Raw genomic sequence first — 112,334 nt, 5'->3', positions numbered from 1 at the left:
AGATCTTGGCCGCTCCTTCCTCGGCGAACTGGTAGAGCGCCTTTTCGAGGTGCTTGGCCTTCATCGGATCGCCCGCGCGCACGTTCTGCAGAAGCTCCGGCGCGAAGGACGGGATGCCGGTGACCTTCAGCGCCTCACCCTCTGTCAGGGTGTCGCCGATGCGTAGCTGACCGTGGTTGGGGATGCCGATGATGTCGCCGGCCCAGGCCTCCTCGGCAAGCTCGCGGTCGGCGGCGAGGAAGAGGACCGGGGCGGAGACTGTCATCGCCTTCTTCGACCGGACATGGGTGAGTTTCATGCCCCGCTCGAAATGACCCGAGGCGAGGCGAACGAAGGCCACCCGGTCGCGGTGCTTGGGGTCCATGTTGGCCTGCACCTTGAAGACGAAGCCGGCGACCTTGCCTTCCTCGGGCGCGATCTGGCGCGGTTCGGCGCGCGCCGGCTGCGGCTCGGGCGCGTAGGCGCCGATCCCGTCCATCAGTTCCTTCACGCCGAAGGAGTTGATGGCCGAGCCGAACCAGATCGGCGTCATGTGTCCCTCGAGCACCGCCTGCTTGTCGAGCGGCGGCAGAAGCTCGCGCGCCATCTCCACCTCTTCGCGGAGCTGGTCGAGGAGGTGATCCGGCACATGCTCGGCCAGCTTGGGATCGTCGAGACCGCTGATCGAGATCGACTCCGCGACGCGGTTGCGGTCGGCGCGGTCCATCAGCTCCAGCCGGTCGTTCAGCATGTCGTAGGCGCCGACGAAGTCGCGTCCCATGCCGATGGGCCAGCTCGCCGGGGTCACGTCGATGGCGAGGTTCTCCTGGATCTCGTCGACGATCTCGAACACGTCGCGGCTTTCGCGGTCCATCTTGTTGCAGAAGGTCAGGATCGGCAGATCGCGCAGGCGGCAGACCTCGAAGAGCTTGCGGGTCTGGCTTTCCACGCCCTTGGCGCCGTCGATGACCATGATCGCCGCGTCGACCGCGGTGAGCGTGCGATAGGTGTCCTCCGAGAAGTCGGAGTGGCCGGGCGTGTCCACGAGATTGAAGCGGAAGTCGCGGAAATCGAAGGACATCGCGGAGGCGGAGACGGAGATGCCGCGATCCTTCTCCATCGCCATGAAGTCCGACCGGGTGCGCCGCGCCTCGCCCTTGGCGCGGACCTGGCCGGCCATCTGGATCGCCCCGCCGAAGAGCAGGAACTTCTCGGTCAGCGTGGTCTTGCCCGCATCGGGGTGCGAGATGATCGCGAAGGTGCGGCGGCGCGCGATCTCGGGCGGCAGGGCGGGGCGGTTGGATGGGGCATCGAGCATGGCGCGGGATATAGCCCGCCCCCGGGCGCCCCGCAATCGGCCGCGGGAACCCGAGCGCGCGCTGCACGGTTGCGGTGACAAAAGGAGATCTGTCATGGCCGACCGCCCCTCGATCAAGAACGAAGATCTGTACGAAGACCTGCGCGACGACGGCATGTCCAAGGAAAAGGCCGCACGCATCGCGAACGCCAGGGCGAACGACGACATGTCGCCGTCGAAGAAGGGTGGAAAGCGCCCGCCCTACGAGGAGTGGAGCAAGGATGACCTCTATGCCCAGGCCCAGAAGGTCGGGATCGAGGGCCGCTCCGACATGACCAAGGACGACCTGATCGAGGCACTGCGCAAGCACTGAAGCTTTGTCTTGCCGGTGTCATGGTTCTGCGGCAATCTCAAGGAACGTTTGGCGAACATTCCGGGAGGGCACGTCATGGATCTGACGGCGATTGGCAAGGAACTGGTGGCCGGGTGCCGCGAGGGCCGCGAGGCGGAAAACCTCGAAAAGCTCTACGCGGTGGACGCGGTGTCGGTGGAGGCGGTGCAGATGCCCGGCTCCGACAGTCGCGAGACCGTCGGGCTGAAGGGGATTCGTGGCAAGCATGCCTGGTGGGAAGCCAACATGGAGGTGACCGAGCAGGTGGTTTCCGGCCCGTTTCCTCATGGCGACGACCGCTTCGCGGTGCACTTCAAGGTCAAGGGCCGCGACAAGAGCAGTGGCGACGGCTTCGACATGGAGGAGGTCGCCGTCTACCACGTCGCCGGTGGCAGGATCGTGCGGGAGGAGTTCTTCTACCAGGCGGGCTGAAGTTTGACGTGCGGCGCCGCCTACCCGCCGGAGGACTTTCGCAGGACTTCCGCTGCGTCGTCGCGGTGCAGAAGCGATTCCTGAACCTCGATGGCGCTGACGGCGGTGTCACGGTGGCCGGGGATCACCGCCTTCAGCGTCTCGGAGAACTCGCGCGGCAGCGCCGCCCGCGTGCGGGTGTCGATCAGCATCGATTCCGCCGCGATTCCCTCGGCATAGATGATCTGGTGATGATCGAAGAGCATCTGGTAATAGTCCACGAAGCCGCCATTCAGCCGCGCGACGGTGTCGCCGTTCACGAGGTGCCGCGCTTTCACCAGAAGCTCGGGCCGCCCGACGCCGAGCCGGTCGGTGCGCTGGTAGATGAACAGGCGGTGATCGGGGCTGACCACGAGGTCGTTGGTGTTGTTCAGCACCCCGGCCCTGATCAGGATCGGTGCGAAGGATCCCACGGCGCGCGTCGTCGTGTGGCCGATCCAGCGGATGGCCTGCGGGCCGTCGTCGCGCGTCAGGACCAGATCGCCGATCTCCAGGTCTTCCACGGCGCGTTGCGCCCCGCTCGCCAAGGTGATGAGCGTGCCGCGGGTGAACGACACGCAGGCCACCTGCGCGAAGCGGGTCAGCGCGTCCTCCGGGTCGATCCCGACCAGTGCGTAGTCGGCACGCGGATCGAGCGGCGCCAGCGGCAGGAGGTACACCCCGTCGATATTTCCGGCGTCGTCTGTCTCCACCAGCATCAGCGCTTCGGTGGTACAGCCGTCGCCGGACATGAAGGTCACCGCGCAATCGAGGTGCAGATCCGCGCCCGGGCGCCCGACCTCGCTGCCCGCGTCGATGGCGAAGGGCGGCTCCGCGCGGGCGAGCAAGCTCAGCCGCACGGGCGTCGCGACGGGCGACAGGCGGTAGATGTCGTCGAGCACAAGTTCGTCCGCAACGGAAATGCCGTCGCCGAGGTTGGCGCCGTTGGCCACGCGGAACTGCGCCGCGCGGTAGACGGAAACGGGTTGCAGCGGGGCGGAGTCGGCACTCGAGGGCATCGTAGGGGCATCTCACACGGACGGCATGGCTGTCCAATGAACACGGGCTTGAGTGTATGCGAAGCGAATGTGGCATGCTATGGCCGCGTTTCCGGCGATTTGCCGCAACACGAGGCAGGAGGGACGATATGGATCTCGGGATCAAGGGCAAGCGGGCGCTGGTGACGGCGTCCTCCAAGGGGCTCGGCCGCGGCTGCGCCGAGGCGCTGGCCGAAGCCGGGGTCGACCTGGTGCTGAACGCACGCGGCGCCGACGCGCTGGAGACCACCGCCGCGGAGATCCGGGACCGTTTCGGCGTCGCCGTGACCGCTGTGCCGGCCGACATCGTCTCGGAAGCCGGGCGCGCCGAGGTGCTGGCCGCAGCGGGCGAGGTCGATATCCTCGTTACAAATGCCGGCGGCCCGCCGCCGGGGATGTGGCACGATTGGCGGCGGGACGATTTCCTCGCCGCGCTCGATGCCAACATGCTGACCCCTATCGCTCTGATGACGGCGCTGCTGCCGGGCATGTGCGCGCGCGGCTGGGGGCGGGTGGTCAACATCACCTCGCAATCGGTCAAGGCGCCGATCCCGCAACTGGGGCTGTCGAACGCCGCGCGGACCGGGCTGACCGGGTATGTCGCCGGCACTGCGCGGCAGGTAGCGCAGGACGGCGTGACCATCAACAACCTGCTTCCCGGCATTCATGCCACCGACCGGGCCGCATCGCTCGATGGCGGCGTGGCGGAGCGTGAGGGTATTTCCGTCGAGGAGGCGCGCGCGCAACGCCAGGCGACGATCCCGGTGCGGCGCTACGGCTCGGCGGCGGAGTTCGGTCAGGCCTGCGCGTTCCTGTGCTCGCGGCATGCAGGCTTCGTGGTCGGGCAGAACTGGCTTCTGGATGGCGGCGCCACCAACGCGACGCTCTGACATGGCGCGCGGGCCGGACGGGCAGGGCGGCGGCGCCGGTTTCTCGCTGTCCGACCAGCTTTTCAACGCCGGCAGCATCGCCGATCTGGCGCGCGACTTCGCGGTCCTGCCCGGCTTCGATGCGGCACGCTTCGAGGTCGAGGCGCTGACGGAGCTGGAGGGGCGCACGCTCCTCCAGCGGCTCGACTGGCTGGCGAGCTGCGCCGAGGCGCAGCTGCCGCGCGATTTCCCGGCGATGGCCGACGCGCTCGAGACGGCGATGCCGCCGCCGCTCGACCCCGCGCTCTCGGACGACGATTTCGGCCGGTTCATCCATGCCGTGCCGGGCATCCTCGCCGTGCGGCACGGGTTGGAGAATCACCGGGAAAGGGCGCTCGACCTTCTGCACGCGGCGACTCAGCGCTTCTCCATGGAGTTCTACATCCGCCCGTTCCTCGACCGCTGGCCCGAGGAGACGCTGGCGCGGCTGGGCACCTGGGCTGAGGACGACAATTATCATGTGCGCCGGCTGGTGAGCGAGGGCACCCGGCCGATGCTGCCCTGGGCGGGGCGGATCGCGCTCGACCCGCTCAGGCCGCTGCCGCTTCTCGACCGGCTGCATGCCGACCGCACGCGCTATGTCACGCGGTCGGTGGCGAACCACCTCAACGACATCTCCAAGATCGCGCCGGAGGCGGTCACCGGCCGGCTGCGAGACTGGGCCGCATCGGGCCGGCAGGCCCCGCGCGAGATGGACTGGATCACCCGCCACGCCCTGCGCACCGCCGTCAAGCGCGGCGAGCCCGAGGCGCTGCGGCTTCTCGGCTTCGATCCGGACGCGGCGCTTTGCGTCGATGTGACGGTGCCGGAGCGGGTGGCGATCGGGGAGGTGCTGGATATCGGCGTGTCCATCGCGGCGGAGGCGGAGGCCCGCGTGCTGGTCGATTACCGCGTCGTCTTCCACCGGCCCGGCGGGCGCACGGGGCAGAAGGTGTTCAAGCTCGGGCAGGGGCGAGCCGCGCCGGGCGCGCCGCTGGTCCTGGTCAAGGCGCACCGGATCAAGGCGGCGGCGAGCACCTTCAGGTGGCACCCGGGCCCGCACCGGATCGTCGTGCAGGTGAACGGGCGGGATCGTGCGGAGGCGGGGTTCGAGGTGATCTGAGGTTGCGCCCGGAGGCGCGGACGGGAGTGGGGGCCAGCCCCCACACCCCCGGGATATTTGAGGACAGATGAAAGCCCGGGCGCGCCCCTGATCGGGTTGGGACACCCGGTTGCGGCGGGGATTGCGGCGGGTGCGGCGAGGGCCTAGGGACGGAGCGGATTTTCCGGGAGAGACCATGACAGACGCCGCGCAACCCGCCTTCGTGCTCGTGCGCCCGCAGATGGGCGAGAATATCGGTGCGGCGGCGCGGGGGATGCTGAATTTCGGGCTGGACGCGATGCGGCTCGTCGCGCCGCGCGACGGCTGGCCCAACCCGGCGGCGCGCGCCATGGCAAGCGGGGCGGGCCGCGTGCTCGACGCCGCCGAAGTGTCGGATAGCACCGCCGAGGCCGTCGCCTCCTGCCATTTCGTGCTGGCGACCACGGCGCGGCCGCGCGGTTTGACCGTGCCGGTGTATTCGCCCGAAGCGGCGATGGTCGAGGCACGCGACCGGATCGCGCGGGGCGAGCGGGTCGCGGTCCTCTTCGGGCCCGAGCGGGCGGGGCTCGAGAACGCCGACATCGCGCGCGCCAACGCCGTGGTGTCGGTACCGGTGAACCCGGATTACGCCTCGCTCAATCTTGCGCAATGCGTGCTGCTGATGGCCTATGAATGGCGCCGGGCGACCGCCGAGGTCGTGCCGCACACCGTCGAGATGGCCGGCGCGGTCTGGGCGGATCAGGCGGAGGTCGACGCGCTTGCCGCGCATTACGAGAGCCGGCTGGAGGAGGCGGGGTTCTTCTTTCCGCCCGAGAAGGCCGAGAGCATGAAGCGCAACCTGCGCAACCTCTGGAGCCGGATGCCGCTGACGCGCGCCGACGCGCAGATCCTGCACGGGGTCCTGCGTCAGATGGTCCGCTGGGCCGGGCGGGGGCGCTGACTTGAAGGCCCCTCGCGGCGGGCATAGTGTCCGCGCGCGTGGTTCAAGGAGCGTCGGATGGCACAGAAGCCCAAGCGCAAGCTCTTCGAGGATGTGGGCGAGGGCACGGCCCCGCGGGCCGAGGCGCCGAAGGGCGGCATGATCGATGCCGGCCGCCGCGGCGCGCGCGGCGCGGTGCGCGCCTGGCTGATGGTGCTGTTCGCGCTCGTGATGGTGATGATCGCCGTGGGCGGGCTGACGCGCCTGACCGACAGCGGGTTGTCGATCACCGAATGGAACCTCGTCACCGGGGCGGTGCCGCCGCTGGACCAGGCGACCTGGGAGGCGGAGTTCGAGAAATACCAGCGCATCCCGCAATTCGAGCTTCTGAACCCGACCATGACGCTGGACGAGTTCAAGACGATCTACTGGTGGGAATGGGGGCACCGGCAGCTTGGACGGGTGATCGGGCTGGTCTGGGCGGTCGGGTTCCTGGGCTTTCTGGTGACCCGAACGATCCCGCCGGGCTGGGCCGGGCGTCTCCTGGGGCTGGGCGCGCTCGGCGGTCTGCAGGGGGCGATCGGCTGGTGGATGGTCTCCTCGGGGCTCGGCAACGGCATGATCAGCGTCGCGAGCTACCGGCTGGCGGTGCATCTGGGGCTCGCCTTCGTGATCCTGGGTCTGATCGCCTGGTACGTCTTCCGGCTTGGCCGCGAGAGCCGCGAGCTGATGCAGGCGCGCCGCGCGCGGGAGGGCAAGCTGTTCTCCATGAGTACCGGCCTGATGCACTTCGCGTTCCTGCAGATCCTGCTCGGGGCGCTTGTCGCGGGGATCGATGCGGGGCGGACCTATACCGACTGGCCGCTGATGTCGGGCGGGATCTTCCCGCCGACGCCGTTCGAGATCGAACCGGTGTGGCGCAACTTCTTCGAGAACGCGGGGCTGGTGCAGTTCATGCATCGGATCGCCGGCTACCTGCTGTTCGTCTTCGGCATCGTCGTCTGGGCGCGCTCGCGCCGGTCGCCGCACGCCGCGACGCGCTTTCGCTTCAACGCCGTGTTCGCGATGATGGTGATCCAGATGCTGCTCGGGATCGCCACGGTGCTTTACGGTGCGACCTGGCAGATCGCCATCGTCCACCAGGTCGGGGCCGTGGCGCTGTGGGTGCTGATCCTGCGGGCGCGCTTCGGCGCCGCCTATCCCGCGGCCCAATCTCTTCGGGGGACAAGATGACCGACGCCTATGATGCCCTGATGGAGTTCGAGCGCGAGACCGGCGCCATCGCGCATGTCGCTGGCCGCCTGTCCTGGGACCAGGAGACGATGATGCCGCGCGGTGCCGCCGCCCAGCGGGGCGAGGAAATGGCGGCGATGGAGGGCGTGCTGCATGCCCGCCGGTCCGATCCGCGCATCGGCGCGTGGCTGGCGACGCTGGAGGCGGCGCCAGAGCCGCTCGGGCCGGTCCAGGCGGCCAACCTGCGCCATATTCGCCGGTCCTACGATCGCGCGGTCAAGGTGCCAGCGCGGCTTGCGGCGGAACTCGCGCGCGTGACCAGCGTGGCGCAGGGCGTCTGGGCGGAGGCGCGCGCGGAGGACGATTTCGCGGCCTTCGCGCCGACGCTCTCGCAGGTGCTGAAGCTCAAGCGCGAGGAAGGCGCGGCGCTGGCGGATGGGGGCGACGTCTACGATGCGCTTCTGCAGGATTACGAGCCCGGCGCCACGGCCGAGCAGCTTTCGGCGATGTTCGGGGCGCTCAGGCCGCGGCTGAAGGCGCTGCTGGACGAGGTGCGCGGCGCGCCCGCGCCGGCGCGGCTGTCGGGCACGTTCGACGAGGACGCGCAGATGCGCCTTGCCCGCGACATCGCCAAGACCTTCGGCTACGACCTGACTCGCGGGCGCGTCGACAAGGCGGTGCACCCGTTCTCCTCGGGGTCGGGCAACGACGTGCGGATCACCACGCGCACGGCGGCGGACGATCCGTTCAACTGCCTCTACTCGACGATCCACGAGGTCGGCCATGCCTCCTACGAGCAGGCGGTCGCGCAGGATTACTTGTTCACGCCGCTCGGGCAGGGCGTGTCGATGGGCGTGCACGAAAGCCAGAGCCGAATCTACGAGAACCAGATCGGCCGCTCTCAAGCCTTCACCTCCTACCTCTTCGGCGAGATGACAAGGCGCTTCGGAGAGATCGGCGTCCCGGATGCGGAGGCGTTCTACCGCACCGTGAACCGGGTGCATGACGGCTACATCCGCACCGAGTCGGACGAGCTGCAATACAACCTGCACGTCCTGCTGCGTTACGATCTCGAGCGCGCGCTGGTCGCGAAGGAGCTTGAGGTCGCCGACCTCGAGGAGGCGTGGAACGCCCGGTTCGCCGCCGATTTCGGTTTCGCGGTCGACCGGCCCTCTAACGGTGTGCTGCAGGATGTGCATTGGTCGGTCGGGCTGTTCGGTTACTTCCCGACCTATTCGCTGGGCAACGTCTATGCCGGCTGTCTGCATGCCGCGCTGCGCCGGGCGGAGCCGGGCCTCGACTCCGCGCTGGCGGCGGGCGATCCGTCGCCGGCCACGGGATGGCTGCGCGAGAACGTACAGCGGCATGGCGGCCTGTTCGAGCCACGCGACACCATCGCGCGCGCGACCGGGGAAGCGCCGTCGGAGGGGCCGCTCATGGAATACCTGGAGACGAAATTCCGCGACCTCTACGCGTTGTGAAAAAAGCGCGGCCCGAGGGCCGCGCAGGTCACGGTTTGAAAGACGCGAGCCGAAGTCGTCTCGGAGCATGGTGCTCCGGCCGGCCCGGACGAAGCCGTAGCGCCAGCCGCCAAAATGCGATGAGAGGCGCAAGCAGCGTGGCGATCAGGTGGAGCCGGGTCATGCCCGGTCTGCTCGTATCGTCGCCTGCAACAAGGCGCACAACCTTGACGGGATCTCAAGCAAGGCCCGCACAAAGACGGCCTTGCATCAGTCGATCAGGTCGCGGATGCGACGCTCTGGTTGGCTTGCGCGATATCCTCGAAACAGGTGGCGATCCATTCGACCACGGTGCGCATCGCCGGATCGCTTCGGCGGGTTTCGTGGAACATCAGCCAGAAATCGGCCTGGAACGGCGCATGCGTCGGCTCCAGCTCCAGGGGCACGAAGGCCGGGTCCTGCGCCGCGAGCACGTCGGGGAGCGGCCCGGGCAGGCCGGTCATCTTCATCAGGCTGAAGAGCGCGATGAAGGAATCGACGCGGATCTTGGGGGCCCGGGCGAAGCGGGCGAACCCCTGCTGCATCGGCGGATAGGCGTCGTGCGCCTCACCCAGACCGGCCCAGCTATCCGAAATGGCAACGTCCTTCTGCTGGTAGAGCCGGAACGAAAGCTGCCCGGCCTTTCGCGTGACGATCCGTCCGCTGTCCGGCTGGCCGTACATGACGACGAGGTCGTTCTCGCCCAACCCTTCCCGGAATACGCGATCGGTGAAGGTGATCGACACGCCGTCGAGCATGCTGCCATGCCGCTGCAGCCCGGGAATGAGCACCTGTGAGGTCACGATCGGGATCGAGCCGATGCTGATCTTGACCGGCTCGTTGGAATGGCGCGCTGTCTCGTCGTTCAGAACGCTCTGCAGCGTGCCGTCGAAGGCCTGCGCTACCTCGATCAGGCGCACCACCGCGTCCGACGGGCGCCAGCCATCCGTCGTCTTTATGAATGCCGGTGTGCCGAGTTGCTCGGAAAGCCGCTCGATCCGCCTGGAGACGGTTGCGGTATTGGTTCCGAGGTGCTTTGCGGCCGCCGTCATGGTGCCGGCCTTCGACAGCGCCACGAGAAAGCGGAGATCGTCCCAATTGTCCATGCCGGTCCGTGACCTTCACAAGCTGAAGAAGAGCGCGAACAGCGCGCAAGTGGGTCGTGGCGCCGGATGTGAAAAGCGACGTCTCGGCGGCGCACTCTTCTTTATCACATGCCCGCAAAGCTGCAATAACGTGTTTGCAGCTTTGCGGCCTCAGTGATCCAAACGCATCTAGTTCTGGTCGGGTTCCGAAGCGTCATCTTCGGTCGTCTGATCGGCGATCCATGCGACGCTGACGACCTCTTCCCCTTGCCCGGTGTTGAACACGCGGACGCCGCCGGCACTGCGCGAGCGGAAGGAAATCCCCTCGACCGGCACACGGATCGACTGCCCGCGCGATGTGGCGAGCATGATCTGGTCGTCGATTTCCACCGGGAACGACGCCACGACGGCGCCGCCGCGCATTGCCTTGTCCATTGCGGTGACGCCCTGGCCACCACGCCCCCGCACCGGGTAGTCGTGGCTCGACGACAGCTTGCCCGTGCCCTTCGAGGTGATGGTGAGGATCAGATTCTCGGCCGCCGACATCTGCGCGTAGCGTTCCTGCCCGATGGAGGCGTTGGCGTTGCCTTCCTCGTCCTCGGTCTCCGACGCTTCGTCCGACAATCCGGCGACCGCGCGGCGCATCTTGAGATAGGCGGCGCGTTCGTCCGAGGTGGCCTCGAAATGCCGGATGATCGACATCGACACGACCTTGTCGCCGTTCTGCAGCCGGATGCCGCGCACGCCGGTCGACTTGCGGCCCTTGAAGACGCGCACGTCGGTCGACGGGAAGCGGATCGCGCGGCCGGCGTCGGTGACCAGCATCACGTCGTCCTCGCCCGAGGCGATGCGTGCGTTCACCAGCGTCACGCCCTCCGGCAGCTCCATCGCGATCTTGCCGTTGCGCTTGACGTTGGTGAAGTCCGACAATGCGTTGCGGCGCACGTCGCCGCCCGATGTGGCAAAGACGATTTGCAGATCGTCCCAATCGTCCTCGTCCCGGTCGACGGGCATGATCGCCGCGATCGACACGCCGGTCGGGATCGGCAGGATGTTGACGATCGCCTTGCCCTTGGACGTGCGCCCGCCCGCCGGCAGCCGCCAGGTCTTGAGCTTGTAGGCCATCCCGTCGGTGGTGAAGAACAGAAGCTGCGTGTGCGTGTTCGCCACGAAGAGCGTCGTGACCGCGTCGTCGTCCTTCAGGCCGCCGCCCGACACGCCCTTGCCGCCGCGCCGCTGGGACCGGAAGTCCGACAGCGGCGTGCGCTTGATGTAGCCGGACTGCGTCACGGTGACGACCATGTCCTCGCGCTCGATGAGGTCCTCGTCCTCCATGTCGCCGGCCCAATCGGCGATCTCCGTCCGGCGTGGGACGGCGAAAAGCTCCTTCACCTCGGCCAGCTCGTCGGCGATGATGCCCATGATCCGCTCGCGTGAGCCGAGGATCTCCAGGTATTCCTTGATCTTGCCGGCCAGCTCCTCGAGCTCGTCGGTGACTTCCTTCACGCCGAGCTGGGTGAGCCGCTGAAGACGCAGTTCCAGGATCGCGCGGGCCTGCGCCTCGGACAGGTTGTAGGTCCCGTCGTCGTTCATGGTGTGCGTGGGATCGTCGATCAGCCGGATATAGGGCGCGATCTCATCCGCGGGCCAGCGCCGCTCCATCAGCTTCTCGCGCGCCTCGGCGGCGTCCTGCGAGGCGCGAATTGTCGCGACGACCTCGTCCACGTTCGAGACCGCCACGGCCAGACCGCAGAGAATGTGGCTGCGCTCCCGCGCCTTCCGGAGCAGGTAGGCGGTACGCCGGGCGACCACGTCTTCGCGGAAGTCGATGAAGGACGTCAGGAACTTGCGCAGCGTCAGCTGTTCCGGTTTGCCGCCGTTCAGCGCCAGCATGTTGCAGCCGAAGGAGGTCTGCATCGGCGTGAAGCGGAAAAGCTGGTTCAGCACCACGTCGGGCGTCGCGTCGCGCTTGAGCTCCACCACCACGCGCACGCCGGAGCGGTCGGATTCGTCCTGAACGTGCGCGATGCCCTCGATCCGCTTCTCGCGCGCGGCCTCGGCGATCTTCTCGATCATCGCGGCCTTGTTCACCTGGTAGGGAATCTCGTCGATGACGATGGCGTAGCGGTCCTTGCGGAGCTCCTCGATCCGGGTCTTGGCCCGGATGATCACGGAGCCGCGGCCCTCAAGATACGCCTTGCGCGCGCCGGAGCGGCCGAGGATCATGCCACCGGTCGGGAAATCGGGGGCCGGCACGTAGTCGATGAGTTGCTCGGACGACAGGTCCGGCTCCTCGATCAGGGCGAGCGTGGCGTCGATCACCTCACCGAGGTTATGCGGCGGGATGTTCGTGGCCATGCCGACGGCGATGCCGCCGGCACCGTTGACCAGCATGTTCGGAAAGCGTGCGGGCAGGACGGACGGTTCGCGGTCCTTGCCGTCGTAGTTGTCCTGGAAATCGACCGTTTCCTTGTCGATGTCCGCCAGCATGTAGGAGGCCGGGCGGTCCATGCGGACCTCGGTGTAGCGCATGGCCGCCGGGTTGTCGCCGTCCATCGACCCGAAGTTGCCCTGACCGTCCAGAAGCGGCAGCGACATGGAGAAGTCCTGCGCCATCCGCACCAGCGCGTCGTAGATCGCGCCGTCGCCGTGCGGGTGGTACTTACCCATCACGTCGCCGACCGGGCGGGCGGACTTGCGGTAGGACTTGTCGTGCGTGTTGCCGGTCTCGTACATCGCGTAGAGGATGCGGCGATGCACAGGCTTCAGCCCGTCGCGCAGGTCGGGGATCGCCCGGCTCACGATAACGCTCATCGCGTAATCGAGGTAGGACGATTTCATCTCTTCGAGGATCGAAACCGTCGGCCCGCCGCTCGGCGTGGGGCGGGTGCCGCTGTTTTCGTCTTCGTTATCAGGGGGTTCGGGCGTGTCGTTCACGTGTTCTGTCCGCCTGTGCGTTTTCTATATCTTGTTATTTATTGTATATCAGAGCCCGGATATGGGGTGCAATGGGCCCCGGTCCGCGCTGGTTGGCAGCCAGCGGCTGAGGTGGCTAACACGCTGTTTTCGTTGAAAACTAAGAAATACGCGGCATCATCTTCTCTACAACACAAGAAAAGAGAGGTATGTGCATGTCGCTGAGCGAGACCGAACTGATGCTGCAGGGCTACGGGCTCACCACCGCGGAGATCTTCTACCGGATGCCCGATTACCGGAACGTCCTCAACACCTTCGTCTGGCAGGAATACGATCTGGCGCCGGATCACCCGCGCCTGTTCGAATTCATCGAGTTCTGGCAGGACAGCATCGAGGGGCCGCTGCACTCGATCCGGTACACCCATCGCAAGATGCTGTCATCGGGCGAATGGCGCAGCGTCGTCGGAGAGCTGACCTACCATTGAGCGATCTGGCGCGCGGCTCAGCTCCGCGCGCCGAGGCCGAGTTGCATGAGGGTGCGGCGCACCGGCGCCAGATCGTAGAGCGCGCCGAGCCCGGCGGCCCGCAGGTCCTGTACCGCCGGGTTTGCCGATTGGCTGATCCGGTTGAGCGCGGCGATGCCGCCGACCCGCAGCCGCATGTCGCCGGCTCTAGTCCGGGCGTAGCGGTCGAGCATCTCCGGCCCGCCGAGATCTGCGCGATGGCGCAGCGCGAGCGTCAGCAGCGCGTCGAGGTCCCGCAGGCTCATGTTGAGCCCCTGCGCGCCGATGGGCGGCATGACATGCGCCGCCTCCGCCACCAGCGCGAGCCGCTCGCCGCGGATCCGGTCCGCCGCCTGCGCTATGATCGGCCAGATTGTGCGGCGCGAGGCGAGAGTGAGCGGCCCGAGCACGCCGCAGGACCGCTCCGTCATCTCCGCCTCGAACGCCTCAGTCGGCAGACCGGACAGCCGCTCCGCCTCCGGCCCGTCCTCCATCCACACGATGGCCGAGGAGGGTCGGCCCTCGTGGTCGGGCAGGGGGACCAGCGTGAACGGCCCGCCGCTGCGGTGGATCTCCGTTGAGACATTACCGTGCGGCTCGGGATGCGTGACCGCGAAGGCGAGCGCTTTCTGCCCGAAACGCAGCGTCTGCACGCCGATTCCGGCAGCGGTCCGCATGGGCGAGGCGCGGCCGTCCGCGGCGATCACCAGCGGCACCTCGATCATCGTGCCGTCGGTCAGTCCCACGCGCGCCGCGCTGGTGCGGGTCAACAGGGTCCGCGTGCCGGTGCCGTGCCGCAGCTCCACGTTCTCGAGCTCGGCGATGGCGTCCAGCAGCACCCCGCGGATCAGCCAGTTGGGCAGGTTCCACCCGAACGGCGCGTCCGAGATGTCGGCGGCATCGAAGTCGCGCACCGTGCGCGGCTCGGCCACCTCGCCGCCGGCGTCGACGATGCGCATGACCTGCAGCGGCGTGGCGTGCGGGGCCAGCCGATCCCACAATTCAGCGCGGTCCAGGAAATCCCGCGCCGGCTGCAGGAAGGCGGTGGTGCGCAGGTCGGCGCCCTCGGCGTCGCGCTCCGTCACCGGCGGCGCGGGATCGACGCAGAGGACGTCGAAGCCCGCGCGCCCGAAGGCTGCGGCGGCGGCAAGCCCGGCGATGCCCCCGCCGGAGATCAGTATGTCGTATCGGCTGCTCATGCTCCGCAGGTAGGCGCGGGGGCGGCGCTTGACCACAGCCAAAGCGCCGCAGGACTCAGGCGAGGCGGCCGAGAAAGCCGGCAAGGTCGTCGGTGTGGTGGTGGATGTGCTCGTCCGGCGCCGGGATGGGAGCGACATGCACCGTCCTCAGGCCCATGGCGTGCGGCACGGCGAGGTTGCGCGGATCGTCCTCGAACATCGCCGCGCGCTCGGGGTGCAGACCGTCGGCGGCGAACACCGTCTCGAACGCGGCGCGCTCCGGCTTCGGACGGTAGCCGGCCTCGGTCACGCCATAGACCGCGTCGAACAGGCCGGTCAGCTTCAGCCCGGCAAGCACTGATTGCGCGTAATCGGCGGTGCCGTTGGTGTAGACGATCCGCCGCCCCGGCAGCGCCCCGATGGCGGCGGCGAGCGCCGGCGACGGTTCCAGCACGTCGAAGGAGATGTCATGCACGTCCTGCAGGAACGGGTCGGGGTCGACCGCGTGACGCGCCATCAGCCCGGCCAGCGTGGTGCCGTGTTCGCGCCAGTAGAGGTCGCGCAGGCGGTCCGCCTCCTCCGGCGCAACGCCGAGTTCACGCATGATGAAGGCGCGCATCCGCGCCTCGATCTGCGGGAAGAGCCGGGTCTGCGGCGGATAGAGCGTATTGTCTAGGTCGAAAACCCAGGTCTCGACATGGGAAAAGGCATCCTGCATGGGCTTGGGCTTAGGGCGGCGCGGGGTGCTTGCCAAGGCCCGGCTTGATCGGGCGCGCGCCCCGCGGCTATCCTGCCCGTCACGTTCAAGGGAGCGAGAATTCATGTCGTTCGCACGGCCCGGCCAGAAAGACGCCTACGCGCTGATCCTCGAGGCGATCGACACCGGGATCTACCGCCCCGGCGACCGCCTGGTCGAAAGCGACCTCGCCGAGCGCTTCGGGGTCAGCCGCACGCCGATCCGCGAGGCGTTGCAACGGCTCGAGACGCAGTCGCTGCTGACGCGCGACGGCCGGTCGCTGATCGTCGCCTCGCTCGATCACAACCAGATGTCCGAGCTTTACGCCGTGCGCACGGAGCTCGAGGGGCTCGCCGCCCGCCTCGCTGCGCGCCACGCCACCGAGGAAGAGATCCTCGTTCTGGCCGAGATGGTGGAGGCCGATCACGCGCTCCTGGACGATTCGAAGGCGCTGGCGCGGGCGAACCGGCGCTTTCACACGCAGATCCACCTTGCCTCGCACAACCGGTTCCTGGTGCAGCAGCTCGATCTCGTGCACCGGTCCATGGCGCTGATGGCGACGACGTCGCTGGCGGCGCAAGGGCGGGGCACGGTCGCGCTGAAGGAGCATGGCAAGATCGTCGACGCGATCCGGCGCAGGGATGAGGCCGGCGCCTCCGCGGCCTTGCGCGAACACATCTCCACCGCCTTCGTGACGCGGCTGAAGGCCGACAGCTTCTCGCGCGAGACCGGGTGATCACTCGGCCGTGCGATCGGCGGTGGCGTGGTCGGGCAGGGACGCGCCGTGCATGGTCTTGTCCCAGTAGAACGGGGCGCGGAGCACCTCCCACAGCGCCTTGTAGGCTGCAGCCACCGAGAGCGGGAAGTAGAACAGCGTCGTCGGCACCCAGCGTTTGAGCCCGGTGTGACGGCTGCGGGCCAACGCGGCGAGGCCGACCGCCAGCGTCACCGCCTCCGAGGTCAGGAACAGAGTGACGAGGCCGCGCGCCTGCGCGTCGTTCAGGTGGTCGAAGGCCGGATGCGGCAGGCCGAAGATCACGGCCCAGAAGGTCCACAGCACCGGCGCCAGCAGCGCCTGCAGTATGGTGCCGAGGAAAAGGATCTGCATCCCGGCCATGCGCCAGGCCCCCAAGTCGCGCAGAAGGGCGCCGGGCCGGCGGGTGTGGGCCGCCCAGGTCATCATGTAACCCTTGATCCAGCGCGAACGCTGCCGCACCCAGGGCCAAAGCCGGTTGTTCGCCTCTTCCAGCGTGACCGTTGCGATGAGTTCGGTGCGGTAGCCGTGCCGCGCCAGACGCACGCCGAGATCGGCATCCTCCGTCACGTTGTGCGCGTCCCAGCCGCTGACCGCTTGCAGCGCGCTGCGCCGCAGGTAGACCGTGGTGCCCCCAAGCGGAATCACGAGGCCGAGCCGGGCGAGCCCCGGCAGAACCAGACGGAACCAGGTCGCGTATTCGATGGCGAACATCCGCGACAGCCAGTTTGCGTGCGGGTTGTAGAAATCGAGCACGCCCTGGAGGCAGGCGACGTCCTCGCCCGCGGCGGCAAAGCGCGCCACCACCCGGTCGACCTGGTTCGCCGCCGGCGCGTCCTCGGCGTCGAGCACGCCGATGATCTCGCCGCGCGCGAAGCGGCGGGCATAGTTCAGTGCGCGGGGTTTGGTGGTCACCGGGCCCTGCGGCACCTGGATCACGCGGATCCAGGGCGGCAGATCGGCCCGGGACAACGCGCGGCGCGTGGCGTCGTCGGCCTCTTCCAGGATCAGCACGACGTCGAGGGCGGATTTGGGGTAGCTCAGGCGCTTCAACCGCTCGACGAGCGTGCCGGCGATCTCGGATTCGCGGAAGAGCGGGACCAGCAGGGTGACGACCGGGCGCGGCGCTTGTGCCGGGGTGGTCGGCGGCGCGGGGGCGCGCGGGGCGGCCAGCGCGGCGGCGAGTTTCAGTCCCTGGCAGGCCAGCATTGACAGCATCGCCACCGCCGCGACACACAGGAAGAACATCCCCGGCGCCAGCGCGAGCCCCGTGAGGCAGAGGATGCCAGCCGCGAGCGCCGCGCGGCGCGCGCCGGGCTGTGCGAGGTTGAGGTCGCGGCAGCTCACGTCGTCGGGCACGTCTTGGGCAGCCGCCTCCGCGAAGCGCAAGCCGTGCCGGCGCGCGATCTCGGTCTCGATCTCGGCCTCGAGAGCCAGGGCCGGCATGATCTGCGGCCAACTGTCGGCGAGTATCGGGCGCAGGGCTTCGATCGTGGCCGGATCGGTAGCCGCGACGATCAACGTGTCGCCGGCCGCGCGCCAGGGCAGCACCCGCCAAGCGAGGCAGAGGTCGGGCGGAAGCAATCCGTCGAGCTCCGGATCGGGTGGGGTCGTGGCAACGTCCACCGTGGGCAGCCCGAAATGCCGGCCGAGCATGCGCAGCGCCTCTTCCGGCTCGGCCAGCCCCTGCGCCGTGAGCACACGGTCGAGCGGCAGACCGGTGGCCTGCGCCTCTCCGAGCGCGTCGAGCAACTCCGCGGCGGCCATGCCGCAGCGGTCGATCATCAGCCCGCCCATCGGCCGGCCCCGATCGCGCGCGTGCGGCAGCGCGAAGAGCGCGCCGGGGTCGTCGGTCGCATCGGACATGCCATACCTCGCACCAAACCCGTGGAGGCAGTTTGTGCGGAGGACTGGTTAACCTTGCGTTAACGGTAAAGAACCGTTTACATGACGCGCCGAATTTTAGGCATTCCTGCCCCTCAGCGGCCGTCCATCGAGGCGGCGAAGCGCTCGAACAGGTAGAAACTGTCCTGCGGGCCGGGGCTCGCCTCGGGGTGGTGCTGGACCGAGAAGACCGGCTTGTCGGCCATCCGGATGCCGCAGTTCGACCCGTCGAAGAGCGATACATGCGTCTCCAGCACCCCGGTCGGCAGCGACTGTCCGTCGACGGCGAAGCCGTGGTTCATGGAGGTGATCTCAACCTTGCCGGTCTCCACCTCCTTCACCGGGTGGTTGGCGCCGTGATGGCCGTGGTTCATCTTGACCGTACGCCCGCCGAGCGCCAGCGCCAGCATCTGGTGGCCGAGGCAAATGCCGAAGAGCGGTACGTCCTTCTCCAGCACGCCCCGGATCATCGGCACGGTGTATTCGCCGGTGGCCGCCGGGTCGCCGGGGCCGTTGGACAGGAAGACACCGTCCGGCGATTGTGCGAGCACGTCCTCGGCCGTGGCGCTGGCGGGCATGACCGTGACCTCGCAGCCGGCGGAGGCGAGGCAGCGCAGGATGTTGCGCTTGGCGCCGTAGTCGATGGCGACGACGCGGTGGCGCGCCTCGGTCTGGCGCTTGTAGCCCTCGGGCCAGGCCCACCGCATCTCGTCCCAGCGGTAGCTTTGCGCACAGGTCACGCCCCGCGCGAGGTCGCGACCGGTCAGGCCGGGGAAGGCGCGGGCCCGGGCGATCAGGGCCTCGATGTCGAAGCGGCCCTCGGGATCGTGGGCCAGCGCGACATGCGGGGCGCCCAGTTGCCGGATCGCCCGGGTCAGCCGTCGCGTGTCCACCCCTCCGATTGCGATGCGGCCGCGCCGGGCCAGCCAGTCCGACAGCCGTTCGGCCGCGCGCCAGTTTGAGGGTTCGGTGGGCATCCACTTGACCACCATGCCCGCGGCCACCGGGTCCTGCGTCTCGTCGTCGTCGGGGTTCACGCCCACATTGCCGACATGAGGGAAGGTAAAGGTCACGATCTGGCCGGCATAGGACGGGTCGGTCATGATCTCCTGGTAGCCGGACATGGCGGTGTTGAAGCACAGCTCGGCCTCTGTCTGGCCGGCGGCACCGAAGCCCTGTCCGTAGAACACGGTGCCGTCGGCGAGCGCGAGACAGGCGGTGGGGGTCGGGGCCATGGCGGTTTCCTGCTGTGTCCGGGGCAAATCGTCCAGTGATATACGGGCTTCGGCCGGGAACGACAACCCCGGCATTTTTCCCATAAGTCGTTGATTTACATGATATGAGGCGAGTTGCGGCATTGCGGCACGGGCCGTTGCGCCGCGCGGTGTCATTGGCTATCTTGCGCCCTTGCGACCATGGGGATGGGTAAGCGGATGAACCTTCGAGCACGCATCGGCGCGGCCACGAAGCAGGCGATGAAGGACAAGGACGCCACGCGCCTGTCGACCCTGCGGCTGATCAACGCCGCGATCAAGGATCGCGACATCGCGGCCCGGGGCGAGGGCGGAGAGGGCAGCGGTGTGGATGACGCCGAGATCCTCTCGATCCTGGGCAAGATGGTCAAGCAGCGCCGGGAAAGCGCGCGCACCTACGAGGAAGGCGGCCGGCTGGACCTTGCCCAACAGGAAGAGGCCGAGATCAACGTGATCGAGGAATTCCTGCCGCGCAGGCTGTCGGAACGCGAGGTCGACACAGCGGTCGAGAACGCGGTGAGCGAGGTCGGCGCCACCTCGATTCGCGACATGGGTCGGGTGATGGGCGTGCTGAAAGCCAGGCATTCCGGCCAGATGGATTTTGGCGCGGTGGGCTCGAAGGTGAAGGCGCGGCTCGCCGGCTGATCCTGCGGTGCGCGCTGCCGCGCGCCCACCATATTTGGGGTAGGACCCCAAACCCCCCGTATGGGGGCGCTGCCCCCATGCCCCCGGAGTATTTCGGGGCCCAAAGAAGCAGGGGACGGGGAGGCGGGGCGCCCGTGTCAGGGGAAGTCGCGAATGACCTCGCGCAGAGTGTCCGCATCGGTGACCCGGTAGCGCGCGACGAAGCGGGTCTTGAAGCCGACGCGGCCGCGGCGCGCGCCGAAATTCTCGCCGTGGTTCAGCTCGTAGAGGACCGATGGCCGGGACAGCGGCGCGAGCGGCCGGCCGGCGAGCGCGGCGAGATAGGGAAACATCCGGTGTTCGTGCTGCGTCATCTCGGCGAGGAAGGCGGCGCTTTGCGGCTGCGCCGGATCGTGCAGGAGCGCCGCACAGGAGCCGCAGAGCTTCCAGAACGGCTTGCGCAGCGGCAGGCGCGGGGTGCGCGGCCCGGCAAGCGCCACATGACCGGTGGCGACGTCCCGCACGAAGCCGGTCTCGGCGAGGTAGCCCGGTTCCTGCCGGGCCAGCATCTCGGCCACCGTGCCCTGCCGCAGGAGGTCGTCGGCATCGAAGCTCATCACGTAGGCGGGGTGCGGCGTGTCCGCGGCCATGGCGGAGACGAGCGCGCGCAGTTTGCGCCACTTGTCGTTGCCCGGTGCCGGGTCGTCGAAGGGCAAGTGGCGGATGCGCGGATCGTCGGGCAGCGCGGGCGGCACCTGGCAGCAGATCAATGCGCGCCAGGACGGGGCGTCCTGCCGGCGCAGGCTCTCCAGCGTCGCGCCGAGCCGCCGCTCCACCGCCGGCCAGTCGGAGACGTGATCCGGGCTGACGAGCGGGATGAGGAAGATCACCTCCTTCGCCGGCCGGTGGGGCGGGCCGGCGGCGCGCAGGTCCAGCGCCGCCCGTTCGGACGCGGCCAGACCTGCCGTGGCGGCCGCCCTGGCCGGCGCGAGACGAGCGAGGGCCAGCCGGGCGGCGCGGGACGCTTTCGAGGTGGCGGGTTCCTGCGCCATCAGGGGGACGCGATCGCCCGGACGCGGGTCGACAGCTCGTCGTAGAGCGCCTTGCGCTCATCCTCGGAAAGGAAGGCGCCGATCTCGACCTCGCGGCCGGCGCCCGAGAGCGTGACGTAGAACGGCACCGGCCCGCCCTTTGGATGCAGCGTCACGCGGGTCCAGTAGGGGTTGCCTTCCCATTCCTGGCAGGCGCCGCGCGGGTTGTGGCGCACCAGGCGCATCCGCTCCCGCTCCAGCGTCAGGATCTCCAGGATGCGGCGGTCCGCCTCGTTGCGCCTGAGCGCCCAGTAGAGGCCGCCGAGCGCGATCAACAGGAACGGCAGCAGACCCCAGAGGAGCACGGTGCCGAGAAGTCCATAGAGAGGCAGCGTCGCCATGGTGAAGGTGGCCAGGATGAAGGCCGCGAATCCCGCCGGCGGCAGCGAGTTGTGCGGCCAGAGCGTCAGCTCGGCCGGGTATCCCTGTGTGTCGTCGGTCCAGCGATAGGGCATGTCGGATACGGTTCTAGCACCGTCGGCGGCGCTGTCGAACGAAGTTTGACCTCGAGGTCGGGCGCTGCCGCCCCTGCAATGCGAAAGGGCCCCGGCGATGCGGGGCCCTTCTGCGTCTGTCTTGCGGGCCGGATCAGTGCGCCGGCGAGCGGTCCCAGTCCTCGCGCTTCGGGAGCTGCTCGAACGTGTGCTCCGGCGGCGGGGAAGGCAGGGTCCATTCCAGCGTGTCGGCGTATTCGTTCCACGGGTTGTTCGCCGTCTGAGCCTCACCCTTGCGGAGCGAGTAGGCGATCACGCCGAAGAAGAACACGAAGGACGCGAAGGACAGGAAGGCGCCCCAGCTCGACACGTGGTTCCAGAGCGCGAAGGCCTCCGGGTAGTCGATGTAGCGGCGCGGCATGCCCTGGCGGCCGAGGAAGTGCTGCGGGAAGAAGGTCAGGTTGGCCCCGATGAACATCGCCCAGAAGTGCAGCTTGCCGGCCCATTCGGGATACATCTTGCCGGTCATCTTGGGGAAGTAGAAGTAGATCCCCGCGAAGATGGCGAACACGGCCCCGAGCGACATCACGTAGTGGAAGTGTGCCACAACGTAGTAGGTGTCGTGATAGGCCCGGTCGATCCCGGCCTGCGACAGGACGATGCCGGTGACGCCGCCCACGGTGAACAGGAACAGGAAGCCGAACGCCCAGAGCATCGGCGTCTTGAACTCGATCGAGCCGCCCCACATCGTCGCGATCCAGCTGAACACCTTCACGCCCGTGGGCACCGCGATCACCATCGTCGCCAGCATGAAGTAGGACTGCTGCGTCAGCGACATGCCGACGGTGTACATGTGGTGCGCCCACACGACGAAGCCGAGCGCGCCGATGGCGATGATCGCCCAGACCATCGGCAGGTAGCCGAAGATCGGCTTGCGCGAGAACGTCGCGATGACGTGGGAGATGATGCCGAAGCCGGGCAGAATGATGATGTAGACCTCGGGGTGCCCGAAGAACCACAGGATGTGCTGGTAGAGCACCGGGTCGCCGCCGCCCGACGGGTCGAAGAATGTTGTCCCGAAGTTGCGGTCGGTCAGCAGCATGGTGATCGCGCCGGCGAGAACGGGCAGCGACAGCAGGATCAGCCAGGCGGTCACGAAGATCGACCAGGAGAACAGCGGCACCTTGAAGAGGCTCATGCCCGGCGCGCGCATGTTCAGGAAGGTGGTGATCATGTTGATCGCGCCGAGAATCGACGAGGCGCCCGAGACGTGCACCGCGAAGATCGCCAGATCCATCGAGAAGCCGCCCTCGCGCACCGACAGCGGCGGGTAGAGCACCCAGCCCACGCCGGAGCCGAGCTGGCCGTTGCCGCCCGGCGACAGGACCGAACACACCGCGAGTGTCGAGCCGGCCACGTAGAGCCAGAAGGACAGGTTGTTGAGGCGCGGGAACGCCATGTCCGGCGCGCCGATCTGCAGCGGCATGAAGTAGTTGCCGAAGCCGCCGAAGAGTGCGGGGATCACCACGAAGAACATCATCAGGATGCCGTGGCCGGTGATCAGCACGTTCCACAGGTGCCCGTTCGGGGTGCAGTTCTCGACCGCCGCGGGCCAGAGCCGGGCGCCTTCCATGCACATGAACTGTACGCCGGGGCTCATCAACTCCATGCGCATGTAGACGGTGAAGGCGACGGACACGAAGCCCATCGCCGCCGCGACGATCAGGTAGAGTATCCCGATGTCCTTGTGGTTGGTGGACATGAACCAGCGCGTGAAGAACCCTCGCGAGTCCTCGTGGTCATGGCCGTGGACGGCGGCGTCTGCCATGTAAGCCTCCTGCTCTGTGCGACGGGGGCGCCGGGCAGATCCTGCCCGCGCCCTGCAACCTATGCGCCGGTTTTAGGAAACTCCTGTCGGCGCGGCAATGACAGCTTTTGCCGCATGTCCGGGAATTTTGTCGCAGATCAAGGCGCGATGCGGCGACAGGCCGGCATATAGCGCCCCCTCGCCGATTCGCCGCGCGCCATGGTGCCGCCGCCACACAAGGCAAATATCGTGCGTCAAGGGTCTCCGGGCACGGATTTCCTGACTGGGCGAAAACTCGCGCATAGGGTAGAGTAAGAAAATTACGCCACCAAACCCTGTTCTGGCCCTTTTCTGCCGAGGAGCCGCCGTCATGGCCTTTTTCGACACCTCCCTGCCTGCCGATCGCCGCCCGCTGCCGGGGCTGGGTCTGCGCGGCCTCCTGGACACGCCTTTCGACCGGCGCAGCCGGGATATAGCCCGCCGTGCCGCCGACCTGCGGCGGCTGTCGGACGACGAACTGGCCGAGCTTGGCCTGACCCGCGGAGACATCCTGCGTCACGTGCTGCTCTCGCGCGGCAGCTGATCCGCGCTGCCGACATGGGCGTCCCGCGAAGCGTTGCGCCCGGGCTCGGGGCGCTGCCACGCCCGCTATCCATTGCGGGCAAGGTCGCGCGTCCAGCGCCGTGGCATCCATCTGCCCGCAAGTATCCCGGGGAGCGCGAGGGGATGGCCCCTCGCTCCAAACCTGCCCGCCGACGCTTAGGCGGGATGCGGCGTGCGCGCCTCGAACACCTCCGAGAAGCTCCTGGCGAGCGCGACGTCAAGGTCGGCCATCGTCACCGGCAGGCCGAGATCGACAAGGCTCGTCACCCCGTGTTCGGTGATGCCGCAGGGCACGATCCCGTCGAAATGCGACAGGTCCGGCTCCACGTTGATCGAAATTCCGTGAAAGCTGACCCAGCGGCGCAGGCGGATGCCGATGGCGGCGATCTTGTCCTCGGCGACGGCGCCCGAGGCGGTGCGCGGCTTGTCCGGCCTCTGGATCCAGACGCCGACGCGTCCGTCGCGGATATGACCGGTGAGTCCGAACTCCGCCAGGGCCGCGATCACCCAGGCTTCCAGGTCGGCGACGAAGCGGCGCACGTCGCGCCCCCGGGCGCCGACGTCGAGCATGACGTAGACGACGCGCTGGCCCGGCCCGTGATAGGTGTATTGCCCGCCGCGGCGCGTCTCGTGCACCGGAAAGCGGTCCGGTGCGCGCAGATCGGCGGGATCGGCGCTGGTGCCGGCGGTGTAGAGCGGCGGATGCTCGACCAGCCACACCAGTTCGTCGGCGCGTCCCGCGGCGATGTCGGCGGCGCGCGCCTCCATCGCCTGCACCGCGCCGGCGTAGTCTGTCAGCCCCGGTTCGATCCGCCATTCCACCATAGCTGCGTGGTTACGGCGCCGGCCTCCGCGGGTCAACGTGGCAGCGCAATCACGCAGACGTGGGCGCAACGCCGGCCTTTCGCCGGCCCCGCCGGAACCGGGTCTGCCGGGCGGCGTTCCATCCCGACACTTTGCCAGTCGGACACCTCCCTGATGAGTTTTCTCGCCAACCCCCACGCCGACCAGAGCGCCGTCGTCATGTCGACGGACCGACGCATCTGCGTGCTGCTCAATACCGGCTCGGGCGCTGGCGATGCGTCGGGGCGGGCAGAGCGGCTGGAGGCCGCCTTCGCCCGCCATCCCGGCCGCTTCGAGCTGCGCCGCATCTCCCCCCGGCAGGGCCTCGCCGATGCCTGCCAGCGCGCGATGAAGGACGGCTTCGGCACGATCGCCGCGGCCGGCGGCGACGGCACCATCAGCGCGGTCGCGGGGCAGGTCGCAGGGAGCGGCCGGCGGCTCGGCATCGTGCCGCTCGGCACCTTCAACTTCGTCGCGCGCGGTCTGGGCATCCCGCAGGATCTGGACGCGGCCGTGGACCTCCTGGCCAAGGCCGAGGCGCGGGCGGTACCGGTGGGGGAGGTGAACGGCCACGTCTTCCTCAACAATGCCAGTCTCGGCGTCTATCCGGAGGTCCTGCGGGAGCGCGAGGGCACCTATCGCCGCTGGGGACGCTCTCAGATCGCGGCGCATTGGTCGGTACTGGTCACCTTCCTCAGTTTCCGCAGGCCGGTGCGCATGAAGGTCGAGGCAGGGGGCAAGACGATCCGCCGCAAGACGCCGCTGGCCTTCATCGGCCGCAGCGCCTTCCAGCTACGGCACTACGATCTCGCCGGCGCCGAAGAGGTCCAGGCGGGGCGGTTCGCGCTCTATCTGGCCCCCGATTCGACGCGCTGGCAGCTTCTCCTGCGCGCGCTGCGGCTCGCTTCCAAGGGTATGGTGCTCAACCGCGACTTCGAGCTTTTCACGGGCGAGGAGATCACCATCACCACCTCGCGCCGCACCCAGACGTTGGCGATGGACGGCGAGCGGTTCCGCCTCGAGACGCCGTTCCGCTTCCGCATGCACCGCGCCGCCTTGCACGTGGTCGCACCGGCGCCGGAGGACGCGCAGAGCTGGTCATGACCGCGCGCATCGCGCATCTTTCGGACCTTCATTTCGGCCGCGACCGGCCGGAGCTGGCCGAGCCCTTGGCCGAGGCGATCAATGCGGCGGGGGTGGAACTCGTCGTGGTCTCCGGCGATCTGACCCAGCGGGCACGGCACGCGCAATTCCGCGCCGCCCGCGCTTTCCTCGACCGGCTCGACGCGCCGATCCTCGCGGTACCGGGCAACCACGACACCCCGCTCGACAATGTCGCGGTGCGCATGGTGCGGCCCTGGGCGCGCTACCGCCGCCACATCTCGCGCGACCTGCAACCGACCCATGCCGGGGACGGCTACGTGGTCTGTGGTCTGAATTCCGCCGATCCGCGCGCCTTGCAGCGCGGCCGGCTGCGCTGGAGCGCGCTGGCTCATGCCGAGAGATGCCTCTCCGCGCCGCGCGAGGGGCGGGGCCTCGGCATCGTCGCGTTGCACCATCCGCCCGAGGACGCGCCGGGCGTGACCAAGCGTCCGATGCGCGGGGTCTCCACCGGTCTGCGCGTGCTCTCAGCCCGCGGGGCGGACATCCTGCTCTGCGGCCATCTTCACGTCTGGCGGGCCAGCCCGGTGCAGGCGGCCGCCGGGCTGCTCCTGGTCCAGGCCGGCACCGGCCTATCGACGCGGGTGCGTGGCGAGCCGAACGATTTCAATGTCCTGACGCTCGATCCTTCGGCGGTGACGATCGAACGGCTCGGCGCGTCGGACGCGGGCGACCGCTTCGAGACGCTCTCTCGCAGCCGGTTCGAGAAGGTGTCCGACCGCTGGCAGGCGGCGCGCTGACACGTCTTCGGCTGCCCTTGCGACAGCCGCGCGAAATTTTCGCCCCAAGGCCCTTCACAACCCCGAATGGCTCGTCTATACGCCCGCTACCCAAAGCCAGACAGTGCGGTCGTGGCGGAATTGGTAGACGCGCAGCGTTGAGGTCGCTGTGGGGTAATACCCGTGGAAGTTCGAGTCTTCTCGACCGCACCATTTACCCGGTTGGCACCGGGTGCCTCACCAGAGGAGGCGGCGACGTTGCCCCTCACGGTTGGGGTTCCGTTTTCTCTCATGCGGCTTACGATACTGACGGCCGTCTTGCAGCGAAAGACTGATCGCGCGCAGGTTTTTGGATCCCAAGATTTGAGCTGGGCCGCAGCCCATCGCTGGCTACCGCTTGGCCCCGCGCCCGGTGCTTGCCACCGGGTTAGACCCGTTGCGTCCGACGATATCGAGGAACGGCCTCGGCGACTTGTCCAGAGGCGTGCACGTCGCCGGCCGGGCGCGGTCAGTGGCGCTTGAACGGCATTTCCTCATTTCCGGTGACGTGGGCGCGGGTCGCTAGCGAAGGTCGGATCCGGATTCGGAAACATGCGCTGTCTGCGCAAGCGAGGGCCGCGCCGTTGGGCGCGGCCGTTGCGGTACGGCGGAGGGGCTCGCTACTCGGCCGCCGGTTCCACCGGGGCGCCGTAGCCAAGGGGCAGGGTCTCGTCCTTGCCTTCGTCGAGATCCTGCTCGGCCAGCCAGCGCTCGGCCTCGAGCGCGGCCATGCAGCCCATGCCGGCCGAGGTCACCGCCTGGCGGTACTTGTGATCCGTCAGATCGCCCGCGGCGAAGACGCCGGGGATCGAGGTTTCGGTCGAGTCGGGCTTGGTGACCACGTAACCGCCCATGTGGGTCTCGAGCTTGTCCTTCACCAGCTCGTTCGCCGGCGCGTGGCCGATGGCGATGAAGACGCCCTTGGCGGCGATCTCGCTGATCTCGCCGGTCTTCACGTTCTTCACGCGCACGCCCTCGACGCCGAGCGGGTTCTCGGTGCCGGTGACCTCTTCGAGGCCGTGATCCCAGAGCATCTCGATCTTGGGGTTCTTGAACAGGCGGTCCTGCAGGATCTTCTCGGCCCGAAGCTCGTCGCGGCGATGCACCAGCGTGACCTTGGAGGCGAAGTTGGTCAGGAACAGCGCCTCTTCGACCGCGGTGTTGCCACCGCCGACCACGACGATCTCCTGCCCGCGGTAGAAGAAGCCGTCGCAGGTGGCGCAGGCCGAGACGCCGAAGCCCTTGAACTTCTCCTCGCTCGGCAGGCCGAGCCATTTCGCCCGCGCGCCGGTGGCGAGGATGATGGCGTCGGCCTCGTAGACCGTGCCGCTGTCGCCATGCGCCTTGTAGGGCCGGGTATCGAGGTCGAGCGACGTGATGTAGTCACCGATGATCTCGGTGCCCATGGCGCGGGCATGCGCCTCCATCCGGACCATGAGGTCGGGGCCCTGCACCTCGGTGTCGCCGGGCCAGTTCTCAACGTCGGTGGTGGTGGTCAGCTGGCCGCCCGGCTCGATCCCCTGCACGAGGATCGGCTCCAGCATCGCGCGGCTCGCGTAGACGCCCGCGGTGTAGCCCGCGGGGCCGGAGCCGATGATCAGGACCTTGGTGCGCCGCGTGTCGGCCATGGGAATGCCCTCCGTCTCGGGTGTCGGTGCCATATAGGGGAGAGGCGCGCGAGGCGAAAGGGTGCGGGCGAGGCGGATCGGTCCCGGGTGCTGGGAGGGCACGGGGCGGGCGCGGGTGGAGAGGTTCGCCGGGCCGGTCGACTGCGTCCGCCTCATCTCCAGCGTCGTTCCAGCGCCTCGAGCGCGGCGATGCGTTCCTCGGTCTTGGGGTGGCTCATCAGCCAGGCCGGCATGGCGCCGGCGCCCCCGCCCGAGAGCCGCTCCAGCTTGCGGAAGAGGTCCTTTTGCGGGGCGATGCCGATTCCGGCCTTGGTCAGCAGCGCCGCGGCGTAGGCGTCCGCCTCGTATTCGTCGTCGCGCGACAGGCGCGCCGAGAGCAGCGAGGTCAGCGCGTTGGCGATCATCACCCCGAGGCCCGGCACGATGCGACCCAGCACCATCATGAGTGCGGTGCGGATCGCGTTCTGGCCGGAGAAATCGATCATACGCTTGCGCGCATGCCCCAGCGCGACGTGCCCCATCTCGTGGGCGATCACGCTTGCCATCTCCTCGGCCGAGACCTCGCCGGCGCGATACTTCTGGTAGAATCCGCGGGTGATGAAGATCCGCCCGTCCGGCGCGGCCAGCCCGTTCACCGGCGCGATTTCGTAGATGTGCACGCGGATGCGCTGCAGGTCGAGTGCCTCGGCCATACGGTCGGTCAGGCGCCTGAGTGCGGGGTCGGCAAGTTCGGTCGAACGCGCGTCGAGCTCCCTGGACGTGCGCCAGACGGACACGCGGTACATGCCGAGCGCGTAGAGAATGGCCAGAAGGATCGGAGTGAGCTTGAGCATGACCCGAATATGGGGCGCGGGCCGCCGCCGGGAAAGGCGCAGGGGCTGCGGCGCGGTGCACTGTCGCGCTTGGCGGGCCCGGCGCCGGGCCGCCGACGCGATCCTCGACGGGACGTGCCCGCCCGCCTCGCGTCACAGCACGCTAGGCGGGCGGGCCGCGCCGCGCTAAAGCTAGTGGCAAGCACGTATCGGCACTTCTGTTCGCAAGAGGCAGGGACCATGGACGACTTCACCGCAGACCTTTCGACCACCGGCATGGTGAGCCTCGGCGCGATCGCCGCAGGGACGATCGAGACCCCGGAGGACTCCGACTGGTTCGAGGTCACGCTGCAGGCCGGTACCGCCTACAGCTTCTCGGTCTTCGGCGCCGATCACGACGGCGGCACGCTGGTCGATCCTGTCCTGACGCTGCGCGACGCCGACGGCGCCCCGCTGGCCTCCTCCGACGACGCTGAGACCGTCAACACCCGGGACGCCGCGCTCACCGGTTTCGTCGCGCCCTATTCCGGGAGCTATTACATCGAGGCCGGCGCCTTCGACGCAAACGGTATCGGCACCTACAGCGTGGAAGCGATAGCGGGCGAGGGCCTGTCGATCCTGCCAGACTTCTCCAGCGACGATTTCCCAGCCGGTCCGGCCACGACCGGCCGCGTCGAGGTAAACGGTCCCGTATCGCGCGGCGTGATCGAGACCGAGGGCGATATCGACTGGTTCGCGATCGATCTCGAGGCCGGGATCGGCTACACGATCGCGGTCTTCGGGGCGGACAATCAGGGCGGCACGCTCGAGGATCCGGTGATGCGGGTGCGCGACGCCTCCGGGCAGGCTCTGGTCGAGGTCGACGACTTCAACGCGGACACTTTCGATGCCGCCGTCGTGGATTTCGCGGTTACGTCCTCCGGTACCTATTACGTGGAAGCGGCGGGCTTCGGCGGCGACCAGATCGGCACCTACAGCGTGGAGGCCTTCTACACCGACGGGCCTCCGGACGATTATCCGGCCGACGATACGACGACGGGGGTTCTGGCGCTCGGCCGGCTCCAGGCCGCGACGTTCGAGTACGAGGACGATGTCGACTGGTTCGCGGTCGAGCTCCAGGCAGGACAAACCTACAAGATAGATGTCGTGCCCAGCAGACCCTCGACGTTCTACGACGTCATTCTCCAGGCGCCGCCGGTCGGCGGCAGCCTGCAGCTCGGCGGCGGCGAGGGAGCATTCGAGGTTCCCGAGACGGGCAGGTACTATGTCGACATCTACGGCGGCGCGGTGGATGATTACGAAGTGCGCATCCGCGAAATCGACGTGCCCGACGATCACGGCAACACGACCGAAACCGCGACCGCGCTCGGCACGGAAGGCACTGCGTCCGGCGAATTCGAGTATTTCCTCGATATGGACGTCTTCTCCGCGACCCTCGAGGAAGGCCAGTCCTACGACATCGAAGTGACGGCCGGCGCGAATCTTGCCGCCGAGGGGCTGCTGACAGGCGTGTCGCTGCTGGATGCGGACGGTATGCCGCTGGAGAATGTCGCCCGCGACGAGATCGACGGCGTCTATCGCCTTTCTGGCTATGTCGCGCCGGCAAGCGGAGTGGTTTATGTCGAGGTGCCGCAGGGCCAGTCAGAGCTGGAATACCGCTATGAGGTTCGCGTGGTCGAGGTGGCGCCGCCCCTGACACTGGTGGGAACCGACGGAAACGATCAACTGACCGGTGGCAGCGGCAACGACTCGATCTCGGGCGGCGGCGGCGAAGACAACCTTCTGGGCCTGGCCGGAGCCGATACCATCGACGGCGGCACGGGCGATGACGGCGTCTATGGCGGCGCCGGCAACGACGTGCTGAGAGGCGGAGCCGGCAACGACAACATCGCCGGAGCGGCCGGCAGCGATATGGTCGACGGCAATGCCGGCAACGACCTTATCGGCGGCGGTACCGGCAACGACACGCTCCGCGGCGGCACCGGCGAGGACGGCATCTTCGCGGGGCAGGGCGACGACCTGGTGCGCGGCGGTGCGGGCGACGACCGTTTGTCGGGCGGCATCGGCTTCGACGAGGTCTTCGGCGGCGCCGGCGACGACGAGCTTGGCGGCGGCCGGCAGGAAGACCTGGTCGACGGCGGCGACGGCAACGACACCGCCGGCGGCGGCGGCGGCGCGGACATCGTTCTGCTGGGGGCCGGTGACGACGAAGGCTATGGCGGCGCCGGCAACGACTACGTGTTCGGCGGCACCGGCGACGACCTGGTGGCCGGCGGGCGCGGCAACGACGTGCTGGATGGCGGCGCCGGCAACGACACGCTGCGCGGCGGGTTCGGGGCCGACACCTTCGAGTTCCACGATTTCGGGGCGGGCGAGGTCGACGTGATCGAGGCGCTCGATGCACTGGAGGACGTGATCTACCTCGATGTGGAGGACGCCTCCCAATTCACCGTGACCGAGGTCGCGGACGGCACCGAGATCGCCATCGGCGATTTCACGATCCGGGTGCTGGGCGCGACGCAGACGGAGGTCGAGGACGCGATCATCACCTACGAAGTGATCTGAGCCACGACGCCGGGGCGGCGGCGTCCGGCCGCCCCGCTAGCGCGACAGCATCCGCGCGCCGCGGTCGATGCCGTCGACCGTCATCGGCACCATGCGGTCGTCGAAGATTTCCCGGATCATGCCGATCGACTGGGTGTAGTCCCAGTAGCGCTCGGGCACCGGGTTGATCCACAGGTGGTCCGGCCACTGGGCGCGCGCGCGTTCCAGCCAGACCTGGCCGGATTCGGCGTTCCAGTGTTCGTTGGCGCCGCCCGGCATGGCGATCTCGTAGGGACTCATCGAGGCGTCGCCGACGAAGATGCACTTCCAGTCGCTGCCATAGGTGCGCAGGATCTCGTCGGTGCCGGTCTGCGCGTCCCAGCGGCGGCGGTTGTCGCGCCAGACGCCTTCGTACAGGCAATTGTGGAAGTAGAAATGTTCGAGATGCTTGAACTCGGCCCGCGCGGCCGAGAACAGCTCCTCGACCACCTTCACATGCGCGTCCATCGATCCGCCGACATCGAGAAGCAGCAGCACCTTCACCGCGTTGCGCCGCTCCGGCCGGGTCTTCACGTCGAGATAGCCGTGCTCGGCCGTCGCGCGGATCGTGCCCGAGAGGTCCAGTTCTTCGGCCGCGCCGTCGCGGGCCCATTTGCGCAGGCGCTTGAGCGCGACCTTGATGTTGCGGGTGCCGATCTCGACCTGGTCGTCGAAATCCTTGAAATCGCGCTTGTCCCAGACCTTCACCGCGCGCTGGTGGCGCGACCCGTCCTGGCCGATGCGCACGCCCTCGGGATTGTAGCCGTAGGCGCCGAAGGGCGAGGTGCCGGCCGTGCCGACCCACTTGTTGCCGCCCTGGTGGCGGCCCTGTTGTTCCTTCAGGCGCTCTTTCAGCGTCTCCATCAGCTTGTCGAAGCCGCCCATAGCCTCGATCTCGGCCTTTTCCTCTTCCGTCAGGTGCTTTTCGGCCATCTTCGTGAGCCAGTCCTCGGGCAGGTCCATCGCCTCCAGCACCTCCTCCGGGCGGATATCCTCCAGCCCCTTGAAGCAATGGGCGAAGACGCGATCGAAGCGGTCGACGTGGCGCTCGTCCTTCACCATCGAGGTGCGGGCGAGGTAGTAGAAGGCCTCCACGTCGTAGGTGGCGAGGCCGGCGCGCATCGCCTCCAGGAAGGTGAGGTATTCGCGCAGGCTGACCGGGACGCCGGCGCTGCGGAGCGTATCGAAGAAGGGCACGAACATGGGGTGCGTTGTAGGGCATCGCGGCGGCGCTGGCGATGGGGGACGTGCCGGCGCGCGGGACGGAGGGTGCGGACGCCTCCGGCGGGAGTATTTGGAACGAGAAGAAGGGAGGCGGGCGCGCGCCGTGTCAGGCCATGGTCTTTTCGATCACGATGGTCGCGATCAGGCCGACAAGCGCGAAGAGGATGGCGTAGCCGGCGGCGTATTGCGCCATGTCCGCGGCATTGCCCTTGCGGCGGCGCGCGGTGTTGCCGCCCAGAAGGGCGCCGGCGATGGCCATGACGAGCACGATCATAAGCGGCCGGGGCCTCCTTTCAACGGGTTCAGCGTGGCGATCTCGCGCAGTTTCGCGCGCACCGCCCAGTCGGCGCCGAAGCCGTATCGCGCCCAGCCGAGGCTGTCCAGCCGCACCGACCGGCCTTCGCTCACCTGGCCAGACAGCTCCAGCGCCTCGGCGCGCAGCAGCATGAGCGTCGACAGGAGCGCGGCGTTCTCGTGCCGCGCGGCGATGTCGAGATGCGGGCGGATCCGGGCCAGCGCGGCCTCGGCGCGGCCGCGCGCCAGGTCGTGCGCCGCGAGCTGGGAGGCGACGTAGGCACGGTGCAGGGCCGTGCGCGGCGAGCGCGCGAAGATCCGGTCGGCGGCGCGGAACTCGGCATAGGCGGCATCGGGGTCGCGGGTCTGCAGGATGCGGCCCATGGCATAGTGCGAGAAGCCGCGCCGGTGATCCTGCCAGCCCATCGCGGAGGCCACCTGGAGCGCACGCCGCGCCGCGCCGTAGCGCGCTTCCTCCGGCGCGCCGGGGCCGAGCGCGGTCTGGATCGCCTCGATCCACGCGCGGGGCGTGCGGCCCAGGTTCTCTGCCGGGCGGCCCTCGCCGGCGGGGTTCAACCGGGCGAGGATGTCCGGCAGGCGGGCGGCGACCTCTTGGCGGGTCATGCCTGAGGCAAGCGCAGGGTCGTAGAAGATCCGCAGCATCAGCATGTCGTATCCGGTCAGCACCGTGTGCACGTTGTCGTCGTTGAAGACCGAATCCGGCAGCCGGTAGAGGTCGTTGAGCGGGCCGAGCGCCTGGGCCAGTTCCTCGTGCAGGCAATCGCGCACCTCCTGCGGGCTGGTGTCGCTGGGCACGAAGACGGCGACGCGGCGGCGCACCGCGAGCTTTGACCAGGACAGCAGCGCGGAGCGGCGCGCTGCGAGGTAGTCGGAGAGCGAGCCGACATTGGGCACGACGAAACAGGCGGCCTGTGGCAGGTGGCGGCGGATCTCGCTGCGCGGAACGGCCTGCACGGTGATCTGCGCCTCGGCACCCCCGCGGGCGATGTCGATCCCGGCCTCGGTGCGCAACCGGTGCAGCAGCCGGTCGAGGTCGGAGCGCAGGGTCGGGGGCGTAGCGCCGAGAACGCGCACCCGGATCGGCGCCTCGAAGCGGGTCAGCACCGGCAGGTTGCGGCCCGATTCCAGAGTGAAGCCGAGATCCAGCACGTCCCGATCGAGATCGGCGTTGGAGACATCGGCCGGGGCAAGGCGCGGCGCCGCGAAGCTCTTGATCGCGGGCAGGGCGGGCGCATCCTCCAGGGCCGCTCGGGTGGCTATCTCGGGGCCGATCTCCGGCGCGGCCGGGGCGCAGGCGGTGATCGTCAGGGCGGCGGCGAATGTCAGGCGCCGCAGCGGCGTGGCGCCGCGCCGCCGGCGGACGGGGCGACGGGCCGGGCCGCGGACGGGAGCGAGGGGGTGTGCGGCCATGGTGTCGTGCCTGTTGCTGTCTCGGTTCGTCCGAGTGATCGCCGACGGTCTTGTCGGTGCTGGGTGGACTATAGGGTAAAATCCGGGTGTTTGATCCGGTTTGCGCCGCAACCGACGCGAAAATGGATCCCAATCCGGTCAGATTAGTTAACTTTTATTTCTTTCAATGCGTTGCGCCGTGCAGTTCGGCAACACTCGCGGCGCTCCTGCGGGCGCGACGCGGGTGCCACATGGCGATGCCGGCCATCGTAGCGGCGCCGGGGCTCAGCGCCCCGCGCGCCGCGCCATGAAGGCGAGGCGTTCGAACAGGTGCACATCCTGTTCGTTCTTCAGGAGCGCACCGTGCAGCTTCGGCAGCGCCGTCGCGCCGTCGCGGCGCAGGTCCGCCGGGTCCAGATCCTCCGCCAGCAGCAGCTTCAGCCAGTCGAGCACTTCGGACGTGGAGGGCTTCTTCTTCAGCCCCGGCGTCTCGCGGATCTCGTAGAACTGGGTCAGGGCGGCGCTCAGAAGCTCGGACTTGATGCCGGGATGGTGTACCGCGACGATCTTCTTCAGCGTCTCGGGATCGGGGAAGCGGATGTAGTGGAAGAAGCAGCGGCGCAGGAAGGCGTCGGGCAGCTCCTTTTCGTTGTTGGAGGTGATGATGACGATCGGGCGATGCCGCGCGCGCACCGTCTCGCCGGTTTCGTAGACATGGAACTCCATCCGGTCGAGCTCCTGCAGCAGGTCGTTGGGGAACTCGATATCCGCCTTGTCGACCTCGTCGATCAGCAGCACGACCTTGTTCTCCGCCTCGAAGGCCTGCCACAGCTTGCCCTTGCGGATGTAGTTCGCGACGTCGTTGACGCGTTCGTCGCCGAGCTGGCTGTCGCGCAGGCGACTGACCGCGTCGTATTCGTAGAGACCCTGCTGCGCCTTGGTGGTCGACTTGATCGACCATTCGATCATCGGCAGGCCCAGCCCCTCGGCCACCTGGCGGGCCAGCTCCGTCTTGCCGGTGCCGGGTTCGCCCTTCACCAGAAGCGGGCGTTCGAGCGCGACCGCGGCGTTCACCGCGAGCGTCAGATCGCCGGTTGCCACGTAGCTGTCGGTGCCTTCGAAACGCATCGCGCATCCTCCTTTAAGCTGTCGCGAGGGGTAGTGTCCGGGCCGGGCGAAGGCAAGCCGGGGACACCGTGCCACCGCTGCGGGGCTCGGTATGCGCGGGTATGCGGCGGCCGCAAAAGCGGCCCGGAATTCCCCGGGACTCCGCGCGATTGAGTAGTGACATTCAACGGACCTTGGGTTAAGTGCAGCGCCTAAGGGGTGCCTGATATCTGGGGAAATCAAGATGGCAGATATCGGCGTGGATAAGGGATGCGCCATGAAACCTGAATCGTTTCTTCCCGATGATTACCGACCGAGCGACGACGAACCGTTCATGAACGACCGGCAGCTCGAGTACTTCCGCCGCAAGCTCATCATGTGGAGGAACGACCTGCTCGCCGACAGCCGTGACACGATCGAGGGGCTGCAGGACAGCACCCGCAACATCCCCGACGTCACCGACCGCGCGAGCGAGGAAACCGACCGTGCGCTTGAACTGCGTACCCGCGATCGCCAGCGCAAGCTCGTTGCCAAGATCGACAGCGCGCTGCGCCGGATCGAGGAAGGTGAATACGGCTACTGCGAGGTCACCGGGGAGCCGATCTCGCTCAAGCGGCTGGATGCACGCCCGATCGCGACGATGAGCCTCGAGGCGCAGGAACGCCACGAGCGCCGCGAGAAGGTGCATCGCGACGACTGAGGACACCGGCCCTTCGGGACAGGGCTGAAGCGCCGGGGCGAGAGCTCCGGCGCTTCGCGTTCAACGGGAGGTGCAGATGACGCTGGCCGACATGGACATCGCGGTGATCGGGGCCGGGATCGGCGGGCTCGCCGCCGCGACGGCATTGGCGCAGCGCGGCGCTCGCGTGACGGTGCACGAGCGGGCGCCGGCGCTGCGCGAGGTCGGGGCGGGGCTGCAGATCACCCCGAACGGACTGGCGGTGCTGCGGGCGCTGGGGCTGGCCGGCGGGCTGGACGCGGCGCCGCGGGCTGCGGCGGTGTCGCTGCGCGACCACCGGGCGGGCCGCGAAGTGCTTCGGCTCGATCTGGCCGCGCGCGGGCTGTCCGAAGGCTACCGCTTCGTGCACCGCGCCGACCTCGTGGACCTGCTGGCGCGGGGCGCCGAAGCGGCGGGCGCGACGCTGCGTTTCGGCGCGGAGATTACAGGCGTGACGCCAGGCACCCCGCCAAGGATGCGCGTCGCGCAGAGCGAGGTCCGCCCCGACCTGATCCTCGGCGCCGACGGGTTGCATTCGGTCCTGCGCCCGGCCCTGAACGGCGCCGCGGCCCCGCGCTTCACCGGCCAGGTCGCCTGGCGCGCCGTCGTGCCCAACGTGACCGGCCACCCGGCCGAGGCGCGCGTGCACATGGGGCCGGGTCGCCACGTCGTGAGCTATCCGCTGCGCGACGGCTCCGTCGTCAACCTCGTCGCCGTGGAGTCCCGTCGCGACTGGGCTGCCGAAGGCTGGGACCATGTCGACAGGCCGGAGAACCTCGCGCGGGCGTTCGCGCGGTTCGGCGGGCCGGCGGCGCGTCTTCTGGCGGAAGTGGACGCCCCCCGGCTCTGGGGGCTCTTCCGTCACCCGGTCGCCCCGCGCTGGCACGGAGCGGGCGTGGCCCTTCTGGGCGACGCGGCGCATCCGACGCTGCCGTTCCTGGCGCAGGGGGCGAACATGGCGCTGGAGGATGCATGGGTTCTGGCGGATGCGCTGGACCTGCCCGGCAGCCTTGCCGAGCGCCTGCATGCCTACCAGACGCGCCGCCGCGGCCGGGTGGCGCGGGTGATCGCCACGGCCGACGGCAATGCGTGGAAATATCACCTGCGTACGCCGCCACTGCGTCTCGCCGCGCATACCGTCCTGCGTATCGTCGGGACGGTGGCCCCGGACCGGCTGATGGGCGGGTTCGACTGGCTCTATGGTCACGACGTGACGCGGCCCTGAGCGGCGGCCGGCGAGGGGCTGTCTGCCCCTCGCGCTCCCCGAGAGTATTGGAGACGAGAAGAAGGGTCAGCGGGCCGTAGAAGGGGGACCTTCGCGGGGGGCGACATGGCGGACCGGAGCGCCTACATCAGGCACCAGGAGGGCGCCAGAATGGACAAGACCGTATCGTCTTCGGAACGTTTCGATTCGATTCCCGAGGCCGCGCTGGCCTGGCACCGGGCCGGTAAGGGCGCGGCGCTGGCTACGGTGACCGAGACATGGGGATCGGCGCCGCGGCGCGTGGGTGCGCAGCTTGCCATCTCGGGCGATGCGGAGATCGAGGGCTCGGTCTCGGGTGGCTGTGTCGAGGGCGCGGTCATCGTCGAGGCGCTGGAGGCGATGGAGGAACGTGCGGCACGCGAGCTGGAGTTCGGCGTCTCCGATGACGATGCCTTCGCCGTCGGGCTGGCCTGCGGCGGCACCATCCGCGTGCTGGTGGAGCCCGTGGGCTCGGCGATGCCCGAGGAGATGTTGGCAGAGCTCGTCGAGGCGCGCGCGGCGCGCCAGCCTGTCGCCTATGTGGCGAACCTCGACTCCGGCGCCCGGCGGCTCGACCGGGAGGGGCATGCGGAGAGGTTCCGCATGGACCGGTCCGGGTTCGAGCCGGAGGGTCGTATCTTCGTGGCGATCCACAACCCGCCGCTGCGGCTGATCGTCGTGGGCGCGGTGCATATCGCGCAGGCTCTGGTGCCGATGGCGCGGATCGCCGGGTACGATCCGGTGCTCGTCGACCCGCGCGAGGCCTTCGGATCGGAAGCGCGCTTCCCCGGCGAGCGGATCCTGAACCACTGGCCGGACGAGGCGGTGGCCGAGATCGGGCTCGATCAGCGGACCGCGCTGGTGCTTCTGACGCACGATCCCAAGCTCGACGATCCGGCGCTGCACCTCGCGCTGCGCTCGGAGTGCTTCTATATCGGCGCCCTGGGATCGACCCGTACGCATGCGCGGCGGGTAGAGCGGTTGACCGAAACCGGCTTCACCGAAGCCGAGATCGGCCGCATCCATGGGCCCATCGGCCTCGACCTCGGGGCGGCGGGGCCGGCCGAGATCGCGGTGTCTGTGCTGGCGGAGATGACGCAGGTCCTGCGGCGGGGCGCGGCGTGAAATTCGGCGCGCTGCCACTCACGGAGGCCGAGGGCGCGATCCTCGCCCATTCGGTGACGCTGCCCTCCGGCAAGCTCCGGAAGGGCACGGCGCTCGGGCCGGACGACCTTGCGGCGCTGCGGGCGGCCGGCACCGGGGAGGTCGTGGCCGCGCGGCTGGAGCCTGGCGACATGCACGAGGACGCGGCCGCGATGGCACTGGCGGAGGCACTGGTGCCCGATCCGCAGACGGCGGGGCTTCGCATCGGGCGGGCGGCGACGGGGCGGGTGAACCTCTTCGCGACCGGCCCTGGCGTGGTGCAGATCGACGCGGAGAAGATCGACGCGGTCAACGCCATCCATCCGATGATCACCGTGGCGACGCTGCCGCGCTGGCAGCGCACGGCCGAGCGCACGATGGTGGCGACGGTCAAGATCATCTCCTACGCGGTGCCGGATGTCGCGCTGCACCGCGCCGCCGCCATGGGCCGCGACGCAATGCGCCTGCGCCCCGTGGCGCTGCGCCGCGCGGAGCTGATCCAGACCGCGGTAGCCGGTGCGCCGGAAGACGGTGCCAAGGGGCAGGCTGCCATCGGCGCGCGGCTGGAGCGGCTAGGCGTGGACCTCGCCCCGGTGCACGTGGTGCCGCACGAGAACGGGCCGCTGGCGCAGGCGCTTGCCGCATCCGACGCCGAGGCGCTGCTGATCCTCACCGGCTCGGCCACCTCCGACATCGCCGACGTGGCGCCGGAGGCGGTGCGTATGGCGGGCGGCAGCGTGCACCATTACGGCATGCCGGTCGATCCGGGGAACCTGCTCTTCCTGGGCGAGCTGCGCGGCCGGCCCGTGGTCGGCCTGCCGGGCTGCGCGCGCTCGCCGGCTCTCAACGGTGCGGATTGGGTGATGGAGCGCATCCTCTGCGGCGTCGAGGTTACCCCTCGCGACATCGCCGGCATGGGGGTCGGCGGGCTCCTGAAGGAGATCGCGCAGCGCGGGCGCCCGCGGGAGGGGTAACCTCTTGGCCGGAGCGTCCGGCACCGGACCCACCGTTCGGGCCGCGGGCATGGTCTACCGCTCTGTGATCGCCGCTTCGGAGTCGGCCACGAAAAAGGGCGCCTTTGGCGCCCCTTCGTCAACATTCGATGGCCGGCTCCTACTTGACGGTGGGACCGATCATCATGACCATCTGACGGCCTTCCATCTTCGGCATGTTCTCGACCTTGCCGATCTCCTTCACGTCCTCCGCCACCCGCTCGAGCAGGTTGCGACCGAGGTTCTGGTGCGCCATTTCACGTCCGCGGAATCGTAGCGTGACCTTTACCTTGTCGCCGTTCTCGAGGAACTTCACCACGTTCTTCATCTTGACGTCGTAGTCGTGGATATCGGTGTTCGGGCGGAACTTGACTTCCTTGACCTCGATCGTCTTCTGCTTCTTGCGGGCCTCGGCCTCGCGCTTCTGCTGTTCGTACTTGAACTTGCCGAAGTCCATGATCTTGCAGACCGGCGGCGTGGCGTTGGGCGAGATTTCCACGAGGTCGAGCCCGGCCTGTTCGGCCAGCTCAAGACCGCGGGAGGGCGGCACGACGCCGATATTCTCGCCTTCGGCGCCGATAAGCCGAATCTCGGCCACCCGGATCCGGTCGTTTACGCGGGGGCCGGTGTCGCGCGTCGGGGGCGCGTTGTGAGGTCTGCGGGCTATGACGATGCTCCTATCTGTCCTGCGCGGTTAGGCGCGGAAAATAGCCGTGCCGGCGCCCCGGTTCAAGCGGCAAAAGGCCGGCGGGGCAGGGCTTTCGCCTTGTCAGGGCGTCTGTTTGCACCATGCTCGCCCGCAAGCGCCGCGGCGCGTGTCGGACAGCGGAGTCGCCGCTCGCCGTCGCCCGCGGCCGGAACCGGAGGATGGCGAGATGAAACCGATGACGGGAACCCTGAGCCTGATGGCGATTCTCGCGGCGTGGATGGGCGCAGGCCCCGCCACCGGTGCCGGAGACGGCGCTCCCGAGGACATCCGGGCAGAGGAAGCCGCCGAAGAGGCCGAGGCGGCCGCGGAAGATGCCGTCGAGACGGCCGAAGGTGCCCGGACGGGGGAGGCCGGAACGGTGGTGACGGCCACCGAGGAGGCCGTCGAAGCCGCCGAGGGTACAGCGGCGGCGGCCGAGAAGGCGGTCATCGAGGCCGTTGCGGCGGCCCAGGCGGCGTCATCGCGGGAGGTCTCGCGCGAGACCGCTGCCGCCGCGGAGGGTGCGCGGGCGGCACGCGTGGCCGCCTGGGATGCCGCGGGGGCAGCGGAGCAAGCGGCCGATTTCGTGAAGAACGATCCCGCCGGCGCGACCGCCGCTGCCGAGGCGGCGGATGGCGCAGCGGCACGAGCGGCCGAAGCCGCGAACGCCGCCAGTACCGCTGCCCAGAACGCCGCCGCCGGGGCCGGCAACGCCGCCGACACGGCCGCCGCCGAAGCGGCCGGCGCTGCTGCGGATGCCGCCGGGGCCGCGGCCGACACCGCCGCCGACGCTGCCGCCGTTGCGGCCGAGGCTGCGGCGGAGGCGAGCGAAGGCGCCGAGCGGGCTGCCGAGACCGGCGCGACGGCGCCCGCGACCATGGTCTCGGACGCGGTTGCGGCGGCGGTCGCCGCGGCGGCGGAAAACGCCGACGCTGCTGTCGAAGCGCCCGCCGAGACTCCGGCGCCGACCCGGCGCGACATGCACCGCCTGCTGACCCTGGATGGCTACGACCGGGCGGGTATCGCCGCGTTCATCGACGCGTCGGACATGACGAGCCGCGAAAAGGCCGAGATCAAGGCCGACCTGGCCGCCGCAGAGGAGGCCCCGGACATGCTGCCCGAGGTTCTCGCCGCGCTGCGCGCGCGGCTGAAGCTGGGGCCGGTGCCCTCGGAGTGATCGCGCGAAGGGCGAGCCTCAGTCGAGGAACGCCTTTTCAACCACATAATGCTTGGGATCGGAATTCGCGCCTTCCTCGAGCCCGAAACCCTCGAGGATCTCCTTGATCTCGAGATTGAAGGCGAGGTTGCCGCAGACCATCGCGCGGTCGCGGTCCGGAGAGATCGGCTCCACGCCCAGATCCTCGAACACCTCGCCGGAGCGCATGAGGTCGGTGATCCGGCCCATCTTCGGGCTCTCTTCGCGCGTGGTGGTCGGGTAGTAGCGCAGCTTGGCGAGGTTTTCGGCCCCGATCAGCTCGTTGAGGAGCTCGTCGTCCTTGATCGACTGGATCAGCTCGGCGCCGTAAGTCAACTCACCGACCTCGCGGCAGGTATGGGTGAGGATGACCTCGTCGTAATCCTCGAAGGTCTGCGGATCGCGCAGGAGCGAGGCGAAGGGCGCGATGCCGGTGCCGGTGGCGAAGAGCCACAGACGCTTGCCGGGCAGGAGCGCATCATGCACGAGCGTGCCAACGGGCTTGGGCCGCAGGATGATCTCGTCGCCCGGCTCGATGTGCTGCAGGCGCGAGGTCAGCGGGCCGTCCTGCACCTTGATCGAGTAGAACTCCAGCTCCTCGTCCCAGGAGGGCGAGGCGATGGAATAGGCGCGCAGGAGCGGCTTTGCCTTGCCGGTCTTGGCGTCGGGCTCGCCCATCAGGCCGATCATGACGAACTCGCCCGAGCGGAAGCGCAGGCTCTGCGGCCGCGTCACCCGGAAGGAAAACAGCTTGTCCGTCCAGTGGCGCACAGAGGTGACGGTCTGCGCGTCGGGAAGTGTGGGCTTGTTCACGGGTTTCGCCTCGGCTTCGGTCACGGAACTCTGCTGTGTCATGTCATATCCTCGCGGCCGCCGGAAGGGGCCGGCCTGTTGTTTGCGTGCAAACGTGTTGTGTCGGGCGTGTCCTGCCCGGAAATCAGCCGCGCAGGCGCGACTGGTAATCGTGCGCCTGCCAGTCGGCGCGGAAGCGCCACTGGTCCTCGGGCTGGCGCGCGGCGAGATCGTCGTCGATCTCCACCTCGTCAAAGCCGGACCGCCGGGCCATCGCGTATTGATCGGCGATGACATGGCCGGCGGCGCGGAGCCGCCCGCGATAGCCGCGCAGGCGCAGGAGCCGGGCGAGGGTGAAGCCGCGCCCGTCCGAGGAGGCGGGGAAGGCGATGCGCACGAGCTCCGTTCCCTCGGGCACCTGCGAGAGCGCGGCGGGATCGGTATCGGAGGCCAGGTCCAGCCCCGGCGCCGTGCCGCCTTCGTCCAGCGTGGTGAAGGCGCCGGTCCAGTCGTCCTGGCCGAAACCCCGGTCGGTGACGATCACGCTCATGCGCTCTCTCCCTGTTTCACGGCGCGGCCGTCGATGAAGTGGATGCCGCATTCGTCCTTTTGCTCGCCGCGCCAGCGACCGGCGCGGGGATCCTCGCCCTCCTTCACCTTGGAGGTGCAGGGCCAGCAGCCGATCGACGGGTAGCCCTGCGCCACCAGCGGATGCCGGGGCAGGCGGTTCTCGTCCATGTAGGCGCGCACGTCCTCGGGCGCCCAATGGGCGAGCGGGTTGACCTTGATCCGGCCCGTCGCCTCTTCGAGTTCGAAGAAGTCGAGCGTGGCGCGGCCCGAGGACTGGTAGCGCTTGCGCCCGGTGATCCAGCCGTCGAAGTCCTTCAGGGCATTCTCGAGCGGCACGGTCTTGCGCAGGTGGCAGCAGGCGTCGGTGTCCGAAAAGCGCAGCGCGCCGTAGGGATCCTTCGATTGCAGCATCTCTTCGTCGGTGCGCAGGACGCGCACGTCGCGCAGGCCGAGCCGTTCGGCAACTTCCTGCTGGTAGGTCAGCGTTTCGGCGAAGAGCAGGCGGGTGTCGATGAAAAGGACCGGGGTGGACCGGTCCACCATCGCCACGAGGTGCAGGAGCGCCACCGATTCCGCGCCGAAGCTGGAGACCATGGCGATGCGCCCCGCCTCGGGATCGCCGAGCGCGCCGCGCAGCACGTCCGTGGCGCCGTGGTGGCGGTAGCGTGCGTTCAGCCGGGCCACGCGGTCCTTCAGCGCGGTCAGGTCCGGGCCGCTCGATCCGCCCTCGCGGGCGTCCTCGCCGGGGTTTATCCGTTCATGCCGCATTGACCTCGGCCTCCTTGCGCGCCGCGGCTTTGTCCTTGGGCGGATACAGCGCCGCCTTGAACGGGTCCATGCCGACGCGCCTGTAGGTCTGCAGGAACGTCTCCTCTGCGCTCTCGCGCTGTGCCAGGTAGGTGTTTACCACGGTCTCGATCGCCGGGACGATGTCGTCCGCCGAGAAGCCCGGGCCGGTGCGCTCGCCGAGGCTCGCCGCCTCGGTGTGATCGCCGCCGAGCGTGATCTGGTAGTTCTCCACGCCGGCGCGGTCGAGCCCGAGGATGCCGATATGGCCCACGTGGTGGTGCCCGCAGGCGTTGATGCAACCGGAGATCTTGATCTTCAGATCGCCGATCTCGTGCTCGATCTTCAACTCGTCGAAGCGCGTGGCGATCTCCTGCGCGATCGGGATCGACCGGGCCGTGGCCAGCGCGCAGTAATCCATGCCGGGGCAGGCGATGATATCCGACACCAGGCCGATATTGGCGGTCGCGAGCCCGTGCGCCTTCAGCACCTTGTGCACCTCCGGCAGGTCCGACTTGTGGACATGCGGCAGCACCACGTTCTGTTCGTGGGAGATGCGCAGCTCATCGTGGCCGAAGCGCTCCGCGAGATCGGCCATCACGCGCATCTGCTCGGCGCTCGCATCGCCGGGCGTCTCGCCATGCGCCTTGAGCGAGATCTGCGCGATGGCGTAGCCGTCGGCGCGATGGTCCCACAGGTTGGTGTCGGCCCAGGCGCGGAAGGTCGGATCGGCCTCGTAGGCCGCGTCATAGGCATCGGTCGGCGCCGACTTGAAGGCGGGCGCGGCGAACTGCGCCTCGATCGCGCCGAGCATCTGCTGGTCGACGCCGGAGAAGGCCGGCTTGAGCTCCGCGAAGCGGCTCTCGACCATCTCGCGGATCGCCTCGATGCCGTGTTCGTGCACGGTGATCTTGATGCGCGCCTTGTACTTGTTGTCGCGGCGGCCGAGCAGGTTCCAGACCGACACGATAGCCTCGCAGTACGGCAGGAGATCCTCGCTCGGCACGAAGTCGTTGATGACCTTGCCGATCATCGGCGTGCGGCCGAGCCCGCCGCCCACCAGCACCTGGTAGCCGATCCGGCCGTCGCGCTCCACGATGCGGATGCCGATGTCGTGCGCGGCGGTCACCGCACGGTCGTTCGGGCTGCCGGTGACGGCGATCTTGAACTTGCGCGGCAGGAACTGGAATTCCGGGTGATCGGTCGACCATTGGCGCAGCAGCTCCGCCACCGGGCGGGGGTCGGCGATCTCGTCCTTCGCGGCGCCGGCGAAATGGTCGGCGGTCACGTTGCGGATCGTGTTGCCGGAGGTCTGGATGGCGTGCATCTCCACCTCGGCCAGCGCGTCGAGGATGTCGGGGATGTCGCGCAGCCTGGGCCAGTTGTACTGGATGTTCTGGCGCGTGGTGAAATGGCCGTAGCCCTTGTCCCAGCGCTCCGCGATATAGGCGAGCTGGCGCATCTTGGCACTGTCGAGCGTGCCGTAGGGGATCGCCACGCGCAGCATGTAGGCGTGAAGCTGAAGGTAGAGCCCGTTCATCAGGCGCAGCGGCCGGAACTCCTCCTCGGTGAGGCTGCCGTCGATGCGGCGCTCCACCTGGGCGCGGAACTGGCGATTGCGTTCGGCGACGAAGGCGGCGTCGAAATCGTCGTAGCGATACATGGCGGGTCTCCTTGGCTCGGGGCCTGAGGCGCGGGGCCGTGTGGGCTCAGCTGGCCTGCTTGCCGTGGAAATAGTTGGAGGGGCCGGTGCGGCGGAAGTCCTCGCGGAAATGGGTGGGCTCGGGGCCTGTCTCGCCCTCTTCCATGTCGGCGAGATAGGCGCCGACGACCTCGTCCGCGCGGGCCTGCGCGTCGATCAGGCGGATCTGGGCGTCGGCCTCGTCGGTCAGAAGCTCGGCGCGCGACAGCTCGCGCGTCCAGCTTCCGTCGGCGGACAGGTACACCACGTCGCCTTCGAGAAGCGCGTTCGCGGTGACGACCTTGGGGGTGAACTGGCGGGGCATCAGAGCGCCTCCTGCTGGGGCTGGATATCGGGAAGCGCGGCGGCGGCGGCCCGCGGCGCGAGGCCATATAGCACCAGCGCCGGGCCGGACAGGTCCGCCGCGGAAAGATCGGTGGAAAGCTGCGCAAGCGTGGTGGCGACGATCTTCTGATCGGCGCGAGAGGCGTTGGCGATCACGGTGACGGGCGTCGCGGGCGCGGCGCCGTGCATCATCAGCCTGCCCTGGATGAAGCGTGCGGCGCGCTTGCCCATGTAGATCGCGGCGACCTCTCCGGGCCGGGCGAGCGTGGCCCAGTCGTGATCGGCGAAGCCCTTCATGTCGTGGCCCGTCAGGTAGCGCACGGAGGCGTTGCGGCCGCGGCGCGTCAGGCTCTGCCCGATGGCGGCGACGGAGGCGGACGCGGCGGTGATGCCCGGCACCACGGACCAGGAGAGGCCATGGGCGTCCACGGCCTCGATCTCCTCGTCGAGGCGGCCGAACACGGTGGGATCGCCGGATTTCAGCCGCACGACCTGCGCGCCGGCGCGGACATGGTCGACGATCATGTCGTTGATGTCGCCCTGCGGCGTGTGCGCGCCGAAGCCTTCCTTGCCGGCGTCGATCAGGATCGCCTCGCGGCGGGCAAGCTCAAGGATCTCGGGCGCGACAAGCCGGTCGTGGATCACCACGTCGGCGGTATCGAGCGCGTTGCGCGCCTTGAGCGTCAGAAGCTCGGGATCGCCCGGGCCGCTGCCGACGAAGGCGACATGGCCGGGCCGCGCCTCGGACGCGAGGTGACGGTCCAGGAGCGTATCGAGCGCGCGCTCGGCGCCGTCCTCGCCGCCCTCTTCATAGGCGCGGGGGCCGGCATCGAAATAGTAGTCGCTCCAGAAGTCGCGGCGCTTGCGGCCCATGGGCAGCGCCTCGGCCATCTTGCGGAACGCCTTGCCGATGCGCGCGAGCGGGCCGAGCGTCTGCGGCAGGCGTGCCTCGAGGTCCGCCTTGATGGCACGGGCGAGCACGGGCGCGGCGCCCTCGGTGCCGATGGCGACGGTCACGGGGTCGCGGTCGACGATGGCCGGCGTGATGAACTGGCTGTCGCCAAGGTTATCGACAATGTTGACGAGCGCGCCGTCGGCGCGGGCGAGCGCGGCGGTGCGCGCGTCCTCGGCCTCATCCTCGTCGGCGCCGTAGAACAGCGCGGCGCATGTCGCGTCGCCAGGCTCCATCGCGCGGCGGACGAGCCGCAGACGGCCGGCCTCGGCCCAGGCGGCGATCTCGGCGGCGGGGTCGGATGCGAAGACGGTGAGATGCGCCTCGGTCTTCAGAAGAAGCCGCAGTTTTGCGATCGCGGCGTCGCCGCCGCCCGACACGACGACCCGCCGGCCGGCAAGCGCGATGAAGATCGGAAAGTGCTGCATCTGGCTCGTGCTCCCGCGTCCGGTGCGTCGACTTGAGGGCTGATATAGAATTTCTTCCCGCTGCATGGCTAGGGGAGTGGGAAAACAAGGATGTTCGTTCTACAAGAGGCGTCAGACGGAACAGCGGGTTCCGGGATCGGGCAGAGGATGGAACGATGGTTCGCATCGACGAGACGGATCGGAAAATCCTGATCGAATTGCAGCGCGACGCGAGCCAATCGCTTGACGAGATCGCGAAAGCGGTGGGCTCCTCCAAGACGCCGGTCTGGAACCGCATCCGCAAGCTGCGCGAGGCCGGGGTGATCGGCGCGCAGACGGTGACGCTCGATGCCGAAGCGCTGGGATTCGAGGCCTGTTTCTTCGTGCTCATCCGCACGTCCGAGCACGAGGCCGACTGGCAGCGCCGCTTCCTGCAGGCGCTGCAGACCCGCCCCGAAGTGCAGGAAGCGCACCGATTGGCGGGCGACATCGACTACATACTCAAGGTGCGGGTGAAGAATGCGCGCGCCTACGACGTCTTCTACCAGGCGCTGATCTCGGAGGTGAAGGTGCTGAGCGTGACGGCGCTTCTGTCGATGGAGGAGATCAAGTCGACAACGGCGCTGCCGCTTTGAGGTGTGGCATGCGGTGCGCTGCCGCGCGCCGAGGGCGTGACATCGGAAAGGTGACGCTTTGGGTCCGGTGTCTGGCCAGGCTGGGCCGTAGGCTCGACCTGCTGATAGGCGCCTGAGGGGCCGATCCGCCCCTCGCGGCGCCAAATCCGTGGTCTGGCGGCCCTGCCCCCGCGTCAAGGACGGGCCTCGCATGCGCGCGGTCACCTTCGGCGATCCTTGACACGGGATCGGACCGCGGACGCCCGGTTGCCGGCAGCGCGCGCCCGTGCCGGAGGGGGCTGGTGCGACGGTGGGCGCGCTTGGTAGATGAGGGCGTGATGGCAGGGTCTTTTTCGCGTGCGCCCTTCGTGGCGATCTTCCTGGCCGCCGCGGCGATCGTCACCGCGGCGAGTTGGAGCTACGGGGTGCGCGCCGCGCTCGATCCGCTGGCCGCGCGCGGGCGGTCGGACCTCGCTTTGGCCGCCGACCGGCTGGTCACGCAGCTGCAGCGCTATCGCGAGTTCGCAGTGCTGATGGCCGATCACCCGCTGCTGACTGCGCGCCATACGGGTGGCGACCGGGACGCGGCGGACCGGGTGTTGCAGGAGGGTGCCGACATGACCGGGTCGCTGTCGGTGGTCTACGCGGACCTGTCGGGTGACGTGCTCGCCGCCTCTCGCGGGCCATGGCCGCAGCGGATGGGCGCGCTGCCGTTCTTCGAGAGAGCCCGGAGCGGCGCGCTCGGCGCCAGGCTGGAGACGGTGCCGGCGCGCGCGCCGGACGACACGCCGGCGCGGCGGGTCTTTTCCTACGCCGCGCCGCATTTCGGCGCCTCGGGCCGGGTCGAGGGGGTCCTCGTCGTGTCGGTCGATCTCGCGCGGCTGGAGGAGGTCTGGCGCGGATCGCTGCCCACGGTCTATTTCACAGATGCGTCGGGCAGCGTCGTCGCCACCAACCGCTCCGAGCTTCTGGGCTGGCGCCGGGGGGAGGGCGATCGGGTGATCTCTCCTGCCGGGCGCGTCTACGAGGTGGAGACGGTGCGCCGGGCGGGGCACGTGATCCGGAGGCAGGACTGGTCGCCCTACGTGCCCGAAAGCGCCCTCTATCTGACCGAGGCGCTGCCGGTGATCGGGCTTGACGCCTCGGCGCTGGTCGACGTGGCGCCGGCGCGGCGGCTTGCGGCGCTGCAGGCGAGCGCGGTTTTGGCGGTGGTGCTGTTCTTCGGCGCGCTGCTGTTTCTCGCGACGGAGCGGCGGCGGGCGCTGGCCGTGGCCAACGCCGACCTGGAAAGCCGGGTGTCGGCGCGCACCCGCGATCTGTCGGAGGCCAACGCCGCGCTCCGCCGCGAGGTGGCGGAGCGGCAGGAGGCCGAGGCGCGGCTCACCCGGGCGCAGGCGGAGCTGGTGCAGGCCGGGAAGCTCTCGGCGCTGGGCAAGATGAGCGCGGGCATCAGCCACGAGCTGAACCAGCCGCTGATGGCGATCCGCTCCTTCGCGGAGAACGGCGCCGCCTTCCTCGACCGCGGCCGGCCGGAGCGGGCGGCGGAGAATTTCGCCCGGATCTCTGAGATGGGCCGACGCATGGGCCGCATCATCCAGAACCTGCGCCTCTTCGCACGGCAGGAAAGCGCGCCGGTGGGGCGGATCGAGCTTGGCGCGGTGCTGCAGAGCGCCATCGAGCTCAGCGAGGCGCGGCTTGCGCGCGAGGGCGTGACGCTGGAGCGGCCTGTGCTGGCGGAACCGATCCATGTGCGCGGCGGCGAGGTGCGGCTGGGGCAGGTCTTCGTCAACCTCATCTCCAACGCGGCGGACGCGATGGCGGGGCAGGACGACAAGCGTCTGACCATCCGGGTGGAGGACGGCGCCGCGCCGCGCGTATCCATCGCCGATACCGGCCCCGGCATCGCGGAGCCCGAGCGGCTGTTCGATCCGTTCTACTCCACCAAGGCGGTGGGCGAGGGGATGGGGCTTGGCCTGTCGATCAGCTACGGGCTGGTACAGAGCTTCGGGGGCACGATCCGCGGCGAGAACGCCGCGGCCGGCGGCGCGGTGTTCACCGTGGAACTGGAGCGCTGGGAGGACGCGGAGGCCGCATGAGGCAGAAGGTGGGGCAATGACTCGGCGGGTGCTGCTGGTGGACGACGACGCCGCGGTGCGCGAGGCGCTGGGCCAGTCGCTGGAACTGGCCGAATACGATGCGCTCACCGCCGGGAGTTTCGTGGAGGCCAAGGACTATATCGGCCCTGATTTCGAGGGCATCATCGTCTCGGACATCCGTATGCCCGGACGGGATGGCTTTCACCTCCTGGACTTCGCCCACGCTGCCGACCCGGATCTGCCGGTGATCCTCTTGACCGGGCAGGGCGATATCCCGATGGCGGTGCGGGCGATGTCGGCGGGCGCCTTCGACTTCCTCGAGAAGCCCTGCGCTCCCGCGGACCTCGTGGCGGTGATCGCGCGGGCGCTGCGTACCCGCGAACTGGTGCTCGAGAACCGCCGCCTGAAGGCTGAACTGGAAAGCGGCGATCCCGCCTCGCGGCTGATCTTCGGGGTCTCCGACAAGGCCGCCGCGCTGCGCGATGCGGTGCGGCAGGCGGGCCGTGCGGGGACGGAGGTCCTCGTCTCCGGCGCGCCGGGAACGGGGATCTCCAAGGTCGCGGAAGTGGTGCATCTGTGTTCGGCCCGCGCCAAGCGCAGCTTCGAGAAGCGCGCCGCCGAGGGGCTGGATCGCGCGGCGCTGGAAACGCTGTGGCAGGCTTCTGCCGGGGGGACGCTGTTTCTCGACAACATCGCGCGGCTGCCGAGCGACAGCCAGGTGGCGCTGTCTGACGCACTCGACCGCGGCGGCGCGACTCTGATCGCCGGCACCAGCGAGGACCTGCGCGCCGCGACCGAGGAGGGGCGGCTGGCGGCGGAGCTCTATTATCGCCTGCAGGTGATCGAGGTGCGCATCCCGGCTCTGGCGGAACGTCCCGAGGACATCCCGGTGCTCTTCCGCCACTATGTCGCTCAGGCAAGCGAACAGGCGGGGCTGAGCCCGCCCGAGATCACCGACGGCGTGGTCGCGGACCTCATGTCGCGGGACTGGCCGGGCAATGCCCGCGCGCTGATGTCCGAGGCGATGCGCTTTGCCATGCGGCTGCCGGGAAACGACGCGCCAGCCGAGGGGCTCGGCCTTGCCGAACAATTGGCGCGGGTGGAGCGCTCGCTCCTGGAGGGCGCGCTGGCACGGGCCGGTGGCCAGGCGAGCGAGGCGGCGCGGGCGCTGAAGCTGCCGCGCAAGACCTTCTACGACAAGCTCGCGAAGCACGGGCTGAAGCCCGAGAGCTTCCGCTGAGGGGAGCGTGCGGGTTTTCGCAATGTTGGCGGAAACAGATGTGCGGAAATCCACACATGTCAGGCGTCGCGCGATGGTTCGGAAGAATCCAGGCCGCTAATATTAAACGGTTTTATCTATTTTTGCGGAATATCGACTCCGCTGTTGCACGGCGGCGCAGGAATGGCTCTCTTTCCCCCGTCGGACCTCGGGGGAGAGGTTCGCACGACATGCAAAGACGTTCCGGGAGGACACCCATGAAGACATTCCTGATGGCCGCCACCGCCGTGGCGGCGCTTTCCGCGACTGCCGGCACTGCTCTTGCCGATTGCGACGACGGCGAGATCGTCATCAAGTTCAGCCACGTCACCAACACCGACAAGCACCCCAAGGGCATCGCCGCCTCGCTCCTGCAGGAGCGCGTGAACGAGGAGATGGACGGCTCCGCCTGCATGGAGGTCTATCCGAACTCCACCCTCTACAACGACGACCAGGTGCTTGAGGCGATGCTGCAGGGCGACGTGCAGATGGCCGCACCGTCGCTGTCGAAGTTCGAGCAGTTCACCAAGGTCTTCCGGATCTACGATCTGCCGTTCATGTTCAAGAACATCGAGGCGGTCGACAGCTTCCAGGCCTCCGAGGCCGGGCAGGAGATGCTGGAATCCATGGCTCGCCGCGGCCTGCTGGGTCTCGGCTATTGGCACAACGGCATGAAGCAGATGTCGGCCAACCAGCCGCTGCTGGAGCCGTCGGACGCCGAGGGGCTGAAGTTCCGAGTGCAGAACTCCGAGGTGCTGAAGGCGCAGATGCAGGCGATGGGCGCGAGCCCGCAGCCGATGGCCTTCTCGGAGGTCTACGGCGCGCTGCAGACCGGCGTTGTCGACGGGCAGGAGAACACCTGGTCGAACATCTACGGCCAGAAGTTCTTCGAGGTGCAGGACGGCATAACCGAGACCAACCACGGCATCATCGACTACCTCGTGGTCGTCGGCACCGACTGGTGGGACGGGCTCGATGACGGCGTGCGCGAACAGCTCGCTACCATCGTCCAGGAAGTGACGGAGACCCGCAACGCGGAATCCTACAACGTCAACCAGGAGGCCAAGCAAGCGATCATCGACGCGGGCGGCGAAGTGCGCCAGCTCGATGCCGACCAGCGCCAGGCCTGGGTCGACACGATGAAGCCCGTTTGGGAGCAGTTCTCGGGCGATGTCGGACAGGAAAACATCGACGCCGCACAATTGATCAACCAGAACTTCTGATCCGGTTGCATCGACTCGCCCGGCCCCCTGCACCCCGGGGGCCGGGCACTTGTGATCTGCTTGTCGGTAGGGGCGATCCCATGTCCAGAAAGTATCAGCCCGAGACCATGTTCGGGCGCTTCGTGCACGAGCTGGAGGAGACGGCGATCGCGCTGATCCTCGGCGCGATGACAATCATCACCTTCGTCAACGTGGTGCTCCGCTACGGTTTCAATACCGGTCTCATCTGGGGGCTGGAGGCGACGTCGCTGCTGTTTGCCTGGCTCGTTCTCTTCGGGGTGAGCTATTGCGTGAAGACGACCGCGAATCTCGGCGTCGATGCGCTGACCAACGTGATGCCGCCGGCGATCCGCCGTGGCATGGCGCTGGCGGCGGCGGCGATCTGTATCGTGTATGCAGCGCTCCTGCTGAAGGGCGCTTGGGATTACTGGGCGAATTTCGCCAACCTGCCGCAGACCACCGGCCGCTGGTATCCGACCGGCTTCGAGGAAATGACCCGGACCTCCTATCGCGGCTGGTACGAGGTGATCGACATCCCCTTCCCCGAATGGCTGCGCTGGATCCAGCCGGTGATGAACGAGGGCATCGATTACGAGAAGCTGCCGCGCTTCATCCCGTATTTCATCCTGCCCTTCGGCGCAGCGCTCCTGCTGTTCCGCTTCATCCAGGCGGGGATCCGCATCTGGACCGGAGAGCAGCACGGGCTGATCGTCAGCCACGAGGCCGAAGAGGCGATAGACGACGTCGCCGACATGAACCGCGGGGACTGAGATAATGGACGTCGCGATCCTTTTCATCATGGTCATCGGCCTGATGCTGATCGGCGTGCCGATCGCCGTCGCGCTGGGCTTTTCCTCCACCATCTTTCTGCTGGTGCTGTCGGACACCTCGCTGTCCTCCATCGCGCAGAGCTTCTTCCAGGCGATGGCGGGGCATTACACGCTTCTTGCGATCCCGTTCTTCATCCTGGCGTCGTCCTTCATGTCGACGGGCGGGGTGGCGGCGCGCATCATCCGCTTCTCCATCGCCATCGTCGGGCATTTCTCGGGCGGGCTTGCCATCGCGGGGGTGTTCGCCTGCATGCTCTTCGCCGCGCTTTCGGGGTCGAGCCCGGCGACCGTGGTCGCCATCGGCTCCATCGTCATCGCCGGGATGCGGCAGGTCGGCTATTCCAAGGACTTCGCCGCCGGGGTCATCGCCAATGCCGGCACGCTCGGCATCCTCATCCCGCCGTCCATCGTGATGGTGGTCTACGCCTCGGCGACCGACACGTCGGTCGGGCGGATGTTCCTCGCGGGCGTCATTCCGGGGCTTCTGGCCGGCACGATGCTGATGGTCACGATCTATCTGATCGCGCGGCTGCGGAACCTGCCCAAGGGCGAATGGCTCGGCTGGGGTGAGATCTTCGCCTCGGGGCGCGATGCGTCCTGGGGGCTGTTCCTGATCGTCATCATCCTGGGCGGCATCTACGGCGGCATCTTCACGCCGACCGAAGCCGCGGCGGTCGCGGCGGTCTACGCCTTCTTCATCGCCAATTTCGTCTATGCCGACATGGGGCCGCTGAAGACGGCGGACGGCCAGCGCAACCTGCCGCTCTGGAGAAAGCCGATCGCGCTGCTGACGGTGTTCGTGCACCGCGACACGCGCGACACGATCTTCGAGGCGGGCAAGCTGACCATCACGCTGATGTTCATCATCGCCAATGCGCTGATCCTGAAACACGTGCTGACCGACGAGCAGATCCCGCAATCCATCGCGCGGGCGATGCTGGATGCGGGGCTCGGACCGATCATGTTCCTGGTGATCGTGAACGTGATCCTGCTGATCGGCGGGCAGTTCATGGAGCCCTCGGGCCTTCTGGTGATCGTCGCGCCGCTGGTGTTTCCCATCGCCATCGAGCTCGGCATCGATCCCATTCACCTCGGCATCATCATGGTGGTCAACATGGAGATCGGGATGATCACGCCGCCGGTGGGTCTCAACCTATTCGTCACCTCGGGCGTGGCGGGGATGCCGATGATGCGGGTGGTGAAGGCGGCGCTGCCGTTCCTCGCCGTGCTCTTCGTCTTCCTGATCCTCGTGACCTATGTGCCGATCCTGTCCACCTGGCTGCCGACGTTGATGATGGGCCCGGAAATCGTAACTCGCTAGACCTCGCGGGAACCTCGGTGCGCGCGTCCCGTTCGGTCGGCACGACGGAATTGACAGGGGGCGCCCATGCCGAGCTGGATCATCGAGAATGCCGAGGTGATCGGCATGATCGCCAATGTCGCGATGGTGGTGGTGTGGATCACCTACCTCAATCTGTTCCTGGTCAGCTTCATGCGCCAGAACCGGTCGGTCCTGCATATCAGCCGGGCGGCGTCGGAGCATAGCAAGGGGCGCTGTCTGGTGACCAACATGGGGTCGCAGAACGTCTACATCCTGGCTGTGGTGATCGACATCGACACCGAGGACGGGCGCTCCCGCGCGCTGGTGACGGACCGCGAGGAGATGTCGGAGAACGATGTCGACGACATGCTCGAGCGCACGCTGCAGGGGCCGCTGGGCTCGGGCGAGGCGCGGGACATGGGCAGTTTCGAGGATCTCGCGCGGCGCGCGCAGGCCCGGTTGGGCGCGCCGTTCGACGTTCATTACTGCAACGGCATGACCATCACCGTCGTCGCGGCGCCGAACCAGGTGAAGAGCCTCGTGGGCGGTTGCAAGCGCTTCGACATCCGGGCGGTGGACGATCCGGCCGAGCCGCGCTTCGTGCCGACGACGCTCTTGTCGCCGCAGATCACCGGGCCGTTCAAAACCAAGCGCCTGGCGCGGATGATCAAGGAGCGCCCGGCCAGCGTGAAGCCCCGCTGACCGGATCACGCGGTGCGCTGCCGCGCGCCGAGGGCGTGATATCCCATAGGCGACGCGCTGTACCGGGAGGTCGGGTGGACCGGAAGGTCAGAACCATTTGCTGAGAGGCGCCTGAGGGACAGGTCTGCCCCTCAGGCGCCATGTCGATGGTCGGGCGGGCCGGCCACGCGTCAAGGACGCGCCGCCTGCGGCGGTGCCTTCGGCATCCTTGACCCGTAGCCGGCCCGCAATGGTCCGACGGCGAGGCGCGTCCGGGGCTCAGGCGCCGTGGAGAGCCTCCACGATGGGCAGGAAATCCCCGGCCTTGAGGCTGGCGCCGCCGACGAGCGCGCCGTCGACATTGGAGGTCGCGAAGATCTCGGCCGCGTTCGCCGCCTTGACCGACCCGCCGTAGAGCAGCGGGGTGGCCTCCGCGATCTGGGCACCGCAGAGGTCACTCAGGGCGGTGCGGAGCGCATCGTGCACCTCTGCGATCTGCGGCGGCTCGGCGACGCGGCCGGTGCCGATGGCCCAGATCGGCTCGTAGGCGACGACGAGGTTCTCGGCATCGGCGCCCTCGGGGATGGAGCCGGCGAGCTGGCCCTGCACCACCTCCAGGGTCTCGCCGGCCTCGCGCTGCTCGAGGCTCTCGCCGAGGCAGACGATCGCCTTGAGCCCTGCGGCCCAGGCGGCCGAGACCTTGGCGGCGACATCGGCGTCGCTCTCGCCGTGGTCCTGGCGGCGCTCGGAATGGCCGAGGATCACGTAGCGCGCCCCCGCATCGGCGAGCATCGCGGCGGAGACGTCGCCGGTATGCGCGCCGGCCTCGGCGGCATGGCAATCCTGCCCGCCGATGGCGAGCCCGCCCTTGGCGCGCTCGGCCGCAGCCGCGATGAGCGTGAAGGGCGGGCAGAGCGCGACCTCCGGGCCGTCCTCCGCCCCGGTGCCTGCGGCGATCGTGTCGAGTTCGGCCAGCGCGGCGGCGAGCCCGTTCATCTTCCAGTTTCCGGCGGCGAGCTTGCGGGCCATTCGCGGTCCTTTCCCTTTGCGCGTCGGGTGGCATGATCACCCCGAGCGGGCCGAGGTCAAGCCCACCACCTGACACGAATGACAGCTCGCGCGGGTCCGTACGCGCCGCTAGCGTAGCCGCAGCATTTTGATCTTCTTGGTTTGCTATAAGGATTTTCGGATGTCAGGAGGCGCACAGGCCCCCCATTATATCGCCGCACAGGCCGCATTCGAGGGGGCGGAGAACGCGGATTCAGGCGATGTCGAACTTCAGGACATGGCCGAGGATGCCGCGGATGCCGGTGAGGACGCGCTCGAACAGGCCGAGGCCCAGGCTCACATATACGACCAACTTCCCGATCGGGTAAGGATCCATGCGCTCGAGGCGGCGCTGAACGAGGTCGAGAACCAGCAGGCGGCGATGCTGAACCGGCTCCGGGCGCTGGAGGGGGTGCGCGTCGCACAGGTGGATGGTGAACAGAACCAGTTCGCAACGATCCGGCAGAAGCAGCGGCGTATGGTCTGTCTGGGCTCGGTGCTGTTCGGCACGCTGGGGGTCTCGGTGGTGGCCGGGGGAACGCTGATCGGCCTGCAATTGGCCAGCGTGATGAAGACGCTGAAGGAACAGGAGACGGCGCACAAATCCTCCGGCGGGGGAGGCGACGGCACCACCGGCGGCGCTGAGGACGACGACGACGCAAAGGACGTCGAAGAGAAGATGCAGACTGTGGCGCAGACCACGATCGACGAATGGGCCAAGCTCCCGAACGCGCTGCTTTGGGACGCGATCGCGCGCGAGGCTTTCGAAGGCGACCCGGTCTGGAGCCTGCGCACCTGGGCCTTCGTCACGCGGATGCTCAGCAAGATCCTCAAGTCGATGGAAGCGTCGGGGCGCATCGCCGATCCCGGCGCGCTGGCGGTCGACCGGGCGGTGGTCGACGCCGATTTCGTCACCTGGCGCGATTCCAACGATCTCGACGCGCGCTGGATCTTCGACCTCTCCGACCGGCGCGTGCCCTCCGACAGCGACAACGCCGGCGAGCTGCAAATCCGGGCGGCGCGGATGGACTATCTCGCGCAGATGTTCACCAGGGCCGAAGAGACGCTCGACGATGCCTGATCCGCTCTGGGATACGGCTCAGCCGGGGGCGGTGCCGGTCGCGGTGCTGCCGAACGCGGTCGTGGAAAAGCACTTCGTCGCGCCGACGAAGTTCTGCGCCACGCGCGAGCTGACCGAGGCCGAGCGCGCGGGGGGCGGCACCGATCCGTCCAGCGGCGGTTTCGCCTTCCGCCGGCGCATCGGCATCGACGAGGACGACAACGATCCGCCCTTCATGCTGCCCGACCCGTGCAACGTGCTGACCGCGTTCTTCGACTTCCTGCCGGGCATGGCTTATGACGAACAGGGCGATGGCGAATACTACGTGGACTACGGCGTCGGCCTGAACCAGTGCGAGCAATCGATCGCCATGCTCTTCGTCAACCGGCTGTCGGCACCGCTCAGCGTCACTCTCGATGGCGGCGCGGCCTATCACGGCACCGTCGACCACTTCCCCGCAACGCGAAGCTGGGACGCGCGGCACAATCATCACCGCTGGGAGGATGCCGGAGACAGCTGGACCATCCCGGCGGGTGAGCGAAAGAACGACAAGGCGGGGATCGGTCTGGTCACGTTCTCCTGGACCGGGCTGGCGATCGGGACCGCCGCGGGCTTCACGCTCAGTTCCGACGATCCTAACCTCGAGACGCCGCTTTGGCTCGCCGCGCAGGCGGCATATGGCTCCTACCAGGGACGTTATCGCTCCGTTGCGATCACCGACGATCTGACCGGAACGCTGAACGACTTCTACCTGGCCAAGGCGGACGACATTCGCCGATCCTGTTCCGGCGTCGCGCTGAAGCGCGGGCAGGGCAAGGACGCGAAGGCGAACTACACCGCCGATGCGTGGCTGGCGCAGATCGATCCCGCCCCGACCGGATCAACTCGCCATGTCGGGCTGCGCGGGCAGTCCTTCACCACGCAGGTCGTCGTCGTCGTGGACACCGACGGAAAGGGCGCGACATGAACCCGCTTTCCATTGCCGAACTGGCGCTGTCCTTCTCGACCAATACCTGTTTCGGGCTTCTGGGTACCGACGTCGGCAAGAACCACAGCGGCAAGCTCGGCGTCGGCTCCATCGTCTTCGGGCTCGCCTCCATGGCGCTGGGGATCTACTCGGCCTCGCAGAAGGCCGCGCCGATCCCGCCGCTCACCCGCAAGGACCTCGACACCGCGAACGAGAAGTTGCGTGGAGAGATTGCGGACGACACCTTTGCCGACGAGGTGCTGGACCGGGTGACCGAGATCCAGACCATCGCGCAGGAGGTCAACGACGCGATCGAATACGCGCTCGCTGACGTGAAGAGCCGCAACCGGCTGGAGCCGGACGTCGACGAGATCCTCAACAACGACTGGCGTGCCTATTACGACGCGTTCAAGAAGACCGACGGTTACCAGCACACCTGCCTCGTGAACGCCAACTGGGCGGCGGCGCAGAGCCACCGGCTCTACGATACGCTCGACCTCTACACGCTGGCGGGGTCGGTCTATCTCAGCCTCAACCAGATCTGCCTGATGGTGGAGTGGAACGACTACATCAACTCGCCCACCGCCGATGCCGAATACATGAAGGCCAAGCATCGCTGGTGGAAGAGATATGTCCACTGGCGGGACGTGGAGATGGCCGATTACCGCGACGAGCTGGCCGCCTACCAGGACGCGATGGCGCTGAAATACGGGCCGGGCCACGGCAATCCGGGCTTCTACTGGGGCGCGGGGCGGGCCGCTCCGACCGCAGATACGGGCAGCTATGTCGCGCAGCCCACCAAGCCCGAGCCGCCGGAAGAGCCGAAGACCACGCCGCAGATGTATTCGCAGCTGACCACCAGCGTCTACGCCGTGAACATGAAGAAAAGGGTTGCCGATTTCATCAGCCATGCCGAAACGGTGGTCTCGGATATGGAGGCGCAGCTCGCCCGCCACCGGAAATTGCAGGACGAGGTGCTGAGCCCGGGCCTCAAGAGCTATCCGTTCGAGCCTACTCATATCAGTGAGCTGGAAGGCTTCGTGTCGATCTGGAAAGTGGCCTATCAGGCGGCGAACGAGGGAACCGGAGAGTACTGGACCCAGCAGCATCACGATGTGTCCGCACTTCAGGTCGAGCTGATGAAGGGCATCGAATGGGCAGGGCTGCGCGACGACAAGCTGATCGCGGTCGCCGGTTTCTCGGCCGACCGCATCGCCACCTTCCGCAAGACAATCGACAACTGGAAGGCCACGCAGACGGCCTATGCCGACGTGGTGCTGCCGGGGGCCTGATCCATGCGGACGGCGCTGCGTGCCAGCGCGCCGATAAGGTCGGTGCGCGTGACCATGCCCACGACACGCCCGTACTCCACGACCGGCACGGCGTCGACGTCACCGTCTGCCATCATCGGCAGCAGCGCACCGACGGGGGTCTTCGTCGTCGCGCGCGGGCCGGCGACGCTCATGATCTCTCCGGCGGTGACCGGGCGGTCGCGCGTCCGGTCGAGAAGGCGCCGCAGCGCCGGCAGGAAGCCCCGGTCGAGCCGCAGCGCGTCGTCGCGCGCCTGGCTGATCAGGTGCAGCTGGAAGATCACCCCGAGGAAACGGCCCTCCGGCCCGACCACGGGCAGCGACGTGATCCTGTGCCGCCGGAAGAGGTCCGCCACAGCGCCGAGGCCGGTGTCCGGACCGATGGTGATGAGGTCGCGGGACATGATGTCCTCGGCCGCGAGCGGGCCGGAGGTCTGGGCGGCGGCCTGTAATTCCGCCGCGCCGATCAGCCGGGCGAGGTCCTCCACCCCGAGGTTGAAGGACTGGCTGTAGCTTTCCAGCAGGCCCGACAATTCGTCTTCCGACAGGCCGAGGCGTTCAGAGGGGTTGCGGTCCCCCGTCTGATGCTTGCTGCGATCGTCGAACTGCCGGAAAGGGTAGTGCCGGCCGGTCAGCCGGGCATAGAGCGCCGCGATCGCGACGAGCGCGACTGTGCCCGCCGCCACCGGCGCCAGAGCGAACCAGAATCCGAGGCGGTCGACGGCCTCGGGGCTCATCGCGGCGGTCATGGCGACGGCGCCCGCCGGCGGGTGCACCGCCCGGCAGAGGATCGTCGCCGTGATCGCGAGCCCCACGGCAAGGCCGATCCGCAGGGCCGGGTCCGCGACCGTCAGGCAGACGGCCACGCCGACCAGCGCGGCCACGGTGTTGCCCACGACCGCCGACCAGGGCTGGGCGAGCGGGCTGTTGGGCACCGCGAACAGCAGCACCGAGGTCGCCCCGAAAGGGGCCACGAGGTAGAGCCCGAGATCTAGGTCGATCTGCGGCGACAGCAGGAAAAGGCCGGTGAGGCCGAGCCCGATCAACGCGCCGAGACCGGCGCGGACCGCCTCCGTCGCGGAGACATGCGCCACCGCCGGGCCGAGTGATCGTGGAAATTGCAAGAGCATGCGCCTTTTTTGCCTGACATGCACAAACTTTCATCACGATGAGGAAAGTGCAACGGCAGGCGCGGCGCTGTGCGCGAACGAAAGCGGCCCTCGCGGATCATAGCGAGGGCCTCGGTTTCCAGAGAGCCCTGGTTCGGCGCGTGCAGCGGACGCCTCAGCGCCCCGCGGCGGCGGGTTCCGGCACCGGCATTTTCAGGCCCGGTGCGCCGCGCGAGGCCGACGGCTCCCGCCGGGCCTTCTTCGCCGCGACGCTGCGGGCGTGCAGCCAGGCCACCAGGTAGAGCGGGATGATCGACGCGAGCACCGCAAGGTTGGACACGAGCGGTCCGGCCGAACGCCCCTGCATGCCCCACATGATCAGGTAGACCATCACCACATGCGCGGTGAAGACCTGCAGCGAATGCTGCCCGAGGAACACCAGCGGCCTGCGCGTGAACAGCCATTCGATGCCCTGCGCTACGCGCGACAGGACGCGGTTGCCGCTGTCCGGCGCGGCGATCAGCAGCCACGAGACCACGTAGAGGTCGAGCGCGAAGTTCGTCAGGTAAATGTAGTCCATGTTGCCGCGGTCGAGACGGTCGTAGGCAAGGCTACGCATTTCCTGAGGCAGGTAGCCCAGGTTCAGCGCCCGGTCGAAGAGCGCGTACATGACCACGCCGCCGAGTGCCGCCCAGAACCCCAGACGCGCCGCGCGTGTCCTCATCCAGGTGTCGTCAAACTGGTCGCGCGCGAACAGGAAGCCGAGCCAGAGCGCGAAGAAGTAGATGACCTGCCAGGCGAATACGTTGAAGTAGATGCCGATGTTGATGCCGGCGCCGATGTCGCGCAGCGCGCCCTCGATCGGGGCCTGCGCCGCGTCGGGATAGCCGAGCTGCGCGATGATCCAGGCCACCGCGCTCAGCCCGAAGACCCATTTGGCGTGACCCCGCGCGAAGGCGATGAGCGCCAGGGGCGTGATCAGCATCATCCACATGTAAAGCGCGAGGATGCCCAGGTGCATCGACCCGGTCAGGAGGCCCAGCGAGGCGAGGGTGAAGGCCACCGGCTGCGCCACGTACTGCGCCAGCACGTTGGGCGCAAAGCCGTAGGCGGCCAGCCCCAGCGCCGCGGCGGCGAAGCCGAGGATCATCGCGGCCTGGTAGGTGTAGATCGTGCGGATGCGTTTCAAAACGCCGATCCGCATGCCCGCGGTGCCCTTCTTGTCCATCAGCTTGGTGTAGACCAGCCCGACGACGAAGCCCGAGATGAAGACGAAGCCCTGCGCATCCTCGACAAAGCCGAGCGCGTGGTGGTTGTAGAACCCGGGGATCGACCAGAACTGCCCGGTCGTATGGGCTATCATCATGAACAGGAGGAAGAACCCCCGGAATCCGTCGAGCAGTGTCAGGCGCATGGTTGTCTCCTTGGGCGCGCGCGTGGCGGGGCGCGCGACGAGTCCAGAAGCCAATGCGCCACGCACGAAAAAGTGCCCGGCCCTTGAGAATAATCTGACGGTGGGGGTGCGACGTGCCGATTGTCGCTCACAAATTGTGCAAGTCGAGCGGATTCGCGCCAGCGACGGACAACCCAAGGGGCCGATGGCGGCCAGATGTGCCGGCGCCGCTCGCGCGGCGCCGGCAGCGGGCTTCAGTTCTTCGACTTGTCGACCATTTTGCCGGCCGAGATCCACGGCATCATGCCGCGCAGCTTCTCGCCGACTTCCTCGATCTGGTGGGCGTCGTTGCGGCGGCGGATCGCCTTGAACGACGGCTGGCCCACGGCGTTCTCCTGCATGAAGTCACGCACGAAGCGGCCCTGCTGGATATCCTCCAGAACGGCCTTCATCCGTGCCTTGGTCTCGTCATAGGGCAGGATGCGCGGGCCGGAGACGTACTCGCCGTACTCGGCGGTATTCGAGATCGAGTAGTTCATGTTGGCGATGCCGCCCTCGTAGATCAGGTCCACGATCAGCTTCACCTCGTGCAGGCACTCGAAATAGGCCATCTCCGGCTCGTAGCCGGCCTCGACCAGAGTCTCGAAGCCCATGCGGATCAGCTCCACCAGGCCGCCGCAGAGGACCGCCTGCTCGCCGAAGAGGTCGGTCTCGCATTCTTCCTGGAAGTCGGTCTCGATGATGCCCGAGCGGCCGCCGCCGATTGCCGAGCAATAGCTGAGGCCAAGCTCCAGCGCCTTGCCGGTCGCGTCCTGGTTCACCGCCACGAGGCAGGGCACGCCGCCGCCCTTGGTGTATTCGCCGCGCACGGTGTGGCCGGGGCCCTTGGGCGCCATCATGATGACGTCGACGCCGGGCTTGGGCTCGATCAGGCCGAAGTGCACGTTGAGGCCGTGCGCGAAGGCGATCGCTGCGCCTTCGCGCAGGTTGTCGTGCACGTACTTCCTGTAGGTCTCGGCCTGAAGCTCGTCGGGCATGGTGAACATGATCAGGTCGCACCAGGCGGCGGCCTCGGCGATGCCCATGACCTGCAGGCCCTCGGCCTCGGCCTTCGCAGCCGACGACGAGCCTTCACGCAGCGCCACGGCGACGTTCTTGGCGCCGGAATCGCGCAGGTTCAGCGCGTGCGCGTGCCCCTGGGAGCCATAGCCGAGGATGGCGATCTTCTTGTCCTTGATCAGATTGATGTCGCAGTCGCGATCGTAATAGACCCGCATGTCCGTCTCCTTCCGGGTTGTCTTTGTGACCCGCAGCATAGGCAATGCGCTTAAAAACGATTTGCGAAATTGAGTATGGCTAGACAGCTTGCGCCCTTTTCATTCGCCCGTCGGCGTCTTAGTGCAGGATTCATGCTCGACGATACAGACCGCCGCATCCTGCGCCAGTACCAGTCCGCGCCCGGCGACGGGCTGGCGGAGCTTGCGACGCGCTGCGGCGTGACGGCGACGACCCTGTCGCGACGGCTCGACCGGCTGCGCGCGCGCGGCGTGCTGCGCGCGGTGCGCGGCGTGATCGACTGGCAGGCGCTCGGCTACTCGGTCGAGGTGTCGCTGCGCGTGACCCTGGACAAGAGCGCGCCGCGCGCATTCGAGGAGTTTCAGGCCGAGGCCCGCAAGGTGCCCGAGGTGCTGGAGATCCAGACCTTCCTCGGCCAGGTCGACGCGCGGCTTCTGGTGATCGCGCGGGACCTTGCGCATTACCAGACGCTCTACCGCGACCGGATCCTGGCGCTGCCGCACATGACCGACGTGGAGGCGCTGATGCATGTCGCGCGGCTGAAAAGCGACGAGACGCTGCCGATATGATCGACCTCGACGACACCGACCGCGCGCTGATCCGCGCGCTGGCGGAGGACGCCACGCTCTCGGCCGGCGCGCTCGGCCGGCAACTGGGACTGTCGCAGCCCGCCGCCTGGCGGCGCATCAAGCGGCTGGAGGAGGCGGGCGTCTTCCGCGGCCGGCGGCTGGAACTCGACACCGCGGCGCTTGGCCTCGGCGTCACGGTGTTCCTGGGCGTCAAGCTGGCCACCAAGGGGCGGGCGAGCCTCGGTGATTTCGAACGCGCGGTGCAGGCGATCCCCGAGGTGCAGACGGTGGAACACGTCCTTGGCATGTACGATTACCGCCTCCGCGTCGTCGCCCGCGACATCCCGGATTTCGAGCGGGTGCTGCGGCGCCGGATCATGGCGCTGCCGGGGGTCGGCAGCCTCGACGCGAACGTTCTTCTGTCGGAGGAGCGGCGGCCCGGCCCGCTCTGACGAAGGGGACGGTCCTCTCGGGGCGACGTGCCGATCGGAAACGAATTCTCGTCCCTGTGGCGCGGCCGCGGCATTTCGGGCGCGCCCAGGCGGCGCTTGCTCTTGGACCCGGCGGGCCGGGGCGGTACGTCGAACGCGACCATCCCGCCCGTTGCGGGACCCAAACGGAGGTGTTCATGGCTTTGCTCGACAATGTCGATCCCGGCGGGCTCGACGAATTCTCGGTGGTGTTCACCGACCGCGCGCTCAACCACATGTCGGCCGCGTTCCAGCAGGTGATGCGCGACGTCTCGTCGATGCTGCGCGAGGTCTACGGCGCGCACTCCGTCGCCGTGGTGCCCGGCGGCGGCACCTACGCGATGGAGGCCGTCGCGCGCCAGTTCGGCCAGGGCGCCGACATGCTGGTGGTGCGCAACGGCTGGTTCTCCTATCGCTGGAGCCAGATTTTCGAGGCCGGGGGCTTCGGTGGCGACGTCACCGTTATGAACGCGCGCCAGACCGGCAACACGCCGCAAGCGCCGTTCGCCCCCGCGCCGATCGAGGAGGTCGAGGCGGCCATCGCCGAGACGAGGCCGCAGGTGGTCTTCGCCCCGCATGTGGAGACGTCGGCGGGAATCATCCTGCCGGACGAATACGTCACACGCCTTGCCGCGGCGGCGCACGAGGTTGACGCGCTGATGGTGCTGGACTGCATCGCATCAGGCTGCGCTTGGGTCGACATGGCGGCGACCGGCGTCGACGTGCTGATCTCCGCGCCGCAGAAGGGGTGGTCGGCGACGCCGTCGGCCGGTCTGGTGATGTTGTCGGAGCGTGCCGCCGCGCGGCTGGAGGAGACGGCCTCCAACTCCTATTCGCTCGACCTGAAGAAATGGCGCGCGATCATGGCGGCCTACGAAGGGGGCGGGCACGCCTACCACGCGACGATGCCGACCGACGGGCTGCGCGCCTTCCGCGATGCCATGGTGGAGACCCGCGACTTCGGTTTCGCCGCCGCGCGCGAGGCGCAGTTCGACCTCGGCGCGCAGGTCCGCGCGGCGCTGGCTGAGCGCGGCGCGACCTCGGTCGCGGCCGAGGGCTACGGCGCGCCCGGCGTGGTGGTGAGCTACACCGCCGATCCCGAGGTACAGTCGGGCCGGGCCTTCGCGGCGGCGGGCACGCAGATCGCGGCGGGCGTGCCGCTGCAGGTGGGCGAGCCCGAGGGCTTTTCGACCTTCCGGCTGGGGCTCTTCGGGCTCGACAAGCTGCGGGACGTGAAGGGCACGGTGGCACGGCTGGAGCGGGCTTTCGACGCGGCGCTCTGACGGCGCCGTGCGTGGGGGCCAGCCCCCACACCCCCGGAGTATTTGAAGCCCAAAGAAGACCGGGCGCGGGGCTGGCTTCTTTGGGCCCGCAAATACTCCCGCCGGAGGCGCCCGGGGCGGGGCCGGGCGCGCGGCCCGGGGACTCAGCCCTTCCGTCGCACGAGGCTCCGCGCCGGATCGTACCCCCAGAGCGCCAGCGCCAGGAAGACGGCGAGCGACAGCGCCACCCACAAGAGCGCCCAGCCGTTCCAGCTGGTGTAGAGCGCGAAGCGGATCAGCTCGACCGCATGGGTGAACGGGTTCGCCGCGCAGATATCGCGCAGGAGGCTCGAACTCTCCTGCATCTTCCACAGCGGGTAGAGCGCGGTGGACAGGAAGAACATCGGGAAGATGACGAAATTCATCACGCCCGCGAAGTTCTCCAGCTGCTTGATGAAGGACGAGATGGCGAGCCCCAGCGCGCCCAGCATCAGCCCCGACAGGAGCAGCGCCGGCAGCGCCGTTAGGTAGCCGAGGGGGCGCATCTCTATGTCGAAGAGCCAGGCGATGAAGAGGAACGCATAGACCTGCAGGATGCCGATGGCGGTGGAGCCGAGGAGCTTGCAGAAGAGGAGCCACCCGCGCGGCAGCGGCGCCGTCAGCAGGAGCCGCATGGATCCGGTCTCGCGGTCGTAGACGAGGCTGAGCGAGCTTTGCATGCCGTTAAACAGAAGGATCATGCCGCACAGGCCCGGCACGATGTAGGTCTCGTAGGTGATGTAGGTCTGGTACGGCGGGATGATCGACAGCCCCAGCGCGGCTCGGAAGCCGGCGGCGAAGACCAGCAGCCACACCAGCGGGCGCACGAGCGCGGCGAGGAAGCGTTCGCGCTGGTGCACGAAGCGCAGCGCCTCGCGCAGGACGATGGCGCGCAGCGCGATCAGGTAGGGCCTCATGCGGGCGCCCCGGTCGCGGTGAGGAAATAGTCCTTGAGCGGCGCGTCCCCGCGCAGCGCGCCGCATTCGCCGTCCGCCAAGACGCGGCCGCGGTGCAGCACCACCAGCCGGTCGCTGTCGCGCACCTCGTCGGTCAGGTGCGTGGCCCAGAGCACGGTGAGCCCGTCCTCGGCGCAGAGCCGGTGCACGTGATCGGTGATCGCCTGCCGCGAGGCGGCGTCGAGGCCGACGGTCGCCTCGTCCAGCAGCAGCACCGAGGGGGCATGGATCAGCGCCCGGGCGATCTCCGTGCGGCGCTTGTGGCCGCCGTTGAGGTCGCGCACCCGTTCTCCCGCACGCTCGGCGATCGCCAGCCGGTCGAGCGCGGCGTCGATGCGCCCGCGCGCCTCGGCGCCCGACAGCCCGTGCAGGGCGGCGAAGTAGCCGAGGTTCTGGCGGATCGTCAGGTCCTGGTCGAGCGTCGGCGACTGGAACACCACGCCCATGCGCGCGAGCGCGGCGCGCGGCGCGCGGGCGATGTCGTGGCCGGCGACCTCGATCCGGCCCTCGGCCGTGGTGAAAAGCCGTGTGAGCAACCCAAAGAGCGTCGACTTGCCCGCGCCGTTGGGGCCGAGGAGCGCCGCGAACCGCCCCGGCGCGATGTCGAAGGACACCTCCTCCAGCGCCGTCTTCGCGCCGTAGCGGAAGGTCACGTCCGCCACGCGCAGTCCTTCGCTCATCGCTGTCCTCCCCGCTTTCTTGCGGCGACACTAGAGGCCCGCGCGCGCGGCGGCAAATGCCCACCATCGTCGGACCCGGTCGGATCGGGGGCTGGCGCTCGCCCGGCGCGTCTAGGAGAATGGTCCTATTTCGCCCCATCCGCCGCGCCCCTAACGTGCGGCCCAAGGACCCGGAGAGGACATCCCCATGCAGATGAGCGACACCCGTGAGATCCAGGCGGACCGGGAAACGGTCTGGGCCGCGATCCTGAGCCCCGACGTGCTTCAGGCCTGCGTGCCCGGCTGCCAGGAGCTGACCGGCACGCCCGAGGACGGCTACGAGGCGACGGTGGTGCAGAAGGTCGGCCCGGTGAAGGCGACCTTCAAGGGCCAGGTGACCGTCTCCGATATGGACAAGCCCAATTCCCTGACGCTTTCGGGCGAGGGCAAGGGCGGCGCCGCGGGCTTTGCCAAGGGCAGCGCGGCGGTGCGGCTCGAGGAGGCCGGGGAGGGCGTGACGAAGCTTTCCTACGACGTCGACGCGAAGGTGGGCGGCAAGCTCGCGCAACTCGGCTCCCGCATCATCGACGGTTTTGCCAAGAAGATGGCCGACCAGTTCTTCACCCGCCTGCAGGAAGCGATCGAGGGCCCCGCCGACGAGGCCGAGGCGCCCGAGGCGGAGGAGACCCCCGGCGAGGCCAAGAAGGGCTGGTTCCGGCGGAAGATCTCCGGCTGAGCCGCGCCGCCTTGACAGGCCGGGGGCGCCCCGGGCCAAGTGACTGACGAGACAGCATTGAACGCTATCCAATCTGGGAGGAAGGCATGACCGAGGTGACGATGACGGTGAACGGCAAGTCCGTGCGCCGGGCCGTGCGGGGCAACGAGCTTCTGGTGGAGTTCCTGCGCGAGCAGCTGCGCCTGACCGGCACGCATGTGGGCTGCGACACCAGTCAGTGCGGCGCCTGCTGCGTGCATGTGAACGGCGAGCTTGTGAAGGCGTGCTCCATGTTCGCGGCCGAGGCCGAGGGCGCGGAGGTCACCACGATCGAGGGTGTGGCGAACGCGGACGGCTCGCTCAACGTGATCCAGCAGGCGTTCCAGGACCATCATGGCCTGCAATGCGGCTTCTGCACGCCGGGCATGGTGATGTCGGCGGCCTCGCTCCTGAAGGAGAACCCCAAGCCGACCGAGGCCGAGGTCCGCCACTGGCTGCAGGGCAACATATGCCGCTGCACGGGCTACCACAACATCGTCAAGGCGATCATGGCCGCGTCCGGTCAGGACGTCGCCACCGTCGCCGCCGAGTGATTCCGGCCAAGTAGGGTGGGCGATCCGCCCACCGGTCGAATAGAGGCGGCGCGCCCGCCACCCCAGGGAGGACAAGCCACATGCCGAAGGATCATGGCATCGGAGCCAGCACGAAGCGCCGGGAGGACGTGCGCTTCCTGACCGGCGCCGGGAATTACACCGACGACGTGAACGTCTGGGGGCAGGCCTACGTGGCCTTCGTCCGCTCGGACGTTGCGCACGGCACGCTGAACGGCGTCGACACGGCCGAGGCCGAGGCGATGCCGGGCGTCATCCGCGTCTTCACCGGCAAGGATTTCGAAGGGGTCGGCTCGATCCCCTGCGGCTGGCAGATCACCGACCGCCACGGCGAGCCGATGAAGGAGCCGCCGCATCCCGTGCTCGCGCAGGGCAAGGTGCGCCACGTGGGCGATCCGATCGCCGCCGTCGTCGCTGAGAGCCTGCAGGAGGCGCGCGACGCCGCGGACGCCGTGGTCGCCGACATCTCGGATCTGCCCGCCGTGGTCGACATGAAGCAGGCGGTGGCTTCGTCCGATACACTGGTGCACGATGATCTCGGCACCAACCTCTGCTACGACTGGGGCTTTGTGGAGGAAAACCGCGAGGCCGTCGACAAGGCGATCCAGGAGGCCGCACATGTCACCACGCTGGAGCTGGTGAACAACCGCCTCGTCGCCAACCCGATGGAGCCGCGCGTGGCGGTGGGCGATTACAGCCGCGCGGATGACATGTCGACGCTCTACACCACCTCGCAGAACCCGCACGTGATCCGGCTCCTGATGGGTGCCTTCGTGCTCGGCATCCCCGAGCACAAGCTGCGCGTGGTCGCGCCGGACGTGGGCGGCGGCTTCGGCACGAAGATCTTCCACTACGCCGAGGAGGCGTTCTGCACCTTCGCCGCCCGGCAGATCAAACGCCCGGTCAAGTGGACGTCGACGCGGGGCGAGGCGTTCATGTCGGATGCGCACGGGCGCGACCACGTCACCAAGATCGAACTGGCGATGGATGCGGAGAACAACTTCACCGCGCTGCGGACCGAGACCTACGCCAACATGGGCGCGTACCTGTCGACCTTCGCGCCTTCGGTGCCGACATGGCTGCACGGCACGCTGATGGCCGGCAATTACAAGACGCCGCTGATCTACGTGAACGTGAAGGCGGTGTTCACCAACACCGTGCCGGTGGACGCCTATCGCGGCGCAGGCCGGCCAGAGGCGACCTACCAGCTCGAGCGGGTCATCGACAAGGCGGCGCGCGAGCGCGGCGTCGATCCGATGGCGCTGCGCCGGCAGAACTTCATCACCGAGTTTCCCTACGCGACGCCCGTCGCCGTCGAATACGACACCGGCGATTACAACGCGACGCTGGACAAGCTCGAGGAGATCGCGGACCTCGCCGGCTTCGACAAGCGCCGCGCCGAAAGCGAGGCGAAGGGCAAGCTGCGCGGGCTCGGGATCAACTGCTACATCGAGGCCTGCGGCATCGCGCCGTCGAACCTCGTCGGGCAGCTCGGGGCGCGCGCGGGCCTGTATGAAAGCGCGACGGTGCGGGTGAACGCGACCGGCTCGATTTCGGTGATGACCGGCTCGCATTCCCACGGGCAGGGGCACGAGACGTCCTTCCCGCAGGTGGTGGCCGAGATGCTCGGCATTCCCGAGGATCAGGTCGACATCGTGCACGGCGACACCGCCAACACGCCGATGGGCATGGGCACCTACGGGTCGCGCTCCATTGCCGTGGGCGGCAGCGCCATGGTCCGGGCGACCGAGAAGATCATCAACAAGGCCAAGAAGATCGCGGCGCACCTGATGGAGGCGGCCGAGGCCGATATCGAGCTCAAGGACGGCGCGTTCTCGGTCGCGGGGACCGACAAGTCGGTGGCCTGGGGGGATGTCTGCCTCGCCGCCTACGTGCCGCACAACTACCCGCTCGAGGATATCGAGCCGGGGCTGGAGGAGACGGCGTTCTACGATCCGTCGAACTTCACCTATCCCTCGGGCGCCTATTGCTGCGAGGTGGAGGTCGACCCCGAGACCGGCCATGTGACGGTGGAGCGTTTTGCGGCGGCGGACGATTTCGGCAACGTCATCAACCCGATGATCGTCGAGGGGCAGGTCCATGGCGGCGTCGCGCAGGGGATCGGGCAGGCGCTGCTCGAGAACTGCGTCTACGACGAGACCGGGCAGCTTCTGTCGGCCTCCTACATGGACTACGCGATGCCGCGGGCGGACAACGTGCCGATGGTGACTGTCGACCATTCCTGCCAGACGCCGTGCACGCACAACCCTCTGGGAGTGAAGGGCTGCGGCGAGGCGGGCGCCATCGGCTCGCCGCCATCGGTGATCAACGCGGTGATCGACGCGCTGCATTCGGGCGGGTTCACCCATGTGACCCATATCGACATGCCGGCGACGCCGAACCGCGTCTGGGCGGCGATGCAGGGCTGACGTGACGAACGCCGGGGGGCCAGCCCCCCGGACCCCCCGGAGTATTTGTAACGAGAAGAAGGGCAGGACGCTTCTTCCGTCGGTCTAGGGAGACCCGAGAGATGTACGCATTCGAGATTGAACGGCCGACTTCCGTCGCCGAGGCGGTGACCGCGCTCGGCACAGAGGAGGCGCAGCCGCTGGGCGGCGGGCAGACGCTGATCCCGACGTTGAAGCAGCGGCTGGCGATGCCGTCGAAGCTGGTTGCTCTGACGGCCATCGCGGACATGAAATACGTGCGGCGCGACGGCGACACGCTGGCGATCGGCGGCGGAACGACCCATGGCACCGTGGCGAAGGAGGCGGCGACGCATTTTCCGGGGCTTGCGGGCCTCGCGGCGCGGATCGGCGATCCGGCTGTGCGCAACCGCGGGACAATCGGCGGGTCGATCGCCAACAACGATCCGTCGGCCTGTTACCCGTCGGCGGCGCTGGCCTGCGGCGCGACCATCGTGACCAACACGCGCGAGATTGCGGCCGACGACTACTTCCAGGGCATGTTCATGACCGCGCTGGAGGAGGGCGAGATCGTCACCGAGGTCCGCTTCCCGATCCCGGAGAAGTCCGCCTACATGAAGTTCGAGCAGATCGCCTCGCGCTTTCCGCTCGTGGGCGTGTTCGTCGCCAAGTACGCCGATCGCGTGGGCGTGGGCGTGACCGGCGCGTCGAATGACGGCGTGTTCCGCTGGAGCGAAGCGGAAGAGGCCCTGGCCGGTGATTTCTCGGCCGATGCCGTGGCGGGGCTGACTGCGCCGGACGCGTCCGACATGATCTCCGATCTGCACGGCACCGGTGCCTATCGCGCGCACCTGATCGGGGTGATGACCAAGCGGGGTGTGGCGGCGGCTTCCTGAGGCCTGCCGGATCCGAGGAATCTTGGAGGGCGCCCGCGTTTCGCCGCAGGCGCCTTTTCTTTTGGAGCTCGGTCAGGCGCCGCAGCGACTCGGCGCGCTTTGATGACCTGAGCGCGGGCGGCGCCGGCGGCACGGTCTGGTTGTGGTGATCGCGCTAGAAGGGGCCGTCGGTCGAGGGGTCGAGGTGCCCGCTGCGGGCTGCGAGCGGCGCGACTTCGTCGATCAGCTCGGCGACGTCGTCGCTGGCGGGTCCGCGCGGTGCCCTGGCGCGGGCCGGTTCGTGTAGCGTGCCCCGCGCCGCGCGGACATGTCGGATCATGTCGTGCATCGCTGTCCGCATCTCGGGGCCGATGCTTGCGGAGAGACGGCTGAGCGTTCGCTCCATCGCGGCTTCGGACAGGCGCGACTGGGCTCGTAGCGGCGACCAGGATACGGCGCTCCACCGCGGAGGTGATCGCTGCACGCAGCGCGGCCGCGGTCAGCCTGTCCTTTACGAGGTATTCGGCACCGGCGTATCGCATCGCCTTGATCGAGACGACGGCATCGTCCGGACCGACCGGCATGATGGCCAGCGCGTTCGCCTGTTCGGGACGGGCTTGCAGGATGCGCAGCGCCGCCAGGCCGTCACCCTCGGGTGGGTGGCAATCCACGAACTCCAGATCGTAGGCCGCCGCGCCGAGATGACGCGACAGCTTTCCCATGGTGTTCGCGTCATCGAGGCGATGCGCAGCTCCGCCTTCGCGCACGTGCGGCGCAGCACGTCGCGTGCCGCGGCGCCAGGGTCCAGGACAACCCCGCGGAGGACGGGGGCAGCGATGGCGGCATCGGCGATGCGGATATCGAAAGAGGGATCGGCGTTCATGTAAGGCTCTCGTGGCGAGGATCCTTCAGACGTGTCGACCGATGTTCTGAGGCGCCGGCGGCGGCGCAAGTCACGTCGCGCGCGCGGATGTTCTATCCGGTTGGCCGGGCCCCACGTTCAGTCCCTGTGATCGGGAGCCTATGGCCAGTGTCCCAAGCGATGGTAAAAGCCGGCTGGTCCCGGCCGCGGGACGTGCGCAATCGTCCGGAGCCGCCCGGCAGTCGTCCTTGGGCGAAAACCGGCCGGACGGCATGGGCGTGTCGCATCCGCAGGTTACATCCACTCGGGTCGACCCGCCCTGCTGCCCGAAAGGAGCCCGATTTGACCCGTTATCTTGCCGCCCTTGTCCTCGCTGCCGCGTTGCCGGCCGCCGCCGCCGCCCAGGAGGACGTGTCCGAGCTTGCCCGCGACTATGTCGAACTGCCCGAAGTGCAGACGATGATGGACGAGATGTTCGCCCCCGAGAGCATGGCCCAGCAGTTCCAGTCCGGCCTGCCGCCGAGCGTGACGCTGACCGACGCGCAGCGCGAGGAGGTCGGCGTCATCCTGTCCGAGGCGATGAACGGTCTGCGCCCTGAGATGGAGGAGGTGATGATCACCGGCAGCGCCAACCACTTCACTGCGGCCGAACTTCAGGCCCTGATCGACTTCTACTCCTCCGAACACGGCGGCGCGGTGATGGCCAAGATGCAGCCATTCATGCAGGAGACGATGGGGACGATGATGCCGCGCATCCAGGCGCAGATGCAGGAGGTCACGCCGCAACTGATCGAGATCATCGAGGGCGAGTGATCGGCGGCCGCGGCGCTGTTGATCTCCGACTATCACAGTCGGGGTAGCGTGCGTTCCGGCAGTGGAGGGTCGCGCAACGACACCGGAAGCGATCGATCTCGTGACCCGGAGTTTCGGTCGGGCCTATGCCGCCAAGCGGGACACCGCGCGGCGGTTCCACCAGACCTGCTCGCCCGCGCCCCGGTCTGCGGGCCATTTTTCCCAAAGACATGGGGCTGTAGCAGGAAAAGCTGCCTTCCACGCTCGGCACGATCGTCAGGGAATTCAATCGGCTTCGGTACCTGGCGGTGCGCTGGACGCGTTGGCATGGATGAAGTCGATCATGGAGCCGGGACTGACGCAGGAGGTGCGCCAGCGCGGCGCCGCCGATGCCTTGCGCGGGCGTCTTACGCGCCGGATCGCGCCCGGGGCTGGTGACCGGCATGCCGGTCGCAAGAGGCCAGACCTGCAAGGGTGCGGCCTTGCCGAAAACCGGCCGGTGCACCGCCCCGGGCAACTGTCAGAACCCTGCGTTACCGAACGTCATTTGCGTCATATTTCATCGGCGCAACACTGCATTTGCCCTTCCTATGACGCTTGCCCAAAGATAGGGTCGCGGGCACTTGGCGATCCGCGCCGCGCATACCGAAGAACGCGGCCGACGCTTGTCAAACAGGGAGGAATACATGGATCGTAGATCGTTCTTGAGAACGTCCGCGCTGGGCGGATCCGCGGCCGCGGCGAGCACGCTGGCGGCGCCGGCCTACGCCCAGGGCAACCGCACGCTGACGCTGGTCACCACCTGGGGCCGCGGCCTCGCCGGCGTGCACGACAGCGCCCAGTACTGCGCCGACCGCATCACCGAGATGACCGACGGCCAGCTGACCGTGGACCTCAAGGCCGCAGGCGAGCTTGTCGGTGCGTTCGAGGTGTTCGACGCGGTCACCGCCGGCCAGGCCGACATGTATCACGGGGTCGATTACTACTTCGTCAACCAGCACCCGGCCTACCAGTTCTTCGCCTCGCTGCCGTTCGGCATGACCGCGCAGGAGCTCAACAACTGGTACTATCACGGCGACGGGATGGAGCTGCACGACGAGCTTGGCCAGATCTTCGGCCTGAAGTCGTTCCTTGCCGGCAATACCGGCCCGCAATCGGGGGGCTGGTTCCGCTCCGAGATCAACTCGCCGGAGGATTTCAACGGCCTCAAGTTCCGCATGCCGGGGCAGGGGGGCGAGGTGCTCGGCAAGCTTGGCGCGTCGGTCCAGAACATCCCGGGCGGGGAAGTCTACCAGGCGCTGTCCTCGGGTGCCATCGACGGCACCGAGTGGATCGGGCCCTGGGCGGACGAAAAGGCGGGCTTCCAGGAGATCACCAAGATCTACTACACCGCCGGTTTCCACGAGCCGGGCCCCGGCCTGTCGCTCGCCCTCAACCGCGAGGTCTGGGACAGCCTGTCGCCGGCGCACCAGTCGGCGGTGCAGACGACCGCGGCGGCCTCGAACCTGTGGACGCTGTCGATGTTCATGGCCAACAACGGCGCGGCGTTGCAGCGTCTGCAGTCGGGCGGCGTCCAGGTGCGCGAATTCTCCGAGGAGATCTGGACCGCCTTTGGCGACGCCGCCAACGAGGTCTTCCAGCAGTACATGTCTGACGACATCTACAAGCGCACCTTCGACAGCTACCAGGCATCGATGCGCGAATCCGCGGCCTGGATCCAGCGTTCGGAAGGCGCCTTCACCGCGCAGCGTAACCGCGTGATCGGCGTCTGATCGACCTGCCACTTCGCCGGGGCGTCCGCGCCCCGGCCTGCCAAAGGCGCCATAAGCGCGCCGGCATCGCCGGGCCAACCCGGCCAATGACCGAAAACCGGCATCAGGGATAACATCATGGACGAAGAGAGCGCGGCCGGCGGCGTCTGGCTCTTCGACGGCATTGTGTGGGTGCTCCGGAACATCGCGATGGCGTTCTGGAACCTGGGCTCAGCGCTCGCGCAACCGCATCTGTGGCTCGACTGGACGTCGAGCGAGGCGATCATGCGCGTCGTCTATTACGGCGGATCGGTGGAGTTCTTCTTTGTCGTCGTCACCTTCTTCCTCGTGATCACCGGCGTGGGATTGTGGAACAACGGTTTCCTCTGGGGTGTCGTGCGGTTCCTCGAGACCTTTGCCAATACGCTCGGCCGTATTTTCTGCTGGGCGGGCCTTCTTATGGTACTGCAGCAGGTCGTCATCGTTTTCATGCAGCGGGTGTTCGCGCGCCCCACGATCTCACTCGGGCTCGGCATTCCAATGGAGTTCGACGTCTCCTGGTGGGCCGAGGAGCTGAAGTTCTACAACGCCCTGATCGTCGCGCTCTGCCTGAGCTACACCTTCGTGCAGAAGGGGCATGTGCGCGTCGACCTGGTCTATTCGGCGGTCAGCTTCCGCACCAAGCGGGTGATCGACATGGTCGGCTCGGTGATCTTCATGATGCCGATGGCCGTGCTGATCTGGATGTATTCGTGGTTCTTCATGTGGCGCCACCTGATCGTGCCCAACCCGTCGGCTTCCGAACCGCTCGAACGGCTTCTGATGAAGGCGCGCGCGCTGCGCTGGAACGTGGAGACGATCGGCTTCTCGCCGAACGGCTTCTCGGCGTACTTCCTCTTCAAGGTGTTGCTCGTGCTGATGGCCGGGCTCATCTTCCTGCACGCCTGGGCCTTCCTCTACCGGTCGTTCCTGGAATGGAAGGAAGGGCCGGAGTCGGAGGACAAGTATCTCGACAAGGACGTGCTCGACGCGCCCGATCCGGGCGGTCACGAGCACGCGGAAATCTGACCGGCGGGGACAGTCCACATGCTATTCGGCCTCGATGGAGTTGAGCTGGGGCTCATCATTGTCTTCGTCACGCTGTTCTCGGCGATCCTGTCGGGCTTCCCGGTGGCCTTCGCCATCGGCGGCGCCGGCGTCATCTCCTTCGGGATCATTGCCGGGCTGGACAGCGCGGGGCTGCTGATCCACCAGGCCATCGACACCTCGTCCGAGGGCTACCGCGCGCTCATCGCCGAGGGTGTGCGGTCCGAGACGATCTCGATCTTCCGATACCCGGACCTGCCGCGGATCGGGGAATCCGTCTTCCCGAACGGCTGGGAAGTGGCGCTCGACCGGAACGTGTCGTTCATCACCAACCGCATCAACGAACGGGTGCTTGCCGGCCCGTCGATCGAGACTCTGCTCGCGGTGCTGATGTTCGTGCTGATGGGCATCGTGCTGGAGCGCTCGCGCATCGCCAACGACCTTCTGACCACCATGGCGCGGGTCTTCGGCCCGCTGCCCGGCGGCCTTGCCGTCTCCATCGTCGTGGTCGGCGCGTTCCTCGCCGCCTCCACCGGGATCGTCGGCGCGACGGTGGTCACGATGGGCCTGCTGGCGCTGCCGACGATGCTGCGCAACAACTACTCGCCGGAGCTGGCGACAGGCGTGATCGCGGCGTCCGGCACGCTCGGCCAGATCATTCCGCCCTCCATCGTGATCGTTCTGCTGGGCACGCTCGCCGGCGATCTCTATTCGGCGAGCCAGGAGACGCGCGCGCAGCTTGCCGGTTGCTCCGACGCGCTCACCTATCTGGGGGAGCCGGCGGTGGTGTCGGTCGGCACGCTTTTCCAGGCGGCGCTGCTGCCGGGGATGCTGCTCGCCTTCCTGTATGCCGGCTACGCGTTCTGTTTCGCGCTCTTCAACCCGTCCAAGGCGCCCCCCGTGGCCCTGGGGCAGGCCGAGGGTGAGGTCGTCACCCGCGGCGAGGGGCTGACCTGGTTCCTCTTCGTGCCGGCCGCGATCATCCTCGGCGTGGTTCTCGCCTCGCAGACGAACGTCGTCGGCAACCAGTCGCTGCGCGTTGACAGGTTCTCGGACGCCGGGCAGACCGCATCGCTGCGCACCAACGTGAGCGAGGAATGCCAGGCCTCCATGATCGAGCTGCACGGCCAGGCCGCCTGGGACAGCGCCGTCGCCGAACAGGACGAGATCGACGCCCAGGGCGGCGTACAGAACGCAGAACGTCTCACCGACGAGCAGATCGTCGAGGCCCGCGCCGAGAAGGCCGCCAACGCTGCGCCCATCGGCTCCGGCATCGCCACCTTCGCGGTGCTCTTCAGCCTCGCGCTCGCCATCGGGCGCGGTGTATCGCCGAGCGCGAGCCCGCTGCCGCTGATCGGGGGCGCGGCCGGTGTGCTCCTGCTGCTCCTCGTCGACATCCTCTTCATCACCCCGTTCACCTCGCCGGCGGGGACCGTGGCGATCATGGCCGTCCCTATGCTGATCGCGCTCTGGGGCGTGAAACATGCGGCGCAGCGGATGGGAACCAACGACCTCATCCGCGTGGTCTTTCCGCCGCTCGTTCTGATCGTCGCGGTGCTCGGGTCGATCCTTGGGGGGATCACCAACCCGACCCCGGCCGCAGCCCTCGGCGCCGCGGGGGCCATCATGCTCGCCGCCTACCGCAAGTTGCGCGAGGAGCGGCGCGATCCCTGGATCATCACATGGTCGACCATCGCGGTCGTCATCATGCTGCTCGTCGGCATCAATTTCGACGTGAGGATCAACGTATCGGCGGTGGGCTTCGTATCCTGGCTGGCTTTCCTCGTCGCCTACGGAGCCTTCCTGTTCTCGCTTTTCGGGCTCCTCTATGCGTGTTGGGTGCTTTTGCGCGCGCGGGTGCTGACCCCGGCGGTACGCGAGACGGCGAAGGTGACAAGCATGGTGTTCACAATCCTCGTCGCCTCGCAGCTTCTCAACCTCGTGGTGATCTCCTTCGGGGGCGAGCACTACATCCAGCAGTTCCTTCAGAGCTTCGACAACGAGTTCAAGGTCTTCCTGATCGTGATGCTCGTGCTCTTCATCCTGGGCTTCGTGCTCGACTTCCTGGAGATCATCTACATCGTCGTGCCGATCGTCGGGCCGGTGATCTATGGTGGCTCTTTCGACCCCAAATGGGTGACGATCATGATCGCGGTGAACCTGCAGACCTCGTTCCTGACTCCGCCTTTCGGTTTCGCGCTGTTCTACCTGCGCGGCGTGGCGCCCGCATCGGTCACGACCGGGCACATCTATCGCGGCGTGGCGCCCTTCGTGCTGATCCAGGTCCTCGGGCTGGCGGTCCTGTGGTTCTTCCCCGGCATAGTCACCATCGTGCCGGACTTGATCCCCTGACTGGAGCGGGATTGGTGCGGCCGTCGGGAATTGTGCCTGGCGCGCGACGGACCGGGGCCTGGCGCTGAGCGGCCGGAGGTCAGCACCTCACGGGTCCCACGCGCCTCCGCCATACGAACGCTGCACAGGGGCAACATCGCGCCAGACGGGTCGGCCGATCCGGCGCCGGCGGGGCGGGGCACGGCATTGCCCGGATGTGAAAGAGAAGCGAACCGGCGTCCCGGCCGTCAGCCCCGGCTGTCGGGAAGGGAGATGTTCGCCACCTGCTCGGCGATCGGATCGGTCGAGTGCGGGTACATTTCCTCGGTGAAATCGTCCTTGGGCGTCTTGCGCGTCCAGGCGCCGCCACGGAAGATCTCGAGCCCCTCGAAATTCGCCTTGTAGCCCATCTTGGGCGAGCCCGGCACCCAGTAGCCGAGATAGACGTAAGGCAACCCGGCCTCGCGCGCGATCTCCACGTGGTCGAGGATCATCCAGGTGCCCAGAGATTGCCGCGGCAGGTCCGGCTCGTAGAACGAGTAGACCATCGACAGCCCGTCATCGAGCACGTCGGTCAGGCACACCCCGGTCAGCCCGCCGCTTTCGCGGTCGACGTATTCGACCACGCGGCTGCGGATCGGTGTCTCCTCGATCATCGCGGCGAATTCGAACACGTCCATGTCGGCCATGCCGCCATCGGCGTGGCGATGGTCGAGGTAGCGGCGGAACAGGGAATACTGCTCTTCCGTCGCCCAGGGGCTCGTGGCGCGACGTTCCAGATGGGCGTTGCGGTTGATCGTGCGTCGCTGGCTCTTGGACGGCGCGAAATCCGCGACCGAGATGCGGGCCGACAAGCACGCGGAACATTCGGAGCAGGATGGCCGGTAGAGTACGTTCTGCGAGCGGCGGAAGCCCTGCTTGGACAGCGAATCGTTCAGCTTCTCGGCCTGCTCACCCTGAAGGGCGGTGAACAGCTTCCGCTCCATCCGCCCGGGCAGGTAGGGGCAGGGCTGCGGCGCCGTCACGTAGAATTGCGGTGCGAGGGGAAGCGCGTGACGCATCGAGAACCTTTGGCATCGGGATGGCAGAAACGTAACAACGCCAGCCTGCGGCGCCAAGTCCCCAAAAAAGGTGAAGCCGCCGTCCGGGGGCGGCGGCGCGGACCCGAGAACTCAGGCGCGCTTGTTGATCATTACCGTGCCGAGCGCCAGGTCGGTTAGGCCCTGGCCCCGCTCGGTGGCGCACATCAGCACGGCGGAGCCGAACTGCACGATCGCGGTCGAGATCGACAGCGCGTAGCCGGCGGTGTGCAGGAAGGCAGTGCCGCTGTCGAGCCGCTCGCCATAGGCATCGCGCAGCTCGATCGCCATCAGCCGCATGCCCCAGGTCGCGGATCCCTCGGCCAGCGTGAACCAGCGGTACAGAAAGCCGACGGTCAGCATAACCACCGGCAGGAAGAACAGCGCGATGAACGCGGTGAGGATCACCACCGGAACCACGAAGATCGACACGACGATCACGTCGATCACCCAGGCCAGCGCGCGCTTCGCGGTCACACCGTCATAAAACTCGGGCTGGGTCATCGGGTCGGGCAGGTGGTGGTCGAGATACTGGTCCATGTCGGTCATATGGGGCTCGCGGGGCTTGGAGTGAACCGGGGCCGCGCGGGGCCCCGGATATCGGTCGGTTCAGGCCGGTGCGCCCGGGCGGGTCTCGGTCGACGCGGGATACGTCTCGGGGGCGGCGTCCTGGCGCGTGTCGCTCTTGCGGGCGCGCTCTTCCATGAACTGGTCGAACTCGGCCTTGTCACGGGCGTCGCGCAGACGTTTCAGGAAGGCTTGGAAATTCTCCTGCTCTTCCTCCAGCCGGCGCAGCGTCTCGGCCTTGTAGGCGTCGAAAGCGGTGTTGCCCGAAGAGGACATCGCGGCGCGTCCGCTTCTCCAGCTCGATTGCGATTTTCGGCAGGAAAACATGCGTTTGCTCCAGATCATGTAGAACAGGAAGGCAAGGCCCACGGGCCAGAAAAGGATGAACCCCAGCACCATGGCGGCGATCCATGCACCCTTGCCCTTGTCGTCGAGCCACGCCTCCGCACGGGCGAACCACCCGGCATTGGCAGGAAGCGTGGCAGAGGTCGTGGTGGTCATTGTCGGTCTCCGTCGTTGCCGTCGTACATTGATGTGAACGTCTTTCACATCCAATAGATCGGAAGTCCGGGAGCTGTCTTCAAGACGCCATGTGAAAAACTTTTACATTGGCGGGCCGGGGGAACCGCGTTTGGTCGGTTGTAGTGGTTCTGAGGCTGCACCCTACAGTTGTTGTAGCGTGACGTTCATTTTTTCAGTGCGTGACGTTCGTTTTTTCAGCAACGCGATTTCGGGGTGCGGGCGCCGCGGGCAGGGGTTTGAAGATAGCTTCACCGGTGCTCGAAGCCGTCTTCAAGGCACGACGATCCGGGTGGCGATCCGCACATCGGGCGCGTCCTCCGGAACCTTGAGCGTCAGATCGCCCGCCGCGGATTGCCCGAACTCGGCGCGGCCGTTTACCCGAAGCTCGAGATCGACCTGGATGTCGTCGGGTCCGGCGAAGTCGGCGCTGGTCTCGATCACGGCATAGAGGCTGTTTCCCGCCGCGAAGGTGTCGGCCCCTTCCTCCTGGTCGGTCCTGGCGAAGAACCCGCCGTCGATGCGCGCGTCCAGGCCCGGGTTGCCCCCGAACTGGTCGAGGTCGCCGAGAGAGATCCGCGGCTCGGCGTTGACATATCCGGCGGACACGTCGGCACTGGTGGTCGCGGTGATCCCGACCAGGGATCCGCCGCGGGGCGCGACGAAGCGGGGGCCATGGATCTGGTGCAGAGAGGTGCCCGGCAGCAGCCCGTTCTCGATATAGCCGCCGCCGGTGTAGGCGCCGTATCCCGCGCTGTCGATGTTCGGGAACCGGAAGTGGATGGCGTCGTCCACGATGATGTTGCTGACCTGGCCATTGATCTCGGTCATGCCCTGCACGCCGATCAGCTTGACCTGGTCCCCGGTCCGCAGCCCGTGCGGGCCGTTGGTCTCGACGATGGTCACGCCGCCGGCGGCTTCGACATGCGCCACCGCCGGCAATGTGCGCGTCTTGGTGAACCGGACGATCTGAGACGTCGCGTTCCGGTCGATGACCTTCAGCGCCACGGTGCCGATCTTGCGCTTGACCAGAGCCCCCGTCAGCACCTCGTTCCCGTTGGTGCTCACCACCACCTCGAATTGCACGCCCGGCTTGATCGCGCCGGCCGGAACGATCGTGGCCGGGACGCCGGCGGTGAGATCGACCAGCCCGCTCCACTCGCCCGAGAAGATCAGGCCGGCGTCCGGATCGACCTGATCGGCATCCCCCCCGGTCCAGGAGATGTTCTCGACATGCGGCAATTTGAGATTGGACGCCGCGTCGGGCCCCATCCGGATGATGACGGATCGCGCATTGGCCGGGACGTTGGCCTTCTCCAGGCCGTAATCGCGAATGGTCGTGTTCACGAAGTAATTGCCGTCGAGATAGATCAGCGAGCCGCCGCCATTGGTGACGTTGCCTTGCCCGCCGTGAATGCGGCTGTCGTAAAGAGCCCCCCCGAGGCAGAGAATGCCGATGCCGTCGTAGGATTCGTCGTAGCAGGAAGCGTACACCATGTCGTAGATCGACATGCGCGCGAAGCTCTCCGCGCTGGTGAGCCCGGTATCGACGTCCGAGATCTCGTGGGCCACCTGCCAGGCGGAGCCGTCGTAGACGCGCACCTCTGCGGCGGAGGAATTGTAGTAGAGATCCCCCTTGACCGGGGAGGAGGGGTTGGTGGTGCCCGTCGCGCGTTCGCGCCAGCCGATGACATCGCCGCGCACCCACATCGCGTCGACCCAGTCGGACCCGCGATGGACCCGGAAACCGGCGGTGCCGCCGGACGTGCGATAGTAGCAATCCCCCTCGACCGCGGCGGCGCCCTTGGCCGCCACTGCTGCCGCGTCGTCGGTGTACGTGCCGAGGCTCGTGCCGCCGGTGACGAACCGGGCGGGCGATTGCCAGTAGGCTTCGAGCGCCCAGCTTTCGGCCCGGCGCCCGCAGACGAGACCGTGCGCGAGATTGCGGGCCTCGGTTGTCCCGCCCTTGTCGCCGAAGGTCATGTTCTCCGACCAGGTGCGCCAGATGAGCGCGAGGTGGCCGATGCTGTTGTAGCGTGCGGCCGGGGTGCCCCACATCTCCGGCTTGATCTGGCTGGTGCGGGCATCGAAGGACCGCGTGAGCCATTTGGTGTTCGCATGCGGGATGAACTGCCCGCCCTCGATCTCGGTCAGGAACCTTTCCTCGCCCGCGCCTTCCCAGCTCAGGATCCCGTCGCCGACGCCGCTGTGGCGCAGCTTCGCGCTCAGGAAGTCGAAACAGACGGTCTCGAGCTGGCGCGGCATCGTGCCGACCGTCCGCTTCTGCGAGAACAGGTCCAGCTGGTCGAGCAGGTAGTCGCCGCGCGCATAGACACGCACCGGGCCGGTTGCCGTTGCGCCGATGGCCGCACGCAGCATCGCGTTCCATGCCGCGGTGTCCTTGGCCGCGTCGCCGCCGACCGCCCCGAACGCCTCGGGGGTGAACTGATTGCGTCCCGTCACCACGAGCCCCACCTCGCCGGCCGTGGTCAGGTGTGCACCGGATGCGACTTCGTTGTATCGGAACCCGTCCTTAGTCTCCCAAAGGGCGCCTTGACCGCGCGACCCTTCCAACGATGCAGCCAATGATGTCGAATCGTCATATACCCGATGCACAACCTTGGAATAGTCGCCCCGCGTCCAGTTGCCGGCGAAGGTCGTGGGGCTAGCATTATCTATGAGCGGCACCAGCCAGTCGCCGACGGCGAACACCTCCCCGTCGACCGTGCCTGCAACACTTACGAAGTAGTAGCTGCCGTGAAGCGCATCGGCGGGAAAGCTCCCGGCGCTCGCATCGAAGGCGCCGGCGGGCATGAGGCCTGTGACAATGCCGCCGATCTCCTCGTAAAAGGCGTCGATGACCGATTGCATCGCAAGTTCGAGCGCTTCCTTGGTGGTACGCGTCGGAGTCTCGTCGCTCCTGGGGAGTTCGAAGCTCGGTCCTGACATTCATGAGGCCTTCTGCTTTGTGAGGCGACCCGACCAAAGGCCGGCTTCCCGGTAAACGCTGATCAGACGACCATCGGAATTCAAATCAAGTTTTCCCGTTTCTCTTGCCGACGCTTTGGTTTGCTAACGCGAACGGCAGATGCCGGCATGAACAGTATCCCGATGCGGGGGTGGTCAGGGATACGGTGTGTGGGGGGCGGCAATTCTTGCGCAGAGGGATGATCCGATCACGGCGCGCGAAGAAGAGGGCGCAGCGGAAACCGCGGCACGCAACAAGACCGAGCCGACATTCGCGGAGTCGGACGACATCGTCTTCGACGCGGCGCGCCGGATGCCGGGTGAGGTCCGAAACGAGACGCGGCACATCGCGGCGACGCCGTGGCAGGACATGCCGGCACTATGGAAAAGCGCGACCCCGATCTTTCGGCGGGCCTGTGCTTGCATCGCATGGCACCCGCGCGCGTTCGCTTCGAGGGTCCGCGAACTTTTTTCGTCCAGGCGTAGAGCGAATACGGGCTGACCCCGAGCCGCTCCGCCCCTTCCCTGACCGGCTATCCTCGCGCGGTGATCTGCGCGACCGCGTCGCACTTGAACTGGTCGCTGAACTTGCTGCGGCTCACCATAGCCTCCTTGCCTCAATAAACTAGCGAAGAAGGCGTCCACAGGGCACGGCGCTATTCAGCCTACCGTAGCAGCTCTTACCAACCCGCTACTTTCCGGAGGCGGACAAGCCGGAGCGACCTTGGGTGCTGAGGCCAGCCCCCCGAAGACGTCGGCTCGCCCCCAATCTCAGCGGCGCCGTTCCAGCAGCCAGAAGAAGACGACGGTGATGCCCAGCACGACCAGCAGCAGCAGAAAGGCGGCGGCATTTCCCTCGTTGATCGCCAGCCCCTGAAACGCACGCTTGTACGCGAAGAAGGACAACAATTCGGTCGAGATACCGGGCCCGCCCTTGGTCATCACGTAGACAAGATCATAGGTGCGGAATTCGTTGATGAGCTGGATCACAATGGCAATGCTGGCGACCGGGCGGAGCATCGGCAGCGTGATGTACCAGAACTGCGCCAGAGGGCCGGCACCGTCCACCTCGGCCGCCTCGAAGGGTTCGCGCGGCATGGAGGCCAAGCCCGCGGAGAGCAGCAGCACCACGAAAGATGTCTGCTGCCATATCTCGACGAAGACGAGGGTCGAGAGCGCGAGGTCGGATGTGCCCAACCAGTCAACCGGTGCAATGCCGAGGCCCCCCAGCGCGGTATTCACGATGCCAAGATTGGGTTGCAGGAGCATCTTCCAGATCAGCGCCACAGCGACCGGCGACATGGCCATCGGCAGTGTGAGGATGGCGAAGTAGACCGCGCGCATGCGCACCACCTTGGTCAGCAGCAGCGCAATACCGAGGCCGACCAAGAACTCGCCGATCACCGAGGCGGCGGAAAACCGCAGCGTCACGCCCAGTGAGGACCAGAACATCGGATCCGACAACACTTCGACGTAGTTCTCGAGACCCTGGAACGGGGTGAGGCTCGGCCGTATCAGCGTCATGTTCGACAGCGAGATCACCAGCGCATAGCCAAGCGGAAGGCCCATCGTGAGGGCCAGGACGCTAAGGCCGGGGGCTGCGAACAGGCGGCCGAGGCGGCGGCGGGCACGCGAGATGCTGTAGTCGGACATCGGGGTTTCCGGAGCTCTTATGGGGTGCCCCGCCCCGGTCCCGGGGCGGGGCCGGGGCGTTCAGTCGGCCATCAGATCGGTAAGACCTTCGGCCGCGGCAGTGATCGCCTCCTGGGGTGTCGCGTCACCGCTCGCGGCGAGCGAGATCTGCGTGCCCAGAACATCCTCGTATTGCGCGGTATAGGTGAAGATCGGGAAGGATTTTCCTGCTTCGACGACCTTCTGGCCATCTGCGTAATAGGGGTGCGCTTCCAGCACTTCCGGTGCGGAGAATACGTCGGACTGCACCGGCGAATGGCCTTCGACCGCGCGCCGGACGGCGATGTCGTGGCTCTGGACCCAGGATATGAACGTCCATGCGGCGTCCTTCTCCGCGTCCGAGACATTGACGGGGATGCCCCATCCCCAGCCGCCGGATTCCCCCGCGCCGCCCGGCATCACCGACAGGGCCAGCTTATCGGCCACATCCGGGCAGTTTTCGGCGTTGTCCAGCTGCGGCAGCATCCACCAGTACGTGACCATAGAGAAGGCTTCGCCGCTACACATCAGGCGCATGGTATCATCCAGGGTCGCAGACAGGGCGCCGGTCTGCGCGGCATTCTGGATGGCGTCGGTATAAAGGCCCAGCGCAGTGACCGCGGCATCGCTGTCAAGCACGACCTCGCCCGCGTCGTCGAGATAGGCGCCGCCGGCGGAGAACAGGTAGTTGGAGAACTCCATGGAGTTCGGATCGCCCTTCTGGCCCTGCATCGCGGCGCCGACCACGTCGCCTTCTGCCGAAACCGCCTTGGCCAGGTCGACATAGCCTTCGAGGGTCTCGGGCAGCGACTCGCCGCGCGCCTCAAGCAGATCCTTGCGATAGATGAGACCCATCGAATAGTTGTACATCGGCAGGATCGGCAGGCTGCTGTCGGTCGCTCCGAGCAGGTCGAGCATCGAGGGGATGAAACCCGACATGTCGAAATCGCTGTCCTCGACATATGGCGTGAGATCGGTGAGCCAGCCGGCCTCGGGGAATTCACCCGCCCAGAGGAAATCGACCGAGAGCAGGTTGTAGTAGGATGTGCCGCCGACCAGCTGGGCGACCAGCTTGTCGTGCATGTCGCCATAGCCGACCTTCTCGAATTCCACTTCGATGCCGGTCTCTTCGATGAACTCGGGCAGCATGGATTCGATGATGCGGGTTTCGGGCACGTCTTCCATAAGTGCACGGATGGTGACGTCCTGCGCCATGGCAGGGGAGGCGATCAGTCCGGCGAGCAAGGCCAATGAGGAGGCGTGTGTCATCTTGGTCTTCATGAAAAATCCTTTCCTGTTGCAGAGATGACTTCGGGCCGTTTCGTGCGGCCTCTCGTATTGGTGCGCGGCGACGCCGCGGCGGCGGGTCAGCTGACACCGCCGAAGGACAGGCCGCGGACGAGGTATTTCTGGATGAAGCGCGACACGACCATCAGCGGTACGATGGCCAGTGCGACACCGGCGGCAACCTTGCCGATCTCGACCCCGTTCGAGGTTTGCAGAGCCGCCAGGGCCACCGGAACGGTGGCCGTGGAGGGCCCGCTCAGGATCAGGGCGAACAGGAACTCGTTCCACGCGAGGATGAAGCCGAGCACCACCGCGGCCGCGATACCGGGGCGGGCGACCGGCAGCACCACCAGCAGGAAGGCCTGCCAGTTGGTGGCGCCATCGGTTATCGCCGCTTCCTCGAGGTCGGCGGGAATGCCTTCGAAAAAGCCCATGAGGATCCAGGTCAGGAAAGGCAGGTTCACCACCGCGTAAACGATGACGAGGCCGGTCAGCGAATTGGTCAGACCAAGCTCGCGATAGATCATGAAGGTCGGCAGGGCGAGCGCCACAGGCGGCAGCATCTGCGTCGCCAGGACCGCGAAGCGCGCGGCCTTCCCGCCGGTACGGAACCGGGCGAAGGCATAGCCGGTCAGAGCCGCCAGAGGCGTTGCCAGCAGGACAGAGCCAAGCGCAACGATGATCGAATTGAGGTAATTTCGCCCGAACCCGTTCCCGGCGAACAGCGTCCGGTAATTCTCGGTGCTGAACTCCGGCCAAATCCGTGGATCGTAGGAAAGCTCCGGCGGCACGAGACTGGTGCGCAGCAGCCAGAAGATCGGCAGCGCCACGACGAGACAGATGGCGACAAGCGCGGCGTGGCGGAGCAGGGAGGCGCGGCTCATGCACGCAGGCTTTCGGGATCGGGCCGCGCGAAAGCGGTTTCGGTCTCTGCGTCGAACAAGTGTATGGCGGCGGTGTCGAGGTGCAGAACCACATCGGCTCCGGTCTCGGGCAGAAAGCGGCGGTCGACGCGTGCGGCGATCTGCTGACCCTCAATGTCCAGAAAGAGGATGTTCTCGGCGCCAAGCGCCTCGATCACCTGAAGCCGGCCGCGGACGGCCACGCGCCCGATACCGGGTTCTGCGTAGAAGTCCTCGGCGCGGACCCCCAACGTGAGCGGCCTGTTTCGCGCCGCCGCGTAGGCCTGCTTCTGCGCGGCTGCGAGATCGAAACTCGCAATCTCCGTGTTGATCCGCCCCTCAGCGAGCGTCGCGGGCAGAATATTCATCGGCGGTGAAGACAAAAAGCGTGCCACGAAGATGTTTACCGGGTTGTCGTAGACCTCCAGCGGCCGACCGACCTGCATGATGTGCCCGTCACGCAGGATGCAGATGCGGTCTCCCATGGTCATCGCCTCCACCTGGTCGTGGGTGACGAAGACCGTGGTCTTGCCGTGCTCGCGATGAAGGCGCACCAGTTCGAGGCGCATCTCGGCGCGCAGTGTCGCGTCAAGGTTTGACAGCGGCTCATCCATCAAGAAGACATCGGGCTCACGCACCATTGCACGCCCGAGCGCCACCCGCTGCCGTTGACCGCCGGACAGGGCTGCCGGTTTGCGGTCGAGATACTTGGTCAGCCCCAGTTTATCTGCGGCTGCCACAATGCGCGCATCGCGTTCGCGGCGGCCGACGCCCCGCATCTTCATGCCGAAGCCGATGTTGTCACGCACGCTCATATGAGGGTAAAGTGCGTAGGTCTGGAAAACGACAGCGATGTTGCGGTCGCGCGGCCGTGTGTGCGTCATGTCGCGCCCGCCGATCGACAGGCTGCCGGACGTGATGTCCTCGAGTCCGGCGATCATTCTCAGGGTCGTCGACTTGCCGCAGCCCGATGGCCCGAGAAAACACATGAATTCGCCGTCGCGAATTTCCAGATCGGCGTCCCGAACGCCGTAGATGCCGTGCCCGTAGTCGCGCGAAACGCCTTTCATCACGATGTCTGCCATGGCGCCGTCCTTTCCGGTTGATCCCGTGGCGATCAGGTCATGTAGACGCCGCCGGTGACGTTGATCGCCTGTCCGGTCATGAAGCGCGCGGCTTCGGAGCAAAGGAAGATCGCGACATTGGCCACATCCTCGGGAGTCTCGAGCCGGCCGAGGGGGGTCTGGTCGATATAGTCCTGAACCACTTCGGTGCCGCTGATGCCGCGCAGCGCGCCTTCCCATTCGACTTCGCGGTCCTGCATGCCGGTCTTTACAAAGCCGGGACAGACGGCATTGACGCGGATACCGAGGGGGGCAAGCTCGCGTGCCAGCGCCTGGGTCCAGCCGATCACCGCGAATTTAGAGGCGCTGTAATGGCCAAGAAAGGGTGCGCCAACCTTGCCGGCCAGCGAAGCGGTGTTGACGATCACCCCGGTACCGGTTTTCCGGAAGTGCCGCGCGGCGGCCTGATTGGTGAGAAACACGCCACGCGCGTTAACATTCATGTTGAAGTCCCAATCCTCGACCGTGAGATCGACAGCAGGGCGCATGGAAGACACGCCGGCATTGGCTATGCAGATGTCGACGGCACCGAGCATTTCGACCGCTCGGGCGAAGGCCCGCGTGACCGAGGCCGAATCCCGCACATCCACGCCAAGCCCCACATGTCCGTCGCCAAGCGCGGCGGCGGCCGACTTGGCGGCCTCTTCGTTGATGTCCGCGATGGCAACCGTGACACCCTGCGCGGCGAGGCCGCGGGCGATCGAATGGCCGATGCCTGTGGCACCGCCGGTCAGAAACGCACACTTCGCGTTTAGATCAGGATGTACTTGTTCGCTAAGGGTGTCTTTGGTCATATCGGATGGCTCCTTCGAGGAGATAGAAAACAAAAACACACACGCATGGCAAGCTTTTTGTTTGTATTTGTTGGTTTGGATGTTTACTTTGATCAGCGACGAGGCGCGAGACCACCATGAGCACCAAGATTCGAACACCTGCACAGATCCGGATGAACGCGATCCTGAAGCGTCTGCACGAGGGCGGCTCTGTAGCCGTGGCCGATCTGGCGCGGGACTTTGACGTCTCTGACATGACGGTGCGCCGCGATCTCGCGGAACTGGAGCGCGAGGGATTGCTTGAACGGATCCACGGCGGCGCACGTCGGCGCGCGTCCGGTCCGCTCAAGGTCATCGACGACATCGAGCCGGACTTCGAGGCGCGCGCCGCTCACAACGCCGAGGCCAAGCGGCTTATCGCTGCGGAAGCCGCCAATCTTCTGTCGGGCTTCCGTTCGGTTGCAATCGACGTAGGGAGCACCTGCCTTTTCGCGGCCGAGGCACTGGCGCGCCGCAGCGGCCAGCGGCACGTCTTCACCAACAGCCTGCGCGTGGCCACCTCGCTCGGCGCGATGGGGAAGGAAGTGTATCTGCCCGAGGGGCGCACGCGCCCCAGCGAGCTTTCGATCACCGGCCCCAGTGCCATCGAGAGTTTTTCCAAGCTGCATTTCGAGGTCGCCGTGATCGGCGTGTCGGGCCTGGCCGACGAAGGCTTCTATGACTACTCGATCGAGGACAGCGAGATGAAGAAGATCTACCTTGAACGTTCAGCCCAACGGGTCTTCTTGTGCGATTCAACAAAGTTCCGGCGGCTTTCGACCATTCGCGTCGCCGCATTGTCCGAAGCGTCGGTGCTGATCACCGATGCTCCTCCGCCGTCCGATCTGGCTTCTGCCCTTGCTGGCGCAGGGGTCGAGATCCGGGTGGCAGAGGAAACCTGAACTACCCTTCCCAAGGAGACCCTGTATGCCCTTCGATTTTTTCGGCGGTAAGAACAAAGCCGTCATTTCCATGGCCCATATCGGCGCCCTGCCTGGCTCGCCGCTCTATGACGCCGATCGCGGCATGGACGGGCTGATCGAGGACGTCGTCGCCGACGTCGAAAAGCTTCAGGCCGGCGGCGTCGATGCGATCATGTTCGGCAACGAGAATGATCGCCCCTACGTTTTCAAGGGCTCTCCAGAGAGCGTGGCGGCGATGACCGCTGTCGTGACCGCCGTGAAACCGATACTGAAGGTTCCTTTCGGCGTGAACTATCTGTGGGATCCGCAAAGCTCGATCGCCATCGGCTCCGTCACCGGTGCCGCCTTTGTGCGCGAGATCTTCACCGGCGTTTTCGCTTCCGACATGGGTATCTGGGAACCGAACTGCGCCGAGGCCTCGCGCCTGCGGACGAACCTTCGGCGCGACGACATGAAGATGCTTTTCAATATCAACGCCGAGTTCGCCCATTCCCTGGATCAGCGCCCGATCGAGCTGCGCGCCAAGAGCGCAGTCTTCTCGTCGCTGGCCGATGCGATCCTCGTCTCGGGGCCGATCACCGGCCAGCCGGCAGAGCAGTCGGACCTGCGCAAGGTCTGCGAGACCGTCGAGGACGTGCCGGTGTTTGCGAACACGGGCGTCAACATAGACAATATCGGGGACGTCTTCTCGGTCGCTCAGGGCTGCGTGATCGGGACCCATTTCAAGGTCGACGGCAACACCTGGAAAGCGGTGGACGCCGACCGCGTCAAACGGTTCATGGACAAGGTGGGCACCCTGCGCTGAGCCGGGTGACAGTTTCATGAGCCTGATACTGGGACTGGACATCGGCACCACTTCGACCATTGGCCTGCTGGTGGAGCTGCCGGACAAGATCCTTGCCGTGGACTCGCGCCCGGTGAACCTGCAGTCGCGCAAGGCGGGATGGGCAGAAGAGGACCCCGCCGAATGGTGGGGCAATCTTTGCGAGATCGTACCCGAACTGCTGCGGCGCGCCGGGCGCGAGGCATCGGAGATCATCGCAGTCGGCACCTCCGGCATGTTGCCGGCGGTGGTGCTGCTTGATGCGGAGGACCAGTTGCTGCGCCCGTCGATCCAGCAATGTGACGGGCGCTCGGGTGCCGAAGTGGCCGAGATGCGTGCCGAAATCGACGAGGAAGCCTTCCTTGCACGCGCGGGCAATGGCGTGAACCAGCAGCTTGTCGGCGCAAAACTGCGCTGGCTTGCGAAGCGCGAGCCGCAGGTGCACGCAGCCATTGCGACCGTTTTCGGCTCCTACGACTACATCAACTGGCGCCTCACCGGCGTGAAGACGGTCGAACAGAACTGGGCGCTCGAGGCAGGCGTGACGGACGTGGCGACCGGCACGTTGTCGCCCGAACTCGCCGCGATGACCGGTGTGCCGTGGGACGCGCTGCCGCCGCGAATCGAGAGCGTGTCTTTGCAGGGCCGGGTTACCGCTGCCGCGGCTGCCGCCACCGGACTGGCCGAGGGAACGCCGGTGACTGGCGGCGCCGCCGACATGATCGCTTCCGCGCTCGGCGCCGGGGTGACGCAGGCCGGAGATGTACTGCTGAAATTCGGCGGCGCGGTCGACGTGATGACTGCCACGAACCGGGCCGAACCCGATGCTCGGCTCTATCTCGACTACCACCTCATCCCCGGCCTGTTCATGCCAAACGGCTGCATGTCGACCGGCGGCTCGGTGCTGAACTGGGTGGTACGAACCTTCTGCGAGGGTCGCGGCTTCGGGGGATCGCCCCATGCAGCGCTTGATGCCATGGCCGCCGAAGTCCCGGCCGGCGCGGACGATCTGACGGTGCTACCCTATCTTCTCGGTGAGAAGACGCCCATCCACGATCCTTCGGCGCGCGGTGTGATCGAGGGGCTGACCCTGTCGCATGGGCTCGGGCACATCTGGCGGGCCGTGCTCGAAAGTTACGGCTACGCGCTGCGCCACCACGTGGACGTATTGCGCGACATGGGGCATGAGCCCCGGCGTTTCCTTGTCTCGGACGGCGGCGCCACCAGCACGGTCTGGATGCAGATCGTGGCCGATATCCTCGACTCTCCGGTGCAGCGACTTGGCAGTCATCCGGGTTCTTGCCTCGGGGCCGCATGGACCGCAGCGGTGGGCGTCGGTGCGGCCGATTGGGACGGGATCGGCGCTTTCGTGACCGAAGCAGACCTCATCCGGCCAGACCCGGCGACCCGCGCGACCTATGATGCGGGCTATGCCAGGTTTCACGAGCTCTATGCGCGTCTGAGGGGTATGCGCCAATGACGTGGCGCGGGGTGGCATGGGACATCGACGGCACACTGGTAGACAGTGAGCCGCTGCATCACCGGGTGCTGTTGGAGGTCTGTCTTGACCATTCTCTGGACTTGCGCGCCGATCCCGCCGAACGTTTCCTGGGGGTGCACATGGACGACGTCTGGTTGGCGCTCGCCCCGCAGTTGCCGGGCGTCCCTCGCGAGGCGTGGATGGCGCAGATACAGGACAATTACTGTGCGCGGGTTGCCCGCGACGTCGCGCCGATGCCGCGCGCAGCAGAGACCGTACGCGCGCTCTTTGCGGCTGGGGTGCCCCAGGTGGCGGTGTCCAATTCGGGTCGCCGGGTGGTCGAGGCAAATCTCGGCGCGCTCGGCGTCCGTGAGCAGATGAAGGGGGTGGTGTCGCTGGATGACGTGACCCGGGGCAAGCCCGCCCCCGAACCCTATCTACGGGGAGCGGCGCTGCTCGGTCTGAGACCCGAGCACGTGCTTGTGGTCGAGGACAGCGCCACCGGCGCCGCCTCGGGGCAGGCGGCGGGTATGCAGGTGGCATTCCTCGGCGATCCACCGGGCGGAGCGAGAGGGATTGCAGGCCTGCCCGATGTGGCGGCGATGATGGGGTTGTGACGAAGGGCCGTGGATTCGCGGCCCTTCCTCGTTTCCGATACAGCGCTGACCGGCTCCGCTCACGAGGCCTCGGCGAATTCGGGCTTTCCGGCAAGGCCAGGGGCGATTCCGATCGCGGCGTGCAGCGCGGCGCCGACCCGACAGACAAGGTCGTCACCGAGCGAAGGTCCGATGAGCATTGTGCCGAGAGCGATGCCGTCGCTTCGAAAGCCCGCCGGGATCGACGCCGCGGGCAGGTCGAGGAGATTCACGAAGTTGGTATAGGTCCCCATCTTCGCGTTGAGCGCAATGTTGTCCGCAAGCAGCTCCTCTATCTCATAGGTTGACGGCGTGGTCGGAGTGACCAGCAACTCGACGTCGCGGAAGAGCTGTCGGATTTGCTGTCGATATCCGGCCATGACGTATTGCGCCTTGAAGACGTCCCGGGCGCTGTACTTGCGGCCCCAAGAAAGGATCTCGCGCGTCGGCGGACACAGCGCGTCCTCGTTGCCGTCGAACCTGTCGGCGAAGTTGGCGTAGCGCTGTGCAATGAAGGCTCCGTCGTAGAGCATCTTCGCAGCGGTCAGATAGGGCGTCATGTCGATCTCGACGGCGCTGCCGCCGAGTGTCTCGAGCCGCTCGACATTTTCCCGGAACAGCCGCGCCGACTCGGTGTCGCCATCGGTGTCGAGCGAGGCCGCATCGGGGATGGCAAAGCGGAACGATGCGGGTGGCGGAGCGCAGGACACACGGAAACCTTCGGCCTCGGGCTTCGAGAACGGATCGCCTGGCTCGTAACGGAACCACAGGTTGCTGAGCAGCACGCTGTCTTCCATAGTCAGCGTCAGGAAATTTTCGGTTCCGACCATGCCCGCCATGGAGAGCCCGGCCCGAGGCACGAGTCCGGGTGTGGGCTTGTAGCCGACGATGTTGTTCAGCGCTGCCGGCACCCGGCCTGAGCCCGCCGCGTCATTGGCGACGGCGAAACTCACCAGGCCGGCACCGACGCTGACGCCGCCGCCTGAGGTCGAGCCGCCGGAAATGTAGCGGGTATCGAAGACGCAGTGCGGAATGCCGTAGTCGGTCCGCACGCCGACCACGCCCATACCCAGTTGATCCTGGTTCTGCTTGCCGATCGGGATGCCGCCGGCGTCGATGAGCGTCTGCACCAGCGGGCTCGACGCCTCGGGCATCCTGCCCCACGCGCGCACCGCCGCGGTGGAGGGCACACCTTCGAGGTCGACGTTGTCCTTGATGCCGAAGGGAATGCCGTAAAGCGGCAGCTCCTTCGCCGCGGGATCGGCCATCAGCGTTCGGGCGCGCGCCTTCGAGGTCTCGCGGTCGATGAGGTGGATCCACACATGGTCGTCGCCGCGGGCGGCGATCCGGTCGTAGATGGCGTCGATGAGGTCATCCGGCGTCAGGTCCCCGCGCGCGAAAAGTGCCTTGAGGGTCGCGATGTCCAATGCGCCTGTGGCGCGGTCCCATTGTGTGTTCATGGCAAATCCTTTCACTTGGTCCTGGCCGGTTCGATGCGCTTGGCCAGGAAGGCCCGCCACGATCCGAGCGCGGTAATGTCCTCGGCATCGGTCTGCGCGGCAACGGCCTCGCAGACGAACCCCTTCACCCTGCGCCCGTCCGATAGCTGCAGGGTCCCGACACCAAGCGGGGCGTCGATCGTCGTCATCAACTGGCCGAGGCCCTCTGGAGTGATCGACCAGAGTTCCAGCGCGATCTGTGCACCGCTGCCTGCGGCGCCGCGGATCAGGCCAGGACGGATGGGATCCTGGGCGGTGAGTGCGTAGAACCGATAGCTGTCGTCGGTTCTCGCCTCACCGTGGAATGATGCACCGCATTTGTGCATCCGTGGCTCCAGCGGCATGTCGCGCATATGCGCGCCGCAAACGGCGACCAGAAGCGCTTCGGGTGTCGTAGGTGTCACTGCAAGTGCCTTTCGTCAGATAGGGATGACGCGTTTTTCGCGAAGGTAGGCTTCTGCGGCCTCCATGACGGTCAGGATGTGGCGGCGCATAAGCAACGTGGCCTGCTCGGCGTCACCGCGGTCGATGGCGACGACGACGAGGCCATGCTCCACCTGTGAATTGCCGATCCGCTCCTTCAGGTCGAACTGCGCGGCGCGGAAGGCGGCCACGGACCGCCGAATGCCGAGCGTCGCATCGCGCAGGCTGTCGTTGCCGGCCCCCTCGTAGATCGCTTCGTGAAAGAGCGTGTTATGCGCGCGATAGGCGACGCGGTCGCGCTGCCTGACCAGGGCGAGGCCGGCGTCTTGGATTTCGGCCAGTCGCGCCTTGGCGCCGGCACCCATGCGCCGCGCGGCATAGCCAGCGCAGAGTCCCTCGAGCTCGGCCATGAACTCGAACTTCTCCAGCATCTTCTCGGCCGAGACCTCGGCCACGAAGGCGCCACGATGCGGGCGGGTTTCCACCAGCCCGGCAACGGCAAGCTCTCGAAGCGCTTCGCGTACAGGCGTCCGCGAAACACCGAAATATTCGCCGAGCAACGCTTCTTCGAGTTTCTTGCCGGGCGGCAGCTTGCCCGAGACAATCTGCGCGCTCAACTCGCGCATCACCGCCCCTGCGCTGGTCTCGCCAGAAGCGAGTTGCAGTCGGATGCCGTGTTCCGTCATGCGTCGTCCACCGCGTCGGGAATGACGCTGACATGGGCCGCGACAATGCGCCAGTTGCCATCGATTCTGGCCCAGGTCTGGGACTGCCGGCCGATCTTGCCGGGCGTCCGCCGGAACAAAGCCATCGCCGTGGCGAAGTCGCTGCCGAAGCTGGTGATCACCGTGCGCTCCAGGGTGCGCTCCAGCCCGGTCGCCGGACGCTTCGCGCGGAAGGCGGCGATTTCGTCATGCCCGTGCAGATTTTCGTTGATGCCGTAGCGGATTGTCTTGGGGTCGATGAGGAAAAGCTCGTCCAGCACCGCCACGTCATTGCTCGTCAGCGCGGCTTCGTAGCGCTCGAAGGCAGCGGTAACCTCGGCGAGCGGGCCGGGCAGGTTAATCTCGTCTTTGGTCATGGTTAGGTCTTTTCGAAGGCGGCGACCGGGGCGGCGCAGGTGCGGGAAAGTTCGAGCGCGCGGGCGATACGCAGGGCGACATCCTCGCGCCACGCCGGGGCGATGATCTGCACGCCAAGCGGCATGTGCCCTACGGCGTTCTGAACCGGGACCGATACCACCGGGAGCCCGATGAAGCTGATCGGTTGGGTGTAGATGCCGATATGACTGCGGTAGGGCTGTTCGCGCCCATCGATCCTCAGAGTGTCGCTGTCGATGCGCGGTGCCGGGAAAGGGGTGGTCGGCGTCACGAGCGCGTCGATATGACGGAATACCTCTGCGGCGTCCTCGGCAAACTGCCGGCGCAGCCGCTGCGCGCGCACATAGGCGACGCCTGGCACCAGCGCGCCGGCCATCAGCCGGTCCCGCATCGGACGGCCGAAATCCTCGGGGCGGGTCTGCATCGCCTGGACATGGGTCGCGGCGCCTTCGGCGGCGGTGATCAGCGCCGCCGCGGCTCGGGCCGCCGCCGCGCCGGGCAAATCGGCTTCGAGGTCGACGCCAAGCGCGGCGCAGACCCGGTCGAGCGCGTCCCTTGCAGCGCCTTCGGCCGGTGCGAAATAGCCGACGCCGCGGGCGATGCGCAGCCCGCCGATGCCCTGATCCAGCGTTGCCGAGGCGCGGCAGTGCGGACTCGCGACGCAGGCCGGGTCGCCGGTGTCGCTGCCCTGCATCGCCTCGAGCGCAAGCGCCAGATCCGGCACCGTGCGTGCCATCGGTCCGATATGATCGAGGCTGTCGACGAATGGAAAGGTGCCGCTGCGCGGAATCCGGCCGTACGTGGCCTTCAGCCCGAACAGCCCGCACCACGAGGAAGGCACCCGGATCGAACCGTTGGTGTCCGATCCGACGGTCAGCGGAACCATGCCCGCCGCGACAGCGGCGCCCGAGCCGCCGGAGGAGCCGCCCGATCGCCGGTCCAGATCATGCGGGTTGCGGGTCGAGCCGACGTGGTCGTTCTCGCCCGTGAAATCATAGGCATACTCGCCCATGTTGAGCGCGCCCACGAGAACTGCGCCCGCCGCTTCCAGCCGCGCGACCACCGAGGCGTCGGCGGCGGCGGGCGCGTTGTCCATGTTGATCCTCGACCCCGCGCGGGTGATGATTCCTGAAATATCGACAAGGTCCTTCACCGCGAATGGCACGCCCGCCAACGGGCCAACGTCTTCACCCGCCGCGATGCGCGCATCCAAGTGATCTGCAGTTTCCAGGGCGCGCGCGTCTGTCAGTGTGGTGAAGGCGACGAGCGACCCGTCGGTCTGCCGGATACGTTCGAGCGAGGTTTCGACCGACTGCCGCGCGGTCATGCGGCCACCGCGGACGGCCGCGGCGATCTCGTGGGCGGACAAGTTTATCCAGGTGGTCATTCAGCGATCTCCGGCGGAAGTGACCAGACCGGAGCATTCTCGCAGCGCGGACGCAGCGGCGCGGCCATGACTGTCGCCACAAGGGCCGAATTCTGCTCGACCACGGCGGCAATCGCGCCGAGGCGCGTCCCGTCTGGTTTCATGCCGAGGGCCGCGAGGCCGCGGCGCACTTCGTCTTCGGTCACGGCCATGGTTCAGGCGGCCTCCAGCTTGTCGAGAAGGGCAGGGCGCACCCCCGACCAGGGACGGGCGGCTTCGAACGCGGCCGCGGCGCGCAGCACCAGCGGGTCGTCGAGATGGCGACCGACGATCTGCAGTCCGACCGGAAGCCCATCCTTCGTCAGCCCCGCGGGGACGGATGCGGCGGGCTGGCCGGTCATGTTGAAGGGAAAGCAGAAGCCCAGCCACGCCGCCGGATCGACAATCCGGCCATCTGTCTTCTCGGGGCCCTGCATGTGCAGCGCGAAAGGCGGCACGGTCAGAGTGGGCGACAGCAGCAGGTCGTACTGTCCGAAGAACTTCGCCGCGATATTGCACAGTTTCTTGCGTGCCATGTTCGCGTTGGTCAGCATCTCGTCGCCGTGACGGGCCTGAAGCAGCTTCACCAGATGCGGGGACATGTCCCTGGCGCGATCGGGCAGCCAGGCGCGCATCCCGGCAAGGTCGCTGTCGGCCAGCACCAGACCCCAGAAATCCTCGCCCGGATCGTCCCAGCCCGGATCGGCGGCCACCAGCTCGCAGCCGAGGGCGCTTTCGAAGACTGTCACCGCGTCCCGCACCACGCGGCGGACCTCGGGATCGACGGCGAGATAGCCGAAGTCCTCACTGAATGCGATGCGCAGCCTGGGGAGCACTCCGTCCTTGGCCGCATCGAGCCAGGCGACGTCATTGGGGATGGTGTGTCTGTCGCGCATGTCCGGTCCGGCAATCACCGACAGCATCAGAGCCGCGTCCGACACGCTGCGCGACATCGGCCCGATATGTTCGAGGCTTTCCCAGCTAGAGACGCCGGGATAACGCTCGTCGCGGCACCCAGGCCAGAGCGGCACCCGCCCCATTGAGGCCTTGATGCCGACCAGGCCGCAATGCGCCGACGGGATGCGGACGGAGCCGCCGCCATCGGAACCGATGGCAAAAGGAGTGACCCCGGCGGCAACCGAAGCGCCCGATCCGGCGGAGGAACCGCCCGGTGTCAGCTCCGTGTTCCAAGGGTTGCGGGTCGTCTCGAACACCGGGTTGTGGCCGACGCCGCTGTAGCCGAATTCCGGCACATTGGTCTTGCCGAGGATCACTGCGCCCGCGGCCTTCAGCCGCTCGACCGCGATGTCGTCGTCCTGGGGAATGAAATCGCGATAGACGGTCGAACCCATCGCGGTGACCAGATCCTTCGTTGCCACCAGGTCCTTGATGCCCACGGGCACGCCGGCGAGCGGGCCCAGAGCCTCGCCCGCGGCCCGTGCCGCATCGACCGCGGCCGCGGTCTTGCGGGCCAGCTCGGGCGCAGGGGTGCAGAAGGCATGCAGATGCGGCTCGGTCAGTTCCATGCGCGCGATCGCGGCCTCGGTTACCTCGGTGGCCGACAGGCGCTTGCTTCGAACAGCTTCGGCGATCTCGCCGGCGGAGAGCGCGGCGTAACTTTCATGCGTCAAACTCATGCGGGAAGGTCCTTTTGGTTAAGGCGGAAATGGCACGCGGCGGCGTGGCCTCCGTGCTCGATCAGCGGCGGCGCCGTCTGCGCGCAAAGCTCCTGGCCCATGGGGCAGCGCCCGTAGAAACGGCAGACATTCGGATCGGGGTCGATCGGACTGCGCGGCTCGCCATCGAGGCGCACGCGCTCCATCTCCGCGGCGCCGGGAATCGCCGAGAGCAACGCCTTGGTGTAGGGATGCGCCGGCCGTTCGAAGATGTCCTTCACCGGCGCGCATTCGATGATCTTTCCAAGATACATCACCGCGACCCGGTCGCAGACCAGCTTGACGACATTGAGATCGTGGCTGACGAACAGATAGCTCATCCCCAGCGTCTCGCGCAGTTCTCCGAGCAATTGCAGGATCACTACCTGCACCGACACGTCGAGCGCCGAGGTCGGTTCGTCGAGTATGAGCAATTCAGGGCGCAGTATGATGGCGCGTGCGATGCCGACGCGAGCCTTCTGACCCCCGGACAGCTGATGCGGATAACGGCTCAGAAGCTCCGGCGGCAGGCGGGTGATGCGTGCGGCTTCATGCACGGCCTCGGTTACCTCGGTCCGGGTCTTCCTGCCGCCCAGACGGCGCAGCGGGTCGGCGATGCTGTCGAATATGCGGAACTGCGGGTTGAGGCTGTCGGTCGGGTCCTGAAATACCACCTGAATGCGCTTGCGCTCTGCGTGGGTGCCGAAACGGCGTGCGGGAATGTCGCCGATGCTCTGTCCGTCGATGCGGATCGCACCGGTGGTCGGATCGATCAGTCTGGACAGCACACGCACAAGAGTGGATTTTCCACAGCCGGACTCACCGACAAGACCAAGACTTTCTCCACGTGATATGGTCAGGCTGACCCCGTCCACCGCGTGCAACTGGCCCGAGCCTGTCGGGTAGATCTTCGCGACGTTCTCCAGCTCCAGAAGCGGGGCAGTCATTCGCTTTCCCTCCATGGCATGTGGCATGCGACCTCGTGGCTGGCGTCCAGTTTTACCCGGGGGAGCGGTGCGGCGCAGGCGGGCGTGCTCTGCGGACAGCGATGGACAAATCGGCAGGGCGGCAGTTCTCTGCGCAGGTCGGGCAGCGAGCCGGGAATGGCTGCCAGTTCGGACAGCGTGGTGGCACCGTGCGGCGTCGCCTGCATCAGCAGGCCGGTGTATGGATGTGTCGCGCGCTGGAATATGTCGGTCGTCGTGCCCTGTTCGACGATGTGACCGGCGTGCATGACCGCGAAGCGATCGCAGTATTCCGCTGCCAGCGTCAGGTCGTGGGTGATCAGGATCGTGGACATCTGCCGTTGCGAGGATTTCTCGCGGATGAGGTCCATGATCACCGCCTGCGTGGTCACGTCGAGTCCGGTGGTCGGTTCGTCAGCGATCAGCAGTTCCGGCTCGCTGGCAAAGGCCAGCGCGATCATCACGCGCTGGCACATGCCGCCGGACAGCTCGAAAGGATAGGCGTGATAGCGACGCTTTGGGTCGGGTATGCGCACCTCCGCCAGCGCCATGATCGCCGCTTCATGGGCTTCGCGCTTGGGCATGGCGCGGTGTGCCCGCAGCACATCGACGATCTGATCGCCGATGGAGCGGATCGGGTTCAGCGCGGCGCGGGCGTTCTGGAAGATCATCGTCATGCGCTTGCCACGCAAGGAGGCGACCTCGGCATCGCTCGCGCTACGCAGGTCCACCCCGCCACAAACCATGCGGTCGGCGGTCACATGCGCCGAGCTGCCAAGCAGTCGCATCACCGCATAGGCGGACACGGATTTCCCCGAACCGCTTTCGCCGACCAAACCCATGGTCTCGCCGCGTACGAGCTGGAAAGAGACGCTTTCAAGCGCGTGAACCATGCCGTCGCGGGTGGCGAAATCGACCTTGAGGTTCCGGATGTCGAGGATGGGAACCTGGGTCATGTTCGGCCTTTCGGATCAATGATGTCGCGCAGTCCGTCGCCGAGCAGGTTGAAGCAGAACACGGCGAGTACCAGCGCCGCCCCGGGAAAGAAGAAGATCCACCATTCCCCGGAAAAAATGTAATTGGCGCCTTCCGAAACCATGATCCCCCATTCGGGGGTAGGTGGGCGGACACCGAGGCCGATGAACGAAAGACCCGCGGCGTTCAGGATCGCCCAGCCGAGGTTGAGCGAGACCTGTACCATCATCGGCGGCAGGATGTTCGGCACGAGGTGCACGGCGAGGATGCGCGCCGAAATATTGCCGCTGAGCCGGGCTGCCTCGACGAAGCCCGCGTCGCGGCGACTGTTCACCTCGGCCCGTGCAAAGCGGATGTAGAAGGGCAGGTTGATGATCGCGGTGGCGTAGACGATGTTCCACACCGTGTTGCCGAGCGCCGCGACCACGCCCATGGCCAGCACGAACAGCGGGAAGGCCATGATCGTGTCGACCATCCGCCCGACGAGGCGATCGGTCCAGCCGCCGAAATACCCGGCCGCGGCCCCGAACCCGAGCCCGAGAACGAAGGAGATCGAGACTGCTGCGATGGCGATACCGAAGTCTACCCGCGCGGCGACGATGGTGCGGCTCAGCACGTCCCGTCCCAACTGGTCGGTGCCGAACGGATGTGCCCAGCTTGGCGGCTGCAGCGTGTCGGTGGACGTCGCAAGCGCATCGTAGGGCGCGATCGCCTCCCCGAAAATCGCTGCAATCACGAAGAGGGAGAAAAGCGCCATCGCGAAGGCGGTCAGCGGGTTGGACTTCATCGCATGGACAAAGCCCGACCAGAAATTGGCGAGCAGCGACGGCTCTTTCTGCGTATCGATTGCGGAAGGTCCGGTATGGTCAGTCATCGTAACGCACCCTCGGATCGACGATCATGTTCAAGATATCCACGCCCAGATTGAGCAGGATGTAGAGGACGGCCATCATGACGACGAAGCCCTGTATCGCCGCATAGTCCGACGTCAGCACTGCCTCGACTGCGTAGGTGCCGATGCCGGGCCAGCCGAAGACCTGCTCGATCAGCACATTGGCTCCGAGCAGGAAGGAAAAGATCATACCCAGGATATTGACCACCGGCAGCAGGGCGTTTCGGAACCCGTAGGTCCACAGGATCTTGCGACGGGGCAGGCCCTCGGCCCTGGCGGTGGTGATGAACTCGCTGCCAAGAACTCCGATCATGGATGCCCGCGTCATCCGCGCCAGCGGCGCCAGCGCGAAGAGTCCCAGCGAGATTGCCGGCAGGACGAGCTGGCCGAGCGCGGCGCGTGCTGTTCCGACGTCGCCCGCGATCAGTGCATCTATGGTGAAGAATCCGGTCACCGTCGGCGGGACCGGGAAGTAGATCGCAAGTCGGCCGATCGGCGACGGCGCCCAGCCGAGCTTGTAGTAGAAGACGAATATCAGCACCAGCGCGGTGAAGAACGAGGGGAAGGCAGCGGCGGCGGTTACCGTGCCGCGGCACAGGTGATCGATCCAGGAGCCAGGGTTGACCGCGGCCCAAAGGCCCAGCGGCACCGCCACGACAATGGCGAAGAGCAGCGCGTAAAGTGTCAGCTCGAAAGAGGCGGGCAACCGTCGCACGAGGTCGGTCAGCACCGGCTGACCCGAATTGAACGACCGTCCCAGATCGCCCTGAACAAGATCGCCGACATAGGTCACGAACTGCGCCGGCAGCGGTTGGTCGAGCCCGAGCCGCGCCTTGGTCTCTGCAATCGACTCCGCCGTGGCGGAGGGGCCGGCGAAATAGGCAGCCGGATCGCCGGGGAGAGTATGGCTGATCACGAAGGTGACGATGATGACCCCGATCAGGCTTGGCACCGCACTCAAAAAGCGTTTGGCGATCAACTTGATCATTCCAGCGCCTCAAACAGCTGCGCCGAGGTGCCGACGGTGCCGAAGAGACCGTCGCCCATCTTCGTGAAGGTCAGGATCGCATCGTGGTTGTGCGTCAGCGTGGCGGCGCAGCAATCGTCCAGCAGCATACATTCGAAGCCGCGGTCATTGGCGTCGCGCATGGTGGTGTGCACGCAGCAATCGGTGGTCACTCCGGTGAAGATCAGGTTGCGGATTCCGCGTGCATGCAGGATCTGCTCGAGGTCGGTGGCATAGAAGGCGCCCTTGCCGGGTTTGTCGATGATCGGCTCGCCCGCCGCAGGGGCGAGCTCCGGCACGATCTCCCAGCCTGGCTCGCCGCGGGTCAGCATCCGGCCGCAGGGGCCGGAGGTGCCGATTTCGGCCCCCTCGCGGGCCGACCGCCAGCGCTTGTTCTCGTTGAGGTCGGCGAGGTCGGGCCGGTGGCCTTCACGGGTGTGGATGACCGGGAAGCCGAGCGCGCGCATCCGCCCGAGCACCGCACGGATCGGCTCGACGACGGCGCGCATCGGTGCCGGATCGGCGCCATGCTGGCCGACCCAGCCTTCTGGGTCGCAGAAGTCGCGCTGCATGTCGATGATGATCAGTGCCGTGTCGGCGGGCGAGAAGCCCCCGTCGAAGGGCCAGGCGTAGGGCTCGGAATTGACTTGGAAATAGGCGGTCACGCGGCGTCTCCCGTCACGCTTGCGATGACGTCATCAGAGGCCGCGATCGATCCCCATAGACCGTTCGAGAGGCGGAAGACCTCGATCTGTGCCTCGTGGTTGGAATGATCGGCGGCGCCACAGCAATCTTCGAGCAGCAGGCATTCGTAACCGCGGTCGTTGGCGTCGCGCAGAGTGGATTGCACGCAGCAATCGGTGGTCACGCCGGCGATCATCAGGTTGCGGATGCCGCGGGTGCGCAACACGGTGTCGAGGTCGGTGCCCATGAAGGCACCCTTTCCGGGCTTGTCGATCACCACCTCGCCCTCGGCCGGGGCAAGTTCCGGAATGATATCCCAGTTCGGCTCGCCGCGGATCAGGAAGCGTCCGAGCGGACCCATGGCGCCGATGCCCTTGCCGTTCAGCCTTTGCGAGCGCCAGAGCTTGTTCGCCGGCAGATCGCTCAGATCGGGCCGATGCCCTTCGCGGGTGTGAATGATGGTGTAGCCAGCAGGACGCAGCACATTCAGCAGGCTCTGGATCGGTCCGATCGCACGGCGTGTATTGCGCAGATCCACGCCGCGGGAATGCACCCAACCGCCTTCGCCGCAGAAGTCGATCTGCATGTCGATGATGATGAGCGCGGTATTTTCGGGGCGCAGGTCTCCGTCAAAGGGCCATGGGTATAGGCCCTGAACATGCGAGGTCATGTGGAGGCTCCTAGCAAATTTGGATGTCTTCGGGTGGCGTCGGCGGGAGATGCCCCGGGCATCCCCCGCCACATCGTCATTCGGCTCGCGAAATGGTGCGGAAATCCAGGAAGGTGTGGAACCAGTAGACGTAGCCTTCGATGTCGTTCTGCATCGCGACATCCATGAAGTCCTGAGCCACCGGGATCTTCGGAAGCGTTGTCATCACATGGTCGATGATGCCGGTGATCTCTTGGTCGTAGGCGGCGCTGTCGGTCTCGAAACGTGCCTTCTGGATCATCTCGTCAAGTGCCTCGTCTTGCTGCGAGGCGACGTTGAACACCGAGTTGTTGGCGCCATAGTAGGTCCAGTAGAAATGGTACTCCGGCCAGTCGAGCCATGCATGGAAGCTGGTCACGGCCATCGGCATGGATTTGTCGAGCATCTTGGAGAACCAGTTGGAGCCCGGCACCTTCTCGACCGTCACGTCGACGCCGATCTTCGCGAGGTTCTGCTGGATCAGCAGCGCCATCGGTTCGCGCGTGGTGGCACGCGACAGGTCAAGATAGATCGTGCTTTCGAAACCGTCGGGGTAGCCGGCTTCGGTCAGCAGTTCCTTCGCCTTGTCCAGATCGGTGTGATAGGGGCTCGGTACCGGCCAGGCGACGTCATATTCACTTCCGGGTTCGGCGCCGAACATTGGTGCGGCACGACCGTAGAAGGCATCGCTCATGATCGCCTCGTAGGGAATGGCATATGCCATCGCCTCGCGCACCTTCGGATTGTCGAAGGGCGGCATGTTGACATTCATCTCGAGGTTCACGATGGCCGATTGCTTCGGTACGCCGATGACCTTCACCTCGTCTGAATCCGCAAGTTCTGCGAAATCCTTGGGCGGCAGGCCGACTGAAACATCCGCGTCGCCGCTTTCCAGCAGCGCGCGACGGGTTCCGGCGGAGGCAATCTGGCGATAGACCACGGTCTTCATCGCCGGCAGGTCGCCGTTCTTCCAGTCGTCGAAGCGACTGAAAACGATCTCGTTGCCGGGCGTCCAGCGGACCACGTCGTAGGCGCCGCCGCCAGCGGTATTGTTCGCCAGCCATTCGGTCGCCCAAGGGTCATCATCGGTCGCATGTTCCAGCGCGAGGTCCGAGTTGATGACGATCGGAATCGGGGTCGTGAGGTCGGGCAGCGCGAGCTTGTTGCCGTCCGGCACGGTGATCCTGAACGTATGCGTGTCCAATGCCTCGAACTGGTCGGGCTCGGTCATCGAACCGGCGCCCATCTGGATCAACGGGAAGCCCCCGGCCTCCACGGCTCGGTCGAACGACCATTTGACGTCCTTGGCCTCGACCGGCGAGCCGTCGTGGAACGTGGCATCCTCACGCAGATGGAAAGTCAGCTCGGTGCCATCTTCGCTGACGTCCCAGCTGGTGGCCAGTTCCGGCAAGACCTCGGTCTTGTCGTAGACGAGGGTTCCGTCTTCCAGCGTCTTGACCCCGTGTTTGACCAGCCGATCGTAGACGTGGAGCGCAACGAGGCGCGTGTAATCGTTGGACGTGGGGGTCTGGGTGTCGAGGGAGTTTGGCCCTTGCTCGCCCACGGCAATAATCACGTCTTCGCGCGATTGCGCCACCGCAGGCAAGGCCGCCGAGGAGGCGATCAGCGCGCTGAGACCCAGCGTCTTGATCGTGGCAGAAATGGTCATTTCAAGCTCCTGTTGGATCGGTTCGAGACTCTCTGCGGCGCGAAGCTGCGCCTCGGGTCTCGCGGCCATTCAATGCGTTGCGCAGCGGCGGAGCGACCGTCACGTCAATGCAATGATTTCAAACGGCTCCTGATGGTTAATGTTTGTTCAAGTATGCAAGTAAAGATTAATTAGCGGTCTCTTTTGTGATATTCACACAAAATGAACTTATTATATGTGCGAGTAAACATGCTGGGCGCGCTGATGTTGGATGCCGGGGCATCAGTCACCGCATGTTGTCTGGCAAAGGACTGAATGACCCCGCGCACTTCCGTCGCCTTTGTGTCTCGGTTTCTGCTGCCGCTCGAACCTGAGCGGCAGCAGCACTCCGATCTGTGCATGGTCTTGCTGTAAATGCCGGCTCTTCCTCGTCGGATAAGCTGAGTCCGGTCCAACGTGAGGAGCGGAAGATGACCAGATTGAAGTCCAGCGAAGAGCCGGTCATCCAGTGGCCGGCAGGCGATCACGAAGCGGTCGGCCGGGAGGGCTGCTCCGCAGGGAACGGCGGGTATCTGCCGTAAGCGCGATGGGTTCGGTCGCGCGTCGTCCGCGTCGTGGACGAACTCATGGCAGTATGGAGGGCGCACCGTTGTCCGACCGACGATGGCGAGTGACGAATTCAAGAAGGAGGCGCCGATGATTCCCGGGTGAAGTCCTGAGCCTTCCTTCCTTCTCCGGGTGCAACGGCACGTGCGGTGGCATCGACGCCCGGTTCCGCAACGAGCCGCTCGACGGAGAGGTCTTCCGCCCGCTCCGCGAGACCGACGTCCTCATCGAGCGGTGGCAGCGCTCCGAGCTGCAGGCCCCCGTTGCCGGCTCCTACGACGCTCGGTTCGCTGAGGTGTTTGGCTGGAACGAAGCGACGTTCTCCGAGGTCAGACCGCCCAGCCGGGGCCGGCGCGCACGGCGGCTGCGGCCGCCTCATTGCTTGACAACGAACTCCGCCGGGACGGCGCCCGTCAGGTCGGGGAGCCGCCCGGGGGCGATGGCGAAGACATGTCGCGGCGTGCCCGCCGCCGCCCAGACCACGTCGAAGTCCAGAAGGCGCGGGTCGATCCAGGCGCGGATCGGGTTGATGTGCCCGACCGGGGCCACGCCGCCGATGGCGAAGCCGGTCTGGGCCCGGATCAGCTCGGCGTCGGCCTTGCCAAGCGGCTCGCCCACCAGCGCCGCGGCTGCGTCATCGTCCACGCGATTGCCACCGGCGGTCAGGAACAGGACGGCCTCGCCGCTGGCGGTCGCGCGGTAGATGATCGACTTGGCGATCTGGTCGATCTCGCACCCGACGGAGGCTGCGGCCTCCGCCGCCGTGCGGGCCGCGCCGACCTCCAGGATCTCGGGCGCAACGCCCGCATCTTCCAATGCTGCGCGCACCCGCTTGAGGCTCTTGCTCATGTCCCGTTCCCCATCTGTCCCGGCCGGCGCGACGCAACACCAAAGTCGCCCCCGGCGCAACCGTTGCACCCCGGGCAAAACCGTGGCCAATTCGGCGCCATGACCTTCGCATCCCGCCTGACGCGCCTGCCCACCGCCTACGATTCCGACCACGCCGCGGACACCGCCGCAGAGGTGCCCTGGGCCTCCGGCGAGGTCCGCGATCTTCTGACCGGCGCGGGCGGGACCAGCCCGCACCTGCAATCTCTGATCGGCAAGGAGGCCGGCTGGCTTCAAGGCGCGCTCGACGATGTCGACGCCGCGCTTCCGTCGCTCTTCGCGGAATTGCGCGAGGGCCCGGTGGAGCGGCGCGCCGACGATCTGCGCCGGGCCAAGCGGCGGGTCGCGCTGCTGACCGGCCTCTGCGATCTCGGCGGCGTGTGGGAGCTCGAGGCGGTGACGCAGGCCCTGAGCGATTTCGCGGACCTCGCCGTGCACCTCGCGCTGCAGGCTACGGTCGGCCACGAGATCCGCCGCGGCAAGCTGCCGGGGCAGGGCGAGGACGACATCGCGGATGCCGGCGGCATCGTCGCCCTCGCCATGGGCAAGATGGGCGCGGGAGAGCTCAACTATTCCTCCGACATCGACCTCATCTGTCTCTTCGACGAGACCCGCTTTGCGCCCGAGGATTTCCACGACGCCCGCGCCTCCTTCGTGCGGGCCACGCGCAAGATGTGCGGGATGCTCAGCGACTTGACAGGGGAAGGCTACGTCTTCCGTACCGACCTGCGGCTTCGGCCCGACCCGGCCGTCACACCCGTCTGCATGGCCATGGAGGCGGCGGAGCGCTACTACGAGAGCCTCGGGCGCACATGGGAACGGGCGGCCTACATCAAGGCGCGCGCCGCCGCCGGCGACATCGCGGCGGGCGAGCGGTTCCTGAAGACGCTCACCCCCTTCGTCTGGCGTCGGCACCTCGACTTCGCGGCGATTCGCGACGCCCACGAGATGCGCCTGCGGATCCGCGCGCAGAAGGGCCTGGGCGGGCCGATCACGCTGTCCGGGCACGACATGAAGCTAGGCCGCGGCGGCATCCGCGAGATCGAGTTCTTCACCCAGACCCGCCAGATCATCGCCGGCGGGCGCGACCCGGACCTGCGCGTGCGCGGCACCGTGGCGGGGCTGGCGAAGCTGGCGGAGAAGGGCTGGGTCCCCGAGGAGGTGGCTTCGGACCTTACCGACGCCTACCGCGCCCACCGCGAGGTGGAGCACCGCGTCCAGATGCTGCGCGACGCGCAGACCCATGACCTGCCGTCCTCGGAGGACGAGATGGCGCGGCTGGCCTGCCTGATGGGCCGCGACCGCGACGCGCTGGAGGCGGAGCTGCACCAGCGGCTCGAGATGGTCCACGAGGTCATGGAAGACTTCTTCGCCCGCGAAGGCGGCGGCGGGAGGGCCCCCGAAGAGCCCGAGTTCGGCGCGGATACGACGCAGCGCTGGCCGACCTATCCGGCCCTGCGCTCGGCCCGCGCGGTGGAGATCTTCGACCGCCTACGCCCCGAGATCCTGCGGCGCCTGTCGCGCGCCGCCAAGCCTGACGAGGCGCTTCTGGCCTTCGACGGCTTCCTCGCGGGCCTGCCGGCGGGCGTGCAGCTTTTCTCGCTCTTCGAGGCGAACCCGCAGCTTATCGACCTTCTGATCGACATCGTCTCGGTGTCGCCCGACCTCGGCCGATATCTGTCGCGCAATGCCGGCGTCTTCGACGCGGTGATCGGCGGCGATTTCTTCGACGACTGGCCGGGGCTGCCGGCGCTCGTGGCGTCGCTGGAGCGAACGCTGGCACGAGAGGGCGATTACGAACGTCGGCTCGACGCGGCGCGGCGCTGGGGCAAGGAATGGCATTTCCGCGCCGGCGTGCACCTTCTGCGCGGTCTCATCGGGCCCGAGGAGGCGGCAGCGCAGTATTCCGACGTGGCCGAAGCGACGCTCACCGCGCTCTGGCCGGTTGTGGTGGAGGAGTTCGCCGCCAAGCACGGCGACCCGCCGGGCCGGGGCGCGGCGGTCATGGGCATGGGCAGCCTAGGCTCCAGGCGGCTGCACGCGCGGTCCGACCTCGATCTCATCGTCATCTACGATGCCGATGGGGTGGAGGCGTCGGAGGGCCGGAAGCCATTGTCGTCAAGGGTTTACTACGCGCGGCTCACGCAGGCGCTGGTGACCGCGATCACCGCGCCGATGGCCGAGGGGCGGCTCTACGAGATCGACATGCGGCTGCGCCCCTCGGGCAACCAGGGGCCGGTCGCGACGTCGCTGACCTCTTTCCGCGACTACCAGGCGCGCGAGGCCTGGACGTGGGAGCACCTGGCGCTGACCCGCGCGCGCTGCGTGGCCGGCGCGGCCGAGATCTGCGCGGAGGTCGAGGCGGTGCGCGCCGAGGTTCTGAAGACGCCCCGCGACCGCGCCGCGGTGCTGGACGAGGTTGCGACAATGCGCGCGCGGATCCAGGCGGCGAAGGGCAAGGGCGCGTTCTGGGATCCCAAGATCGGCCGCGGCCGGATGCAGGAGATCGAGCTTGTCGCGCAGACCGGCGCGCTGCTGGCGGGCAAGGACACGCGCTCGGTCGCCGGCGGGCTTGCGGCGGCGACGGGGTGCGGCTGGCTCGGCCCGCAGGACGCCGAGGCGCTGGAGGCGACGCACGGCGCGCTGTGGGCGCTGCAGATCGGCACGCGGCTGATCCATGACGGCCCGGTGGAGCCGGAGACACTCGGCGATGGCGGCGCAGCGGTAGTGCTGCGCCTGACCGGGGCGGAGTCGCTTGAGGCGCTGGCGGGCACGTTGCGCAGCGCGACGGAGCGGGCGGCGGCGGCGATCGACCGGGCGCTCGGGCAGGAGGCGGCGGCGTGACCGGGCAGGGCGATGCGGCCGATCCGCGGGGCGTGATCCGCGAAGCCTACGCGATCGAGGGGATCGGACCGGAGGATTGCCGGTCGATCTTCCTCGACTGGGCGCTGACGGTGCCGGCGGAGGCCGACACCGAGGCGCTGATCCGGACGCTCTTGGCGCGTCACGGTACGCCGGATCACCCGATGACAGCCGTCCTGCGCGAGGGGCTGGGCACGGTGCGCCCGCGCCGTCGGGGCGGCGCCGTCGGCCGGCGCGGTGGCTCGGTCTGAGGCTTAGCCCGTCGGGAGGGCAGCGGCCTCGCGCGCAAGCGCGGTGATGCCGTCCCAGTCGCCCGCGGCGACCTTGTCCTTCGGCGCGACCCAGGAGCCGCCGACGCAGAGCACGTTGGAGAGGCCGAGATAGTCGCGCGCGTTTCCGAGCGACACGCCCCCCGTCGGACAGAAGCGCACCTGCTGAAGCGGCGCACCGATGGCCTTCAGCGCAGGCGCGCCGCCGTTCGCCTCGGCCGGGAAGAACTTCTGCACGGTGTAGCCGCGTTCGAGAAGTGCCATCACCTCGGTCGAGGTGGCAGCACCGGGCAGCATCGGCAGGTCCGCCTCTTCTGCGGCATCGAGGAGCCGGTCGCTCGCGCCCGGCGAGACGCCGAATGTGGCGCCGGCATCCACGGCGGCGGCCACGTCCTCGGGCGTCAGCAGCGTGCCGGCACCGACGCGACCGCCCTCCACCTGCGCCATCTCGCGGATCGCGTCGAGCGCGGCAGGCGTGCGCAGCGTGACCTCGAGGACCGGCAGGCCGCCGGCGACGAGCGCCTCGGCCAAGGGACGTGCCTGCGCGGCGTCGTCGATGACGAGTACGGGGATCACGGGAGCAAGGCGGCAGAGCGCCTCGCTTGCTGTGCTTGCGTCACTGGGGGTCATGTCGTGCGAAACCTTGCGCTTGTGGCGGGGGCGGAGCCTCCGGCGGGAGTATTTGTCACGAGAAGAAGGCGCAAGGGCAGGGTCAGACGACCACTGCCGCGCCGTTCGAGGAGAGGCCGACGTTCTGGCGGAAGACCTCGAAGATCTCGCGCCCGACGCCGTGGCCGTTGCCCTTAAGGTCGGCGGTCACGGGATCGCGGGCGTCGAAATCGGCCTCGAGGCAGTCGATCGTGCCGTTCGTGGCATCGACGCGCACGCGGTCGCCGTCGCGCAGTTTGGCAAGCGGGCCGCCCTTGGCCGCCTCGGGCGAGACGTGGATCGCCGAAGGCACCTTGCCGGAGGCGCCGGACATGCGACCGTCTGTGACCAGCGCGACCTTGAGGCCACGGTCCTGCAGCACCGCGAGCGTGGGGGTGAGCGAGTGCAGTTCGGGCATGCCGTTCGCGGTCGGGCCCTGGAAGCGCACGACGACCACCGTGTCCTCGGTGAACTCGCCGGCCTTGAAGGCGTCCTTCACCTCCTGCTGGTCTTGGAAGATGCGCGCCTTGGCCTCGATCACGTGGCGCGAGGGATCGACCGCGGAGGTCTTCATCATGCCCTTGCCGAGATTGCCATCGAGCTGCTGCAGCCCGCCGGTGGGCTGGAACGGGTCCGAGGCCGGGCGCAGGATCTTGTCGTTCTGCGTCGTGCCCGCGCCGGGGCCCCAGGTGACCCGGCCGCCGTCGA

105 protein-coding genes, 1 tRNA gene and 1 pseudogene (2 of these 107 running past the window's edge) are annotated in these 112,334 nt (G+C 67.4%); 48 read left to right on the top strand and 59 right to left on the bottom strand.

Annotated features, from left to right (window positions below):
• Positions 1–1,297 carry the 5' portion of a peptide chain release factor 3 gene (locus F3H57_RS12625; protein WP_149756272.1) on the bottom strand. Its footprint begins 311 nt before the window's first position, so only the first 1,297 of its 1,608 coding nucleotides appear in the window; its start codon is at positions 1,295–1,297; its stop codon lies off the left edge, out of view.
• A gap of 94 nt (positions 1,298–1,391) precedes the next feature.
• Here F3H57_RS12625 and F3H57_RS12620 point away from each other — a divergent pair, with 94 nt between their 5' ends.
• Positions 1,392–1,649 carry a DUF7218 family protein gene (locus F3H57_RS12620; RefSeq protein ID WP_149756271.1) on the top strand — a complete coding sequence of 86 codons (258 nt, stop codon included), beginning with the start codon at positions 1,392–1,394 and terminating at the stop codon, positions 1,647–1,649.
• 75 nt (positions 1,650–1,724) lie between these two features.
• Entirely contained in the window at positions 1,725–2,099 is a 375-nt protein-coding gene (locus F3H57_RS12615; RefSeq protein WP_149756270.1) for a nuclear transport factor 2 family protein, read from the top strand.
• 20 nt (positions 2,100–2,119) lie between these two features.
• Here the strand turns inward: F3H57_RS12615 and F3H57_RS12610 are convergent, their stop codons facing one another.
• The gene (locus F3H57_RS12610; protein ID WP_149756269.1) at positions 2,120–3,136 is read right to left on the bottom strand and encodes a Hint domain-containing protein; all 1,017 of its coding nucleotides are present in this window, start codon (positions 3,134–3,136) and stop codon (positions 2,120–2,122) included.
• Positions 3,137–3,264: 128 nt separating this feature from the next.
• Between F3H57_RS12610 and F3H57_RS12605 the strand changes: the two genes are divergently transcribed.
• The 5 genes from F3H57_RS12605 (at position 3,265) to F3H57_RS12585 (ending at position 8,797) form a co-directional block, all read left to right on the top strand.
• On the top strand, positions 3,265–4,044 hold the full coding sequence (locus F3H57_RS12605; protein WP_149756268.1) for an SDR family oxidoreductase: 780 nt from the start codon (positions 3,265–3,267) through the stop codon (positions 4,042–4,044).
• Position 4,045: 1 nt separating this feature from the next.
• Positions 4,046–5,185, top strand: coding sequence for a hypothetical protein (locus tag F3H57_RS12600; protein ID WP_149756267.1), 1,140 nt, complete (start codon positions 4,046–4,048; stop codon positions 5,183–5,185).
• A 175-nt stretch (positions 5,186–5,360) separates the two neighbouring features.
• Positions 5,361–6,104, top strand: coding sequence for an RNA methyltransferase (locus F3H57_RS12595; RefSeq protein ID WP_149756266.1), 744 nt, complete (start codon positions 5,361–5,363; stop codon positions 6,102–6,104).
• A gap of 57 nt (positions 6,105–6,161) precedes the next feature.
• Positions 6,162–7,316, top strand: a complete 1,155-nt coding sequence (gene ctaA / locus F3H57_RS12590) for a heme A synthase (protein ID WP_149756265.1) — start codon at positions 6,162–6,164, stop codon at positions 7,314–7,316.
• Positions 7,313–8,797 carry a carboxypeptidase M32 gene (locus tag F3H57_RS12585; protein ID WP_149756264.1) on the top strand — a complete coding sequence of 495 codons (1,485 nt, stop codon included), beginning with the start codon at positions 7,313–7,315 and terminating at the stop codon, positions 8,795–8,797. Before ctaA ends, F3H57_RS12585 begins: the two co-directional genes overlap by 4 nt.
• Positions 8,798–9,054: 257 nt before the next feature.
• Here the strand turns inward: F3H57_RS12585 and F3H57_RS12580 are convergent, their stop codons facing one another.
• Together F3H57_RS12580 and gyrA are read right to left on the bottom strand one after the other, a co-directional pair.
• The gene (locus F3H57_RS12580) at positions 9,055–9,921 is read right to left on the bottom strand and encodes a LysR family transcriptional regulator (RefSeq protein WP_149756263.1); all 867 of its coding nucleotides are present in this window, start codon (positions 9,919–9,921) and stop codon (positions 9,055–9,057) included.
• Between the two features lie 168 nt (positions 9,922–10,089).
• A complete protein-coding gene (gene gyrA / locus F3H57_RS12575) occupies positions 10,090–12,837 on the bottom strand; it encodes a DNA gyrase subunit A (RefSeq protein ID WP_149756262.1) in 2,748 nt (915 codons plus the stop codon).
• Positions 12,838–13,031: 194 nt separating this feature from the next.
• Here gyrA and F3H57_RS12570 point away from each other — a divergent pair, with 194 nt between their 5' ends.
• Positions 13,032–13,301 carry an usg protein gene (locus F3H57_RS12570; RefSeq protein WP_149756261.1) on the top strand — a complete coding sequence of 90 codons (270 nt, stop codon included), beginning with the start codon at positions 13,032–13,034 and terminating at the stop codon, positions 13,299–13,301.
• A gap of 17 nt (positions 13,302–13,318) precedes the next feature.
• On the opposite strand, the gene F3H57_RS12565 is transcribed toward F3H57_RS12570, so the two are convergent.
• Both F3H57_RS12565 and F3H57_RS12560 read right to left on the bottom strand, forming a co-directional pair.
• Positions 13,319–14,518 carry a UbiH/UbiF family hydroxylase gene (locus tag F3H57_RS12565; RefSeq protein WP_149756260.1) on the bottom strand — a complete coding sequence of 400 codons (1,200 nt, stop codon included), beginning with the start codon at positions 14,516–14,518 and terminating at the stop codon, positions 13,319–13,321.
• Positions 14,519–14,573: 55 nt separating this feature from the next.
• Positions 14,574–15,215, bottom strand: a complete 642-nt coding sequence (locus F3H57_RS12560; RefSeq protein WP_149756259.1) for a pyrimidine 5'-nucleotidase — start codon at positions 15,213–15,215, stop codon at positions 14,574–14,576.
• A gap of 103 nt (positions 15,216–15,318) precedes the next feature.
• Between F3H57_RS12560 and F3H57_RS12555 the strand changes: the two genes are divergently transcribed.
• The gene (locus tag F3H57_RS12555; protein ID WP_149756258.1) at positions 15,319–15,969 is read left to right on the top strand and encodes a GntR family transcriptional regulator; all 651 of its coding nucleotides are present in this window, start codon (positions 15,319–15,321) and stop codon (positions 15,967–15,969) included.
• Here F3H57_RS12555 and F3H57_RS12550 read toward each other — a convergent pair whose 3' ends face one another.
• A complete protein-coding gene (locus F3H57_RS12550) occupies positions 15,970–17,853 on the bottom strand; it encodes a glycosyltransferase (RefSeq protein WP_149756257.1) in 1,884 nt (627 codons plus the stop codon). It lies immediately after the preceding gene.
• A 113-nt stretch (positions 17,854–17,966) separates the two neighbouring features.
• A complete protein-coding gene (carA, locus tag F3H57_RS12545; RefSeq protein WP_149756256.1) occupies positions 17,967–19,106 on the bottom strand; it encodes a glutamine-hydrolyzing carbamoyl-phosphate synthase small subunit in 1,140 nt (379 codons plus the stop codon).
• Between the two features lie 198 nt (positions 19,107–19,304).
• On the opposite strand from carA, the gene F3H57_RS12540 reads away from it, so the two are divergent.
• Positions 19,305–19,769, top strand: coding sequence for a GatB/YqeY domain-containing protein (locus tag F3H57_RS12540; protein WP_149756255.1), 465 nt, complete (start codon positions 19,305–19,307; stop codon positions 19,767–19,769).
• Positions 19,770–19,906: 137 nt separating this feature from the next.
• Here the strand turns inward: F3H57_RS12540 and F3H57_RS12535 are convergent, their stop codons facing one another.
• The 3 genes from F3H57_RS12535 to ctaD all read right to left on the bottom strand — a co-directional run bounded on the left by F3H57_RS12535 (position 19,907) and on the right by ctaD (position 23,101).
• On the bottom strand, positions 19,907–20,800 hold the full coding sequence (locus tag F3H57_RS12535) for a hypothetical protein (RefSeq protein ID WP_149756254.1): 894 nt from the start codon (positions 20,798–20,800) through the stop codon (positions 19,907–19,909).
• Entirely contained in the window at positions 20,800–21,294 is a 495-nt protein-coding gene (locus F3H57_RS12530; protein WP_149756253.1) for a DUF2244 domain-containing protein, read from the bottom strand. The genes F3H57_RS12535 and F3H57_RS12530 overlap by 1 nt, the downstream gene beginning before the upstream one ends.
• A gap of 133 nt (positions 21,295–21,427) precedes the next feature.
• Entirely contained in the window at positions 21,428–23,101 is a 1,674-nt protein-coding gene (gene ctaD / locus F3H57_RS12525; RefSeq protein ID WP_149756252.1) for a cytochrome c oxidase subunit I, read from the bottom strand.
• Between the two features lie 349 nt (positions 23,102–23,450).
• Here ctaD and F3H57_RS12520 point away from each other — a divergent pair, with 349 nt between their 5' ends.
• Positions 23,451–23,663, top strand: coding sequence for a hypothetical protein (locus F3H57_RS12520; protein WP_223163070.1), 213 nt, complete (start codon positions 23,451–23,453; stop codon positions 23,661–23,663).
• 176 nt (positions 23,664–23,839) lie between these two features.
• Here F3H57_RS12520 and lipB read toward each other — a convergent pair whose 3' ends face one another.
• Positions 23,840–24,685 carry a lipoyl(octanoyl) transferase LipB gene (gene lipB, locus F3H57_RS12515; protein ID WP_262504516.1) on the bottom strand — a complete coding sequence of 282 codons (846 nt, stop codon included), beginning with the start codon at positions 24,683–24,685 and terminating at the stop codon, positions 23,840–23,842.
• On the opposite strand from lipB, the gene F3H57_RS12510 reads away from it, so the two are divergent.
• The 3 genes from F3H57_RS12510 to F3H57_RS12500 all read left to right on the top strand — a co-directional run bounded on the left by F3H57_RS12510 (position 24,662) and on the right by F3H57_RS12500 (position 26,619).
• On the top strand, positions 24,662–25,630 hold the full coding sequence (locus tag F3H57_RS12510) for a diacylglycerol/lipid kinase family protein (RefSeq protein WP_149756250.1): 969 nt from the start codon (positions 24,662–24,664) through the stop codon (positions 25,628–25,630). The genes lipB and F3H57_RS12510 overlap by 24 nt on opposite strands.
• Positions 25,627–26,427: a metallophosphoesterase family protein gene (locus tag F3H57_RS12505; RefSeq protein WP_149756249.1), complete on the top strand. Its 801-nt coding sequence runs from the start codon at positions 25,627–25,629 to the stop codon at positions 26,425–26,427. Before F3H57_RS12510 ends, F3H57_RS12505 begins: the two co-directional genes overlap by 4 nt.
• 105 nt (positions 26,428–26,532) lie before the next feature.
• A tRNA-Leu gene (locus F3H57_RS12500) sits at positions 26,533–26,619 on the top strand.
• Positions 26,620–27,065: 446 nt separating this feature from the next.
• On the opposite strand, the gene trxB is transcribed toward F3H57_RS12500, so the two are convergent.
• Both trxB and F3H57_RS12490 read right to left on the bottom strand, forming a co-directional pair.
• A complete protein-coding gene (trxB, locus tag F3H57_RS12495) occupies positions 27,066–28,073 on the bottom strand; it encodes a thioredoxin-disulfide reductase (RefSeq protein ID WP_149756248.1) in 1,008 nt (335 codons plus the stop codon).
• Positions 28,074–28,225: 152 nt separating this feature from the next.
• Positions 28,226–28,906, bottom strand: a complete 681-nt coding sequence (locus F3H57_RS12490; RefSeq protein ID WP_149756247.1) for a M48 family metallopeptidase — start codon at positions 28,904–28,906, stop codon at positions 28,226–28,228.
• A gap of 219 nt (positions 28,907–29,125) precedes the next feature.
• Here F3H57_RS12490 and F3H57_RS12485 point away from each other — a divergent pair, with 219 nt between their 5' ends.
• Positions 29,126–31,450 (top strand): calcium-binding protein, encoded by a 2,325-nt coding sequence (locus tag F3H57_RS12485; RefSeq protein ID WP_188129678.1) that lies wholly within the window; start codon positions 29,126–29,128, stop codon positions 31,448–31,450.
• A gap of 36 nt (positions 31,451–31,486) precedes the next feature.
• On the opposite strand, the gene F3H57_RS12480 is transcribed toward F3H57_RS12485, so the two are convergent.
• The 4 genes from F3H57_RS12480 to F3H57_RS12465 all read right to left on the bottom strand — a co-directional run bounded on the left by F3H57_RS12480 (position 31,487) and on the right by F3H57_RS12465 (position 35,524).
• Positions 31,487–32,671 (bottom strand): vWA domain-containing protein, encoded by a 1,185-nt coding sequence (locus F3H57_RS12480; protein ID WP_149756245.1) that lies wholly within the window; start codon positions 32,669–32,671, stop codon positions 31,487–31,489.
• A 127-nt stretch (positions 32,672–32,798) separates the two neighbouring features.
• Positions 32,799–32,966: an apolipoprotein acyltransferase gene (locus F3H57_RS12475; protein WP_149756244.1), complete on the bottom strand. Its 168-nt coding sequence runs from the start codon at positions 32,964–32,966 to the stop codon at positions 32,799–32,801.
• Complete coding sequence (locus tag F3H57_RS12470; protein WP_394349833.1) at positions 32,963–34,342, bottom strand: DUF2927 domain-containing protein; 1,380 nt, start codon at positions 34,340–34,342, stop codon at positions 32,963–32,965. Before F3H57_RS12470 ends, F3H57_RS12475 begins: the two co-directional genes overlap by 4 nt.
• Before the next feature lie 339 nt (positions 34,343–34,681).
• Positions 34,682–35,524 (bottom strand): AAA family ATPase, encoded by an 843-nt coding sequence (locus tag F3H57_RS12465; RefSeq protein ID WP_149756242.1) that lies wholly within the window; start codon positions 35,522–35,524, stop codon positions 34,682–34,684.
• Positions 35,525–35,780: 256 nt separating this feature from the next.
• On the opposite strand from F3H57_RS12465, the gene dksA reads away from it, so the two are divergent.
• The 4 genes from dksA (at position 35,781) to F3H57_RS12445 (ending at position 39,581) form a co-directional block, all read left to right on the top strand.
• Entirely contained in the window at positions 35,781–36,203 is a 423-nt protein-coding gene (gene dksA, locus F3H57_RS12460) for an RNA polymerase-binding protein DksA (protein WP_149756360.1), read from the top strand.
• A 76-nt stretch (positions 36,204–36,279) separates the two neighbouring features.
• Positions 36,280–37,446, top strand: a complete 1,167-nt coding sequence (locus F3H57_RS12455; RefSeq protein ID WP_149756241.1) for an FAD-dependent monooxygenase — start codon at positions 36,280–36,282, stop codon at positions 37,444–37,446.
• Positions 37,447–37,596: 150 nt separating this feature from the next.
• Positions 37,597–38,589, top strand: a complete 993-nt coding sequence (locus F3H57_RS12450) for an XdhC family protein (RefSeq protein WP_149756240.1) — start codon at positions 37,597–37,599, stop codon at positions 38,587–38,589.
• Positions 38,586–39,581, top strand: a complete 996-nt coding sequence (locus F3H57_RS12445; RefSeq protein WP_149756239.1) for a molybdopterin-binding protein — start codon at positions 38,586–38,588, stop codon at positions 39,579–39,581. Before F3H57_RS12450 ends, F3H57_RS12445 begins: the two co-directional genes overlap by 4 nt.
• Before the next feature lie 139 nt (positions 39,582–39,720).
• Here the strand turns inward: F3H57_RS12445 and infC are convergent, their stop codons facing one another.
• Entirely contained in the window at positions 39,721–40,266 is a 546-nt protein-coding gene (infC, locus tag F3H57_RS12440; RefSeq protein WP_149756238.1) for a translation initiation factor IF-3, read from the bottom strand.
• A gap of 208 nt (positions 40,267–40,474) precedes the next feature.
• Here infC and F3H57_RS12435 point away from each other — a divergent pair, with 208 nt between their 5' ends.
• Positions 40,475–41,464 carry a hypothetical protein gene (locus F3H57_RS12435; RefSeq protein WP_149756237.1) on the top strand — a complete coding sequence of 330 codons (990 nt, stop codon included), beginning with the start codon at positions 40,475–40,477 and terminating at the stop codon, positions 41,462–41,464.
• 18 nt (positions 41,465–41,482) lie between these two features.
• Here F3H57_RS12435 and F3H57_RS12430 read toward each other — a convergent pair whose 3' ends face one another.
• The 6 genes from F3H57_RS12430 to cysG form a co-directional block, all read right to left on the bottom strand.
• A complete protein-coding gene (locus F3H57_RS12430) occupies positions 41,483–42,337 on the bottom strand; it encodes a ferredoxin--NADP reductase (RefSeq protein WP_149756236.1) in 855 nt (284 codons plus the stop codon).
• 82 nt (positions 42,338–42,419) lie between these two features.
• A complete protein-coding gene (locus F3H57_RS12425) occupies positions 42,420–42,824 on the bottom strand; it encodes a DUF934 domain-containing protein (protein ID WP_149756235.1) in 405 nt (134 codons plus the stop codon).
• The gene (locus tag F3H57_RS12420) at positions 42,821–43,612 is read right to left on the bottom strand and encodes a phosphoadenylyl-sulfate reductase (protein WP_149756234.1); all 792 of its coding nucleotides are present in this window, start codon (positions 43,610–43,612) and stop codon (positions 42,821–42,823) included. The genes F3H57_RS12425 and F3H57_RS12420 overlap by 4 nt, the downstream gene beginning before the upstream one ends.
• Positions 43,602–45,293 (bottom strand): nitrite/sulfite reductase, encoded by a 1,692-nt coding sequence (locus F3H57_RS12415; RefSeq protein ID WP_149756233.1) that lies wholly within the window; start codon positions 45,291–45,293, stop codon positions 43,602–43,604. The genes F3H57_RS12420 and F3H57_RS12415 overlap by 11 nt, the downstream gene beginning before the upstream one ends.
• Before the next feature lie 46 nt (positions 45,294–45,339).
• Complete coding sequence (locus tag F3H57_RS12410) at positions 45,340–45,636, bottom strand: DUF2849 domain-containing protein (protein WP_149756232.1); 297 nt, start codon at positions 45,634–45,636, stop codon at positions 45,340–45,342.
• Complete coding sequence (cysG, locus tag F3H57_RS12405) at positions 45,636–47,036, bottom strand: siroheme synthase CysG (protein WP_149756231.1); 1,401 nt, start codon at positions 47,034–47,036, stop codon at positions 45,636–45,638. The genes F3H57_RS12410 and cysG overlap by 1 nt, the downstream gene beginning before the upstream one ends.
• Before the next feature lie 155 nt (positions 47,037–47,191).
• Here cysG and F3H57_RS12400 point away from each other — a divergent pair, with 155 nt between their 5' ends.
• From F3H57_RS12400 to F3H57_RS12370, 7 genes are all read left to right on the top strand, one after another.
• Entirely contained in the window at positions 47,192–47,650 is a 459-nt protein-coding gene (locus F3H57_RS12400) for an Lrp/AsnC family transcriptional regulator (protein ID WP_149756230.1), read from the top strand.
• 317 nt (positions 47,651–47,967) lie between these two features.
• Entirely contained in the window at positions 47,968–49,725 is a 1,758-nt protein-coding gene (locus F3H57_RS12395; protein ID WP_149756229.1) for a sensor histidine kinase, read from the top strand.
• A gap of 16 nt (positions 49,726–49,741) precedes the next feature.
• Positions 49,742–50,965, top strand: coding sequence for a sigma-54-dependent transcriptional regulator (locus F3H57_RS12390; protein WP_149756228.1), 1,224 nt, complete (start codon positions 49,742–49,744; stop codon positions 50,963–50,965).
• 236 nt (positions 50,966–51,201) lie between these two features.
• Positions 51,202–52,206, top strand: coding sequence for a DctP family TRAP transporter solute-binding subunit (locus F3H57_RS12385; RefSeq protein WP_188129677.1), 1,005 nt, complete (start codon positions 51,202–51,204; stop codon positions 52,204–52,206).
• An 80-nt stretch (positions 52,207–52,286) separates the two neighbouring features.
• Complete coding sequence (locus F3H57_RS12380) at positions 52,287–52,976, top strand: TRAP transporter small permease (protein WP_149756227.1); 690 nt, start codon at positions 52,287–52,289, stop codon at positions 52,974–52,976.
• A 4-nt stretch (positions 52,977–52,980) separates the two neighbouring features.
• Positions 52,981–54,357 (top strand): TRAP transporter large permease, encoded by a 1,377-nt coding sequence (locus tag F3H57_RS12375; RefSeq protein ID WP_149756226.1) that lies wholly within the window; start codon positions 52,981–52,983, stop codon positions 54,355–54,357.
• A 66-nt stretch (positions 54,358–54,423) separates the two neighbouring features.
• Positions 54,424–55,059 (top strand): hypothetical protein, encoded by a 636-nt coding sequence (locus F3H57_RS12370; protein WP_149756225.1) that lies wholly within the window; start codon positions 54,424–54,426, stop codon positions 55,057–55,059.
• 258 nt (positions 55,060–55,317) lie between these two features.
• Here the strand turns inward: F3H57_RS12370 and tpiA are convergent, their stop codons facing one another.
• Positions 55,318–56,067 (bottom strand): triose-phosphate isomerase, encoded by a 750-nt coding sequence (gene tpiA, locus F3H57_RS12365; RefSeq protein WP_149756224.1) that lies wholly within the window; start codon positions 56,065–56,067, stop codon positions 55,318–55,320.
• Between the two features lie 160 nt (positions 56,068–56,227).
• Between tpiA and F3H57_RS12360 the strand changes: the two genes are divergently transcribed.
• The 3 genes from F3H57_RS12360 to F3H57_RS12350 are packed head-to-tail and all read left to right on the top strand — an operon-like array spanning position 56,228 to position 59,404.
• Positions 56,228–57,166: a hypothetical protein gene (locus tag F3H57_RS12360; RefSeq protein ID WP_149756223.1), complete on the top strand. Its 939-nt coding sequence runs from the start codon at positions 56,228–56,230 to the stop codon at positions 57,164–57,166.
• Positions 57,159–58,112 (top strand): hypothetical protein, encoded by a 954-nt coding sequence (locus F3H57_RS12355; protein WP_149756222.1) that lies wholly within the window; start codon positions 57,159–57,161, stop codon positions 58,110–58,112. The genes F3H57_RS12360 and F3H57_RS12355 overlap by 8 nt, the downstream gene beginning before the upstream one ends.
• A complete protein-coding gene (locus F3H57_RS12350) occupies positions 58,109–59,404 on the top strand; it encodes a hypothetical protein (RefSeq protein ID WP_149756221.1) in 1,296 nt (431 codons plus the stop codon). Before F3H57_RS12355 ends, F3H57_RS12350 begins: the two co-directional genes overlap by 4 nt.
• On the opposite strand, the gene F3H57_RS12345 is transcribed toward F3H57_RS12350, so the two are convergent.
• The 3 genes from F3H57_RS12345 to ilvC form a co-directional block, all read right to left on the bottom strand.
• On the bottom strand, positions 59,374–60,552 hold the full coding sequence (locus tag F3H57_RS12345) for an HPP family protein (RefSeq protein ID WP_149756220.1): 1,179 nt from the start codon (positions 60,550–60,552) through the stop codon (positions 59,374–59,376). The two genes, F3H57_RS12350 and F3H57_RS12345, sit on opposite strands and share 31 nt — an antisense overlap.
• 154 nt (positions 60,553–60,706) lie before the next feature.
• Positions 60,707–61,945: an OpgC domain-containing protein gene (gene opgC, locus F3H57_RS12340; protein WP_149756219.1), complete on the bottom strand. Its 1,239-nt coding sequence runs from the start codon at positions 61,943–61,945 to the stop codon at positions 60,707–60,709.
• A gap of 233 nt (positions 61,946–62,178) precedes the next feature.
• Positions 62,179–63,240, bottom strand: a complete 1,062-nt coding sequence (gene ilvC / locus F3H57_RS12335; RefSeq protein WP_149756218.1) for a ketol-acid reductoisomerase — start codon at positions 63,238–63,240, stop codon at positions 62,179–62,181.
• A 93-nt stretch (positions 63,241–63,333) separates the two neighbouring features.
• On the opposite strand from ilvC, the gene F3H57_RS12330 reads away from it, so the two are divergent.
• The 3 genes from F3H57_RS12330 (at position 63,334) to F3H57_RS12320 (ending at position 65,542) form a co-directional block, all read left to right on the top strand.
• Positions 63,334–63,789, top strand: a complete 456-nt coding sequence (locus F3H57_RS12330) for an Lrp/AsnC family transcriptional regulator (RefSeq protein ID WP_149756217.1) — start codon at positions 63,334–63,336, stop codon at positions 63,787–63,789.
• Positions 63,786–64,241 carry an Lrp/AsnC family transcriptional regulator gene (locus F3H57_RS12325; RefSeq protein ID WP_149756216.1) on the top strand — a complete coding sequence of 152 codons (456 nt, stop codon included), beginning with the start codon at positions 63,786–63,788 and terminating at the stop codon, positions 64,239–64,241. The genes F3H57_RS12330 and F3H57_RS12325 overlap by 4 nt, the downstream gene beginning before the upstream one ends.
• A gap of 176 nt (positions 64,242–64,417) precedes the next feature.
• Entirely contained in the window at positions 64,418–65,542 is a 1,125-nt protein-coding gene (locus tag F3H57_RS12320) for an aminotransferase class V-fold PLP-dependent enzyme (RefSeq protein WP_149756215.1), read from the top strand.
• Between the two features lie 143 nt (positions 65,543–65,685).
• Here F3H57_RS12320 and F3H57_RS12315 read toward each other — a convergent pair whose 3' ends face one another.
• Both F3H57_RS12315 and F3H57_RS12310 read right to left on the bottom strand, forming a co-directional pair.
• On the bottom strand, positions 65,686–66,477 hold the full coding sequence (locus F3H57_RS12315) for an ABC transporter permease (protein WP_149756214.1): 792 nt from the start codon (positions 66,475–66,477) through the stop codon (positions 65,686–65,688).
• Positions 66,474–67,196, bottom strand: a complete 723-nt coding sequence (locus F3H57_RS12310) for an ABC transporter ATP-binding protein (protein WP_149756213.1) — start codon at positions 67,194–67,196, stop codon at positions 66,474–66,476. Before F3H57_RS12310 ends, F3H57_RS12315 begins: the two co-directional genes overlap by 4 nt.
• A gap of 187 nt (positions 67,197–67,383) precedes the next feature.
• Between F3H57_RS12310 and F3H57_RS12305 the strand changes: the two genes are divergently transcribed.
• The 4 genes from F3H57_RS12305 to F3H57_RS12290 all read left to right on the top strand — a co-directional run bounded on the left by F3H57_RS12305 (position 67,384) and on the right by F3H57_RS12290 (position 71,823).
• Complete coding sequence (locus F3H57_RS12305) at positions 67,384–67,911, top strand: CoxG family protein (protein ID WP_149756212.1); 528 nt, start codon at positions 67,384–67,386, stop codon at positions 67,909–67,911.
• Positions 67,912–67,997: 86 nt separating this feature from the next.
• Entirely contained in the window at positions 67,998–68,483 is a 486-nt protein-coding gene (locus F3H57_RS12300) for a (2Fe-2S)-binding protein (RefSeq protein WP_149756211.1), read from the top strand.
• 80 nt (positions 68,484–68,563) lie between these two features.
• Complete coding sequence (locus F3H57_RS12295) at positions 68,564–70,930, top strand: xanthine dehydrogenase family protein molybdopterin-binding subunit (protein WP_149756210.1); 2,367 nt, start codon at positions 68,564–68,566, stop codon at positions 70,928–70,930.
• Positions 70,931–71,031: 101 nt separating this feature from the next.
• Complete coding sequence (locus tag F3H57_RS12290; RefSeq protein WP_149756209.1) at positions 71,032–71,823, top strand: FAD binding domain-containing protein; 792 nt, start codon at positions 71,032–71,034, stop codon at positions 71,821–71,823.
• Positions 71,824–71,977: 154 nt separating this feature from the next.
• Here the strand turns inward: F3H57_RS12290 and F3H57_RS22245 are convergent, their stop codons facing one another.
• The gene (locus tag F3H57_RS22245) at positions 71,978–72,142 is read right to left on the bottom strand and encodes a hypothetical protein (RefSeq protein ID WP_188129676.1); all 165 of its coding nucleotides are present in this window, start codon (positions 72,140–72,142) and stop codon (positions 71,978–71,980) included.
• Here F3H57_RS22245 and F3H57_RS12285 point away from each other — a divergent pair.
• From F3H57_RS12285 to F3H57_RS12265, 5 genes are all read left to right on the top strand, one after another.
• On the top strand, positions 72,141–72,689 hold the full coding sequence (locus tag F3H57_RS12285) for a hypothetical protein (protein ID WP_149756208.1): 549 nt from the start codon (positions 72,141–72,143) through the stop codon (positions 72,687–72,689). The two genes, F3H57_RS22245 and F3H57_RS12285, sit on opposite strands and share 2 nt — an antisense overlap.
• A gap of 317 nt (positions 72,690–73,006) precedes the next feature.
• Positions 73,007–73,477 carry a DUF2059 domain-containing protein gene (locus F3H57_RS12280; protein WP_188129675.1) on the top strand — a complete coding sequence of 157 codons (471 nt, stop codon included), beginning with the start codon at positions 73,007–73,009 and terminating at the stop codon, positions 73,475–73,477.
• Positions 73,478–74,142: 665 nt separating this feature from the next.
• A complete protein-coding gene (locus F3H57_RS12275; RefSeq protein ID WP_149756206.1) occupies positions 74,143–75,228 on the top strand; it encodes a TRAP transporter substrate-binding protein in 1,086 nt (361 codons plus the stop codon).
• Between the two features lie 117 nt (positions 75,229–75,345).
• Positions 75,346–76,275, top strand: coding sequence for a TRAP transporter small permease subunit (locus F3H57_RS12270; protein WP_149756205.1), 930 nt, complete (start codon positions 75,346–75,348; stop codon positions 76,273–76,275).
• 18 nt (positions 76,276–76,293) lie between these two features.
• A complete protein-coding gene (locus F3H57_RS12265) occupies positions 76,294–78,645 on the top strand; it encodes a TRAP transporter large permease (RefSeq protein WP_149756204.1) in 2,352 nt (783 codons plus the stop codon).
• A 227-nt stretch (positions 78,646–78,872) separates the two neighbouring features.
• On the opposite strand, the gene F3H57_RS12260 is transcribed toward F3H57_RS12265, so the two are convergent.
• From F3H57_RS12260 to F3H57_RS12215, 10 genes and pseudogenes are all read right to left on the bottom strand, one after another.
• Positions 78,873–79,685, bottom strand: coding sequence for an arginyltransferase (locus F3H57_RS12260; RefSeq protein WP_149756203.1), 813 nt, complete (start codon positions 79,683–79,685; stop codon positions 78,873–78,875).
• 111 nt (positions 79,686–79,796) lie between these two features.
• Entirely contained in the window at positions 79,797–80,252 is a 456-nt protein-coding gene (locus tag F3H57_RS12255; protein ID WP_223163068.1) for an RDD family protein, read from the bottom strand.
• A gap of 60 nt (positions 80,253–80,312) precedes the next feature.
• Complete coding sequence (locus F3H57_RS12250) at positions 80,313–80,771, bottom strand: DUF2852 domain-containing protein (RefSeq protein WP_149756202.1); 459 nt, start codon at positions 80,769–80,771, stop codon at positions 80,313–80,315.
• A gap of 291 nt (positions 80,772–81,062) precedes the next feature.
• Positions 81,063–83,738, bottom strand: coding sequence for a ubiquitin-activating E1 FCCH domain-containing protein (locus tag F3H57_RS12245; RefSeq protein WP_149756201.1), 2,676 nt, complete (start codon positions 83,736–83,738; stop codon positions 81,063–81,065).
• Between the two features lie 485 nt (positions 83,739–84,223).
• Positions 84,224–84,361 (bottom strand): annotated as a pseudogene (locus F3H57_RS12240) (transposase); the annotation flags it as partial.
• Positions 84,362–84,527: 166 nt separating this feature from the next.
• The gene (locus F3H57_RS12235) at positions 84,528–85,409 is read right to left on the bottom strand and encodes a carbohydrate ABC transporter permease (protein WP_149756200.1); all 882 of its coding nucleotides are present in this window, start codon (positions 85,407–85,409) and stop codon (positions 84,528–84,530) included.
• Positions 85,410–85,469: 60 nt separating this feature from the next.
• The gene (locus F3H57_RS12230; protein ID WP_149756199.1) at positions 85,470–86,708 is read right to left on the bottom strand and encodes an extracellular solute-binding protein; all 1,239 of its coding nucleotides are present in this window, start codon (positions 86,706–86,708) and stop codon (positions 85,470–85,472) included.
• Between the two features lie 86 nt (positions 86,709–86,794).
• Positions 86,795–87,598: a carbohydrate ABC transporter permease gene (locus tag F3H57_RS12225; protein ID WP_149756198.1), complete on the bottom strand. Its 804-nt coding sequence runs from the start codon at positions 87,596–87,598 to the stop codon at positions 86,795–86,797.
• Entirely contained in the window at positions 87,595–88,803 is a 1,209-nt protein-coding gene (locus tag F3H57_RS12220; RefSeq protein WP_223163067.1) for an ABC transporter ATP-binding protein, read from the bottom strand. The genes F3H57_RS12225 and F3H57_RS12220 overlap by 4 nt, the downstream gene beginning before the upstream one ends.
• Positions 88,734–89,534 (bottom strand): SDR family NAD(P)-dependent oxidoreductase, encoded by an 801-nt coding sequence (locus F3H57_RS12215; RefSeq protein ID WP_149756197.1) that lies wholly within the window; start codon positions 89,532–89,534, stop codon positions 88,734–88,736. Before F3H57_RS12215 ends, F3H57_RS12220 begins: the two co-directional genes overlap by 70 nt.
• A 116-nt stretch (positions 89,535–89,650) precedes the next feature.
• Here F3H57_RS12215 and F3H57_RS12210 point away from each other — a divergent pair, with 116 nt between their 5' ends.
• From F3H57_RS12210 to F3H57_RS12195, 4 genes are read left to right on the top strand one after another with little or no spacing between them, the layout of a single operon-like run.
• A complete protein-coding gene (locus F3H57_RS12210; protein WP_149756196.1) occupies positions 89,651–90,454 on the top strand; it encodes a DeoR/GlpR family DNA-binding transcription regulator in 804 nt (267 codons plus the stop codon).
• Positions 90,411–91,280 carry a BtpA/SgcQ family protein gene (locus F3H57_RS12205; protein WP_223163066.1) on the top strand — a complete coding sequence of 290 codons (870 nt, stop codon included), beginning with the start codon at positions 90,411–90,413 and terminating at the stop codon, positions 91,278–91,280. The genes F3H57_RS12210 and F3H57_RS12205 overlap by 44 nt, the downstream gene beginning before the upstream one ends.
• Positions 91,281–91,296: 16 nt before the next feature.
• The gene (locus F3H57_RS12200; protein WP_149756194.1) at positions 91,297–92,778 is read left to right on the top strand and encodes an FGGY-family carbohydrate kinase; all 1,482 of its coding nucleotides are present in this window, start codon (positions 91,297–91,299) and stop codon (positions 92,776–92,778) included.
• 11 nt (positions 92,779–92,789) lie between these two features.
• Positions 92,790–93,395: an HAD family hydrolase gene (locus F3H57_RS12195; RefSeq protein WP_188129674.1), complete on the top strand. Its 606-nt coding sequence runs from the start codon at positions 92,790–92,792 to the stop codon at positions 93,393–93,395.
• A gap of 59 nt (positions 93,396–93,454) precedes the next feature.
• Here F3H57_RS12195 and F3H57_RS12190 read toward each other — a convergent pair whose 3' ends face one another.
• The 15 genes from F3H57_RS12190 to F3H57_RS12120 form a co-directional block, all read right to left on the bottom strand.
• Positions 93,455–94,873, bottom strand: a complete 1,419-nt coding sequence (locus tag F3H57_RS12190; protein ID WP_149756192.1) for an amidase family protein — start codon at positions 94,871–94,873, stop codon at positions 93,455–93,457.
• Positions 94,874–94,884: 11 nt separating this feature from the next.
• On the bottom strand, positions 94,885–95,316 hold the full coding sequence (locus F3H57_RS12185; RefSeq protein WP_149756191.1) for an allophanate hydrolase-related protein: 432 nt from the start codon (positions 95,314–95,316) through the stop codon (positions 94,885–94,887).
• Between the two features lie 15 nt (positions 95,317–95,331).
• A complete protein-coding gene (locus tag F3H57_RS12180) occupies positions 95,332–96,021 on the bottom strand; it encodes a GntR family transcriptional regulator (RefSeq protein ID WP_149756190.1) in 690 nt (229 codons plus the stop codon).
• Positions 96,018–96,416: an oxalurate catabolism protein HpxZ gene (hpxZ, locus tag F3H57_RS12175; RefSeq protein WP_149756189.1), complete on the bottom strand. Its 399-nt coding sequence runs from the start codon at positions 96,414–96,416 to the stop codon at positions 96,018–96,020. The genes F3H57_RS12180 and hpxZ overlap by 4 nt, the downstream gene beginning before the upstream one ends.
• Before the next feature lie 2 nt (positions 96,417–96,418).
• The gene (locus F3H57_RS12170; RefSeq protein WP_149756188.1) at positions 96,419–97,822 is read right to left on the bottom strand and encodes an AtzE family amidohydrolase; all 1,404 of its coding nucleotides are present in this window, start codon (positions 97,820–97,822) and stop codon (positions 96,419–96,421) included.
• Positions 97,819–98,013, bottom strand: a complete 195-nt coding sequence (locus F3H57_RS12165) for a hypothetical protein (RefSeq protein ID WP_149756187.1) — start codon at positions 98,011–98,013, stop codon at positions 97,819–97,821. The genes F3H57_RS12170 and F3H57_RS12165 overlap by 4 nt, the downstream gene beginning before the upstream one ends.
• A 3-nt stretch (positions 98,014–98,016) precedes the next feature.
• Complete coding sequence (locus F3H57_RS12160; protein WP_149756186.1) at positions 98,017–99,477, bottom strand: amidase; 1,461 nt, start codon at positions 99,475–99,477, stop codon at positions 98,017–98,019.
• Positions 99,474–100,442: an ABC transporter ATP-binding protein gene (locus tag F3H57_RS12155; RefSeq protein ID WP_149756185.1), complete on the bottom strand. Its 969-nt coding sequence runs from the start codon at positions 100,440–100,442 to the stop codon at positions 99,474–99,476. Before F3H57_RS12155 ends, F3H57_RS12160 begins: the two co-directional genes overlap by 4 nt.
• Positions 100,439–101,416: an ABC transporter ATP-binding protein gene (locus F3H57_RS12150; RefSeq protein WP_149756184.1), complete on the bottom strand. Its 978-nt coding sequence runs from the start codon at positions 101,414–101,416 to the stop codon at positions 100,439–100,441. Before F3H57_RS12150 ends, F3H57_RS12155 begins: the two co-directional genes overlap by 4 nt.
• Positions 101,413–102,309: an ABC transporter permease gene (locus tag F3H57_RS12145; RefSeq protein WP_149756183.1), complete on the bottom strand. Its 897-nt coding sequence runs from the start codon at positions 102,307–102,309 to the stop codon at positions 101,413–101,415. Before F3H57_RS12145 ends, F3H57_RS12150 begins: the two co-directional genes overlap by 4 nt.
• Positions 102,302–103,315: an ABC transporter permease gene (locus tag F3H57_RS12140; protein WP_149756182.1), complete on the bottom strand. Its 1,014-nt coding sequence runs from the start codon at positions 103,313–103,315 to the stop codon at positions 102,302–102,304. The genes F3H57_RS12145 and F3H57_RS12140 overlap by 8 nt, the downstream gene beginning before the upstream one ends.
• Positions 103,312–103,998 (bottom strand): cysteine hydrolase family protein, encoded by a 687-nt coding sequence (locus F3H57_RS12135; RefSeq protein WP_223163065.1) that lies wholly within the window; start codon positions 103,996–103,998, stop codon positions 103,312–103,314. The genes F3H57_RS12140 and F3H57_RS12135 overlap by 4 nt, the downstream gene beginning before the upstream one ends.
• The gene (locus F3H57_RS12130; RefSeq protein WP_149756181.1) at positions 103,995–104,687 is read right to left on the bottom strand and encodes a cysteine hydrolase family protein; all 693 of its coding nucleotides are present in this window, start codon (positions 104,685–104,687) and stop codon (positions 103,995–103,997) included. Before F3H57_RS12130 ends, F3H57_RS12135 begins: the two co-directional genes overlap by 4 nt.
• A gap of 76 nt (positions 104,688–104,763) precedes the next feature.
• A complete protein-coding gene (locus tag F3H57_RS12125) occupies positions 104,764–106,374 on the bottom strand; it encodes an ABC transporter substrate-binding protein (protein WP_149756180.1) in 1,611 nt (536 codons plus the stop codon).
• 960 nt (positions 106,375–107,334) lie between these two features.
• Entirely contained in the window at positions 107,335–107,808 is a 474-nt protein-coding gene (locus F3H57_RS12120) for a YbaK/EbsC family protein (protein WP_149756179.1), read from the bottom strand.
• 99 nt (positions 107,809–107,907) lie between these two features.
• Between F3H57_RS12120 and F3H57_RS12115 the strand changes: the two genes are divergently transcribed.
• Both F3H57_RS12115 and F3H57_RS12110 read left to right on the top strand, forming a co-directional pair.
• A complete protein-coding gene (locus F3H57_RS12115; protein ID WP_149756178.1) occupies positions 107,908–110,691 on the top strand; it encodes a [protein-PII] uridylyltransferase family protein in 2,784 nt (927 codons plus the stop codon).
• On the top strand, positions 110,688–110,960 hold the full coding sequence (locus tag F3H57_RS12110; protein ID WP_149756177.1) for a hypothetical protein: 273 nt from the start codon (positions 110,688–110,690) through the stop codon (positions 110,958–110,960). The genes F3H57_RS12115 and F3H57_RS12110 overlap by 4 nt, the downstream gene beginning before the upstream one ends.
• Positions 110,961–110,963: 3 nt before the next feature.
• Here the strand turns inward: F3H57_RS12110 and eda are convergent, their stop codons facing one another.
• Positions 110,964–111,608, bottom strand: coding sequence for a bifunctional 4-hydroxy-2-oxoglutarate aldolase/2-dehydro-3-deoxy-phosphogluconate aldolase (eda, locus tag F3H57_RS12105; RefSeq protein WP_149756176.1), 645 nt, complete (start codon positions 111,606–111,608; stop codon positions 110,964–110,966).
• A gap of 82 nt (positions 111,609–111,690) precedes the next feature.
• Positions 111,691–112,334 carry the end of a phosphogluconate dehydratase gene (gene edd / locus F3H57_RS12100; protein WP_149756175.1) on the bottom strand. 1,162 nt of this gene lie beyond the right edge of the window, so the window shows 644 of its 1,806 coding nt (coding positions 1,163–1,806); the start codon falls outside the window, past its right edge — the gene reads right to left on this strand; the stop codon is at positions 111,691–111,693.

The sequence above is a fragment of the Roseivivax sediminis genome (genome assembly GCF_900112685.1).
GTDB classification, from domain to species: Bacteria; Pseudomonadota; Alphaproteobacteria; order Rhodobacterales; family Rhodobacteraceae; genus Roseivivax; species Roseivivax sediminis.
The sequence above is the reverse complement of the archived record's forward strand: the minus strand, read 5'-3'. Positions and strand labels throughout refer to the sequence as shown.

Bases quoted from the DNA above. Each gene is read 5' to 3' on its own strand.
- F3H57_RS12620 (WP_149756271.1), top strand. From the start codon at position 1,392: ATGGCCGACCGCCCCTCGATCAAGAACGAAGATCTGTACGAAGACCTG.
- F3H57_RS12615 (WP_149756270.1), top strand. From the start codon at position 1,725: ATGGATCTGACGGCGATTGGCAAGGAACTGGTGGCCGGGTGCCGCGAG.
- F3H57_RS12610 (WP_149756269.1), bottom strand. From the start codon at position 3,136: ATGCCCTCGAGTGCCGACTCCGCCCCGCTGCAACCCGTTTCCGTCTAC.
- F3H57_RS12605 (WP_149756268.1), top strand. From the start codon at position 3,265: ATGGATCTCGGGATCAAGGGCAAGCGGGCGCTGGTGACGGCGTCCTCC.
- F3H57_RS12600 (WP_149756267.1), top strand. From the start codon at position 4,046: ATGGCGCGCGGGCCGGACGGGCAGGGCGGCGGCGCCGGTTTCTCGCTG.
- F3H57_RS12595 (WP_149756266.1), top strand. From the start codon at position 5,361: ATGACAGACGCCGCGCAACCCGCCTTCGTGCTCGTGCGCCCGCAGATG.
- ctaA (WP_149756265.1), top strand. From the start codon at position 6,162: ATGGCACAGAAGCCCAAGCGCAAGCTCTTCGAGGATGTGGGCGAGGGC.
- F3H57_RS12585 (WP_149756264.1), top strand. From the start codon at position 7,313: ATGACCGACGCCTATGATGCCCTGATGGAGTTCGAGCGCGAGACCGGC.
- F3H57_RS12580 (WP_149756263.1), bottom strand. From the start codon at position 9,921: ATGGACAATTGGGACGATCTCCGCTTTCTCGTGGCGCTGTCGAAGGCC.
- F3H57_RS12570 (WP_149756261.1), top strand. From the start codon at position 13,032: ATGTCGCTGAGCGAGACCGAACTGATGCTGCAGGGCTACGGGCTCACC.
- F3H57_RS12565 (WP_149756260.1), bottom strand. From the start codon at position 14,518: ATGAGCAGCCGATACGACATACTGATCTCCGGCGGGGGCATCGCCGGG.
- F3H57_RS12560 (WP_149756259.1), bottom strand. From the start codon at position 15,215: ATGCAGGATGCCTTTTCCCATGTCGAGACCTGGGTTTTCGACCTAGAC.
- F3H57_RS12555 (WP_149756258.1), top strand. From the start codon at position 15,319: ATGTCGTTCGCACGGCCCGGCCAGAAAGACGCCTACGCGCTGATCCTC.
- F3H57_RS12550 (WP_149756257.1), bottom strand. From the start codon at position 17,853: ATGTCCGATGCGACCGACGACCCCGGCGCGCTCTTCGCGCTGCCGCAC.
- carA (WP_149756256.1), bottom strand. From the start codon at position 19,106: ATGGCCCCGACCCCCACCGCCTGTCTCGCGCTCGCCGACGGCACCGTG.
- F3H57_RS12540 (WP_149756255.1), top strand. From the start codon at position 19,305: ATGAACCTTCGAGCACGCATCGGCGCGGCCACGAAGCAGGCGATGAAG.
- F3H57_RS12535 (WP_149756254.1), bottom strand. From the start codon at position 20,800: ATGGCGCAGGAACCCGCCACCTCGAAAGCGTCCCGCGCCGCCCGGCTG.
- F3H57_RS12530 (WP_149756253.1), bottom strand. From the start codon at position 21,294: ATGCCCTATCGCTGGACCGACGACACACAGGGATACCCGGCCGAGCTG.
- ctaD (WP_149756252.1), bottom strand. From the start codon at position 23,101: ATGGCAGACGCCGCCGTCCACGGCCATGACCACGAGGACTCGCGAGGG.
- F3H57_RS12520 (WP_223163070.1), top strand. From the start codon at position 23,451: ATGGCCTTTTTCGACACCTCCCTGCCTGCCGATCGCCGCCCGCTGCCG.
- F3H57_RS12510 (WP_149756250.1), top strand. From the start codon at position 24,662: ATGAGTTTTCTCGCCAACCCCCACGCCGACCAGAGCGCCGTCGTCATG.
- F3H57_RS12505 (WP_149756249.1), top strand. From the start codon at position 25,627: ATGACCGCGCGCATCGCGCATCTTTCGGACCTTCATTTCGGCCGCGAC.
- trxB (WP_149756248.1), bottom strand. From the start codon at position 28,073: ATGGCCGACACGCGGCGCACCAAGGTCCTGATCATCGGCTCCGGCCCC.
- F3H57_RS12490 (WP_149756247.1), bottom strand. From the start codon at position 28,906: ATGCTCAAGCTCACTCCGATCCTTCTGGCCATTCTCTACGCGCTCGGC.
- F3H57_RS12485 (WP_188129678.1), top strand. From the start codon at position 29,126: ATGGACGACTTCACCGCAGACCTTTCGACCACCGGCATGGTGAGCCTC.
- F3H57_RS12480 (WP_149756245.1), bottom strand. From the start codon at position 32,671: ATGTTCGTGCCCTTCTTCGATACGCTCCGCAGCGCCGGCGTCCCGGTC.
- F3H57_RS12475 (WP_149756244.1), bottom strand. From the start codon at position 32,966: ATGATCGTGCTCGTCATGGCCATCGCCGGCGCCCTTCTGGGCGGCAAC.
- F3H57_RS12465 (WP_149756242.1), bottom strand. From the start codon at position 35,524: ATGCGTTTCGAAGGCACCGACAGCTACGTGGCAACCGGCGATCTGACG.
- dksA (WP_149756360.1), top strand. From the start codon at position 35,781: ATGAAACCTGAATCGTTTCTTCCCGATGATTACCGACCGAGCGACGAC.
- F3H57_RS12455 (WP_149756241.1), top strand. From the start codon at position 36,280: ATGACGCTGGCCGACATGGACATCGCGGTGATCGGGGCCGGGATCGGC.
- F3H57_RS12450 (WP_149756240.1), top strand. From the start codon at position 37,597: ATGGACAAGACCGTATCGTCTTCGGAACGTTTCGATTCGATTCCCGAG.
- F3H57_RS12435 (WP_149756237.1), top strand. From the start codon at position 40,475: ATGAAACCGATGACGGGAACCCTGAGCCTGATGGCGATTCTCGCGGCG.
- F3H57_RS12430 (WP_149756236.1), bottom strand. From the start codon at position 42,337: ATGACACAGCAGAGTTCCGTGACCGAAGCCGAGGCGAAACCCGTGAAC.
- F3H57_RS12425 (WP_149756235.1), bottom strand. From the start codon at position 42,824: ATGAGCGTGATCGTCACCGACCGGGGTTTCGGCCAGGACGACTGGACC.
- F3H57_RS12420 (WP_149756234.1), bottom strand. From the start codon at position 43,612: ATGCGGCATGAACGGATAAACCCCGGCGAGGACGCCCGCGAGGGCGGA.
- F3H57_RS12415 (WP_149756233.1), bottom strand. From the start codon at position 45,293: ATGTATCGCTACGACGATTTCGACGCCGCCTTCGTCGCCGAACGCAAT.
- F3H57_RS12410 (WP_149756232.1), bottom strand. From the start codon at position 45,636: ATGCCCCGCCAGTTCACCCCCAAGGTCGTCACCGCGAACGCGCTTCTC.
- cysG (WP_149756231.1), bottom strand. From the start codon at position 47,036: ATGCAGCACTTTCCGATCTTCATCGCGCTTGCCGGCCGGCGGGTCGTC.
- F3H57_RS12400 (WP_149756230.1), top strand. From the start codon at position 47,192: ATGGTTCGCATCGACGAGACGGATCGGAAAATCCTGATCGAATTGCAG.
- F3H57_RS12395 (WP_149756229.1), top strand. From the start codon at position 47,968: ATGGCAGGGTCTTTTTCGCGTGCGCCCTTCGTGGCGATCTTCCTGGCC.
- F3H57_RS12390 (WP_149756228.1), top strand. From the start codon at position 49,742: ATGACTCGGCGGGTGCTGCTGGTGGACGACGACGCCGCGGTGCGCGAG.
- F3H57_RS12385 (WP_188129677.1), top strand. From the start codon at position 51,202: ATGAAGACATTCCTGATGGCCGCCACCGCCGTGGCGGCGCTTTCCGCG.
- F3H57_RS12380 (WP_149756227.1), top strand. From the start codon at position 52,287: ATGTCCAGAAAGTATCAGCCCGAGACCATGTTCGGGCGCTTCGTGCAC.
- F3H57_RS12375 (WP_149756226.1), top strand. From the start codon at position 52,981: ATGGACGTCGCGATCCTTTTCATCATGGTCATCGGCCTGATGCTGATC.
- F3H57_RS12370 (WP_149756225.1), top strand. From the start codon at position 54,424: ATGCCGAGCTGGATCATCGAGAATGCCGAGGTGATCGGCATGATCGCC.
- tpiA (WP_149756224.1), bottom strand. From the start codon at position 56,067: ATGGCCCGCAAGCTCGCCGCCGGAAACTGGAAGATGAACGGGCTCGCC.
- F3H57_RS12360 (WP_149756223.1), top strand. From the start codon at position 56,228: ATGTCAGGAGGCGCACAGGCCCCCCATTATATCGCCGCACAGGCCGCA.
- F3H57_RS12355 (WP_149756222.1), top strand. From the start codon at position 57,159: ATGCCTGATCCGCTCTGGGATACGGCTCAGCCGGGGGCGGTGCCGGTC.
- F3H57_RS12350 (WP_149756221.1), top strand. From the start codon at position 58,109: ATGAACCCGCTTTCCATTGCCGAACTGGCGCTGTCCTTCTCGACCAAT.
- F3H57_RS12345 (WP_149756220.1), bottom strand. From the start codon at position 60,552: ATGCTCTTGCAATTTCCACGATCACTCGGCCCGGCGGTGGCGCATGTC.
- opgC (WP_149756219.1), bottom strand. From the start codon at position 61,945: ATGCGCCTGACACTGCTCGACGGATTCCGGGGGTTCTTCCTCCTGTTC.
- ilvC (WP_149756218.1), bottom strand. From the start codon at position 63,240: ATGCTGCGGGTCACAAAGACAACCCGGAAGGAGACGGACATGCGGGTC.
- F3H57_RS12330 (WP_149756217.1), top strand. From the start codon at position 63,334: ATGCTCGACGATACAGACCGCCGCATCCTGCGCCAGTACCAGTCCGCG.
- F3H57_RS12325 (WP_149756216.1), top strand. From the start codon at position 63,786: ATGATCGACCTCGACGACACCGACCGCGCGCTGATCCGCGCGCTGGCG.
- F3H57_RS12320 (WP_149756215.1), top strand. From the start codon at position 64,418: ATGGCTTTGCTCGACAATGTCGATCCCGGCGGGCTCGACGAATTCTCG.
- F3H57_RS12315 (WP_149756214.1), bottom strand. From the start codon at position 66,477: ATGAGGCCCTACCTGATCGCGCTGCGCGCCATCGTCCTGCGCGAGGCG.
- F3H57_RS12310 (WP_149756213.1), bottom strand. From the start codon at position 67,196: ATGAGCGAAGGACTGCGCGTGGCGGACGTGACCTTCCGCTACGGCGCG.
- F3H57_RS12305 (WP_149756212.1), top strand. From the start codon at position 67,384: ATGCAGATGAGCGACACCCGTGAGATCCAGGCGGACCGGGAAACGGTC.
- F3H57_RS12300 (WP_149756211.1), top strand. From the start codon at position 67,998: ATGACCGAGGTGACGATGACGGTGAACGGCAAGTCCGTGCGCCGGGCC.
- F3H57_RS12295 (WP_149756210.1), top strand. From the start codon at position 68,564: ATGCCGAAGGATCATGGCATCGGAGCCAGCACGAAGCGCCGGGAGGAC.
- F3H57_RS12290 (WP_149756209.1), top strand. From the start codon at position 71,032: ATGTACGCATTCGAGATTGAACGGCCGACTTCCGTCGCCGAGGCGGTG.
- F3H57_RS12285 (WP_149756208.1), top strand. From the start codon at position 72,141: ATGTCGTGCATCGCTGTCCGCATCTCGGGGCCGATGCTTGCGGAGAGA.
- F3H57_RS22245 (WP_188129676.1), bottom strand. From the start codon at position 72,142: ATGATCCGACATGTCCGCGCGGCGCGGGGCACGCTACACGAACCGGCC.
- F3H57_RS12275 (WP_149756206.1), top strand. From the start codon at position 74,143: ATGGATCGTAGATCGTTCTTGAGAACGTCCGCGCTGGGCGGATCCGCG.
- F3H57_RS12270 (WP_149756205.1), top strand. From the start codon at position 75,346: ATGGACGAAGAGAGCGCGGCCGGCGGCGTCTGGCTCTTCGACGGCATT.
- F3H57_RS12265 (WP_149756204.1), top strand. From the start codon at position 76,294: ATGCTATTCGGCCTCGATGGAGTTGAGCTGGGGCTCATCATTGTCTTC.
- F3H57_RS12260 (WP_149756203.1), bottom strand. From the start codon at position 79,685: ATGCGTCACGCGCTTCCCCTCGCACCGCAATTCTACGTGACGGCGCCG.
- F3H57_RS12255 (WP_223163068.1), bottom strand. From the start codon at position 80,252: ATGACCGACATGGACCAGTATCTCGACCACCACCTGCCCGACCCGATG.
- F3H57_RS12250 (WP_149756202.1), bottom strand. From the start codon at position 80,771: ATGACCACCACGACCTCTGCCACGCTTCCTGCCAATGCCGGGTGGTTC.
- F3H57_RS12245 (WP_149756201.1), bottom strand. From the start codon at position 83,738: ATGTCAGGACCGAGCTTCGAACTCCCCAGGAGCGACGAGACTCCGACG.
- F3H57_RS12235 (WP_149756200.1), bottom strand. From the start codon at position 85,409: ATGTCCGACTACAGCATCTCGCGTGCCCGCCGCCGCCTCGGCCGCCTG.
- F3H57_RS12230 (WP_149756199.1), bottom strand. From the start codon at position 86,708: ATGAAGACCAAGATGACACACGCCTCCTCATTGGCCTTGCTCGCCGGA.
- F3H57_RS12225 (WP_149756198.1), bottom strand. From the start codon at position 87,598: ATGAGCCGCGCCTCCCTGCTCCGCCACGCCGCGCTTGTCGCCATCTGT.
- F3H57_RS12215 (WP_149756197.1), bottom strand. From the start codon at position 89,534: ATGACCAAAGACACCCTTAGCGAACAAGTACATCCTGATCTAAACGCG.
- F3H57_RS12210 (WP_149756196.1), top strand. From the start codon at position 89,651: ATGAGCACCAAGATTCGAACACCTGCACAGATCCGGATGAACGCGATC.
- F3H57_RS12200 (WP_149756194.1), top strand. From the start codon at position 91,297: ATGAGCCTGATACTGGGACTGGACATCGGCACCACTTCGACCATTGGC.
- F3H57_RS12190 (WP_149756192.1), bottom strand. From the start codon at position 94,873: ATGAACACACAATGGGACCGCGCCACAGGCGCATTGGACATCGCGACC.
- F3H57_RS12180 (WP_149756190.1), bottom strand. From the start codon at position 96,021: ATGACGGAACACGGCATCCGACTGCAACTCGCTTCTGGCGAGACCAGC.
- hpxZ (WP_149756189.1), bottom strand. From the start codon at position 96,416: ATGACCAAAGACGAGATTAACCTGCCCGGCCCGCTCGCCGAGGTTACC.
- F3H57_RS12170 (WP_149756188.1), bottom strand. From the start codon at position 97,822: ATGACCACCTGGATAAACTTGTCCGCCCACGAGATCGCCGCGGCCGTC.
- F3H57_RS12165 (WP_149756187.1), bottom strand. From the start codon at position 98,013: ATGGCCGTGACCGAAGACGAAGTGCGCCGCGGCCTCGCGGCCCTCGGC.
- F3H57_RS12160 (WP_149756186.1), bottom strand. From the start codon at position 99,477: ATGAGTTTGACGCATGAAAGTTACGCCGCGCTCTCCGCCGGCGAGATC.
- F3H57_RS12155 (WP_149756185.1), bottom strand. From the start codon at position 100,442: ATGACTGCCCCGCTTCTGGAGCTGGAGAACGTCGCGAAGATCTACCCG.
- F3H57_RS12150 (WP_149756184.1), bottom strand. From the start codon at position 101,416: ATGACCCAGGTTCCCATCCTCGACATCCGGAACCTCAAGGTCGATTTC.
- F3H57_RS12145 (WP_149756183.1), bottom strand. From the start codon at position 102,309: ATGACTGACCATACCGGACCTTCCGCAATCGATACGCAGAAAGAGCCG.
- F3H57_RS12140 (WP_149756182.1), bottom strand. From the start codon at position 103,315: ATGATCAAGTTGATCGCCAAACGCTTTTTGAGTGCGGTGCCAAGCCTG.
- F3H57_RS12130 (WP_149756181.1), bottom strand. From the start codon at position 104,687: ATGACCTCGCATGTTCAGGGCCTATACCCATGGCCCTTTGACGGAGAC.
- F3H57_RS12125 (WP_149756180.1), bottom strand. From the start codon at position 106,374: ATGACCATTTCTGCCACGATCAAGACGCTGGGTCTCAGCGCGCTGATC.
- F3H57_RS12120 (WP_149756179.1), bottom strand. From the start codon at position 107,808: ATGAGCAAGAGCCTCAAGCGGGTGCGCGCAGCATTGGAAGATGCGGGC.
- F3H57_RS12115 (WP_149756178.1), top strand. From the start codon at position 107,908: ATGACCTTCGCATCCCGCCTGACGCGCCTGCCCACCGCCTACGATTCC.
- eda (WP_149756176.1), bottom strand. From the start codon at position 111,608: ATGACCCCCAGTGACGCAAGCACAGCAAGCGAGGCGCTCTGCCGCCTT.